Below are 115,343 nucleotides of genomic sequence, written 5' to 3'. Positions count from 1 at the left end.
TACCTTCATCATGGGGTTCAATAACCTGCGCCCCGTCATTCCAGTAGGCCTTGTATCCGTTATACTGCGGAGGATTATGCGAGGCCGTAATAACTACTCCGGTGTCGCAGCCGAGCGTCCGTATGGCAAATGAGAGTTCCGGAGTAGGGCGGAGGCCGGTAAACAGGTAGGTTTTAAAACCATTGGCGGCGAAAATAAGCGCGGTCGCTTCCCCGAATACATCGGAATAATGCCTCGAGTCATAGGCAATTACCGCGCTCAGGCTGTTATTCTTTGCCTTTTCGGGAAACGTTTTCAGAAAATAATTGACCAGCCCCTGGGTCGCGCGGGTAACGACCAGCGTATTCATTCGGTTGGTTCCGCCTCCGATAACGCCCCTGAGTCCGCCGGTGCCGAATTCCAGGTTCTGGTAAAAACGGTCCTCAAGTTCTTTTATATTGCTGCTGCTGATAAGTTCCTTTACTTCATCTGCGAATTTTTCATCTTTTTCTTCATCGATATATGCCTGCGCACGCGCAAGAATCGTCTGCGTGTCCATCCGGATTCAGCTCCTTGTTATGTAGGTTTTAAAGTATTTCAGCTTAAGTATAACCATTTTCCCCGGCTTGAACAAGGATAGAAAATCCTATAGTATGAAACGCAAATACAAGGACACCTCTCAAATCCGAGGTTTTCTGTGATTTCCCGCATATATTTATTCTTGGAGGCGTTATGACAATACCTGAAATGCTTAGTCAGAGCGGTATTCTGACAGTTTTGGGACTGGGTGTTGTTTTTGCGTTCCTTATCATTCTCATTCTTTTCATGAATCTTGTAGCATTTTTTGTAAAGAAAACAGGACTCGATAAGGACAAAGACAGCGATTCTTCCGTTTCTCCTGCAGCGGTTCCCGCCGGTCAGGATCAGTCCGTTGTGGCGGCAATTGCAGCAGCCATTAAAGAAAAGCAAAAACAATAAGGAGACCTTTTATGGCTAAAGTACAAATTTCTGATCTTGTTCTTCGCGACGCGCATCAGTCACTTGAGGCAACCCGTATGACTACCGCGGATATGCTTCCTATCTGCGATAAACTTGATGATATAGGCTATGTCAGTCTTGAAGCGTGGGGTGGGGCAACCTTTGACGCCTGTATCCGCTTCCTGAACGAAGATCCCTGGGAACGCCTCCGCAAGCTTCACGCTGCTCTCCCGAAAACACCTATAATGATGCTGCTCCGCGGGCAGAATCTTCTCGGATACCGCCACTATGCGGATGATGTTGTGGATAAATTTGTTGAAGCTGCCGCAAAAAACGGCGTCGGTGTATTCCGCATTTTTGACGCGCTTAATGATCCGAGAAACCTGAAACGCGCTGCTGACGCGGCAAAAAAAACCGGCAAGCATGTCCAGATGGCAATTTCCTACGCGACAACGCCCTATCATACAAAAGAAAAATACGCTGAACTTGCGCAGGCCTATGCGGACTTCGGCGCCGATTCAATCTGTATTAAGGATATGGCGGGACTCCTGAAGCCATTTGACGCCTATGATCTTGTCAAGGCAATAAAGGCAAAGGTTGATCTTCCCCTGCAGATTCATACCCACGCGACAACAGGTATGTCGGTCGCGACTCTGACAAAGGCCGCGGAAGCCGGAGCGGAACGGATTGATACGGTTATCTCTTCCATGTCAATGGGTACTTCCCACAGCCCGACTGAAACAATGGTTGAAATTTTCAAAGGCACGGATATGGATACCGGCCTTGATATAAAAAAACTGCTTGTAATTGCAGCCTATTTCCGCGAAGTCCGGAAAAAATACGCAAGATTCGAATCCAGCTTCCTCGGCGCCGATACCCGTATTCTGGTATCCCAGGTTCCGGGCGGAATGCTTTCAAACCTTGAAAGCCAGCTCAAGGAACAGGGCGCGTCAGACAAGATCGATGACGTTCTCAAGGAAATTCCTGTCGTACAGAAAGACTGCGGATATATCCCCCTTGTTACTCCGACCAGCCAGATCGTAGGAACCCAGGCAGTCTTCAATGTACTGTTCGGACGCTATGAAAGACTGACTGCCGAAACAAGGGATCTTCTTACCGGCAAATACGGAAAAACTCCTGCGGAATGCAATCCTGAACTGGTAAAGAAAGCCCTGAAGGAAAGCAATATGGACGCTGTTATTACCCAGCGCCCCGCGGACCTCATTCCGAATGAATTTGATAAAATTTCCGAAGAAGCAAAGAAAAACGGCGCAGGAGACAATGTTGAGGATATTCTGACTTACGCCATGTTCCCGCAGGTCGCTCCGAAATTCTTCAAGGAACGTCCGAAAGGCCCGGTTTCTTCCGATTCATTTGTTACTCCGAAAGCTGAAGCTGGATCCTCCAAGGGCGGTTCCTATGTGGTAAGCGTTAACGGCGCCGATTACAATGTTCAGGCCGGTCCGTCAGGAGACAGCATGAGCATTACGGTTAACGGAACGGCATATAATGTCGGTTTTAAAGCCGCTTCCGGCGCTGCACCGGCCGCCGCCGCTGCTCCTGCCGCTTCATCCGGGGCAACAATTGCCGCTCCGGTAGCAGGCACGCTGCTCAAACACATGGTTGCCGACGGCTCCCAGGTTAAAACCGGTGATACAATCATAATGATTGAATCAATGAAAATGGAGCTTGAAGTCAAGGCTACTGCCGACGGTCCTGTCCATTTTGCTGTCCAGCCGGGAGCGCAGATTTCAGCCGGCCAGACAATCGCGACCATTGGTTCGGGCGCCCCCGCGGCTCCGGTACAGGCCGCTCCTGCCCAGCCCGCTCCGGCGGCCCAGGCTGCAGCACCCGCTACGGCTCCTTCAGGCGGTACTGCCGTAAACGCTCCGGTAGCAGGCACCCTGCTTAAGCAGATGGTTCCAGCCGGTTCCGCTGTAACTGTCGGACAGACCATTATCATGATTGAATCAATGAAAATGGAACTTGAAATAAAAGCTACTGTAGCCGGAACGGTCAATTTCCTGGTCGCGCCCGGGTCGCAGATTTCAGCCGGCCAGATTCTGGCAGAGATAAAATAAGGGGCGTTCAATAATATGTTAGGTAAAGAAAAATCAAAACGCCGTATTATTAATATTACGGTTGCAATGCTCTGTATTGCGCTGGTTTACTCGCTTGTAGGGACGGTTTTCGCCGCCGGGGATTCAAATGAGGTCGCTTCGATTTTCAATATGAATGTCCCGATAAAGGGTTCGGAAAATGTCCCCAGAATATCCATTGGCGAATTTCTGAAAAACACTGTTAAGAATACCGGTATAAATTCCATTATTAACGGCAGCGAGGAAGTTGAAAATTTAATCAATCCCGCTGAAACAACCACCGTTCCCGGATGGCAGCGGCTGGTAATGATGGCCATAGGTTTTCTTATTATTTATCTGGGCGCGGCAAAAGGGTTTGAACCGCTTTTGCTTATTCCGATAGGGTTTGGGACTGTCTTTGTCAACATACCCGGAGGCGGAATGTATAACGAACATTCCGGTATGCTCAGGATAATTTATGATGCTGGTGTCGGAAATGAGTTTTTCCCGATGCTGATCTTTATGGGAATCGGCGCCATGACTGATTTCGGTCCGCTCATTGCGAACCCGAAAACGGCCCTACTCGGCGGAGCGGCCCAGCTCGGGGTCTTTGTGACCCTGTTTGGGGTTGCCCTGATGAACCTGATCCACGGTATCGATTACAATATGTTCGAAGCCGCAGCCATTGCGATTATCGGCGGCGCCGACGGCCCCACCTCAATCTATCTGGCGGGAAAACTGGCTCCGCATATGATGGCAGTTATCGCCGTTGCGGCTTATTCATATATGGCTCTTGTCCCGATGATCCAGCCGCCTATTATGAAAATGCTGACAACAAAAAAAGAACGCATGATAAAAATGAAACAGCTCCGGTATGTTTCAAAGACAGAAAAAGTCCTGTTTCCCATTGCGCTGCTGATTCTTTCAATTCTTCTGATCCCCTCTGCGGCGCCGCTGATTGGTATGCTGGCCTTTGGTAATTTTGTACGGGAAATCGGGGTTGTAGAACGCCTTTCAAAGACAATGCAGAATGAAATGCTGAATATTGTTTCCATCCTGCTTTCTCTCGGCGTCGGCTCGCAGATGACTCCTGAGAAAATCATGAACCCGAACGCTGTCGGTATTATCGTCCTGGGCTTGCTGGCCTTCTGTGTCGCGACAATGGGCGGTGTTCTTATGGCCAAGCTGATGAATCTTTTCCTCAAGGAAAAAATCAATCCGCTTATCGGCTCCGCCGGTGTCTCTGCGGTACCTATGGCCGCGCGTGTGTCAAACAAGGTTGGTCTTGAATACGATCCGTCAAACTTTCTGCTCATGCACGCAATGGGCCCGAATGTTGCGGGTGTAATCGGAACAGCTATCGCTGCCGGTGTATTTATTGCGACCTACGCCGGTTAAGTAATTCTTTTCTGTTATTATGTAAATCCGGCCGGACTTCCGGCTGGATTTTTTTTATTTTTTATGCTAACCTGATAAAGAGAAAAGTTATTCCGGTTTATGCGATCAATATATTTTTTGCACTTAATACTAAAAACAGTACTGCTGTCCTCCCTTTTTGTGTATCTGATATCATGTACAGTTCCTGATAATCCAGGCGGGCTGAATCAATATACCGCTTCAGTTATGGCAATTCCTCATGATGAATGGCAGCGGAAACAGATTGAAAGTCTCGTTTCCTCAATGTCGCTGCAGGAAAAATCTTCCCAGGTCCTGATAACCTGTATTGACGGCAATGACAGGTTCCATCCGTATCTGTACAGGCATTTCCGGGATGTTATTCCGGGAGCCGTTCTCCTTTTCGGTTACAATATTGCCGGCGGCCCCGAGGCTGTTTTTGACTATATTGCGTCCTGCAATGCGGCTTTTCAGTCTCTCGGCGCCCGCGTACCTGTGCTTTTCGGAATTGATAATGAGGGAGGTGACGTATTCCGCCTCGGAAGCATAGGAACCCGTCTGCCTTCGGCAAAAACGGTTGCGGAAAATTTTTCTCCGGCTGAAGCCTGTGAACTGTACCGTCAGTCCGCCGTACAGCTTGCGGAACTTGGCATAACCCTGAGTTTTTCTCCGGTTGCGGAAATACTCACAGATGAAAACAGGGCATTCCTCGGCACCCGTTCGTTTTCTTCCTCTCTTGATACGGTCGTCCGGTATTCCGAAGCCGCAATCAGCGCCGGCAGTTCCGCCGGAATTATAAACGCGGTCAAACACTTTCCGGGAAATTCGGCGGATGATCCCCATTTCGGAATTCCGGTCCTTGATATTTCCCCGGAAGAATTTGAAACAGTATATCTGGCTCCCTTCCGCGCTCTTATTCCGGAATATGCGGACGCAATACTGGTCGCTCACAGCATAATACCTATTATTGATCCTGATACGCCTTTTTGCCTTTCAAAAAAAGGCGTTACCGGTATTCTGCGAAAAAATCTCAATTACAACGGACTTGTTATTACCGATGATATTTCAATGCAGGCCCTGGCCAGAAACGGGTATTCTCCGGTAGACGCGGCAGTTGCCGCTCTCGAAGCGGGCTGCGACATGATAATGACTTCCGAAACCAATATACGGAAGCTTTCGGATGCGATAAAAAACAGGGCTGAAACCAACGGGGATTTTATGTTCCGGCTAGATGAAGCGGTAACAAGAATTCTCACCGCAAAACAATCCCTGGGACTCGTCAAAACTTCGCTGCAGCGGTATAGTGAATCACGCATATACAATAACACAGAGAAAATTTTTAATGCCGAACGGTATTATGAATCCGTCAGGAGAGGAAATGAAATCCTTGAACGAAAAAATGACAGCTGAAACTGAAGAGTCGCTAAGCCGGCGGATTCTATATATGGACAGAAGTTTCGCCGTAATAAATAAAATGCCGGGTGAAATTTGTGAATCGACAAAAGACGGTAATGAACAGTATCTGGTTACGGAAAAGTTCAAAAAAATCCTTGAAACCCGCAGCGCAGCGGAATTTTCTTTCTTTGAAACGGTTAACAGAGTTGACCGTCCTGTTTCAGGCTGTGTAGTCCTTGCCTGGGACAGAAAAATATATTCATTACTTGCGGAGGCATTTGCCAACCATTCAGTAAAAAAACGGTATTATGCGATTACGGAAAAAAATGCGCGGGATGCCGGCATGCATGGACATCTTGCCCACGAAATTTTTTTTGACACAAAAAACAAAAGGCCTTTGTTGTGAATAACACCGGTAAAAAAAGTATGCACCGGAAGGAAAAAAAGCTGTTCTTGACTGGATAAAAATAGGCGAGGGTACGCATTATTCCTTCCTTGAAGTTGTCCCTGAAACGGGACGGACGCATCAGATACGTGTCCAGCTTTCCGCCGCCGGTATGCCGATCAAGGGTGATTTAAAATACGGGGCAAAGAGAAGCGATCCTCTCGGCGGAATCCGCCTTCATGCCGCCGGTCTCGCGTTTGCCCATCCTGAAACCGGAGAACCTTTGCACATTTCAGCGCCCGTAATTACTTCTGACCCGCTCTGGCAGGCTTTTTTAATTGCGCTTGATTCAAGGGGTCCGGTTGCTGAAAATGGGTAAAAAAGCAGTTTCAGGGGCTGAAACCTTTCACTCCTATTACTCCGGTCTGTTCGGGCAAAGATGGAATTCTCTTTATCCTGCTCTTCTCGGTGAGCCTCACAGCGTCGGTTTTTCAGAAAAACTGCTGAAACCCTATTTCCTGGATGCGGGCAGTATTGAAGCGGCCCGCGCCCTTCCGGCAGTTACCGGAGGAGCTGTTCTGGATATGTGTGCGGCACCCGGCGGCAAGAGCCTTATTCTTGCGGTACAGCTGGATTCTGATTCAAAACTGACCGCAAACGAATTTTCCAGACAGCGGAAGCAGCGGCTTCTCAACGTTCTTGATGAATATCTTCCTTCTGATATACGTGAAAAGGTAACCGTGACGGGCCATGATGCCTCCCGCTGGTCCCGTTATGAAAAAGAAGCCTATGACAGGATTCTGCTGGATGTTCCCTGTTCTTCTGAACGGCATGTACTGGCTTCTGAACGGCATCTTGCAGAATGGAGTCCCGCCCGCATTAAAACGCTTTCACAGCGTCAATGGGCCCTTCTTTCCGGCGCATGGCTTGTACTCAAGCCGGGGGATATATTGTATATTCAACCTGCGCTCTTTCGCCGAAAGAAAATGATGATATTGTTGCAAAACTTCTTTCAAAATACGCCGACGCCGGAATCACCTCGCCGGAACATACATCCGCGCTGGCTGAAAAAACATTATACGGGTTTCATATCCTTCCTGATACAGGCCTCGGCGCCGGCCCCCTTTATTATTCTCTCATTCAAAAGAAATAGGTCTGACAGATAAGCAATTTTCCTATCTGCCGGAAGAACCGGACTTGTCCAGCAGCCCGGAATGATGCCGGGACCCGCCGTCAGTCTGCCGACAGGATCGACGGCTACGATATACTTCCCGCTTTCTCAAAAGTCATGACATCATTCTCGGCAAAAGGCCTCTTATACAGAGCCTCGTACAGATACATCATATTATCCGGGCGTAAATCAACAAATACCGATCCGTAGAAAAGAGTGTCATTTTTTTCAAACCGTCTGGTTATTCTGGCTGAGCAGTTTATTTTTTTCTGTTCTATATGGATATCAACAGAAAAAATGGAGCCTTCCTTAATCGGTACTCTGAGTTCGTTTTTCGGAAAAGAAATAAGCATCCCTCCCGGACTCATATCGATAATCTGGGCGTAATGGGCCGGGTTATCCTTATTCGGAGCCTCATCCTTAAAATAAGTACTCTGCTTCAGCTGAAAGGCAAGAATTCTGGAGAAATCCCACAGGTAGTCTACCGTGGAAAAATCAAATGATTCATTTGTATTTGCAAGATAAATATATCCCACAACATATTGATAATAAATAATGGGGCACCATATCTCCGACTGAATATTCCGGTCTTTTTTTGCTTTCAGGAGTTTTGCAAACTTTGAACCTTCGACAAAAAAATTCGGATCTTCAAAAGTCTCTTCGATACGTTCGGTAATGATTCTGCCTTCGGGATAAGGATCATTCTGGGGCAGCCCTGAATTTGTCGAAGGAATAAACAGTATTTTACCGGTTTCGCATATAAGGTTTTCTTCAAAATTTTCAGGTTTTTTTGTCCTGAACATGACAATAGTATTGGTATGACACTTGCCTTCCAGTCTCTTTCTGAAAGAAGCGATCATTTCAGGCAGGCCCTTCCCCCTGATCTGGGAATGCGTCTGGATGGAATCAACGCTGACATATTCCGAGCAGACCGGATAATCCATATTGATGTCTTCGTTTTCCAGGTGAAAATGGACCTGAATGTCCTTCGGTTTGTGGACTCTCACATATTTCCGCTGAAGGCTTTTCAGCAGATTTTCCGGATAGTTCAGAAGAATCTGCTGCTCACTGTTTTTCTGGATGACCGTTTCAAAAGCATAGGTTTTGCCGATACAGTCAAAATATCCGGTAACATGTTCACGCAGACTGAAATCATTCAGGGAACACGGCGGATGAAAAGTGACTCTGATCTCTGTTTTTGAGATATCCGTAATTAGTCCTGTTGCGATATTTGAAACACCATGAATCCTTACCGGCGAGTGTTCTTTCATAATAGTCCGCAAGAGGAATTCCTTTTCAACGGTTGAAACCTTCTGTATCATAATGGTATTGTATCATGGTTTTACTGCTGGACGCAAAAAAAAAGTATTGTAAACTTATTTTAATGGGTACGCAGGAGATTATTTATGCCTCATGAATCGCATTCTCGCGAAGAAATATTGTCGAATATTATTGAAACTGAAGCATACCTCGATACCATACGGGACGCAGATGTTTTGCTGGAACAGATTTTAACTGAAGCCAGGCGTGTTGCCAACGCTGATGCGGGGTCTATCTATGTCGCGGACGGTGATCGTCTTTCCATACGGTATGCACAGAATGACACGCTCCAGAAAAAAGCCGAACCGGGAAAAAAGATAGTATATTCTTATTTTACGTTTCCCATAGATGAAAAAACCATTGCCGGTTATTGCGCCCTGACAAACCAGGTAGTGAATGAGCCTGATGTATATGAAATTTCGCCCGACAAGCCGTATAAATTCGGCAGACAGAGTGATATTCTTTCGGGCTACCGGACTGTTTCCAATCTGACCGTGCCTCTTTGTACTTCAAGCGGAAGAATCCTGGGTGTTCTGCAGGTATTGAATGCGCTGGATGAAAACGACAAGGTTATTCCGTTCCGCAAGGAAGATGAACTGTATCTTAACCACTTTGCGTCCCGGGCGACTACCGCCCTTGAACGAGCCTATTTGACGCGGTCCATGGTTTTGCGCATGATAAAAATGGCAGAGCTGCGGGATCCCAAGGAAACAGGCGCCCATGTAAACAGGGTAGCCAATTACGCCGTCGAAATTTATGACCGCTGGGCTTATAACCATTCCATAGATAAGCGGGAAAGCGAACGCTTCCGGGACGTACTCAAAATAGCGGCCATGCTTCATGACGTCGGGAAAGTCGCGATTTCCGACCTGATCCTTAAAAAGCCGTCCCGGTTTACGGAAGAAGAATATAAAATCATGCAGGCCCACACCTGGCTTGGCGCCCAGCTCTTTAATGAAATTGAATCTGAAATTGACCAGGTCGCGATGGAGGTGGCTCTTACCCACCATGAAAACTGGGACGGGTCCGGCTACCCGGGGCGCAATTTTACTGCCAGTACAAATATCGGAGATGAGCCGGAACCAGCCGCAGAAAAAACGCTGGGACTTAACCGCGAAGAAATACCCATAGCGGGCAGAATCGTTGCCCTGGCTGATGTTTTTGACGCCCTCTCCTGCAAGCGTGTATACAAGGACCCCTGGTCGGAAGAGCAGGTTCTGGAAGAAATACAGAAACTCCGCGGAACAAAATTCGACCCTGATGTAGTAGACGCTTTTTTTGAAATTCTGCCTTCCATAAAAGCTATACGCGAGCGGTTTCCCGACACTGAAGATTAAGACTGTTTTCTTTTTTTGTTATTTCCCGGTCAAGGGCGTTTGCGAAATTCTGCAATTCTTTTTTTCCGAACTGGCCGGTTTTTTCGGGCGCAATACCATTATTGTATAAATCAAGCATCAAATTCCTGATTGAAAGCCGCTCATTAATATTATTTTCCGTGTAAACAATGCCCCTGTCATTCAGGACAACAAGTTTTTTATCTACAAGACGTTTTGCCAGGGGAATATCGCGTGTAATAACAAGATCATTGTCTCCGGCGTGCGAAACAATATAGTCGTCGGCGGCGTCAGGTTCGGAGCCTGCCTGTATCATGGAAAAACCGGGAGCCGCAGGCATTGGGATAGGCCGGTTCGCGACAAAGGAAACCGGGATATGCAAACGGAGTCCGGTTTTGCATATCAAATCGCGTACCTGTTTGGGACAGGAATCAGCGTCAACCCAGATAATCATATCGTTCATAAAATGAAGTACAATGGTAATTTATTCGATAACCTGATCAATAAGGGAAATCATCTGAAGAGTAATTTTTTCCACCTCTTCAATATCCTGTGTGCCGGACCGCAGTTCCCTGGATTTCATTTTTTCCTTGTACAGCTCATCAGCAAGGAATATTCCTGAAATTATCGCTATTTTAAGAGGATCGGTAAGGCCTGGCGTGGATTCGACCTTTTCAACGGTTTTTTTGTAATAGGAATACAGAACATTAAGGTATTCGGGCTTTTCATCCGCCTGAATTGCGAAGGATGTACCAAGCAAATCTATCTGCAGATTTCCTTTTGACATTGCAGGCCCTCCCTCTGATTAGAAAATATCCATCTGCCCGTCCGAACCGGCGTTCGGAGAAGAATTATTGTCCTGATTCTGCCAGTCGGCTTCGATTTCTATCTGGGTATCATCGTCTGTCCGGGCCGGTTCATCTGTTTGAGGGGCCGTTTCCGGATAATTATCCCGGACTTCCTCTTCGGAAGGGGTATCCTGACCGGCCTCCTGCGCGGGCGCTCCGGTTATGGAATCCTCAAAAGCGCTCAAACGGTCAAGCGCATGGAGGATTCCCTGCTCAATCTTGCCCTGGTCATCCTTGAATGAATGGATAACCGCTTCAAGTTCATCCACCCGTGCCTGCAATCCTGAAAGCTGTGATTTCAGGTGAGTGTTTTCAGCCGTTAATGACTGAATTTTCGCAACCGCCTTTTCTACCCGGTTTTCAAGAAGATGAACCTGATCAAGACTCAGCATACTGTTACGCTCCTAATGCTTTTTTTGACGTTTCTACAATGGTTTTAAAAGCTGAAGGGTCTTCAATAGCCATATTTGACAGGGCCTTTCTGTTAATAATAACTCCGGCCTTTGAAAGTCCTTCAATAAAACGAGAATATGAAATCCCCTCGGCGCGCACTGCTGCGTTAATACGGGTAATCCACAGGCTTCTCATATCGCCTTTTCTGTCTCTCCGGGAGACATATCCGTGGACAAGGGATTTTATAGCGGCCTCTTTCGCAGTCTTATAACTGGTACTCCTTCTGCCCCTGAAACCTTTTGTTATTTTCAGTATCTTTTTTCTTCGGTCTTTTCTTTTGCTTCCGTCTATTGCTCGTGGCATTTTACATCTCCTGAAATATTCAGCATCATGGAAATTCTGTCATATCCATGATTTTAACATTAAATTAGAAAAATCCCCAAAAAACAGGGGACTCCGCATTCTCAGCCGTAGGGTAAGAGCTGCTTCCGGACTTTTGCTGAATCTGCATCCGAAAGAATTCCCGTCTGGCGAAGATGTCTTTTGCGTTTTGCATTTTTCTTTGTCAGAATATGCCGCAAATTCATCTTTTTGTATTTCACCTTACCGTTAGCGGTAAAAGAAAAACGCTTTGCCGCGCATCTTTTGGTTTTCATCTTTGGCATTTTATCAGTACCTCATTTTTTTGTTTTGGGAGCGAGTGTCATTGACATAAAACGGCCTTCCATTGCCGGCTGTTTTTCAATAACATAATCGTCTTCACCAAGTTTGCTCAATACATCTTTAAGAACTACAAGCCCCAGTTCCGTGTGGGCCAGTTCGCGTCCCCGGAAGCGGATGGTTACCTTAACCTTGTCTCCGCCCGCAAGAAACTGTTTGACATGCTTTGACTTGAAATCGAGATCATGATCATCAATTTTAGGCTGCATGCGTATTTCTTTGAGCACCTGTATCTTTTGTTTCTTTTTGGAGTCACGGAGCTTTTTCTCCATTTCGAAACGATACTTCCCGTAATCAAGAATCTTGCAAACGGGCGGGACGGCCTGCGGTGCAATTTCAACCAGGTCCAGATCCAATTCACGAGCCATAGCCAGAGCGTCAACAGTAGGGACAACACCTTTCTGCTCTCCATTCTCGTCAATCAGTCTTACTTCACGTACACGGATTTGGTCATTTATCCGTAACCCTTTATTGTCCGCCAACGATCCCCCTTATTCGCAGAAAATCTGCGCTCCAGTTCTCAAAAAAATTACATCCGTAACTATACCAATTCTCCCCGTATTCTGTCAAGATTCAAATTTTTCCGGATTGACTGTCCAAATTTGCCTTTGGTATGAATATTTAGCTATTATTTGTTAGGGTATAATGTGAGAATTCATATTTGAAAATCTTGTTCCTTTTTTGCTGCAGGGCGGAGGGTTTTAATGAAGTATAATTTCAGCGATTTATTTGACGGTCTGTTTTTGCCTGTAATCGTATGCAAAAAGGATGAAAACTGGCCTATCGAGTATATGAATACCAGAGCAATCCTGCTGCTTTCACCGACATATTCCGTTGACATGCTTAAAGGAAATGTTCTTGCCGCGAACAGCCTGAAAAATGCCCTGCATTTCAAAACCCAGGAAGAATATATCGCCTTCCGGCATACAGTGGACAGGCTTGGTCATATTGATGACTATAAAACAGAGATAAATACCTTTGACAACCGACTTTTGTCTGTTTCAATTTCCGCTGTCAGTATCGCCGGTGATAGCCCGGAAGGATATTTGATTTTTTATATTCTTAACAGCGCTTCTTCAGGGCAAAACAATTATGATACGCGGCTTTCTTCCATAATAAACGCCGCCTTTCTTTCTGATGATGTGGATTCGGCAATTAATACAATCCTGGCCCAGGCCGGTGAAATATTCGGTGTCAGCAGAACGTATATATTTGAAGAAATATCGCCGACAACAACCAGAAACACTTATGAATGGTGCGCTCCCGGTGTAGATCCCGCCATACAGGATTTACAGAACCTTGAAAAGGCGGATTATAACTATGACGTTATTATCAACTCCGGAATGTATATAACGGACGATATTTCAAGCCTGCCTGACGGCGACCGTGAAATCCTTGAAATGCAGGGCATCCGGGCCCTGGCGATTATAACCTTTTACGATAACAAAAAACCGCTGGGCTATGTAGGTTTTGATGATTGCGAAAAGAGCAGAAAATGGGGGTACGACGAAATACAGAGCCTTAAAAGTATTTCGGCCCTCATCGCGGTCCTTATTATCCGCAGAAACGCCGAGGAACGGACCCGGAGTTCGCTGAATGTGCTCCAGCTTATTTCCGACAACTCGGAAGAAATCATTTATATAAACCGCATGGATGATTATTCGCTGCTTTTTGTTAATAAGGCCCTTGCAAATTCACTGAACAAACATCCGGAAGACCTGATAGGCCATCCCTGTTATAAGGTCCTGCAGAATCAAATCGCCGGTCCCTGCAGTTTCTGCCCGATGCCGAAAATAACCCTGAAACCCGGAGAGGAACGTTCCGGGGTATATTCCTGGGAACATTTTAATAACATAACCAAAAAAACCTATCTGGTAAAAGACAATATCCTGAAGTGGATTGACGGGAGCTATGTTCATGCTGAAACCGCGATAGATATTTCACAGAGGATAGAATATGAAACCCGCCTCCGTTACTATGCTTCGACAGATATTATGACCGGAGTGGCGAACCGCGAGTGGGGAAGCGCCATGCTTACCGAAAAACTCGAGGAAGAGCCTCACGGAAGTCTCTGTTTTATTGATATTGACGGCCTTAAAATTACAAATGATACCTATGGACATACGGCGGGAGACGAACTTCTTACAGAAACGATAAACATGCTCAGAAAGTATATGACAGAGGATTCCTACATCTGCAGGTGGGGCGGCGATGAATTTCTGCTCTGGCTCAGTTTGCCGGTAGAACAGGTTGATTCTCTCATGCGCACTATCCAGCAGGAAATGAATGTATATAACAGCCGGAATGATAAACCTTTCAAACTCGGCTTCAGCTACGGTATTGTCCCGTTCGAGATAGCAGGCAATGAAAATCTGGATACGCTGGTAACCGCCGCCGATCAGCTTATGTACAAGAATAAGATGGAAAAACGTGGAAAGCTCCAGAAAAGGCGCCGGACGGACAATCCCAACGAAGTTATCTGATAAAAAACAAAGAGGACGCCTGTAATCCTCTTGCATTATCTTTAACAGGTATGTTATTTTTTTTTCATGAACCTTCTTCTTATTTTTCTTGTACCGCTCTGTTTTATATACTTTCTCGCAGGGACTGACTTTTCCCGGTTTCCGAGAATACTTCTCGCCTGGTTTTCCGGCCTTGCCGCCGCGGCAGTGGTCATTCTATTGGATTTTCTTGTTTTTAAAAAACTTGTCCCCGGAAACAGTTCCCGTTTTCTTGTCATTTTTTCGGGATTTTTCTTTTCCGAATCGTTTATTCCCTATATTTTTCCCTGTATTCTGCTTTTCTGTTTCTCGTTCTTTTCAAAAGCCGACCCCGCGGAAAATATGGTTCCCTGGCTTTTCGGGGTCGCGACAATAAGTCTTCCATATATTCTGCTGACACACTATTCCATTCCCGATCTGGCTGTCCCCATATTTGCTTCCGCGATGCTGACTGCCGTACTGTTTTTAACCGATTTTCTGCTTTCTTTTCTTTGTTCCGGTAAAGCAAAGTCTCCTTCCCGTTTTCTGATGGCCCTTTTACCCGCGCTTGTTCTTTTCATAATTACTGACCTGTGCAAAACTTTCTGGTTTTTCTGTTTCCCGGCATGGATTTACTGGAGTATTGCCGTGCTGTGCGTAATTCTTTCTCTCGCGGCCAGGATACTGCTGCGGACAAACAGACTGCAGGCAGGATAAAAGTCCCGCCGCCTTTGTTGTAAAAGCCTGGGCGGTCAAAAAAAAACGGCATCCCTTGCGGAATGCCGTCTGTTTCAAACTCAAATTTCAGCCCTGAAATCAGGCATTGCCCGCGGAACCCAGAACTTCATTGTTTTTATGCATATACAGCTTTTTCAGCTCATCCCGGGCCGGTCCGAGGTATTTCCGGGGATCAAATTCGCTTGGGCTTTCGGCAAACACCTTGCGGATAGCGGCGGTCATTGCGAGCCGTCCGTCCGAATCAATATTGATTTTGCAAACCGCGGATTTTGCAGCCTTTCTCAGCTGGTCCTCGGGAATACCCACGGAATCGGGAAGGCTGCCGCCGTATTTTTCAATCTGACGGACATATTCTATCGGAACTGAGGAGGCCCCGTGCAGAACAATGGGGAATCCCGGCAGCTGTTTTTCGATTTCTTCGAGAATATCAAAACGGAGCGGGGGAGGAACAAGCACTCCGTCGGCGTTTCTTGTGCACTGGTCCGGGGTGAATTTGGTCCGGCCATGGCTGGTCCCGATGGAAATGGCGAGAGAATCGACGCCTGTTTTCGTTACAAAGTCCACCACTTCTTCCGGTTTTGTATAATGGCTCACCTCGGAAGAAACATCATCCTCAACGCCGGCAAGAACACCGAGTTCTCCCTCAACTGTTACGTAATCGGGCCGGCTGTGGGCATAGTCGCAAACTTTTTTGGTAAGGGCGACATTTTCATCATAAGAAAGGTGAGACCCGTCTATCATAACCGACGAAAAACCGCTTTCAATGCAGTCAACACAAAGGTCAAAACTGTCTCCGTGATCAAGATGAAGCACTACCGGAATATCATAGCCCAGTTCATGGGCATATTCGACCGCACCCCTGGCCATGTTTTTCAGCAGATTCTTATTTGCATATTTCCTGGCGCCGGATGAAACCTGCAGGATCACAGGTGATTTTGTCTCGACACAGGCCTGGATTATTGCCTGCAGCTGCTCCATATTATTGAAATTGTACGCCGGAATAGCATACCCGCCCTTAATGGCTTTTGCAAACATATCGCGGGTATTAACAAGCCCCAATTCCTTATAACTTATCATGAAAAAACTCCTTAATTTTAAAGATTAATATATTGATAGTGTAGATATATCGCCGATTTTGGTCAATAGAATATAATAAACGGTTTGACAAAGCCTATTGTTCAACATATAATAAAGTTTAGTTACATTTTTTCCGACATTTTGGTAAGAGAAGTAAAAGGAGTTGTGGATGAAACAAGGCGGTTTGATCATCGCAGGTCTTGTTCTCATGTTTTCACTGACCCTGGCGCCTGTTGCGGCCCAGAATAAATCCGTGAATTTTGAGACATATATTTTGGACGATTTTGATAATCGTGAATCGGCTGAATGGACCTGGACAGCAGTTGGAAGTAAATTTATCACTGACGGGTATCCCGTTCTTAAGTATTTTGACGGTATGCCGAACGCAATACGCGTTATGCAGAACCAGTCGGACGGCGAATATAAAATCCTTGGTGTGCAGTTCAAGTTTAACCGGAAAGGCGACAACTGGGTGGATATTATCCCGGTAAAGGCGAATGACGACGGCGAGGATGCTCCGTATGAAATACCCTTTAAAGGTGTTGTTTCCCGCCTTGATATGTGGGTATGGGGCGCAGGTTATAACTATGAGCTTCAGGCCCTGGTCCGCGACTGTTTCGGACGTGTTCACACCCTTTCCTTCGGCTGGCTTAATCACGAAGGCTGGAAAAATATGTCGGTTAATGTTCCTACAAGCCTGGCGCAGAAATCACGGTATTTCAGCGATACCCAGAATATGACCCTTGTCGCGCTCCGCATCCGCACAAAACCGACAGAACGGGTTGATGATTTCTATATTTTCTTTGATCAGTTTAAGGCTCTGACAGACACCTTTATGCCCTCCTATGACGGTTTTGAACTAGTAGGTACTGATTTTAACGACTCAAATGAACAGGGGGCACAATAAATGAAAAAAATAGTTTTTTCTGCTGCACTAATCCTTTTTGCATCCATGGTATTTGCCCAGCAGACTTCAGAAACAATGAATGTGGACGCGGCAAACCCTGCCTATATCGGTGTTGATTCAGCCCAGCAGGTGCTGAAGGAAGTATCAGTTGATAAATTCGAATATGAAGGCAGCTGGACCGCTTATATGTCTCCGGATGACGGTATTATCGCTGCCCGTCTTTTTGACGGGTCTCCGTCCGGAAAACAGCCGATACCCGATGAGGAAGGCATGAATATTCCTGATGATAAGGTTCTTGGCGTTAAGGTTGACTATCTCCGGAGGAGCTACAGTTCCTTTACGGTAACTTCGGTAAAACCGCTTCCCGTAGAAGGGATCACCAAAACAGTCAGCGTATGGGTTGTCGGACGTAATTTCAATCACACCCTGAAGCTTCTTCTCCAGGACTATTGGGGAACCAGATTTGAACTGTACATGGGCAAACTGAACCATTCCGGCTGGAAGCTGATGACTGTCGCCATTCCTCCCCAGAACCCTGACGGAAAAAACGGCATAGTCCAGAAGGACTATCACTACAGTACCAGACTCGGACTGAAGATTGTCGGGTTTAAAATTGAATGTGACCCTGAAGACGCTTACGGAAGTTATTATATGTACTTTGATGATCTCCGAGCGGTATCGGATCTCTATGAAATAGATACACGCGACCCGGATGATATGTATGACAACTGGTAACCCCAGGCTGTAACCCGGCGAAAGGCGCCCCTGAGTTGAACAGAGTTCAATACAGGGGTGTTTTTTTATTCTCGGCGGGATGTTTTATATTTTCCGGTACAGATAGGCCCGTCCCTGTTTTCCTGACTGTTCAATTACACCCCATTTTCTCAGAACCCAGGCCATTATGCCGGCATGGCGTCCCGCGCCGGCGGCGGCCAGATCACTGACAGTAAACAGTTCAGGAAGCCCCTGTGGGATCAGGGAGCAGTAATCCTCAATTCCCGTAAAACAGACGGAATCGTGAATATGGAGCAGTTTTTTGTTTTCACGTTTGAAACCTTTCCATGATTTGCGCCTGTCTTCTTCTTTCATCCTCATTTCGAGAATGTCCGCAAATACGATTTCTATGCTGAGATTGCGGTGGCCTACCAGATCATAAATTCCGGTCAGTTCCCTGAATATCTGAAGGGCGGACCCGTGCTTCGGACTTTTTCTGCGTGAAACCGGTTTGAGGTCTGACGAATAGGTTTCGAGAAAGAGGTTTACGGCTATCGGATATACTATGCGGATGGGATGGTTGTCCAGCAGTTTGAGCAGTTTCGGCTTCAGTTTTCCGATATTCGCTGTTTGGATTTCAATAAGCGTTCCGTCACTCGCGACGGCATCACAGATTGAGCCTTCAACAGCTACTTCCTGCTTTGTGTTATCCCTGCAGTAATGATTTTTCAGCTCTTCATGAAGGAAACTTTCATTCCAGGTATTTATCATACATATTCAAGGAGCTCTTCCGCGCTCAGCTGGGCAAGATAAAACCAGGTAACAATCATGCCCCTGCTTTCGGAAACTCGTTTTCGGTATACCTGATAGGCGAGCAGCTTGTTTGTGGGAAGAGGAAGCCGGTAGGGCTGCCCGTTTGCATCTACAACGTCATTAACGCGCAGTTCGTGATGTATTTCCTGGGTTTCGCCCTCCGGATACACAATATGATATTCCCTGATAAGCATACTGCTATTATACCGCTTCGCGTTTTTCTGTAAAGAGTGCGGCGTATGGCAGCCAACTGTTTAAGGCTTAAATGTGGGAATATCTCAATTCTTTCAATCGTTTTTAGTCAGTATGGATCCTGTCATTTTATTTTTTTTACATATTTTACAAAATAATAAGAAAAACTGTTGACAAGCGAAATTTTCGGCAGTAATATGGAAATAGGTGGGAGAAAGTGGTAGAAAGTAGTAGAAAGTAGGGAATGGTGGATATTGAGCTTTTAACCGGTGAATATCGAAATACTCTCGATGAAAAGGGCCGTATTATGTTTCCCGTGCGCCTGCGTGCGGGGTTATCCAGCTCCCTGCTTATATTAACCAGAGGTATTGATACATGTCTCTGGCTCTTCTCTCCGGAACAGTGGGAAATTCTTTCCGCCAAAGTGATGGAATCGGCCTCACTGTTTCAGGCACAATCTAGATCTGTACTCCGTCGTCTTATTGCACCGGCACAGGAGGTGGAAATGGATAAAACAGGGCGGATATCCATTCCGCAGAGTCTGCGGGAATATGCAGGACTGAGTAAAGATTGTGTTTTTCTTGGTATTAATAAGTATTTCGAATTGTGGGATGCAGAAAAATATGAAGAATATCTGGAGAGGAGTGAAGCAGATTTTTGTGAGGGTACCGAATTTCTTGGAAATATCTGTCTGTAATTGATTATGACTGAAATAGTCCATACATCCGTTTTACTTCAGGAGTGTCTGAATTTTCTTGCACCGGAAACTTCCGGGGCCCTGATGGTGGACGGAACCCTTGGTGAAGGCGGGCATTCTGAAGCTTTTTTGTCTGCTTTCCCTGATCTGGTCATAATAGGTATTGATGCAGACAGTAAAATCCAGGAACGGGCGCGGGAACGTCTGGACAGGTTCGGAAGCCGGATGCGGTTTTATAACGGCTGGTCCGATGATTTTTTTTCCGGTTACCCTGCGGGTGAAAAAAAGCCCGATATTATTCTGCTTGATCTTGGCATTTCCCTCTTCCATTATGAAAAATCGGGGCGCGGATTCAGTTTCCGTATAAACGATCCGCTTGATATGCGGCTTAACTCCTCTTCGGGGAAGAGCGCCGCCGACATTGTAAATACATACAATGAAACCGATTTGGCCAATCTGATTTATATAAACAGTGAAGAACGCTATTCGCGCGTTATAGCAAAGAAAATCTGTGAAAGCAGAAAGAACAGGCCTTTTGCTACAACGCAGGAACTCGCAGAAGTTATTTATGATGCGGTTCCGTCTGCATACCGGCACGGGAGAATACACCCGGCAACAAAAACGTTCCAGGCTCTCCGTATCGCAGTTAACAGTGAGCTGGAACGGCTTCCCGGTCTTCTTGAGCTTGCTTTTGGGGTTCTGGCGCCAGCGGGCAGATTAGGGGTAATAACGTTTCATTCCCTGGAGGATAGAATTGTTAAAAATTACTTCAGATTGCTGAGTAAAGCCTGTACCTGCGGTCCTGAAGTGCCGATATGTAAATGTGGAGGAAAGCCAAAAGCTGAACTGATTACAAAAAAATCGGTTTCGCCTTCCGCAGATGAAATTTTGAATAATCCGCCTTCGAGGAGTGCCAGGCTGCGCGTCCTCAGAAAAAAGCGGTAGAGGAAGCAGCGCAATGATAAAGAATATAGCAACACTATTGATTGTGATTTCAATACCCGCGGTTCTTTTTGCAGGTATCCTGCAGACTGGCAGGTACGGAGCGCTGGAGTCCGAAGTAAGGCAGCTTAATACGGAACAGCATGAAGTTATTGCTGAAAACAAAAAGCTGATTTCAGGGATTACGGTTTTGTCAACTCCCGAACGGATTGAAAAAATCGCGGTTGAAGATTTGGCAATGCGAAAAGCAAAACCAGAAGAAATAATGAGAATTGAACTGAAAAGGGGAGAATTGGGTGGATAATGGGCCGGGCTTGATGACAGTTTCCCGGCTGGTTGATGCGGTCCGGGGAAACTGTTTGTGCGATTTTACTGAAGATCATTCTTTTTCCTCAGTCGTGACTGACAGCAGAAATGTAAAACCGGGGTCCCTGTTTGTTCCCCTTATTGGAGAAAAACAGGATGGACACAATTATATTCCCCAGGCCCTTGAATCAGGCGCTTCCGTTATTCTGGTTGACAGTTTCCATGCCCGGAAAAACCTCAGGAAAATTACAAGTGAGGGGGAGCGTTTTCACGCCTGTTTTATTCAGGTTGACAATACTCTGCAGGGTTTGCAGGATGCCGCCCGGGCGTATGTTGCTTCCTTCCCCGGTCTTCTGCGGATCGGCATTACCGGTTCAAACGGAAAGACAACAACAAAAGAAGTTGCCGCGGCAATTTTTCACAGAAATTCAATGTAGTGACAAATGACGGCAATCTGAATTCTGAAACAGGATTGCCGCTTTCGGTTTTTAAAATACGCGCGGAGCATCAGATTGGTATTTTCGAGCTTGGGATGAACAGACGGAACGAGATTCTCGAAACGGCAAAGGTTCTTTCTCCTAATCTCGCCTTAATTACAAATATCGGGACTGCCCATATCGGAATTCTCGGCACGCAGACCGCTATTGCTGAGGAGAAAAAAAATATTTTTTCGTTTTTCAATGATTCTGATGCAGGCTTTATTCCGGATGATGATGCGTATTCGGATTTTCTTGCCGAGGTTCCGGCCGGAACCATTTTCCGGTTCGGTGTCAATTCCACTAAGGGTTTTGAACGGGCCGATTTTCTGGGACTTGAGGGAACCGATATTTTTATGACGGAGAAAAAATACATTTTAAGGTTCCCGGAGCATATAACTTAAAAAATGCGCTGGGGGCGATAAGCCTTGCGCAATTTGCAGGCATTGAAACCGGACAGATTAAAAACGGTATTGAGTCTGTAAATGCCCTTTTCGGCAGAACAGAAATACGCTACGGGCGCTGCACTGTCTTCTGCGATTGTTATAACGCAAACCCGGATTCAATGGAAAAGGCTCTTGGATTTGTCAGGGATATTGATTGGGCCGGCGAAAAGATACTTGTACTTGGTTCTATGCTTGAACTCGGAGAAAATTCAGTGCGGGCGCATGCGAATATTTGCAGGCACGCTGACTCTGTGAATGCGGCGCATATTTTTTTAATCGGTGAAGAAATGATACAGGCCGGCCGGAATATGGAATGGAAGAGTCCCTCCGTACGATTCTGCGCTAGTATTGATGAGCTGGCGGACAGTCTGGACAGGGTCGTAAACAGCGACGACCTGGTTTTCATTAAGGGGTCTCGCGGCATGGCCCTCGAACGGATTTTTCCGGTTTTAATTGCAGAGGATAAGATATAAAATGGCAAGGCCCTATATTTTTGCAGAAAAAAATGAAACGCCGGAAAAAATAGATATTCCTTTTGTGCTGCTTACCGTTTTTATGTGCGGACTTGGCCTTGCTACACTGTATTCCGCCTCATTGTCATACGCCGGACGGCTGTTTGATGATCCTCTTTATTTTGTTAAGCGTCAGGCGCTGAATCTGGCGGTCAGTATTGCCGGCATGATATTTTTCGCATCAATAAGCCTGAATATGCTCAGAAAATTACTGCCCCAGATAATAGTGATTACTCTGATTTTATGTATTCTGACTTTTGTTCCGGGAATAGGCATTACAAAAAATGGCGCAAGCAGGTGGATCGGATTCAGTTCCTTCAATTTCCAGCCTTCGGAACTTGCCAAGATGGTCCTGGTGCTGTTCCTTGCAAACCTTTTTGCAAAAAAACATGACCGCATTGATGAATTCAAGGCAACAATGTTTCCTGCTTCTGTTGTTACTTTTGTATTTGTTTTTATTGTGTATTTGCAGAATGATTTTTCAACGGCAATTTTTATTCTTCTTGCCGCCCTTGCGGTGTTTTTTGTAGCCGGTGTTAAGGTCTCCTGGTTTATCAAGTTATGTGTCCTGATCGTCCCTTTTGTTGCTTTAATGATTCTGACGGAAGAATACCGGGTTATCCGGGTATTATCCTTCCTTCATCCTGAACGGGACCCTCTTGGCGCGGGATATCAGGTTAATGCTGCCCTTGATGCGCTTGCGGAGGGCGGTTTTTGGGGAAGGGGTCTTGGAAACGGAATTAAAAAGATTTCCAGTATTCCGGAAGTCCAGTCCGATTTTATTTTTACGGTTTGGGCCGAAGAAATGGGCTTTTTAGGCGTTCTCATTTATTTCACTATGTTGATACTTTTTTCTTTGCGGAGTTTTGGAATCAGTATGAAGAGTAAAAGCCGGTTCGGGTTTTTGCTCGGCTTTGGCTGCAGTTTTATCATTCTGTTCCAGTCATTAATGAATATCGGGGTTGTCGTACGCGCTTTTCCTGCAACCGGTATTCCGCTCCCGTTTTTTTCTTCAGGCGGATCATCTCTGCTGATTACATTGTGTATATGCGGGTTACTGATAAATATTTCAAGGAATAAAACCGGGGAGGAAACGGAAGATGCCGCAATCTATTGCAATTGACCGCTCAAAACAAAGTACTGATACATGGAAATCGTTATTACTTAAAATTGTGATAGTGCTGCTTGCTATCTTTCTCGTTTTCGAGCTGGCCTTTTACCTCGTTATAATACCCACAACATCAGTTGTCCGTATAACGGTAAGCGGAGCTCCTTCCATCGGCTATGATGAAATCTGCTATATGGCCAATATAAGCGGAAAGGAAAAATGGCTGGATTTTAATGCTGCAATTGTATCATCCCGCCTGGCGGCAAATCCGCTGTTTGAAAGCGTGGCGGTTGAAAAAAAGTTCCCTGACCGGGTCGTTATCAACCTGCAGGAAAGGACTCCGGTGGCTATAGCGTTCGGTGAAAAAAAAGGCCGCACAGTTCCTGTTGAAATAGATAAAAACGGCATAGCGTTCCGTGTCGGCCATATCCCTGCAGATTCACATTTGCCTATTCTGACAGGACTTACCTTCGAGGAGGTCATTCCCGGAATGCGGCTTCACGCCCAGCTGAAACCGCTTTTAACGCAGTTGCATCATATTGAATCAAAAAATCCTGCACTTCTTTCATCAATTTCTGAAATTAAAATTGATCAAAAGACATATGGCGGATATGATCTTGTTATGTATCCGGTGAATAATCAGATTCGGGTGCGTACGGATAAGGCGTTGAATGAAGAGTCATTACAGTATATGATGCTTGTATTGGATGTTGTGCAGGACCTTGCGCTTGATATTGAAGAAATAGATATCCGGGCTGGTACGGCCGCGTACCGCCTTAAACATAATTAAATAAAGTATTTTCTTGATACAGTGGATGATCGGAGAAAGGGGGAGCCGCTGTGAGTGACTATGTTGTCGGGCTCGATATAGGGACCAGTAAGGTCCGGGCAATTATAGGTGAAATTTCCGATGATGGCGTCTTTCATGTTACCGGTGTGGGCAGCAGCCCGTCAACCGGGTTACGAAAGGGTGTCGTTGTCAATATTGAAAATACTGTAGCGTCAATTTCCCAGGCTATTGAAACGGCAGAGATGATGTCCGGAGTTGAGGTCACGCATTGCCTGATTGGCGTAGGCGGCACCCATATTGAAGGCATTAATTCACGCGGTGTGGTAGCGGTGAGCGGACGGGGGCGTGATAATCGGGAAATAGGAAAAGAGGATATAAACAGGGTAATCGATGCGGCAAAAGCCATTGTCATTCCCATGGACAGAAAGATGCTCCATGTTGTCCCCCAGTCTTATATAGTTGATGACCAGAAAGGCATAAAAGATCCGCGGAATATGATCGGGGTCCGCCTTGAAGCTGAAGTTCATATTATTACTGGTTCCGCAACTTCGATAAAAATTCTTGAAAACAGTGTTAACCGGGCCAATCTTTTAATCGATGCCCATATGTTTAACGGTCTCGCCGCGGTGAAGGCCGTTATGACAGAGGAAGAATCGGAACTTGGTTCAATCATGATCGATCTCGGCGGAGGCACTACAACTGTTCTGGTTATGGCAGGCGGGGCGCCCTTATATACTGCAGTTCTTCCGGTGGGAGGAATTCAGGTTACAAATGACATTTCCATTGTTAAGGGAATTTCCGCAGAAACAGCTGAAAAAATAAAAGTAGATGAAGGCTGCTGCTGGATGCCGCTTATTGAAGAAAATGAGGAAGTGCTTCTTCCCGGGGTGGGCGGCCGGCCTCCGCTTGTTATTCCCCGTTCGGAAATATGCGAAATTATTCAGCCCCGAATGGCTGAAATACTTACCATGGTTCATGAAAAAATCAAAGGAATTATTCATTCCCGTCCGTTTTCGGGAAATGTAGTTATAACAGGAGGGGGCGCAAATCTTCCCGGTGTAGTGGAACTTGCTTCCGAAATTTTTGATACCCAGGCTATCCGGATAGGATTTCCCGGAAATTACGGCGGGCTGACAGGTGATTACCGCAGTCCCGACTACGCAACAGTAATAGGTCTGTTCCTCACTGCTTATGAGCAATATAGTAAACAGCGTACCGAACAGATACACCGTGAGTATCCTGCAAAAACGGTTTCCGGCAGGATAAAAAGCTGGTTTAAGGAATTTTTTTAAAATAGAGATAAATAATTATCTGTTTTTCTGGGGGAGGAACAAATGAATTTTGAAATAATTGAACAGAAGGAAGCGAATCCAACAATTATTAAGGTTGTGGGCGCGGGCGGAGGCGGTTCCAATGCGGTTAACCGTATGATGGCAAGCGGCCTTCAAAATGTCGAATTTATTGTCGCTAATACCGATATGCAGGCATTAAATTATGCGAATGCGCCGATAAAACTGACTATCGGATCAAAACTGACCGGAGGTCTCGGGGCCGGCGGTAAGCCGGAAATCGGTGAAAAGGCCGCCGAAGAAGATATAGAAGCCATTACCAATGCTGTCCGCGGCGCTGATATGGTTTTTGTTACGGCAGGAATGGGCGGAGGAACCGGTACAGGGTCTATTCCCGTTATTGCCCGGATTTCCCGGGAACAGGGAGCCTTAACAGTCGGAGTAGTTACCCGCCCCTTTGATTTTGAAGGAAAAGTAAAACAGAGACTGGCTGATGAAGGAATTGAAAAACTCCGTGAGGCTGTAGATTCTCTTATTGTTATCCCCAATCAGCATTTACTGAAACTTGTTAACAAACGCACTCCCATCCGGGATGCATTCCTCATGGCTGATGATGTTCTCCGTCAGGCTGTTCAGGGAATTTCCGACCTGATAACCCGTCCCGGAATAATCAATATTGATTTTGCCGATGTAAAAACGGTCATGGAAGGAAAGGGCGATGCGATTATGGGTACCGGCCTCGGCGAAGGCGACAACCGGGCTGTTAACGCTGCGACAAATGCAATCAATAATCCTCTTCTTGAAGACTCGAATATTGAAGGCGCGAATCATATTCTTATTAATATCACCGGCAGCGATGAACTGACCCTGTATGAAGTTGAAGAGATTGTAAAGATTATTACGGCGAATGCTGACGGAAACGCTCTGATCACATACGGAACCGCCTTTGATAACTCTCTCGGCGACCAGATAAATGTAACTGTTGTCGCCACAGGCTTTATTCCTCTCAACGCCCATTATCCGGTCGGCGACAAGACTGCGAAGGTTCATGCGGAAAAGGCAAAGCCTGCAGATAACGGCGATTTTGTAAGCGGGGCCGAGTGGAAACAGTGGAATGACCGGAGCCAGAAAACAATATCAGGCCTGGGTACACGAAACAGCAGTATGCCTATTTCCTCAATGAAAATGCCGGCTGCTGCGGATGATCTGGAAATACCTGCTATTGTCCGGATGCAGCAGCAAAAGGCCGAAAACTGAAACCCCGGCTGGTACGTTCATTTTATGCTTTCTTAATCACCGGAGAGTCAGCATCCGAGCTGACTGCCGAGACTTATGCAGGGACGGTGCAGTTTTTTTTGGAATGGCTTGAAGATAAAGGGATACAGATTCAATCCGTTACTCCGGAAGCTTGCATAGGTTTTATAAACGAGCGTGCTTTTTCGGGAATAAAGGGGAAAACACTTGCAAAAGATATTGCGGCATTGCGTTCATTTTTCCGGTTTTTAATTCTGGAACGCATATGTACGGAAAATCCTGCGGAGCTTCTGGAAAGCCCTTCGCGCGGGAAACATCTTCCGCGTGTACTTTCTCCCGAGCAGGTAAATATATTTCTCGCGGCCATTCCGACAGAAAAACCGAATGGTATACGGGACAGGACCCTGTTTGAGCTGATATATTCATGCGGACTCAGGGTAAATGAGGCAGTTCTTCTTTCTCTGCCTGATATTCATTTTAAAGAAAGAATGATTGTTGTTACCGGAAAAGGAAGAAAAGAAAGGCTCGTTCCTTTTGGGAATGAGGCTGAAAAATGGCTGCGCATATATCTGGATGGCCCCCGGCAGCTGCTGCTCGGAAACCGGATTTCAAGCGCCGTTTTTCTTAATAGCCGGGGAGGCCGGATTACCCGCAAGGGAATCTGGAGCCGGTTTCAGGAGATAGAAGTGCGGTCGGGCATAACTGCGAAAATCCATACACTCCGCCATTCATTTGCAACCCATATGCTGGCGGGCGGGGCTGATCTCAGATCAGTGCAGGATCTGCTCGGACATGCGGATATTTCGACTACGCAGATTTATACCCATATTGAAGATGAATCTTTGGGATTATATCACGCCGAGTTTTTTGATAATTTGCAGGACAAAAAATAATTTTTGTCCTGATAAGAATACACGGAGGTTGCATTATGAAATATTTCTATAAAATACTATTTTCGGGCCTGATCTTGTCTCTGTTTGTTTCCTGCGGTCCAAACACAAATATGATACGGCGGATGCAGGCCCTGGAAGAAGGTGTTGATAATCCGACCACAATCGATGAACTCACCGATGCAATAAAGAAATATCAAAACAGGGTAGAAGATATTATTAATGCTGAAATAAGGGTTGGTACCTGGTATAAAATTCTCGGGACCCGTTATCTTGATAACAGAATGTATGGCAAGGCCCTCGAGAATTTCAGGATGGCAATAGAATATTATCCGACAAACCAGAATCTTTTTATTATGTCGGGGTTTGCGCCGGATATATGGCAAAGGCCGCCCTTGACTATAATGCAACGGGAAGCGATCTTGACCAGCAGCGGTATTATGCACTGGCTGAATCAGCATATTTGCGGGCAATCGAGATTGAACCCCGGTATGTCAGGGCTTTATACGGACTTTCAGTTTTATATGTCTTTGAATTTGACCAGCCGGAAAGGGCCATTCCCTATCTTGAGCTGATAAACGAGATTGAAAAAAGGAATTTTGATGCGATGTTTGTGCTGGGGCGTGCCTATTACTCAATCGGCGAGTATGATAAATCCATTGCAATGTATGACAGAATACTTGCTTCGACACGGGCGGAAGATATAAGGGCCAATGCGGAGACCAACAAATCTTTTGTTCTGGAAAGGGCCTATGGACAAAACTGAATTAACTTTGGGGCTTGTGTACTGCCAATTTCTCTCATGTGCAGAAAAAGAGTTTCTGTGGGAAAAACTTGACAATATTCAGGAGCTTGCGTTACTTTCTATAGAAGATATTGGTTATCTTATCGGCCGGAGGATGCGTTCAGATTGTGTATGGGCGCCGGCGACACTGAAGGACAGAATCCAGCATGATCTGGAAATAATGAATAAATTCGGTATTCATTTTGTTTCCATTATTTCATCTGAATATCCGCCCCAGCTTCGGGAAATATATGATCCGCCTTTTTGCCTTTTCTGGCGGGGGCAGCTTCCCGATCCCCGGAAACCTCTTGTGGGAATGGTCGGGACACGTTCTCCTACCGGGGATTCCGTTCTGGCGGCCCTGCGTTTGGGAAGAGAATTTGCTGAGGCGGGAATTTCCGTGGTTTCCGGACTTGCTTATGGCATTGACGCCTTTGCGCATAAAGGAAACACTGAAGGCGGCGGAGCTTCAGTCGGGGTGCTGGCCTGCGGTGTTGAACAGATTTATCCGCGGAGCAATTGCCGTCTGGCGGCTAAAATGCTTGACTGCGGCGGCTGTCTGCTCAGTGAATATTCTCCGGGTTCCAAACCCCTCCAGTTTCGCTTTCCCCAGCGTAACAGGATTATTTCAGGGCTGTCACGGTCCGTTATTGTTATTGAGGCTCCTGAAAAATCAGGCGCACTGATAACGGCTGATTTTGCTCTTGAACAGGGCCGTGATTTATATGTATATGGCGGAGCTTTGAGCTCGGTCAGAGGAAAAGGTATTCAATTACTGTATGAACAGGGCGCTCCGGCCATTTCCAAAGCCGCAGAAGTGCTGGAATTGTGGAATTCCCCGCTCATACAGGGTGAGAAAAAACAGCAGAAAAAGAATACAGGTTCTTTTTCTGCTTATGCTGCGGCCGGAACGGAAATGCAGCAAATGCTTGATTTTTAAAAATCGGCTTATTAACTCCGCAGGCTTCGAGAGCTGCGAATTTAAGGATATGCAGGAGTACTTACTATGCCTTCCAAAGGTACCGCAAAGAAAAAGGAAGATTCAAAATCTGCGCTGGTTATTGTTGAATCACCGGCTAAGGCAAAAACAATTGAAAAGTATCTTGGCGATGGATATGTTGTTAAAGCATCAATGGGGCATCTGATAGATCTCCCGAAATCCCGCCTTGCAATTGACGTTGACCATAATTTTCAGCCCGAGTATATAACAGTCCGGGGCCGGGCCAAAATACTGAAAGAACTGCAGTCTGATGCGAAAAAGTCCAGAGAAGTTCTTCTTGCGAGTGATAATGATCGTGAAGGTGAGGCTATTGCCTGGCATTTACGTAATTCTATCAAGTCAAAATATGATGTACCTATTCGCCGGATTGTTTTTAATGAGATTACTCCCCAGGCAATCCGGGAGTCTGTTCAGCATCCCCAGGAAATTGACGAATCAAAGGTTAACGCGCAAAAAGCCCGAAGAATTCTTGACCGGCTCGTCGGATATAATCTTTCCCCGCTTTTATGGAAAAAGGTAAAAAATGGGCTTTCCGCCGGCCGGGTTCAGTCTGTTGCGCTCCGCCTTATCTGCGAACGTGAAAAAGAAGTCGAAAATTTTATTCCGGAAGAATACTGGTCGCTTGACGCTGATTTTATCAAAGGACGTCATGAATTTACCGCCCAACTGGTTCAATATCGCAATGAAAAACCGGAGCTGAAGGATGAAGAATCAGTCCGAAAAATCATCGATGAGATTGGTAACAGTGAGTGTGAAATTACAGACATAAAAGTTACGGAAAAAACCATACATCCCAAGCCTCCTTTTACAACATCCAAACTGCAGCAAATGGCGGCGAACCGGCTTGGTTTTACTTCCAAAAAGACTATGCAAATTGCCCAGCAATTGTATGAGGGTATTGCGATCGGTTCGAACAGAGTCGGTTTAATTACATATATGAGGACCGACTCCGTCCGCATATCAGCTGTCGCACTTGAGGAAGTCCGCAAATGGATTTCCGAAAAGTATCCCGCGGAACTTCCGCCTGCGGCAATAGAGTATTCAATAGAAAAAAAAGCCCAGGATGCGCATGAGGCAATACGTCCGACTTATGTTACCTATACGCCTGATTATGTCAAGGAATTTCTTACCCGCGATCAGTACAGATTATACACCATAATCTGGGAGCGTTTTGTTTCGAGTCAAATGATAAACGCGCGCAGCCGGACATCCAGTATTGAAATCCGCGCGGGCGAGGCTCTGTTCCGCATTTCTTCCACAAAGATTTTTGAAAAAGGTTTTTATAAAGTTATAAAGACCCTGATTTCAAAAGAAGAAAAAGAAAATCTGCTGCCTGAAATGAAAATCGGTGAAAAACTTGAAGTGAAAAGTTTTCATCCTGAACAGCATTTTACGCAGGGACCTGCGCGTTACACGGACGCTTCTATTGTTAAAACGCTGGAGGAAAAGGGAATAGGCCGGCCATCAACTTATGCGCCTATTATTTCCGTACTTCTGGACCGGTATTATGTTACCCGTTCAAATAAACAGCTTGTTCCAACCCAGCTTGGAAGGATAATCAACGACATACTTGTTGAACAGTTTCCATCGGTAATCGATGTAAATTTTACGGCGAATATTGAAAATGAACTCGATCAGGTCGAAGAAGACAAAATTGAATGGCCTGAAATGCTTAAAACATTTTTTACGCCTTTTAAGCAGCAGGTAGATCAGGTAATGGAGAACCTTGACAGTATAAAAGGCACGCTTGACGAACCCACTGACTATACCTGTGAAAAATGCGGCAGGCCAATGATGAAAAAACTTGGGCGGTTCGGATTCTTTCTTGCCTGTTCCGGTTTTCCCGAATGCAAGAATACCCGTTCCATCCCGCTCGCAAAATGTCCCCGTCCCGGCTGTGACGGCGAAATTGTGGCGCGCAAGACAAAGGGCAGAGGCAAGGAATTTTACGGATGTACAAATTATCCGGAATGTGATTTTATCACGCACTTTAAACCCATAAACGCCAATTGTCCGAAATGCGGACAGTTCCTTGTGGAAAAGTATGATAAAAAGAACGGGGCCTTTAAATCCTGTATTAATCCGGAATGTGATTATTTGCATACCCAGCAGGAAGCTGCGGAAGAACCGGAGGCCCTGGAAAATAAGGATGTGGAAGAATAGAGATGGATCAGTATTTTGAAAACTATCTTGCGTATATTGCAGGCATCAGAAATCTTTCCCCCCGAACTGTAAGCAGTTATCAGAATGATTTAGCTCTATTCGATGCATATTTGTCCGGAGAATCCCCTCTTGAAGCAAATACAGCCGATATACGCCTCTTTCTTGCTGATCTTGGCAAAAAAAACTATGAACCGTCCAGTATAAACAGGACACTGGCTGCCGTACGCGGGTTTTACCGGTATCTCATCCGGTTCGGATTGAGAAAAGACAATCCAGCTTCGGGAATCCGTAATCTGAAAGTTCCGCAAAAATTGCCCCGGTTTCTTTTTGCAGAGGACGCGCAGAAATTCTGCGCATCGCCTTCAGGAGGAAATCTGTCCGGAGAAGACGCTGGTAATCCGGCTTCAGAGGAAAGTCATAAAAAAGCTAAAAAGCCTTCACTATGGCCTGCGCGGGATACCGCTCTGCTCATGCTGTTATATTCAACAGGCTGCCGTGTTTCCGAGCTTGCCGGATTGAAAATGGAAGACATGGGAGCGTCAGGGACTTCCGCCATTGTTACCGGAAAGGGCAATAAGGACAGGAAGGTTTTTTTCTCAAAACCGGCGCAGGCGGCCCTCGCCGGCTATTTGCCGGAACGGAAAGCATTGCTTGATACCATGCAGGAAAACACGGCCGGAAAAAAAGCCTTATTTATTTCCCGTCGGGGAAACCCTCTCTCTGTGAGAGGGATACAGTTTATTGTCGCTCATTATTCGGAAAACAGCAATGAACTCCGGCATTTATCTCCCCATGCCCTGCGTCATTCATTTGCAACAACAATGATAAACCGGGGTGCCGACATACGAATTGTTCAGGAACTTCTCGGACATGCGAGTATTTCCACTACCCAGAAATATACTCATGTGACCCAGGAGCAACTGAAGGAATTATATCATCAGACACATCCCCATGGATAAAGGATTTATGGTTATGGAAAAAGAAATTTTCAGAAGTACTACTATTGTAGCGGTCCGCCGGAACGGAAAAATTGCCATGGCAGGTGACGGACAGGTCACTATGGGAAATACTATTGTTAAACCGAATGCCCGCAAGGTTCGTAAAATTTTTGACGGAAAAATCATTACCGGATTTGCTGGAGCGACAGCTGATGCATTTACGCTCCTTGATAAATTTGAGATGAAGGTAAAAGAATATGATGGTGATATTACACGTTCCGCCGTTGAACTTGCAAAGGAATGGCGTACAGACAAAGCCCTGAGGAATCTCGAAGCTCTGCTTTTAGTAGCCAATAGCGAAAAAATACTTCTTATCTCCGGTACCGGGGATGTTATTGAGCCTGAAGATGATGCGCTGGCGATCGGTTCCGGCGGTAATTATGCATATGCCGCGGCCCTGGCTTTTTTGGAATCCACTGATCTTTCCGCGCTTGAAATTGCACAAAAAAGCCTGGCAATTGCGGGAAGGATATGCATTTATACAAATGAACACATACTTGTAGAGGAATTATAATATTATGGAAAAACTGGAAAATCTGACACCAAAAGAAATAGTTGCTGAGCTTGATAAATATATTATCGGTCAGAATAAGGCAAAAAGGGCTGTCGCAATCGCCCTCCGGAACCGGACCCGCCGTCTGAAGCTCCCTGAAGAGGTGCGGGATGAAATTGCCCCGAAGAACATTCTCATGATAGGCCCGACCGGGGTTGGAAAAACCGAAATTGCCCGGCGGCTTGCGAAACTGTGCGATGCACCCTTTCTCAAGGTAGAGGCGACAAAATATACCGAAGTCGGATATGTGGGGCGTGATGTGGAATCAATGATCCGCGATCTGATGGCTGTCGGATATAATATGGTTAAGACTGAAATGCAGACTGCGCTTAAAAGTGAAGCGGAAAAACAGACTGAAGAAATACTTCTTGATCTGTTATTGCCCGGAACGGGTAAAAAAGCCTCCCAGTCGGCAAAGGTTTTCTCTGACGCCGCCAAAAGGACTCCGTCAACTGAAACAGGATCAATTACTATTGATATGACACAGAATGAGGACGTTCTGACCCCTGTCCGCATGGATGACACTTCTTCAGAGACTAATTCTACCAGAGAGAAATTCCGGCAGATGCTTCATGAAGGCAAACTGGAAGACAGGGTAGTTGAAGTCCAGACCCAGAAGTCCGGAGTCCCCGCCTTTGAAATTTTCGCAGGTTCTTCAAACCTTGAAGACCTGGAAATGAGCATGGCAAATATAACCAATATGATAACCGGGGGCGGCCGCAATAAAAAGAAACAGGTAACTATTGCGGAAGCGCGGAAAATTATTGAAGCCGAACAGCTGGACAAAATGGTAGATCCTGACAGGATAGCCGAAGAGGCAAAAAACCGTGTGGAACAGATGGGCATTATTTTTATCGACGAAATTGACAAGGTCGCAAACAGAAGCGAGCGCTCAGGCGGTCAGGATGTTTCAAGGGAAGGCGTTCAGCGGGACATTCTGCCTATTGTTGAAGGGTCAAAGGTAAATACAAAATTCGGTGTGGTTGATACAACCCACATACTTTTTATCGCTGCCGGCGCCTTTAATATTTCAAAACCCAGCGATTTGATCCCCGAATTGCAGGGCCGCTTCCCGCTCCGGGTTGAACTGGAATCACTTAATGCGGAAGACTTCAGGCGCATCCTTCTTGAGCCGAAAAATGCACTGACCCGTCAGTATACGGAACTGCTTTCAACCGAAAATGTCACTATCACTTTTACCGATGAATCCATTAACCGTATGAGTTTCCTCGCCGCAGAGGTGAATTCACGGATGGAAAATATAGGCGCCCGCAGGCTCCACACCATAATGGAAATGCTTCTGGAAGATATTTCCTTTAACGCAAGCGACATGTCAGGGCAGTCAGTGGAAATTACCACGTCCTATGTTGATGAACGGCTCAGCGGAATCGTTCAGGATCAGGATTTGTCACGGTATATTTTATAAAATACTTAACCGTGAGACGTTTTACGCCGAAACAATAGTGAGGGAGGAAGGAATTATGAACAGTTTTACAAAAACAACTGATTTACTGCACCGCGCAATGGATGTAAGTACTCTCCGCTATTCTGTTTCGGCAAATAACCTTGCGAATTCCGGTTTGCCGAATTTCAAACGCACTCAGGTGAATTTTGAAAGCGAACTGAAGCGGGCTCTTGATTCCGAAAAAGCTGCCGACGGCGAATTCCGGCTGGCAACCACAGACGAGCGGCACATAAAATCAAATAGCACACTTGATTACCGGAAAGTCGAGCCGCGCAGAGTTCTGGACTATACTACGACGGAAAATGCCAACGGTAATAATGTGAATCCTGAAGAAGAAGCAATGGAACTGCTCCGCATCCAGCTGAACTATCAATTGCTTACACAGCTTCAATCCTTTGAATTTGCCCAGGCAAATTCAGTTCTGAGATAGGTGAGGTGAACTAATGGGACTTTTTACCAGCATTAATATTGCGGCAACAGGAATGACCGCCGAACGCCTGCGCACGGACGTTATTTCTGATAATATCGCCAACGCTTCCACCACAAGGACCCAGGACGGAGGGGCATTCCGCAGAAAACGGGTCGTTCTCGCCCAGCGTGAAAGCGGAATTGACTGGAGAACACCCTTTGTTCCTTCTGATCTGGACCGGGGTCCCGGCAAGGGGGTTTCCGTAAAGGGAATAGAGGAAGATAATTCGGCCCTGAGGCTGGTGTATGATCCGACACATCCGGATGCAATCCAGTCCGGCCCCAAGGCGGGCTATGTGGAATATCCTAATGTTAATATCGTATCTGAAATGGTAGACCTTATCTCGGCCTCACGGTCATATGAGGCGAATTCATCAGTCATTCAGGGTTCAAAAGAAATGTTCGCGCGCGCGCTTGAAATAGGAAGGTAGTAAATGACAGTAACACCGGTTGAAGTTGATAATTTCCGTTCCAGAATGGTTTCGGGATCAAATCTTATAGATAACGCCGTACGTCCGGAAACAGCAAGTTTCGAGCAGACCCTTCTTGCCGCGTTTGACCGGGTAAATGAAAAGCAGATTGCAACGGACAATATTGCGCAGCAGTTAATTGTCGACCCGGAATCGGTGGATGTGCATGATGTAACTATAGCGATGGCCCACGCAAATTTATCACTCAAAATTGCGCAGACCGTTATTGACAGGGTAATAAAAGGCTGGAATGAAATTACAACCAGCCGATAATTATACTATAAAAAAATAACAGGTTGTGATATAATTACAATTATATTGTAATTAGTTCGTTCTGTAACGGGAGGGGGAACATGAACGAATGGCTTAAAAAGCTCATTTCTCAGGTAAAAGCGCTGTGGTCGAAGTGGACCTTGGTTCAAAAGCTGATTCTTTTCGGCGTCATTGCGGTTGCAATTGTCGGAATTGTTGTTTTGGTTTCAGTTTCCGCATCACCATCCATGGTGCCGCTTATTGACACACCAATTACGGATGAAGCTGTCCGCGACAGAATCATTGTCCGGCTGAATCAGGAAAATGTCCACGCAAGTGTATCCGCAACGGGAGTTATATCCGTCGCCGATGACGCCACCGCAAGAAGAATGCGTTCCATTCTCATCAGTGAAGACCTTATCCCGCAGAATGTTGATCCCTGGTCTATTTTTGATATTGAGCGCTGGACAATTACCGATTTTGAACGGAATGTAAATAAAAGACGCGCGATTATTGAACAGGTCCGTTTGCATATCAAGGCCATTGATGATGTGGATGACGCCAGTGTTGTGGTTAATATTCCTGAACGGACCCTTTTTACTGCCGACCAGAATCCTGTAACGGCAAGCGTTGTTTTATTCCCGAAACCCGGCAGCGATATTACCTCAAACCGGAAAAAAGTTGAAGGTATTCAGAAAATCCTGAAATTTGCTGTCGAGGGACTGAAGGATGAGAATATCACAATAGCCGATAATTCCGGAAATATTCTGAATGATTTTGAGGGAATGAAGGAATGGGACCGTCTCACCCGGATTGAAAAAGAACAGAAAATCATTGCCCGGCTTGAATCCGAATACAGCGCGAAGGTTCTGACCTCTCTCCAGAAGATTTACGGCATGGACCGCGTCCGGGATTTGAACATCAAAATCGAAATGGATATGTCAGAGAAGACTATAAACACAAGGGATTATCTGCCTACAGTTATCAGATCGGATAATCCTGACACGCCTTATGATGATTCGGAAATAGTCGAAACCATAACCCTTTCTTCAGAACGCTCCCAGACCACCTGGGAAGGTGTCGGCGGCAATCCTGAAGGCCCTTCCGGTGTTGAAGGCCAGACCCCTCCCGCCTACAAAGATATGTCAAATTTATACGGGAAATCCACCCAGACAATCGAAAAGGTAAATAATCTGGTCGGACAGAGAGACACCCTTGAAACCGCCAGCCCCGCAATGGGACGGAGGACTGTTTCCGTTAATATAGACGGGGTGTGGGCAAAGAAACGGGATGAAAACGGTAATTATATTATCACGAACGGAGGTATCGAACGTGAATATACGCCGATTGCCGAAAGTGAAATTCTGGCTGCCACAAGGGCTGTGCAGGACGCCATAGGGTACAACCGCGGACGCGGCGATTCCGTAAGTGTTCTGAATATCCAGTTTGACAGGACTGACCAGTTTGAAAAGGAAGACGGGGCTTATCTGCGCCAGATTCAGACCCAGAGGACAATTTTATATTCCCTCATTGCTGTTGCCGCCATCCTGATTGCTTTTATTGTATACCGCATGGTAACCCGCGAACTCGAACGCAGAAGACGCATGAAAGAAGAAGAAATGCTGCGTCTGCACCAAATGGAACGCGAAAAAACCCTGTGGGAAGTGGAACAGGCCGGAATGGAAGTTTCCATGTCTGTTGAAGAACGTAAACGTCTGGAACTGCAGGAAAATGCAATTAATATGGCAAAGGAACATCCTGAAGATGTTGCCCTGCTTATCCGGACCTGGCTGATGGAGGAATAGTTCATGGCTGCTCAACCCACTACTGCTAAGACAGGGCATGACAAAAAAACAACATCCTCTTCCTCAAAAAAAAGCAAGGACCTGAAGGCCCTGAACGGCCGGCAGAAAGCTGCAATTTTTCTCGTTTCCCTGGGATCCGAAATATCGGCGGACATTTTCAAACATTTGCGTGAAGATGAAATAGAAACCCTGACCTTTGAAATTGCCCGCCTGGAAACCGTTGAACCTGAAATAAAGGATGCGATCCTCCAGGAATTCCAGGACCTGATGCTCGCTCAGAACTTTATCACAACGGGCGGTATTGATTATGCCCGGGAACTTCTGGAAAAATCGGTCGGAAGCCAGAAGGCTATTGATATTATAAATCGTCTGACGAGTTCGCTGCAGGTTCGTCCCTTTGATTTTATCAGAAGGACTGACCCCGCCCATCTGCTGAACTTTATCCAGCAGGAACACCCCCAGACAATAGCTCTTATTCTTGCATATCTGGAGCCGGAAAAAGCGTCCGTAATTCTGCAGAACCTTCCTGATGAAATCCAGAGCGAGGTCGCAAAGAGAATAGCGACTATGGACAGAACTTCTCCCGATGTACTTCGGGAAGTCGAGCGGGTTCTCGAGAAAAAACTTTCAACTCTGTCCAGCGAAGACTATGCAGCTGCCGGCGGTGTTGAAAGTATTGTTGAAATACTCAACCTTGTTGACCGCTCTTCGGAAAAATCCATTATCGAAGCGCTCGAAGATGAGGACCCCGATCTTGCGGAAGAAATCAAAAAACGCATGTTCGTTTTCGAAGATATTGTTATGCTCGACGACCGCGCTATTCAGAAAGTGCTGCGTGAAGTTGATACTCAGGAGCTTGCCAAGGCCCTTAAGGCGGTTGATACCGAAGTTCAGGATAAAATATTCAGAAACATGTCGAAACGCGCCGCAGGTATGCTCAAGGAAGACATGGAATATATGGGCCCTGTCCGCCTGAAGGATGTTGAGGAAGCCCAGCAGAAAATCGTGTCAATTATCAGACACCTTGAGGATTCAGGCGAAATTGTTATTGCACGTTCCGGTGAAGATGAACTTGTTGTGTAAATGGCGGTAGTATATGGCGAAAACTGTTTTTCATTCTAATGAAATCAAAACCTCCGACGAAAAAGTCGTCCTTCATCTCCCAAAACAGTTTGTTGAAGAAACTCATGTTGAGGATGTTGTTGCGGAACCCGTATATGAGGGTCCGACTGTTGATGACCTGAAACGCGAAGCTGACGAATGGCTTGAACAATGGGAACTTGAAAAGCAGGAAAAAATTTCCGCGGCCCAGGGAGAGGCTGATTCAATTATTAAGGAAGCTGAACAGGCCGCCTTTTATGAGGTCAAACGTAAAACTGACCAGGCCCAGGTTATTGAGCAGCAGGCGAAAGATGATTCCGAAAAAATAATCGCCGACGCCCATAAAGAAGCCGAACGCATTATTGCCGAGGCAAAAAGTTCGATGGATGAAGAGCAGAAAAACGGGTATAAGGACGGTTTTAAGAAAGGACAGGAAGACGGCTTTAAGGAAGGGAACCTCGAAGCCCAGCGTCTTGTTGACCGTCTCCATACAATAATTGAACGGATGATGGATAAGAGGCAGGAAATCATTGCCGAGTCTGAGCAGCAAATTGTAGATCTGGTGCTTTTAATGACCCGCAAGGTTGTTAAAGTTATTTCGGAAAACCAGCGCAATGTTGTTGTTTCCAATGTTGTTCAGGCCCTGCGGAAGGTGAAGGGCAGGGGGATGTTATTATCCGTGTAAACCTCGCCGATGTTGCCTTAACTACCCAGCATATTAAGGATTTCCTTTCGGTCGCGGAAAATGTCAAGAACATAACCGTTGTAGAAGATTCTACCGTGGACCGCGGCGGCTGTATTATTGAAACAGACTTCGGCGCAATTGACGCCAGAATTGCCAGTCAGCTTAATGAAATTGAACAGAAGATTCTGGAAGTTTCCCCGATACGCACCCGCTCGAAATCGGCAAATCCGGTATCCCAGGAGTAAGTACCGTTATGGTTGAGATTTTCAATAAGTACATATCTGCGGTTGAGGAAACGGACCCGATAAAATATACCGGCTCCGTAATCAGAGTGCAGGGTATGCTGGTTGAAAGTTCAGGCCCCCAGGTTGTCATAGGAGAAGTCTGTCAGATAGTCCTTCCGCGGGGAAACAAAACCGTGTACGCGGAAGTAATCGGTTTGAATGGAACTACCGTACAGCTTATGAGCTACAGTGATATTCAGGGAATTGAGGTCGGCTGCCGGGTTATTGCCAGCGGCTCCGTACTGACTGTTCCTGTCGGCGATATGCTGCTCGGGCGTGTTCTTGACGGAATGGGCAGGGCAGCGGACGATAAGGAAGAAGTAATTTCCGAAAAAAGGTATCCTGCTATCGCTGCGCCTCCTGATCCCATGAAACGGAAACCTATTACCCAGCGCATTGTAACAGGCGTTCGGGCCCTGGACGGTCTGCTTGCTGTCGGACGGGGGCAGCGTCTTGGCATTTTTGCCGGATCAGGCGTGGGAAAATCGACCCTGCTTGGAATGATAGCGCGCAATACGAATGCGGATGTTAATGTAATTGCCCTGATCGGCGAACGCGGCCGTGAAGTTGTGGATTTTATTAAAAATGATCTCGGTCCGGCCGGACTTCAGCGTTCGGTTGTTGTTGTCGCAACCTCGGATCAGTCTCCTCTTGCCAGAATCAGGGGCGCATATACGGCAACCGCAGTCGCTGAATATTTCAGGGACCAGGGTAAAGACGTCATGCTTATGTTCGATTCCGTTACCCGGTTCGCAAAAGCCCAGAGGGAAATCGGCCTCGCAATCGGCGAACCCGCGGCCCAGCGCGGATATACCCCAAGCGTATTTGAAACACTCCCGAAACTTCTCGAACGCAGCGGTACTGCGGAGCAGGGGTCAATTACCGGATTTTATACGGTCTTGGTTGACGGTGATGATATGGATGAACCAATTTCAGATACAGTCAGGGGTATTCTTGACGGCCATATTATCCTCAGCCGCAGACTCGCCCAGCGTTATCATTACCCTGCAATTGACGTCCTCGCGAGTATTTCCCGTCTGGCAAACCGTGTATCAGGCGCTGTAACCAAAAAAGCAGTGGCTTTTATCCGCCGCCTTATGTCTGATTATGCCGAATCTGAAGATATGATTAATATCGGGGCTTACCAAAAGGGGACAAATCCTGCAATTGACGAAGCGATCGATAAACACCCCCAAATTGAAGAATTCCTGAAACAGGAAGTAGATGATCCGGCCCCCATTACCGGAACGCTCAAAATGATGGGAGAAATTGCGGACATTCTGATTCCCGAAAATGAAACGGGTATAATCACTGACAATCCCTCTGCTCCTGCCCGGACTCAGATACCGGACGAATCCGTGGAACCGGACGAGCAGTATTCCGGATCCATGACAAATGAAGCATGAAAAAATATGTTTTTTCCCTCCAGAAACTGTTAAACTTCCGCGAATTTCAGGAAAAAAAAACGGAGACTGAACTTATCAAAGCTATCGGCGCGAGGGATGCTATACAATTGAAACTGCAGGAGACGGCAAAAAAACGGGTAGCGGCTTCATCTTCCCGTGCGGGGTCCGTTCCTGTTGAAGATCTTGCGGCCATTGAATTGTATATAACCCGTCTGGATAATGAAAAGGAAAAACTTCTTTCCGATCTTGCGGCGGCCGAGCTCACCGTTGAACAGTGCCGGAAAAAATATATTGAAGCCAGCCAGGCTCGTCAGGTTATTACAAAGCTGAAAGAAAAACATAAAAACGAATGGCATAAAATGCTTCTCGATGAAGAAGCCGATATTCTTGATGAAATTGCCAATGCGCGAACCCGGAACCAGTCCTGATTTCAGATATGGAGACTTCCTCCAATTCCTGTAAAAACTTACACATTGTCATGTGTAAAGAAATGAAGTCTACACATTACTATGTGTAAGTTTTCTAAAGCCGGCTTTTCCGCAAAACCTGTTTTGCAGGATAGCGGTTGCCGGAATCCCTGAAACTAGTATTTAAATTCGCTCTCTCCGATAAATTCCCTGATTATTGACTGGCCCGGAACGTATGATGACGGGATAGGCATAAAATGATTTAACAGGGTTAAAAGCCTGGTCGCTTCGCTGTATTCCTGCTGGGTCGGCTTTACGGCCCTGAGCAGGGGTTCCGCATAGACCTTAAGCACTGACAGCTCGTAATCAAGGGCGCTGTTAAACATAATATCCGCCTTATCCTGGAATGGAAAAATATGCAGCCGTTCTCCGCGCTGTACGCTCGGCCACATACTTATTGTCCCTGCCGCTCCTTTTCCGCGGAATTGTGCGTCTCTGACTATTCTGCGGATCAGCCGGTTATCGGAGGTCGGAATACGATTATGGTCATCCAGATTAAGGGTTGTTAAGGCCGACAGATAAATTTTATATTTTTTTTCTCTGGGGACAAGTGGCGTCAGTTTATCATTGATCGCGTGAATACCTTCCAGAATCAGAATTGTACGGTCATCCATTCTGAATTTTTTGTCGCTGAATTTCCGGGAACCTGTTTTAAAATCAAAAGAAGGCATAATGACTTCTTCGCCGTTAAAAAGGCTTATGAGGATTTCATTAAGCAGCGGAACATCAAGAGCTTCCAGACATTCATAATCCGGTTGCCCGTCTTCATCAAGCGGAGTTTTATCTTTCCCGAGATAAAAATCATCTATGCTGATTATTGCAGGTTCATATCCGAGGACTCTGAGCTGCATGGACAGTTTTTTTGATGTGGTTGTTTTTCCCGAACTTGAAGGTCCGGCAATCAGGGCAACTTTTACATCAGAATGCTCGGCAATTTTATCCGCAATTTCCGCTATTTTTTTGTTCTGATACGTTTCCGTGATTTCAATATAATCCTTTGCCTTTCGTGTTCCAACCCGTTCATTAAGCTGACCGACAGAAGACGTACCGATAAGATTTCCCCATTTTTTTGACTGAGCATATACTGAAAAAAGCTGGGGAATATCTTCAAAATCCGTTAAGCGGTCCGGGTGTGAAGTGGGGGGGAATCTGAGTAAAAAGCCTTCCCCGTATGCCCTCAGTTCAAATACTTCAAGTTTTCCTGTTTTGTCCAGCAGCGGCTCAAAATAGAGATCTGAATACCCGTCAAGCGTATTTATCAGAATTTTAGGCTTGCTTGTCTGACATAAAAGCCGGTATGTATCGGGCTGGTTTGAATTTTCAAACAGATCCATAGCCTCGCCATAGGAGACATAACGGGTCTCAATCATCATATCTGCCGCGATTATTGCACGCATTTTCCGTTCAAGATCAGCAAGGTCAATGCTGATATTATTACCGCTTGATTCCAGTGTATAATAATACCCATACCCTAGACTGTGTCCGATCAGCAGCCGGAGATCGGGATATAATTCCCGGGCCGCGGCTGCAAGAACAAAGCACAGCGTCCTGCGGTACACATAGGACCCCTCCGTAACCGCAGTTGTGACCGGAAGTACTTCCGCCTGCACATCAATACTTCTTGTCAGCGAAAAAAGCTGGTTGTTTACATATATCGCAACTATCGGCCCCGGCTCGGTATTAAAATAGGGAATCAAATCAGCTCCGGTGACAGGTTCTGTAAAGACTCTTGTTGTTTTATCCGGGAAAGTAACAGTAAATGAATGCACTAAATCCTCCAATAATTTGTTTCATCAACTTGACAGGGCCTGCCGTTTTATTTAGAATCTAAATCTTACGGGATGTAGCCTAGAGGCTAAGGCGTCTGCTTTGGGAGCAGAAGATCGGAGGTTCGACTCCTCTCATCCCGATCCGGGATCGTAGCTCATCCGGATAGAGCAACTGCCTTCTAAGCAGTAGGTAGGGGGTTCGAGTCCCTCCGGTCCCGTAGTTTAAGTCCTTATATAACAAATATTTAGAATAATTGAAAGTGCTAATGTACCCAATTCGCAGCCTTTTCAGTTTCAAACTACACGCTCTCATTGGACATGACATTCAGATATCATAATATTCAATAAAAAGTATACATCCTGCCGATATTTTTAGCAATGCGCTATAAGAAAATACTTACGCTGTTCCCGGGTAAAAAAGTGCGGTATTAATATTGCACCTATACTTAAGATGGTGAAAGAACTGAGGGAACTTCTGCCGGAATTTGCTGACAGTACTTTTCCCAGGTCCAATAATAAACCGCTCGATTCCCTCTGTGATATCTTCAGAACTTTCATTGCGGTTATTAATTTCAACAGAAAGTTTCATACCGGACTATTGGCCCGGCAGTTAACTGCGGAGGCGACGAAATATAGAGGGTCCATCCAATATATTTTTCTGCACTCTTGCTTTTTGAATTATAAACAAGACACCCAAATACCGGGTTATATAAATTGAGCGCATCATAACAAAAATGAAAAGAAGTTCACCACAGGCGAAAAAAACTGACTGGTTAGCGATAAAATGATATTTCTGAATCTTCTATTTTTTAGTATTGGCTTATAATAAAAAGCAATGACTAAAGGCAGAAAGAGAAACACAGAAAAATAGCAGATGAAAAGATCATAATTACGCCTGATTACTTTGGAATGCTATACATTAATGTATAGTCTATATATTGAGAATAACCAAATATCTTTGCCCTGATTTCTATAACCCGTAAAGATTTTTATCCAGTTTCGCAGCATCAGGAGAAATATACATTAACGCGATTGTCATTTCATCATCAGAAGCGAGTAATATAATATAACCGCCTGTATAAAGCCATGCTGTCATATATTCTTCAATAAAGTCCCTGTCTATCAAAGTTATCCCATATAAAATCGTAAGTTTTGAAGATAAATCCCTAAATGTACTATCAAGGTCAACCTCATCTTTACATTGGATTGTATATATACCTGCGCAAAGACCGGATGGAATAAAGCATACATACATCTCCGCACTATAACCTGAAAGTTCTGCATCTTCATAAGTCAGCATTTTCATTTGAGTCGTTTCATCAACCATTGTTCTATCATCCGGCCGGCCTTCTTTTGCAATGAACTCTTTTATACTTGTTCCCCAGTGAAAATTCCGGAACTTTACTTCGCCCTGTTTCTCAATCATACCTTCACTGAAGACTTTTGCGGATATAAGTAAAAGTAATATTACTGTGGCTTTTTTCATTAAATACCCCTTAAATAAAGAAGTATACCATGAAAACATTGTGAGAGGGAGATATTTTTAAGGTTATCCCGCAGCAGCCCTTAAGTCCAAAAACGTTATTAATTGAGCCATTTTATTCTGCTGCTGTATTTTGAAAATTTCAGAAATGAGGAATTGCCGCCGAAACCGGACGGAAAATTACAGGCAGTATTGCATATAATCCAGCTTATCATGCTCCGGAAAGAGATGCAGATCCGGAAGGAAAAAAGAATTCCTGGCGTTATACGCGGTGCGTATAAACGATTCGCTCGATAAGCCGATTTCAAAATAATACCTGATAAGGTCAAAGCCTTTTTCCTCGACCCGGATTTCGAATGAAAATACCTTCTTTGTATTTTCAAATTTTGTGCTGACAGGTTTCGGCCAGAAGGTAAAAGTCCCCGGTGTATATTTACTTATACGGTAGGGATTCTCCCATGTACAGTCGATTGCTTCAGTCAGCTTCGAATCCATAAGAAGAGAAACAAAAATATCCTTGACAGGTTCAAAAGTCTGACCGTCAAGAATACGTCCGACAATAGTGGGAAAGTTAAACACCGGCGCCTCCGGAAAAGTATCTACTTTTTCCGCATGCGGACGCCTGGTTGAAAGGACTTGTTTCATTCCTTCCAGAGCAAGATGGTTAATATCAGCCATAATTTGGGATTTATCGTAAATTTCCTCGATTTTTGAGTAGACGAGACCGCGCCCTGATTTGATATACCGCGGCTGTATCCTGTTTAAAACAAAACAAATGGTGTCAATTCTGCACTGTTCGCAATTACAGGTGAACCATTCCTGTTTACCTATTTCAGGATCGTCAAATAGCTCATTTACACCGGTGTACACATATTCTTCCATAAGATTATGAACATTCATTGACAATCTCCCCGTTTATACTACAATTTTACTGTATATCGAAGCATTTAGCAAGCTCAATAAGTAGTTCCGGTATATTTTTAACAATGGAAACAAAATCCGGGTGGACAGCAAGCCTGATTTTTCTCAGTGAAGCGGTAAAAGAGGCAACAGTGTCGCGGGAAAAAACGGTAGAACTGCTGCTGAATCCCGTATTTTCATCGGTAATAAAAAGATCGCTTTCAAATGAAATGCGCTCCGGAATGTCAATCAGCACGTGTTTTTTTTCAATTTTTGCAGAAGAAATGCGGGAAAGATATTCTGCAATAGCTTCTTCTTTTTCCGAGCGGGCCTTCATTGTTTCCAGCCCGAGCATGGAACTGTTGTTTTCGTCAAAGGGGAATTCCGCAATAATGCCGTATAATCTGTGTTTCATAACATCTCCGGCAATTTCTTTTTCGGAAAATGAGCCGCAGTTTATTACATCATAAATACTATAATCGTCCAGATTATACAGGGCTTCAGGCGAGCTCAGCGACTGATCCAGCATGGCAAATATGACCTTTTTCATCATGGCAGTGGCTATTCTGACATTTTTGTGCCAGTATACCGAACGGTACATAAGATATTTTGAAAAGAGGATGCTTTCAACAGACATTATGGCCTTTGAATCTATGGTAATTCCCCTTGAAATATCCGGGCGCAGTCTGGAAAGGATAAAATCCATGTCCTGAATGCCATACGGGACTCCGCAGTAATATGCGTCCCTGTTCAGATAATCGAGTTTATCAGGATCAAGCACTCCGGAAAGGATATTCCGGAAGAAAAGGGTTTCGGTATCCTGTCCTGTGGGAGCGGCGTCTGATTTATTGATAATAGCCGCGGTCATTTCCGGATCGGCGCCGGTTTTTGAGATACAGCTTTTCAGGGGTTCCGAGCATATAATAGCCGCGGTCAGCTCCTCATGCTCTTTCAGGGACAGTTCCTTAAGGGAATGGGCATATGGAAAATGGCCAAGGTCATGGAGAAGGGCTGCGGCCAGAAAAGAATAACATCCGGTGCGGCTTACCCATTTGTCCGCACCGAACCGGAGCAGAATTCTGAGCATTTTCAGCGCAACATAATATACGCCGATCGAATGGGCCGCCCGTGTATGAACGGCTCCCGGATATACATACTCGGTCGGTCCAAGCTGTTTTATCCGGTACAGCCGGAGAAAAGGCGGGGAAAGGGTTATGTCCCGCAGTTCAGGCGTCAGCCATATATGTTTCCATACCGGATCACGTATTGCAATACTGAACCGGGATTCATTATACACAAACTCGGAACCCATGGTTTCTTTTACTGTCCGCCCTTGCGGGTATAGGCGACCCGTCCGCCGGCAAGCAGAATATCCCTTGAACGTTTGTCAAGATCGTTTTTTGCGGTAAACTGCAATCCGTCTGAAACCCTCCTGAATTTAAAAGGCCCTCCCTGTTCAAGAGACTGGTGAATGCCGGTCAATTCCAGTATATCATCCCGGGAAATGGCGTCATAAAGCGCAGGGTCTTCAAAAACCAGAGGCAGAATGCCGTAGTTTACCAGATTGGCACGGTGGATTCTCGCAAAGGATTTGACGATAACGGCCCTGACTCCAAGATACATGGGTGCAAGAGCCGCGTGTTCCCGTGATGAACCCTGTCCGTAGTTTTCTCCTCCGACTACAAAACAGCCGTCCGTATTCTTCGCCCGGTCATAAAAATCCGGATCGAGTCTTTCAAAAGTGAACTTTGATATTTCAGGAATATTTGATCTGAGCGGCAGAACTTTTGCGCCGGCCGGCATAATATCATCCGTCGAAACATTGTCCCCTGTTTTCAAAAGCACCGGGAGGGACAGGCTGTCGGGAAGTTCCGGACTTGTCGGACACGGCTTGATATTCGGCCCCCGGACTATTTCCACTTTTTTTGCCTTCTCAGGCCCAAGCGGCGGGACCAGCATATCATCATCATGGATGCCGGAAATATCGGCTTCAAAAAGTTTACTGTTTTCCGTTATATCTTTGTTTTCCGACAGGGGATCGGTAATGACGCCGGTAATGGCGGCCGCCGCTGCGGTTTCCGGAGAAACGAGATAGACTTCTGCGTCCGCTGTACCCGATCTTCCCTTGAAGTTCCGGTTAAATGTACGCAGCGATACTCCGCCTGAATTCGGGGCAAATCCCATGCCAATACAGGGGCCGCAGGCACTTTCAAGAATACGGAATCCTGCCCGGATCAATTCACCCAGGACACCCGTTTTTTCAGCCTGCATGAGCGTCTGGCGGCTTCCCGGAGCGATTCCGGCCTCAACATCGGGCGCTATAGTCTTTCCTTTTACAATCGCGGCGACGGCGGTCAAATCCCTGAGAGAACTGTTTGTACATGAACCGATTACAACCTGAGAGACCTTTTTGCCCGCGATTTCCGCAACAGGAACTACCGCATCAGGTGAATGGGGCTGGGCCGCCAAAGGGTTCAGGGAGGAAAGATCAATTTCAATTACTCTGTCATATATGGCGCCCTCATCGGCTGCCAGTGCAGTAAAATCACCGGGCCTGCCCATCTGGACAAGAAAATCTCTGGTAACGGAATCGGAAGGAAAAATACTGCAGGTCGCGCCCAACTCGGCGCCCATATTTGTAATGGTCGCCCTCTGCGGAACGGAAAGGGCGACGACCCCGGGTCCGAAATATTCATATACGCTGCCCACACCGCCTTTTACCGTTTCCCTGCGCAGTACTTCAAGTATAACATCTTTTGCGGATACTCCGGTTCTGAGTTCCCCGGTAAGTTTAACCCCGATTATTTTCGGCATGTTCAGGTGAAAGGCCCCGCCGCCCATGGCAACCGCAACATCAAGGCCTCCTGCCCCGATAGCGATCATACCTATCCCGCCTCCCGTGGGCGTATGTGAATCGGAACCGAGCAGTGTTTTTCCTGGGACACCGAAGCGTTCCAGATGGACCTGATGGCAGATACCGTTCCCTGCCCGTGAAAACCACAGGCCATACCGTTCCGCAATGCTTTGCAGATACCGGTGATCATCCATGTTCCTGAAATCAACCTGGAGCGTATTATGATCAATATATGACACTGACAATTCCGTCTTTACCCTGTCGAGTCCAATGGTTTCAAACTGCAGATAAGCCATTGTTCCTGTCGCATCCTGGGTCAGCGTCTGATCCATTCTGATTGCTATATCTTCACCACGGCCGGGAAGTTCAGACGGTTCAACAAGGTGGGACTTCAGAATTTTTTCAGTAAGGGTTTGTGCCATTTTCAACTCCTGGAATAAGATACGATACGTATTTTTATGATTTTTGTTCTGAACCGGGCCTGAATCTGAAAAAAGCTCCGGACAGGACATCCTTACTGTAGCCTTTTCGCCGCCGATTGTCCATATATAAAAAGTATGATATGATTGGACAAATGCATAACCAGCTCATAATTCCGGCCATGGTCTTTTTTAGCCTTACCTGTTTTTTCCCCGGCGCTGAAACAGTCCGTGACAGGGCTTCCGCCCATTTTAATGCAATTGACTGGTCTTACAATCCTGATGCTGTTTTGCACGGTGAAACTCCCGGAGTAACAGTACCGGGCGGAAATGAAACCTTTCCTGTTCTGAGTGTCACGGATACTACCGACACCGATGTTATTTATCCTTCCGCGCCCGGAGTCGGCTTCATCGATTATTCCGGGATTGATGAAACCCTTATTTCCCTGCTGTATAAGCTTGCGGACGCTCTGAAAACAAAAAAAATCCCCTCTGATATTAATCTGCCCAGCCGGCCCTTTATTTCCGTTCTGACCGAATACCGTCTGAATAAACTGCCGGAAATCCGCACCGTTTTCTTTTCCAGACCTATGCTGCTTGAAAACAATATTTCGGAGGCCGTATACAGCCTGCGGATTATTACGGAAAATACCCCGAAATATCTATATCTGTCCGTAAATGCGGTATATTCCGAAAATACGTGGTTTATAAATGATATAGTTTTTGATGGTGAAACCTATGCCGAGCTTGCTGAACAGAATTGAACGCGAATATATCGTGGAAAATATGCGAGATACGCTTCCAGCCCTGTCAGTAAAGACAGGCGCCGATCTTTACTTTTTGCCTGAAAAAAAATATACCCTCCGCGATGAAAAAATATATTCCCCGGAAAAAGATTTTCCTGTATCTGAGGGCAGAACCAGGGTCTTTTTTATGCATAAATTCCGGGGAATGTTTTTTGACTCGGATATTCAGACAGATGCCAGTGGGACTCCCTTTTTGCCGCTGCCTGATGCAATTTATATGGAAGATATTGTTTCGGAAAATACGGTCGCGATAAAAGCTGAAATCAGCGGTTCGAAAAAAAAATATCTTGTCAAATCGCCCCTGCCTCCGCTTTTTGAACTGGCCGCGGAAAATCCTGAAACTGGCGGTATCACTGATACCCGCATACAAACTATTATTGCGGAAATGGATTTGCCTGAAGGTTTCTCGCATCTGGCAAAACAGATAGATACCTATCTGGCTCAGTTTAAAAATGAAACGCCTCCCGTCTTTTCCGATATAAACACCGGGCATTTTCTCTTTGCGGATAATCTCGGAATTCTCGTTTCCCTGCGCGGAAATACCGGCGGTTTCCCCGAGTGTGAAGAGGATGTTCCCGTTTCAATTCTTACGGAAAACAGGAGTATTAAGGCTGAAGGCCGGGTCCGGGGATTTATGCCTGTTGATGCAAATTTGTATGTATTCTGGATAGCATTTACGGAAATGCAGGAAGAAGACAAGCGATACCTTTTTGAGCGTCAATACGGCGAAATATTCCGCTGATTCATTAAAAAGAAAAAACCTTCCCGGCAAGGGAAGGTTTTCATATTATTCGCCGTCAATGGCAATTCCATGCCGTCTCTGGGGATATTTCTTTAACATTGCAACGCCGTTTTTCTTGTCATTATATACGAATCCGCCGTTCCAGTATTCCAGGGCGGCAAAAAGCGCGTTCCCTCCGTCCATATCGTCGCTGGACATTGTCCTGAAAGAAACATAATTTCCGAGGTTTTCAAAATCCTGTTCATACAGACACTGAAGACGTTTTTTATTAAAATCATTCCACTTTTCAATATCCTGGAATCCTGAACCCTCGTCTTCCACAATCAAATGGGCGTGGGTTGAAGAAAATGAATACCAAACATGGACCTTTTTATTCAAGTCGCAGTTATTGCCGTGCTTAACGGCATTTTTTATTATCTCGCTTATCTGCTGTTCCAGCAGGTTTATTTCCTTTATTTCAAGCGGCGCGGACTGGACAATGAGCAGGGTGAAATAGCGTATCTGGCGGAAGTCCGAAGGAAATTCCTTATAAAGCATATTTGTCTTATCGAATAGAGGATCGCTTCCGTCTGCGCGTAATTCTTTAACAGGGTTCATTATAAAGCTCCTTTAGTTTCAAGTTAACGGTATTTTTTTATTCCTCGAGCTGAAGAAGTGCTTCCTCAATACTGTTCGCAATAGGGAAATAGCCCATCAACTTTGTGAGTTCTATAACTTTCTTTACAGAACCGTGAATATTGGTTATGGCAAGTTTCAGGTTCATTTTTTTGATTGTCGAGCAGATATATATTAAAGCACCAATACCGGAAGAGTCGATATAGTCCACATCATCAAGATTGATTATAAAAGACTGCACATTCTTCTCCAGCATTTTCATTACGAGTTCTTTCAGTTTATAGGAATTATACAAGTCCATTTCACCGTTTACATCTATGATGTAGACATTGCCATTTTTCCTGATCTTAAGTTCCATACGAAGTGTTGCTCCTTTCTTTCGTGTTTACGCCTTTATTTTCACAACAACCAGCGTCTGGTCATCATGAATACTGGCCGACCCAACAAATTCCTGAATATTCTGTTTTACCATCGCTGCAAGGTCTTTTGCAGACAGTCCGTTATTTTCAGTCACAATCTTTGAAAGAGAATTTATACCATACTGGCGGCCGTTTTTATCAAGCGCTTCCACAAGGCCGTCCGTGAACAAAATAATAATATCTCCTTTGCCAACTGTCAACTTTAAATCCGAATAAACTGAGGTTCTTTCAACGCCGATAGGGTCAGTTTTTTGATGTACTTTCTCTATTGTACCACTTTCCGCCTTCCAAAGCAACATGGGCTGATGGCCGGCGCTGGCGTATTCCATTGAATGGTCCTCAGGACGGTAATTTATCAGGGTCAGAGAGGCATAGTGGTCCATGTCAATTTTTCCCGTTATACCCTTATTTATCCAGTCAAGAATGGTCGCGGCTGTTTTTGTCGTATTCGTTACCAGCTGGAGGATAGACCGGATCATAATCATTACAATGCTTGAATTAATCCCCTTTCCGGCAACATCTCCTATGACAATTGATATCCTGTCCCTTCGCGCGAGAATGATATCATAATAATCACCGCATACACCCTTTGCGGGAGTAAAAAAAGAACCGAAGCCGATTTCCGGCAGGTCAGGCAGGCGTTTCGGCTGCAGGGTTTTCTGTATATGGGACGCGGTTCCCGCTTCCCGTTCAAGCTCGGCATGTTCAAGGACTTCCTGAAAGGTATAGATATTGTTTATTGCCGCCCCTGAATATTCAGCCAGCACCCTGGCTGTCCGGAAGTCGTCCTGTGTAAACGGTTCCTTCCCGGGAAGCCGGGCAAGGCCCAGAACGCCTACGACTCTTGCCTTGACCATAACAGGCACAAAGATATAACTGCCTGTCTGCAGGAATTCCTCGGGACCGTTGGTATATATCCGTTCATCGGTCTGTCCGTCTTCCACCAGGACAGGCTCGCCGTTTGCAGCGACTTCCCCGAAAATTGTTTCCCCTACATTAAACTGGATATAGCGGAAATTGGTCTCTACCCTGACCGGCTTGTGGGGCAGATCTTCCGGAAGTTTATAGGGCGGAGGAAAACTGCCCTTAAAGGATTTTGAACTGATAATGTCATCAAAATCGTCAACCAGGAAAAATACGCCGCCGTCGGCAGCGGTATTCTTTATAAGCTCATCATTTATAAAGTCTACAAGGCGTACAATGTTGACTTCACCCGATATCGATTCCGAAACCTGAGCAAGAAACTCCTTTCCCAGACTGATAAGGCGGTCATCGTTTTCCGATTTTTCATCTTCCGGATAATCATCGGGAACAATCAGTTCGGTTTCGCTTACAAAAATACCCGCTTCCTGATCCTCCCCGGAGTCGCGTGAAAAAAATACAAAAAGAGAGATGGAAAACGCCAGCATAAGCGCGCTTGCCAGCAGAATTCCCGAAGAATACATTTGAAGGGTAGGCATGAAAATAGAGGCTATGCTGGTCCCCGCCAGTATTATCATGAATCCGAGCGCCAGCCATATAAAAGGAGCGCGTTTCATCCGTTCCGGCAGAAGGAAAACAGTCCTGAGTATAAAAAAGGCCGTTATTACCTGGATAATAAAACCAGCCCCAAGGAGAATCCATAGTAGTGATATTGAATCAAGAGGTAGCGTTTGCATTGTAGAATCAGTGTAACACTGAAATTTTCAATCGTCAAGAATTAAAGATTTTTTTCATAAAATCTTTAACTTTAGTAAAAAAGCCCCTCTTTGTTTCGGCATTTATTGTTTTGGTGGCCTCGTCAAGGCTGTATTCCAGGCCATATTTCCGCTTCAGATCGTCCCAGCGCTTTACAATCCAGACATATAAATCACTGGCTGTCCGGTTTCTGAACTTGCGGAGCAGTCTGTGCTTTTTTATAACCATCAGAATGGGATGATAGACATTATTATACCATGAGAGCAGGGCGTCATTAAAGGAAATTTCAGTTTCGACTTTTTCATTTATAAAATACTTGTGTTCGAGAATATGGGCGAGAATGACGTCATACTGGCCTGTACTCGTAAAGTCAAGGTTCCAGTCATCAGTCAGATCGCCGAAGGCCGTTTCGGCGTAAAAATTGCGTTTTTCATATTCAATAATCTCAGTGAGAAGGGTTTCCGGTGTTATTCCGGGCTTCAGTTTTATTTCGCTCTGGAGAGAAATGACCTCGGCATCTATATACCTGACATCCTGGGCCTTGGCCACCGATACCCGGTGATTACCGTCCCTGACAAAATACAGGCCCCCGATTTCATATAACTGTATGGGAGGCAGGATTATGTCCGATAAGTGGGCTTCATCAACCCGTTCCCACCTCTGACGCAAATTTACCCGCCTGGGGAGAAAATGATTGTCGAAGTCAAGGTAGCGCCCCTCGCTTCCGGCAATCTTTTCTATGGGGACTGTCTGCATGCCAAGATAGACTTCATTTTTCGGTTTGAGCAGATTTTTGACTTCATCAAACGACAGCAGTTTTCGTCTGTCGGGATTCAAAAAATGCTGAATTTCATTAAACAGCGCCTTGTTTCTGGCCCTGTTGAAATCTTCCATAGCCTGAACTCTGACAAAATTATTCATCGGTCCAACTCTCCGGTATCCAGTATATAATGGCTGTATACATTGATTACTGTGGTATCGTGATATTGTGATACCCGGATATCCTGTAAATCATATAGGTGTATATGCCCGTGCAGGAGAAAACGGGGTTTGAATCGCTTCATAAACCATAGAAAACATTTAAAACCCTGGTGGCAGGGATCGGGGCGGTCATGTATGCCGGCCGGCGAGGCATGCGTGACAAAAATATCAAGGTAACGGCCATAGCGCAATTTGTTGTAAATAAGGCGGGGAACAAGCCTGAGGAGCTTCCACTTCATCTGCGCATCGGTATACTGATTAAGACCCTGGTTATAGCACAGGGATCCTGAGACTCCTGCGAAGAGCACTCCGTTTTCCCTGACCGTCTTGAATCCTATATAGGTTGCCCCGTGAGCCGGAGTCGGCGATACTTCGACATCTGTTATCCTATAATCCTGGGGGCAAAGCCGGCCGGCCGGTGATAGTATTTGAATTCTCCGAGATTGTGGTTTCCGAATACAAACAGGAGCGGTTTGTTCAGGGATGAAACTATAAAATCAAGATATTCCATCGGCAGATCTCCCGCCGAGATAACCATATCAACATGTTTGTACCGTTCTTTGATATTGCTGCTGTAAACAAGAGGGTCAATCTGGTCCGATACACACAGTATTTTCATAGTGCTGCCGGTTATTTTTTTGCAAAAATATTTGTGGAGGCAAGCATCTGTTCAAGTTTTTCCTTTCCGATAAGCTCTATAGGCCTGTTTTCAGCATACTGGTGTGCGCCTCTGGAAAAGCCTGAACTGGTGATAATAATTCCCCTGATTATATTCCTTCGTTTCATATCCTCCTGAACCATTCTGATAAAACTGTCTTCAATGGGTTCGGGGTCGCGGAAAAAATGAATAAGCCGGGGCATTTTTTTGACATTCCGCCATTTTTCCGGATCATCTTCAACCGCAATCATAAAACAGCCGTATTTTGTTTCGTGAATTTCCTGCATACTGAGTTCCAGGGCCTGGTTAGCCAGGGCTTCGCAGATTGCAAAAAAGTCGTCTTTTCCCGCGGTCAGATATTCTTTCATATGATCGTTGGACCGGAGTTCCTGATACTGATTCAGTTTTTCCCCCACGTCCCTGAAATTCCTCCGCGCCTTGTTGATTTCCTCCCATTGGGTCAGAGCCTTGTCTATATCGCGGGTCTTTTCATAACAGGCGGCAAGGAAATAGCGGGCATGCAGGGTTTCATTTGATGAATTGCTCTGGGAACTGCTCAGGGCGCGTTCAAATTCCACGATCGCTTTTTCGAGATTATTGGCTTCCATATAACAGCACCCGCGTTCGATAAGGGCTTTTTGCTTGAGTTCAGGGTCGCGGAGCGCTTTTTCAAATGATGTCAGGGCGTTGGCGTAATCGTGGATTTTGCGCAGTATTTTTCCCTGATAAAAATAGGCCCTGGTATTTTTGGGGTCAAGCTTGAGGGCTGTGGTTATTTCCTGGCGGGCTTCATTGAACTGATTGTGTTTGAATAAAAGCAGCCCGAGCGCGGCATGGGCGTCGGCGTGTTTCGGGTTCGTTTCGACCGCTTTTTTGTAATAAGCCATAGCCTGATCGCCGTTATTGCGTTGTTCAAAAAGAACGCCTGCATTATAATAATGTTCTGCCTGGAAGGGTTCCAGCTTGACCAGCAGCAGATATTCCTTCAGGGCCTCGTCCGGCTGATTGAATTTGAGGAAAAGCTGGGCAATTGTCTTCCGGAATTCTTTTTCGGGGATGGTTTTTGAAAAAACTGCGGTTGCATTGACTGTCTTGAATTCCATCAATGCAAGTTCGTCTTTACCGTCGGCAAGATATGCTTTTCCCAGCATATACCGAGCTTCCGCATCACGCGGATTTTTCGCAAGGATGGTTTTTGCCAGCTTGATGGCCTGTGAATATTTTTCAGCCTTTATTAATCTCACAATGCCTTCAATTCTTTTCGGCGCAATAACGGATTTTAAGAGAAAAATGAAGAGAACTACTACAACTGTGCCGAAAATTAATATGAACGCAATAACAATTGGCGACATATATATAAGACTATAATTTTTATGGAGTAATGTCAAATATGATTATACACGATTCCGGTAATAAAAAGAATATTGTGCGGCTCTTTTTTCTTGCGGTTTGCCTGTTACAAATAGGGGCCTATGATTATTTTACAGAAGGAGAGCGGCTTTTCAGGGAAAACAAGCCTGACGAGGCTGTTCCCCTGCTTTTTCAGGCCCTGCAGCAGCCGGATGCAGACCCTAAAGCATATATATATCTGGGACTGTGTTATCAGCAGCTTGGAAAGTATCCTGACGCCATCTCCACTTTTACGAATGGGACGGCTGTTCAGGGCGCTGACAGAAAACTGCTCTATTTTAATGCGGGAAACGTATATTTCCTGCAGGAATTGTTTCCGGAAGCCGAATCAATGTATTCGCAGGCGCTTCAGGCTGATTCAAATTACGCCCCGGCTTACCTGAACCGGGCAAATGCGCGGATGAGCCAGGGAAAACATGATGATGCGGTCAGTGATTACCAAATGTATCTGGTTCTTGATCCTTCATCATGGCAAAAAGATGCCATCCAGCGGCTTATTTCCCTTGTCCAGGCTGATCAGCAGCGGCAACGGGATGCGGCTCTCAGAGCCGAGGCAGAACGGGCCGCCGCGGAAGCGGAGAAGAAAGCTGCCGAAGAACGCTACAGGCAGATGCTTGATTCCGTAAGTTCATCCCTCCAGTCGATAGACGGGGCAAGTGTTATGTCGGCGGGTTCCGAGGATGTTATGGGATACGATGAGGAAGGGAGTCTTGAATAATAAAACAAAACTGGTGATCGGCATTGCGGCCGGCATAATACTGTTGCTTATAGTCGGATCCGTTCTCTTATTCCGTTCGGGTTCAGGTTCACGGAAATTATCCGAGGAAGAAAGGCGGCGGTTGAATACGCTGACGCTTGTCCGCTCCTATATCGAAAGGGAAGAATTTGACCGGGCTCTGACCCTGCTGGAAGATTTACTGATAGCGGATATTACGGACAGGGATGCGCTTGCCTTGCAGGACGCTGTTCTGTCCGCCAGAAACGCGCGGCGGCTTGCTGAAACGGGCGAGCTGTCAAGCCAGGCGGCTGATGCCGCCGCCGAAGAGGCCCGGCGGGCTGTTGAGCGTATTCTGGGAAATGTTGAAAAAACGGTTAATACTCTCCTGCAGAGCGCGCCTGAAAGAAGTTCTTCCGGATCGGCTTCTTCCGGTACGGGCGGCCAGTCAGCCGGAACAGGACAGGCAGGAACGGGCCAGACTTCCGAAAGGGGAAATGCCGGAACTGTCGGGAGCCAGTCCTCCGCGGGTAGCCCGGGCAGCAGCCAGCAAACGGCAGGCGTTTCCCAGCAGCAGGCTGCCGAGACTGCGAGGGCTGCTGAGGAGAGAAGGGCTGCCAATGCCGCCGCTGTCAGGCAGCAGGCAGAGGAGGAAGCCAGGATAGCTGCGGAACAGGCCGAAGCGGATCGCGTAGAGGCTGAAAGGCGGCGTGCGGAACAGGCCGCTCTTGAAGAAAAAAGGCGGAAAGAGAGAGAAGAAGAGCTGATACGGAAGAACGCCCAAATCCAGAAACAGCTTTCAGAAGTCAATAATCATATGGAAGGAGCAAAAAGTTCTCTTGCTTCCGGTAATATCCAGTCTGCCCTTGCCCAGTATGAACAGGCCTCCGCCGCTCTGCCTGCGGAGGAAAAAGCTCTTGCCGCACAGAAAAAGACGGAGATCGCCGAAACACTTTTTTCCGCGGCGAATGCCGCCGCCGACCCTAAAACCAGGGATGCGGCGATGAATGCCGCGCTGGATTATGTTAATCAGGCTATTGAAAATGACCCGGCTCTTGCTTCAGCTCGTTTTCTGCGGTCACAGATTTATGATGAACAAAAAAGAAGCAGCGAAGCTCTTGCAGAACTGCAGGAGGCGGCCCGGCTCGATCCGAATAATTATCTGTATTCATTTGAACTTGGCAAGAAGTATTATACTTTACGGAGATATTCCGAAGCAAAGCAGAGCTTTACGCGGACCACTGCCCTGAAGCCTGATTATGAGGCGGCTTTTTTTAACCTTGGCATGACTAACCGTATGCTGGGATCTTCCCAGGAAGCCCTCGCGGCATTCAGAAAAGCTATTGGAATTAAACCGGATTATTCCAGGGCATATATGGAGATAGCCAGGGTTCTGGACAGGACAGGTGATTTGAATGGGTCTGTTTCAAACTATAATAAAGTGCTTCAGTATGAACCGGGAAATGTTTCCGCCCTGCGTGAAATCGCGTCGGTGTATGCCAAACAGGGAAATTATGCTGAGGCCGAACGGTTTTTCCGTGAAGCCCTTGTTTTCGGCGCGGATGATCCCCAGACAAATTACAACATGGCTACTGTTCTTCTTGAGCTGGAGAAACCTGATGCCGCTCTTTCCTACGCGCAGAAGGCGGTTAATGCGGATGCTTTGAACGCAATTTATCATTATACTTACGGACTCGCCGGTGAACGCAGCGGAAAACTGGAAATTGCGCTCCAGCATTATGTAAGGGCTGTTGAGCTTGATCCGAAATATGTAAAGCCGCGGGTTAATCTGGGAAATATGTATCTTGAAGCCGGCCGTATTGATGAGGCTCTGAGGCTCATGACTGTGGCCTATGAATATGATAAGGATAATTTTGAACTCAATAACAATCTCGGCAAAGCCTATGGTTTAAAAGAACAGTTTGATAAATCCGTCGAACATTATGCCCGGGCGGTCACTATAAATCCGAAAGATATACAGGTCCGGAAAAATCTTGCCGCAGCATATGTCAGCGCGGGGTTAACTGAAAAAGCCCGGGACAGTTATGCAGAGCTGATCAAACTGGATCCTTCATTCTGGGACGCTTATTACGAACTGGGCAAGCTGTATGTCAGTTTAAATAATAATACTGCGGCCAAGTCCACTTTTCAGGAGTTACTGAAAAAAAATCCGGATTATCCTCATGCGAACGAGATAAAATCCATTATAGCTACTCTTTAGCTTTTCCGGGGCAGGATAAGGATTGGTTTTCAGGTTCGTTTTACGCGGCGGAACAGTTCTTCCCGGTCGATTGTAATCCATACCGGACGTCCGTGCGGACAAACCGGCTCAGGAAGGGAAAAGGTTCTTGCCGCAAGATTTCTTGCCGTAAGCGGATCAAGTATGTCGCCGTCCTTGCAGGCCGCCCGGCAGGCCGCCGTTGCATATAAATGCGAAACCAGTGATCCGGCGCCGGCGGAAAAGTCGAGAAGGGCGTCCCTGAGATCTTTTTCAGTTCCTGTCCATCTCAGCGGTACTGCCGTAACCTGCCAGATGCCGTCTCCCTCATTATTCAGGATAAATCCTGCCTCCGCGAGCTGTTCGCAGTTAGCTGAAATATGGGCGTCTTCACTGTCCGAATGGGTTTCAATCCGGTAGGGAATGAGCAAGTCCTGCGTTTTCCCGGAATCAGCCATAAGTTCATTATATAAAATCCGCTCATGGGCCGCGTGCTGATCAATGAGATAAAGGATACCGTCTTTTTCAGCGGCTATGAATGTTCCCAGTACCTGTCCAAGAAAGCGGAAATCCTGCGGTATATCAGAGAATGCCCTGGAGTTTTGTTCATCTTCTTTACGGATGGGACCATCTCCGGCGTTTTCTTTTCTATAATAATCTGCCGGTTTATAGGCTGCAGTATCAGGAAAGCGCGGCTGTTCTGACCAGGAACGGCCGCTGAAAGAATTATAATGAGGGGCAGGGTCACGGGTTGAAATAAATGATCCTCCCGCAATATCCAGTTCCTGCTGTATATTTTCGGGACTTTCCTGAAAAGCTGTTTCTGAAGAATGCGGCGGATTCATCATTTTTATCGTATACCGGTGATAAAAATTTTTTATTGTTGAACTTATTTCGTGATGCAATATCCCCGGATCCCGGAAACGGACCTCTTTTTTTGCGGGATGTATGTTAAAATCAACCTGTGCCGGATTGATGGATATAAACAGGCAGCAGAACGGATGGCCGCCGTTCGGGAAATGACCTTCTCCGCCGTATTCAATTGCCTGAAGGAGGGAATATTCCATAACCCTCCGCCCGTTCACAAAAACCATAAGCTGTTTTCTGTCCTTGCGGACAACTTCAGGGCTGCCGACTACCGCTGAAAACGAAAACCCGGTATTGGAACCCGAGATTTCATAAAAAAAAGATTCGGGTTCGGCCGGCTGCAGAGCAGCGAGGCAGCGTTCTTTCAGGGTTGTTACCGAAGGAAGGATCATTTTCTGGTTCCCATCCACGGAAAACCGGAATTCGATTTCAGGCCAGGCCAGGGCCTTTTCGATAAAGATTTGCCTGCATAATGCCGTTTCCGCCGCCGCTCTTTTCAGAAAATGCTTGCGTGCCGGAAAATTATCAAACAGGCCATCTATTTGCACAACTGTACCAACGGCAAGCCGAGCCGGGCTTATCCGGCCATCTTCCAGCTTCCAGGCTTCCCTGCCGTCTCTGGTTGTTATAATTTCAAGCTGGCTTACCGCCCTGATTGATGACAGCGCTTCTCCCCGGAACCCCAGTGTCTCCAGATTAAGCAAATCATCTTCGGTATGTATTTTGCTGGTAGTATGGGTATTTGTACATATGGCTATATCTTCCGCTGTCATGCCGCAGCCATTGTCCGTTACCCGGATACGGGCTATACCACCGCCGGTTATTTCTACGGTAATCCTGTCTGCTCCGGCATCTATTGCATTGTCAATAAGTTCACGGACAACTGCGCCCGGCCGGTCGATAACTTCTCCTGCGGCGATTTTTCTTGAAACTTCGGGGCTTAATTCCTTTACGGGTTTAATTGTCATTCAGGTCCTGCTCGGAAAAGAGATCCAGCTCGGGTTTGCCGTCAGGAATTTCCGGCTGGTTCATGAGTATCTGAATCCTCCCTTCAATTTTGTCTATGTCTTTTTCCAGTGATTTTGCGAGCTTTATACCCTCTTCAAAAAAAGCAAGCGCATTCTCAAGCGGAATATCCGGTTCCTTGATTGCATTGCTCAATTCTTCAAGACGTTCAAGACGTTCTTCAAATTTCTTCATGAATAGCTCCCTTCCTATAGAATTATATCCGAAAATCCCGAAACGGGACAGGCCCGATATATTTTTACTCTACGCGTGCGTGAATTTTTCCTCTTTCGGGAATAATAACCAGTTTCTGTCCGGGGGTTGTTTGATCACTGTTTCTTATAACTTTTCCCGTCTCTTCATCCCTGACCATAGAATATCCGCGTTTCAGAATACTTTGAGGATTTCCGCCTTCGAGTTTTTCCGCCAGCAGATTTATATGCTGTTTTGTATCCCTGATCCGGTCCATAAAGGACCTGAGAAGATCTTCTTTCGCATCGTCAAACCTCAGTAAAACAGGCTGTTCAATACGCCGGAACCGCATTTCCATTGACTCGGCTGAAAACTGCGACATCATTAGGCGTATGCGTTCAATTCTGCGGTTCATTTCAAAGACCATTTCATCCGCTGTATATTGGACCGCCGCAATAATATCTTCCAGAATGGGACTGACAAGTTCAGCGGCGGCGGACGGTGTCGGAGCCCGGACATCGGCAGCAAAGTCGCTGAGAGCCCAGTCTGTCTCATGTCCCACTGCACTTACGACCGGTATATCAGAATGCGCAACCGCCCTGACCACCTCTTCATCTGAAAAAGGCAGCAGATCTTCCATAGAACCTCCGCCCCGTCCGATGATGAGAATATCAGCCATTTTAAAATAATTTGCTGTTTCTATCTGACGGACAATTGCCTCCGGGGCCTCAGCTCCCTGCACCTGGGCCGGCAGGATTATTATACTGATTGAAGGATTTCTTCTGCTGATAATCTGGATTATATCGCGGACAGCAGCCCCGGTCGGACTGGTTATAACAGCAATAGTACGCGGGTATGCCGGCAGGGGCCTTTTCCTCTCCTGATCAAAAAGACCTTCTTCCGCAAGCTTTTGCTTGCGCTCCTCAATAAGGCGGAAAATATCACCTGAACCGGCAGCTTCCATTGAATCTATAATAATCTGATAGGTACCCCGGGCATCATAGACCGATATATTTCCGACTGCGTGGACAAGCAGACCTTCTTTGGGAACAAAAGGAAGATATCTGCTTTTCCCCTTAAACATAACAGCTGAAATGGCGCTGCTTTCATCTTTCAATGTGAAATATAAGTGTCCGGTGCTTGAAGGTCTGAAATTGGAAATTTCTCCTTCAAGAAGTACGGTGCCGAATGAATTTTCAAGCAGGTTTTTTATTGAGGCTGTTATTTCCGAAATTTTGAGCGGTTTTATGCTTAGCATGTAATAAACTTATCACGGAAAACTTACTTTCCTCAAGCTGATTTCCATCGTGCCGATATTCATAACAGTATGAAATCTATAGCAGTTCTTTTAGCCGGAAATATAACGGACAGAGCCTTTGAACCCTTCTCTGACGGGAAATCAGCTTTTTACCGGGCTGTCTCCGCCGCCGCACAGTTTCCGCATGTATCAAAAATTGTCGTTTTCGTGCCGGAAAAATATCCCGGGGATAGTTTACTGCCGGCTGTCTCCGCTCTGCATGATATGTCAGACTCCGCGGCCGGGAATTCGGTTTCTTTTGATATTATTGAAACAGAATGGTCTGTTGGTCCGTTATTCCTCAGTCTGAAAAGCGAAACGGAAGATTTTGACCATGTGTATATTTCATGGGCTGATGCTCCTTTTACGGACCCGGAATTTACGGCAAAACTGTTTAAAAAACACATGCAGCAGGCTGCCGAATATACTTTCGCCGACGGTTATCCTTACGGACTGTCTCCGGAAATTCTTGCCCGGGGCATTGTTCCCATCCTTTCCGACATGGAAAAAGAAAGCCGGGACCCTATTACCCGCAATGCAGTTTTTGATATTATAAAAAAAGATATCAATTCTTTTGATATAGAAACCGACATAGCCCCAGCTGATCTCAGACATCTCCGTCTCCAGCTCACCTGCGATACAAAGCGGAATACGCAGGTTTGTATGGCTCTTTCGGGAATAAACGCTGCCAATTACGCTGATGTTATTCAAAAAAACACGGCTTCCCTGTATACAGTTCCGGCCTTTTATGCAATTCAGGTTGCAGGCAAGTGTCCCTATGAATGTGACTATTGCCCATACCCGCAGTTTTGTAAAAGCGGAAAGGGGAGTTCTCCCGGTGTGCCGGCAACTGAACGGACTGATTATATGACTGCCGATGATTTTTCCGCAATTGCAGGAAAAATCGCCGGGTATTCGGAGGATGCTGTTGTTTCCCTTTCCTTATGGGGCGAGCCTTCATATCATCCTGAAATTGCTGAAATGGTGAGGACTGTGCTTGCATATCCGGGCCTGTCGGTATTGATAGAGACAACAGGATTGGGCTGGACAGAAGAAAAGGTCGAGGCTATTAAAAATGCGGTTTCCGGGGTCTCCGCAGGATTCAGAAAGCAGAACCCGGTAAACTGGATTGTTTCTCTGGATGCGGTGAGTCCGGAATGTTACGGTATTGTCCATGGAATTAAGGAAAAAAGTCTTTCGGAAAAATATCTTGCCGAGGCTTTAAATTTTACCGATCTCCTGATAAAATCCTTTCCCGGTGCTGTCTGGCCCCAAATGGTCCGCATGAAGGAAAACGAGAAGGAGTTGGAACATTTTTACCGGTTCTGGAAGGAAAAAAACGGTCAGGTTATAATCCAGAAACATGACAGTTTTTCCCGCAGTATTGAAGACCGGCGGGTTGCTGATCTTTCTCCTCTGGTCCGGAATCCCTGCTGGCATCTTAAGCGGGATATGTCAATTCTGATCGATGGAGCGGTTCCGCTCTGCCGTGAAGATATATATGCCGCCAGGTTTTCCGGCAATGTGATTACGGACGGCCTTGAGCAGATCCGGGAAAAAGTCCGTCCGGTATATGATGAACACACACAGTGCGTGTATAAAGGATTGTGCGAAGACTGTGATGAATACTATACCTACAATTTTTAATGAAAGAAAAGTTCCGCATACAATAATCGGTGGGATAATGTCAAAAGCGCAGGATGCCTCTGTTCCGTGTACCGTTGTGGTTTTAAATCGGGGAGGGAGGTATTACCGCTCCGCGGTTTTCCAGAATCTTGAAAATGCCGGCTTCAGCTCGGTTATTTCCGTGGAAATGAATTCCGAATCCTATGATATAGAAAACCTCATTACCAGGTTTCCTTCGATACGGTTTCTGATCCCGCAGGGAAGTACTACAATAGGCGAAATGATAAATACTGCGGTAGCCGAGACAAATTCGCCCTGGGTATTTGTTGTATGGAATGATATAGAAATTGCGCCGCACAGTTTATCTGAAAGGCTGTTTGACAGACTGAATAACGATCCTGTGTTTTGTACGGCTCCCGTGCTTTCAACTGAAAAAATGGAAGCCCTGCCGGTTCAGATGGTTCCCGCCCTTAACAGAAATTCTTTTCAAATTGAACCCATGTATTTTTTCCGTGACGGATCGCCAACAGTGTATCCGTTTGATTTTACCGGCATTTATAACCGGGAAAGATTTATCAGACTTGGCGGATATGATTATACTATAACCAATCCGTACTGGCAGAACCTTGATTTTGGTTTCCGGGCATATTTGTGGGGAGAAAAAATCCAGCTGTCCAGCATTTTTAAACTGGCATACGGAGGCGAAATACCCACTGAAGACGCGACAACGGATACCTCCTATATACAGTTCTATCTGAAAAATCTTGCTCCGGTATACCGGAAAAACAGAATTACATTACCGCTTTCCTGTTTTTTTTCATATGCAGTCAGGTCGGGACTCAATATTATTGATGCTGTGCTGTATTTCAGGGAAGCGAGAAAATGGATCGCATTGAATAACAGCCGTTTTGTGCGGGATGCCGTTACTCTGTGCGGCTCATGGGAGCCCAGTCTTCAATGACAGCTGTTATTCTGCAGGCCCGCCTCGATTCAACGCGCCTTCCGCAAAAAGCCCTGCATGATCTCAGCGGCAAACCGGTTATTGTCCGGGTTATGGAAGCGCTTAAACAGATTTCTGCCGATACATATATTCTCGCCTGCGATACCGCTTCGGCCCCGCCTTTTCAGCTCTCGCAGACGAATGCGGTTTTATATGCATTCCTGGGCCAAAGGAAGATGTCCTCGAACGGTTTTGCATGGTTATCCGGCAAACAGGGGCTGACATTGTCGTCAGGGCTACAGGTGATAATCCCTATGTATTTGCGGACGCCGCTCAGGCAGCCCTGCTCAGGTTTACCGAACTCAGGGATACAAGGCCTGCGCCTGATTATTTTGCATATTCCGGTCTGCCTCATGGCAGCGGCGTCGAAATTATTTCAGCTGCGCGGCTTCTCGAAGCGTCAGCCCTGACCGACTCTTTGTATGATCACGAACATGTTGCGCCTGCATTATACCTGTATCCCGAACGTTATAATTGCGTGAGGGAAGAAGCACCGTTACAATGGTTTTATCCTGATATACGGACAACCATTGATACCCGCACCGATTATGAACAGGCAAAAGAAGTCGCCTTATATCTTTCATCGCATGGGCAGACGCTGCCCGCGTTATCTTCGTCAATAATCGAAGCCTGTCAGTACATTACCCAAACACTTCTTTTTGTACCGTCGGCCGTTACGGGGCAGGGAAGCGGGCACCTCATACGGACGCTGGACATCGTATCAAAATTATCGGGAAAGTACCGCTGCATCATATACCTTCCGGAAAACCATATCCTGCCTGTTCCGGAAAATTTCAGAAATATCATCGTTTCAGAACTTCCCGTATCGGCAGCCCTGGTTATTCTTGACCGTTTCAGATCATCTATTGATGAAATAAAGACCTTCCGCGGAATCGGACCCGTTGTGGCTTTTGATGAAGGCGGCCCAGGCCGGCCTTATGCGGATTATCTGTTTGATATTATTCCCGCCATTCCATATAAGAGCTTTATCAGGAAGCTCCCTGCGAACCGCACTGATCCCTCATTTCTGGCTTTGCCGGAAAAAAAACAGCACCGCGCAAATCATGAAATAAAAACAGCCCTTGTTTCCGGCGGAGGAGAAGATGCCGCGGGTCTGGCTCGTTCTGCGGCACACATAATGCGTAAACTCGGCTTTGAAGTAACGGTTATTGATCCCTCAATAAAGCAAAAAGAAGAAGATAATCAGGTAACAGCTCTGCCCTTTATCAGGAATTTAAAAGAAACACTATATACTTTTGACCTTGTTGTTACCCACTTTGGGTTAACAGCCTTTGAAGCCCTTGCGGCCGGCTGCCGTGTTATTCTTTTTTCTCCGACACGGTATCATTACCGGCTTGCAAAATACCACGGTTTTTCAGTAATTCCTCCAGGCCGGATGACAGCAGGGACAATAAAAAAGATTCTGAAAAAAGACATAAAAATTCCCTCTGTCATTACACCGGAAACAGTATCCAGGGATATAGCTGACAGCATCCCGGGCTATCTGGATTCTTCTGTCTCGGATTGTCCGCTCTGCGGGAATGCCGGAGGCCGGGTTATTGCCCGGCTTGAAGACCGGAGCATTGCCCTGTGTCCTGAATGCGGCATGGAATATCTGTATTTTATTATCGCTGCACCTGCTTCATATTCACATGCCTATTTTTTTGAAGAATATTCCAGGCAGTACGGGAAAACATATCTCGAAGATTTTGAATTTATAAAAGAAATGGGCGTTTCCCGGATAAAAAAAATAGAAAAGATTTTTGCCCGGCGGTCAACCGGCCGAAGATCGAACCTTAAAACACTGCTTGATATAGGCTGCGCCTACGGGCCCTTTCTTTCTGCCGCTTATGACTCCGGCTGGGATGTCACCGGCATTGATATTTCTGAAGACGCTGTCAGGCATGTAAAGGAAAATCTCGGATTTGCTGCAAGTATTTCCGCATTTCCTGATACAGGTATACAGACTTTTTCGGAGAAGAGCTGTTTTTCCGTAATTACTTTGTGGTATGTGATAGAACATTTTAAAAATCTTGAGCCTGTTTTTACCAGAATAAGAGAACTCCTCTGTTCCGGCGGAATCCTGGCATTTTCAACCCCGTCCGCTTCAGGAATTTCGGCGTTGAAAAACAGATCTGGATTTTTCAAAAACAGCCCGTCCGACCATTTTACGCTCTGGCGGCCCGGCCATGTCCGTAAGCAGCTTTCACGTTATGGTTTCGATGTGGAAAAAATAATTTCAACGGGGCACCATCCTGAACGGTTCCCGGGATTACGCGGTGTAAAAAAGAATTCCCTGATATGGAAAGCCTGCATGGCCGTAAGCCGGGTGTTTTTTCTGGGAGATACTTTTGAAGTATATGCAGTAAAAAAGGAAGGGCAGGGAAAAAACACATGAAAAAAAGAATACTCCTGCTGGGTGCGGGTTTTATGCAGGGTGCGGGCATACGCAGCGCAAAGCAAAAAGGCTGGGAAGTCATTGCGGCGGACGGTAACCCCGAAGCGGCCTGCGCGCATCTTGCCGATCATTTTGAACATATTGATTTAAAAGATACGGAAAGACTGTGCGGGTTTGCCGGGCAGCTGAAAGACAACGGCGGGCTTGACGGTGTTTTTACCTGCGCAACGGATTTTTCTTCAACAGTTGCCTTTATTGCTGAAAAGTACGGACTTCCGGGGCATTCGCATGAAGCTGCCCTGAATGCGACCGACAAGATACGCATGCGAGAATGTTTTCAGCAGGCAGCTGTCCCTTCCCCGAAATTTACCGGCGTACACAAAACACAGGCGCCCGACATCCGCAATCTTCTCAGGGCAAGGGACCTCCGTTACCCGCTTGTTGTAAAACCTGCCGACAATATGGGTTCAAGAGGCTGCCGGAGGGCCGATACCTTCGAACAGCTTGAGCAGGCTCTTTCCGAAGCTTTCCGATATTCAAAAACCGGGACTGCCATAGTCGAAGAATATATGGACGGCCCTGAATTTTCCATAGAAGCTCTGATATTTGACGGGGAATTCCATTTGACAGGATTGGCCGACCGGCATATTTATTTCCCACCATTTTTTGTTGAAATGGGTCATACAATGCCGTCATCCTTTCCAGAAGACAAACAGCAGGAACTTGTTGAAGTATTCATAAAAGGCATAAAGGCGCTTGGCCTTACTCACGGCGCTGCGAAAGGAGACCTGAAATATACGGAAAAAGGCCCCATGATAGGTGAAATCGCCGGCCGCCTTTCCGGCGGATATATGTCAGGGTGGACCTTTCCGTATTCGACCGGGATCGATTTAACAGGAGCCGCTCTTGACCTTGCGGCAGGCAAACGCCCGGAAACATTACGGAAGATAAAAGAGTGGACCAGCGCCGAACGGGCCTGGATTTCCATTCCCGGAAAAATAGCCTCGGTTTCCGGATACGGCGAGGCAGAAAAGCTGGCTTTTGTTCTGGATATTTTCCCGAGGGTAAACCCGGGCGATACCGTATGTTTTCCGCAGAACAATGTGGAAAAATGCGGAAATATAATAGCCGCCGGTCCCTCCCGCGAACAGGTAATTGACGCGGCCGAAGAAGCCTGCCGCCTGATTCTGCCGAGGCTGGAAGCCCCAAACCCTGAAACCGATTCCTTTCTTCTTGCCGGCTCTGCGGAATTTCCGCCCCCGGCTTTCCCTCTCCCGGCCTTTCCGCAGGATCCGGAGTACACCGTGTCTGTTTTTTCCGGAAAACAGATAGCTGTTCCCGGCTTTCTTGTGCCGTTCCTTGACACCGCAGAAGACTGGCAGGGCAGAACCCTGAGACGGGCGATAACCCAGAGTATTGAAGCTGAACCCGGACTTTTGCGGAAGCTGGAATTTTCAGAAAAAAATGATCAAAATAACTTAAACAGGTACTGGAAGGCCTTGCTCAGAGGCGGAATTCAGGGAATAGTATATATATATGACAGGGATTCACTATATGAAAGCCCGTAAATACGTTTTTCTCATTCTGTTTTTTTCCGCGTTTATGCCGAAAACGGTATTTCCGGCTGAAATTCAGCCTCATATATCCTTGCATGACGCGGCGGCAAAGCTCAACGCAAAACTGTTCTGGGATCCCCTGTCAGGGGTCGTTATCCTGTCAAAAAACGGACATAACGCGAATTTAAGGGTCGGCGATGAAATCGTACTGTTCGACTACCGGGAATTTGCCCTTCTTGATCCTCCTGTCCGACGGGACGGGAATGTTTTTCTGACGCCGGCCTTTGTTGATTATCTTGAAAACTTTTTTGAAACACTTCCACCGTCTATTGCGTACCGAGTCGGGGCGATTTTGATTGATCCCGGTCATGGCGGCAAAGACCCGGGGGCTGTAGGAAAAATTACAAAAAACGGGAAGGCCTCGGATATCCGGGAAAAGGATATTGTGCTGAAAGTAGCGCAGGATGTATATTCCCGCCTGAAAGCTCAGTATCCGGATAAAAAAATCCTTCTCACCCGCAGTGACGACACTTATTTGAGCCTCGAAGAGCGGGTCGAAAAAGCGAATTCGGTCAAACTGGAACCCCATGAGGCCATACTCTATATTTCAATCCATGCCAATTCCGCCTTTAATCCGGCTTCGGCAGGTTTTGAAGTCTGGTATCTTACCCCTGATTACCGGAGGACAGTAATCGATAAATCTTCCGGCAATATAAATGACGATATTCTCCCCATTCTCAATTTTATGATGGAGGAAGAATTTACCACCGAAAGTATGCTGATAGCGAAATATATATCGGACGGGCTGGAACTTCAGATCGGGGATGTCAGCGCAAACCGGGGGCTTAAGGAAGAAGCCTGGTTTGTTGTCCGCAATGCGCGGATGCCAAGCGTACTGATTGAACTGGGTTTTGTATCAAATTCGGCGGAAGCCGCCCGGCTGGCGGACGACCGGTACTTGCAAAAATGCGCCGCCGGTATATATAATGGGCTGTCGGTATTTATTTCCCATTTTGAGAATTCAAGAGGTTTTACAGCTCAATGATAAAAAAGATTCACCAGGCGCAGCATACAATTAATTCCCTGTCCGGAAAAAATCATTCACCGGCGCAGTTTGTGATAGTTTTTATCTGTCTTGTCATATTCGGGGTGCTTTTCGGGGGCCTTCTTGCGCAGAAAAATGCGCGGGCTGTATTTTTCTTTCCCGTTTCGGATGTGAAAAAAGACAATGCCATACATACGGTTTCGGAAATACGGTACCTGCCGAAAAAGGAAAACGCCACGGAAAGACTCGAACAGTATATAAGCGAACTCCTGTTCGGACCTATAAATCCGGAATATTTACCTCTCTTTGACGGAAATGTCCGGACCCTGCGCTGTTTTGTCGCCGGAAAAAACGCCTATATCGATTTCTCAGAGGAGGCGCTTGCTCCCGTATACGGGAAGGTTCCGGTTGATAAAACATTTGAAATTTTTAAAAAAAATGTTTTTACAAATTTCAGAAACATTGATACTATATATATGTATATCGATGGAAAAGAAGTATATACGAAAAACCCTTTTGGCGGTGCAATGTGAACGAAAAAAGCATTGACAAAAGAAATTTCTTTCGTATACTTATAACTTGACAGGTTACAATTCGTGCATAAAAGGAGCTTTTGAATGAAAAAGGGATTCATACTTGTTGCAATCGCATTCTTCTTGGTTGGTGCTGTTGCAGTGGCAGATGAAGCTGTATTAATCGATTTTGCTTTGCTGACGGCAGACAGCGTTAATGATGATGATGGCAATGCGACCCAGAACGGCAGAACAGTAATGGATTATTCAACTGTAGCCGGCGATACATTTACGGACGATCAGCGTTCTCTTATGAAAACTTCACTGGCCGTAGGCAATTGGGATGTAGAGCTCAATTCTTCCGCAAGGAATGTTACCAGTCTTTCTGTTTCTCATGTAAGGCCCGCTCCGGTAAGCCAGAATGCAAAAAGTTTTGCAGGACAGACTGTAATGGGCGTTCGCATCAACTTCCCCGTATGGAACAGCAATGCAAACGCGATCATTAAACCTCCGTTTGAAATTCCCGCTTATGAACCGATGGCTCAGACAAATGAGGACGGAGAGGTTCAGGAACCGACTGATGAAGACAAGGCAACAGGACAGACCCGTTTTGAAGGCGGTTATGGTGTTGTAAAGAATGTTGGTGTGATTAAATCAATTGCCGTAAATACGTATGGTATGCAGTTTCCCCATGGTTTGTATGTTGTGCTTCATGACATGAACCGGGTTGAAAAACGCTATTTCATGGGATATCTGAAATTTGACGGCTGGAGAGAACTTGTCTGGCAGAACCCTGCGTATATTTCCGATGCACGCAGCCGGGAAATCAGACTGTATCCTGTATATCCGAATCATGTTCCCATACAGACATTCAAGAGTTTCATTGTTACACGCGATGCAGCAGATGAAGGCGGTGATTTCATAGGTTATATCAAAGATGTTAAGATAATTTATGACAAGGCCGTTCTTGATTCCGTACGCGATTTTGCTGATGAAGATATCTGGGGAATCCAGACAAAACGCGAAGCAGAACGCAAACAGCTTGAAGTATCACGCTTCGGCGGCGTACAGGTTCTGCGTTTCCTTGAACAGGAAAAGATCGCAACTGAAACCGGTTTTACTCCTTCTGAAGGCGCTTCAGCCAATGAACCGGAACAGAACGCAAACTAACAAGCAGATTGTATAATATGCATGAAAAAGGGATCCTTCAGGATCCCTTTTTTATTCGAGGTGAGGGTTTAACCCGAGACTAATTCCACGGGAGAGAAAAATACTCCAGACCGAAGGTCTGCCCTGCTCCGCGGCAGAGTATTTTATTTCCTTGCGCAGCGGTAAATTCGTTTGTATACTATACGTATGGATTTTCCAAAAACAAACGCATCATGGCTGCCCGACAGGGAACATCTTCTTGAACTGTATCAGTCTTATCAGCCCGCTCTCCAGCTTATTTTAAAAAGAATTGAATCAAAACTGAAATCATGCATAACCGTTTCTTCCACGCCGACTTACAAGGGCAGGGTAAAAACATTTAACAGCTACTACCGGAAATTTCTGCGTACCCTGCCTCCCGATTTTCAGCCGACTGAGGACCTTCCCACTGTTACGGACATTCTGGGGATCAGGATTATCTGTTCCTTTTTGCAGGATCTGACCGAGGTAGAATACTGTCTGAAATCGGCCTTCCGGATACTTGAGGTGGAACGAAAGGGGGCTGACCGGACATTCCGTGAATTCGGCTATGAGTCAACGCATATTCTTCTGGCGATTCCCGATGAGCTGAAGGAAAACCTGGTACTGCCTCCTGATCTTATTATTGAAGTCCAGGTACGGACCATCCTGCAGGATGCATGGGCCGAGGTTGAGCATGAGCTGGTATATAAATCTGAATTTTCCCCCTTTGATCTTCCTCTCAAGCGGAAGCTCGCTTCCATAAATGCCAGCCTGAGTCTGGCTGATATTATTTTCCAGGAAATCAGGGATTATCAGACAAAGCTGAATGACGAACTCGACAAAAGGCGGGGGAGCTTTTACCATCAGGCCGATAACTTTTTTGATCTGGATAATGATCTTCCGGACGTTTCCTCTTCAGGGGATGCGGAGAAAATTTCCGAAACCGCATCTCCCTATGTAAAGGGTACCATAGATGATATGATTCTTGAGGCCATTGAAGCCCATAATAACGGAAATCTTGAACGGGCAATAATGATATATACGCTTATCATCGATAAAAAACCGAACGCAACAGTTCTTTCAGTTATATACAAACACCGGGGTATGGCCTATTTTGCGCTTTCCCGCTATGAAGATGCGCTCCAGGATTTTAATGCGAGCGCCGAAAATAACCCGGCCAATTTCAGGGCCTATTATTATATAGGCATAGTTCTGGCCGTTATGGGAAAAAATGCCGAGGCGGTTGAGAACTTTACCCATTCGCTGGACATCAACCTGTATCAGCCTTATGTGTATTTCAGGCGGGCCCAGGCTTTTTATACTGAAGGGCGGTATACTGAAGCTCTGAATGATCTGGATAAAAGCGTATCCCTCGGCCTGAAGGACGAAAATGAAAAAAAACTCCGTCTCCTGATCGCGAAACGGCTGGACGTATCATAAAAGAATATTTTTCCGCTTAATCGTACCGTAATATGTTCCCGCGGGTATTTTTTTTTGATTTTTTGTTATATAATCGGTACATAAATAGCTTTGTAAAAATACAGGAGGCCATGCATGGATCATGCCTATAAAATGTTTTATAAACGGTTAAGCGAACTTCAGTCAATTATCCTTGAAAATCTGGCAAATTGTGAAACCAGTCTCGTAACCGATAATGTGTCCGAAAAGAAACGGGTTATTACAAAACTGTTCTCAAATGTAAGCGAATTGTATAAACTTTGTAATACCGATTCTCCGGAATGGCTGGTTTCACTGGTATCCATCTGCAACAAGCTTTTGAGCAGTCTGTCAAATACCCAGAACAGAAAGGAATTGCTGGAATTCATTGTTCTGAACAGGGATAACATAAAACAGCATGACTGGTTTGACACCGGCACAAATGAAGATCTGAATTTCGAAACAATGTATAAAAAATACAAAAATGAATCAAAGGTTCCTGAATTATTTGATAAAATGGTGCAGACTATTGATAACGCTTTCCGGAATGAGAGTCTGAATTTGAACAATACGGAAAAACCCCTGAAAAAATTACTGTCCGTAATCAGGACAAATATGAATAAATCGTTCTGCTCTGATGAAATAATCGTTTCCGCTTCCGTTTTTCTCCTGAAAGAACTGTCCGCCTGCTCAGGTGACAGCGCGCCGGAAGTAAAATCCATGCTTAATGTATTATTCACGTCGGCAATTGAAATATATGACACGGTTTCCGAAATCAGGAAAAAAATAGAGCAGGAAATAGGCGGAAAATTAAAAAGCGGTTCACCGCAGTTCGCCGTTTTGTCCGGCAGGGACACCCTGATAAAAACCGGAGAGGAATCCGGGCTTGTTTTTGAAAACAGACGTTGACTTTTTTAATTGAAATAGTATAGTTTTATACGAACTTATATTATCCTTATTATAGCAGGAGTCGTTCAAACGGCTCCTTTTTCATATATTGAATATACATTTTGTGAATGATGAAAAAACGGGAGCTTCTTTATAGTGGAATATACCGCACCTGAAAATATGCCGTATTTTACGGATTGCGAACCACTGGTTCGTGGTCTCGGATACCAGTTGCTTGAGTTTACTGTTTTTAAGCGGCATACAACGTGGCAGATACGGGCTGTAATTTATACGTCCGAGGGTGTCGGTATCAATGATTGCTCCAAAGTTCACAGAATTCTGCTACCCCGGCTCGAGGCCCTTCTTTCAACTCAGGATCTGACAATGGAAATAACCTCGCCCGGAATTGACCGCATACTGAAAGATGCATATGAATTTTCTGTTTTAACAGGAAAAAATATAAAAATATGGAATACCGATGTTTCAGACTGGATATACGGCGAAATTGTATCTTCTGATCAGAAAGAGGTTTGCCTTTTATCCGAATCGGGGAAAATACAGATTCCATATTCAAAAATAGCTAAAGCAAGACTGTCTGACCGTCCGCCGGTCTCAGACAGATAGAAGGAGTTTGTTATGCCTGCGGAAATGGCCGAAGCAATACGCCAGCTTGTTCAGGAAAAAGGAATTGATGAAGACCTTGTATTCAGAATGATTGAGGATACCCTAAAGGCTGCGTATAAAAGAAAATTCGGAACAAATGATAATGCTGTAGTTACTTTTAATGATGACCATACCGATGTTTCGATATATTCGCGCAAAACAATAGTTGATGGTGTATATAATCCGGTTACCGAGATCGAACTGGAGGACGCGATTGATCTTGATCCTGAATGTGAAATCGGCGACGAGTTGCTGATTGAAGTTGATCCCCGGGAATTTGACCGGATTTCAGTCCAGTCCGCAAAACAGACTGCCCAGCAGTCTATCCGGGATATTCAAAAAGACACCCTGTATTCCGAATACAAGGACAAGGTCGGTGAAATAATTATCGGTTATTATCAGCGTGAGCGGAATGGAAATATCTATGTTGATCTTGGTAAGGTGGAGGGCATCCTGCCGCGGAAATTCCAGTCCCGAGGGAGTCATATCATCAGAACGACCGGATCAAGGCTTATATTACCGAGGTCAAGAAAACCACGGCAGGGCTTCAGATTGTGTTGTCAAGAACGGACCCTGACTTTGTCCGGCGTATTCTTGAACTTGAAGTTCCCGAGATATATGACAAAACGGTAGAAATCTATAAGATCGTCCGTGAGCCCGGTTACCGGACAAAGGTAGCGGTTTTTTCCCACCGGGACGACGTTGATCCTGTCGGCGCCTGTGTAGGATTAAAGGGTGTCCGCATTCAGGCTGTTATCCGTGAACTGGAAGGAGAAAAAATAGATATCCTGAAATATGATGAAAATCCGCGGACATTTATTATGAACGCCCTTTCTCCTGCCGAAGTAAATGATGTAGTCATACTGGATGAAGCAAAGCGTTCTGCCCTCGCGGTAGTTTCCGATTCCCAGTTTTCACTGGCAATCGGAAAACAGGGACTGAATGTCAGGCTTGCGAACCGTCTTGTTGACTGGAATATCGATGTTAAAACTGAGGAACAGTTTGAAGAAATGGATATTTCCGCGGAATCCCGCAAGGTCGCTCACGAACTCTTTGCAAACAGCGATGCAGATGAGATTACATCCATTAACGAATTGCCCGGAATTACAACAGAATTAATTGAAATACTTGAAAATAATGATATAACATCTGTTGATGACCTGCTCGCTCTTGGAGACACTGAACTTGAAGCGCTTGAAGGTATGACTCCGGAGCAATACGCGGTTCTTGAAAAAGTGATAAAAGATTCTTTTGAATTCGTCAAAGATGATGAAGATGCTGAAGCTGATGATGCAGAAGATTCGGATAATGAGGAGCCTGTTGAGGCCGGGGCTGACGAAGAAGCTGATGATGAATATGAATGCCCGGAATGCGGTGCTCCTATAACGATCGATATGACAACATGTCCCAATTGTGGTATTGGTCTCAGTTTTGAATATGAGGACGAAGAATAGGAAACTATATGGCCGAAGATTCCGATAATACACAAAAACCAAAGGTAATTCTCAATAAACAGCGAAAAACAGACGCCGCCGCTCCGGAACAGGTAAAACCTGCTGCAGCTTCTGAAACTACGGAAAAGAAAAAAGTAATTATTGTTAAGAAAAAAACGGCAAATAATACTGCTTCTGCTCCGGATCAGAATACCGACGACACGGCAAAAAATGATTCCAAACCTGCCAAAAGGCCGGTTCATGTCGTACCTGTCCGGCATCAGGAAGCTGATTCTGAACAGGGGAAGAAAAGCAGTGACGGTAATGCCGAAGAAACCGATAAAAAGACAACGGCGGGTCCGGTTGAACTCAGTCCGCCCCGCCCGAACGTAAAGGTCGGAAATCTTGCCGACCGCTCCCATAACCGTTCCTATAATCAGGGCAGCCGCGGTTCTTATACGCCGGGCGGTCAGAGAGAAGGTTTTTCAGGAACCCAGGCAAGGGAAGGGGCCCGTGATTTAAATCAATCCGGTTACCCGCGCGGAGACCAGGGGCAGCGGAGAAATTATTATAATTCACAGGGTCAGGGCCGCCCCGGCGGTTACAATGGTCAGCCGCGAACCCCGGGAGCTCCGAATACACAGGGCCGCAATCCCAATTACAATCAGGGCCGTCCCGGTGGACCACCCCGTCCGGGCGGACCGCCTCGTCCCGGTGGACCGCCCCGTCCGGGCGGATTTACCCAAAACAGGGGATTCGGACCAAGACCGGGTGCGCCTGGAAGGAATGGCCCCTCGGAGCAGATGCCTCTTGATAGCAGGACTCCTCCCGGGAAAAAATCTTTCAAAGGTAAAAAAACTGTTTATACCCGGAAAAACAAGGAAGATGACTTTGAAGAGAAACTCCTTCAGCAGAAAAAGAAGGCCCAGGACAAGATAAACGCAATCCCGAAAGAAATTGAAATAATGGAATCAATTTCTGTTTCCGAGCTTGCGCGGAAAATGAATTTAAAGGCCTCCGAACTTATAGGCAAACTGATGACAATGGGAATGATGGTTACCATGAATCAGTCAATTGATGCTGATACCGTAACTATTCTTGCAAGTGAATATAATTGCACAGTCAATATTGTCAGCCTTTACGATGAAACTGTTATTGAAAGTGATAGTGACAGTAATGCCGAGCTTCTCCCGCGTCCTCCTGTTGTTACAATAATGGGACACGTCGATCACGGAAAGACAAAAACCCTGGACGCTATCCGGAGTACCCATGTCGCCGAAGGGGAATTCGGAGGCATTACCCAGCATATTGGCGCCTACATGGTTGAAACACCGAAGGGAAAAATAACCTTCCTTGATACTCCCGGCCACGAAGCGTTTACCATGATGCGTGCCCGCGGCGCTGAAATAACCGATATTGTTGTACTTGTTGTTGCGGCTGATGACGGCGTAATGCCTCAGACTGTTGAAGCAATAAACCATGCGAAGGACGCAAAGGTTCCCATAATAGTTGCCGTCAATAAGGTTGATAAACCTGAGGCAAACCCCGACAAGGTTAAAACACAGCTTTCCGAACTCGGACTTACTCCTGAAGAGTGGGGCGGGGAAACCATGTTTGTGCATATCAGCGCCCTGAAAAAAGAAGGACTCGATGATTTGCTGGATTCAATTCTGCTCCAGGCGGAAATTCTTGAGTTGAAGTCAAATTTCGAGTGCCGGGCTGAAGGAAAAGTCATTGAGTCCCGTATAGACCACGGACGGGGTATTGTTGCAACTATTCTTGTGCAGCGCGGAACTCTCCGGACAGGAGATTCCTATGTTGCCGGAGTATACTCAGGCCGGGTCCGGGCAATTTTTGATGACCGCGGTGAAAAACTTGATGAAGCGACCCCGAGTATGCCGGTTGAAATTCTGGGGCTGGAAGGTATGCCGAACGCCGGAGATCCCTTCCAGGTTACTGAAACCGAGAGAATTGCGCGCCAGATTTCATCCAAACGCCAGGAACTGAAAAAATTTGAGGATTCACGGAATGTCAAAAAGGTTACGCTTGATAATCTGTTTGATACCATTCATGACGGCGGAATCCTTGAACTGAAAGTAATCATTAAGGCGGACGTACAGGGTTCTGCTGAGGCACTGAAGCAGTCTCTTGAAAAACTGTCTACAAAGGATATCCGCCTGAATGTTATTCATGCTTCGGCCGGAGCCATTAATGATTCCGATGTTATGCTCGCAGTTGCAGATTCCAATGCTATTATTATCGGATTTAATGTCCGTCCTACTCCCCAGGCAAAACTGCTTGCCGAGTCGGAAAAAATCGACATCCGCAAATACAATGTTATTTATAAGGCTGTTGAAGAGATTGAGCTCGCAATGGAAGGCATGCTTAAGCCTGATATTAAGGAAGAAGTTATCGGTATGGTTGAAGTCCGGGATGTAATAAAAGTGCCGAAGATCGGCGCGATTGCCGGATCCTATGTCCTGCAGGGCGTCGTAAGACGAAATTCGATCATCAATGTTATCCGGGACGGCATCGTTGTGCATACCGGAAAAATAGCTTCACTGCGCCGGTTTAAGGATGATGCCAAAGAAGTTGCCGCGGGTTTTGAATGTGGTATCGGCATTGAAAACTATACCGATGTACGCGTCGATGACCAGCTCGAAGTTATAGAACTGGTGGAAATTGCGCGCAAGCTGAAAGACAGCGAAAAAAATGATTCATCGAAGGATAAGACAGAATAAAATCTGTCCGGTAGAATAATATGGGAGAATTCAGACTGGACCGTCTCGGCGAACAAATCAGGGAAGAAATTTCCGGGATGATATTCGGCGGACAGATAAAGGACCCCCGTGTATCAAATTTTCTTTCAATTAACCGCGTTGATGTTTCCGGTGATCTTGGATATGCAAAAGTGTATGTTTCAAGTTTTATGGATGTGCATCAGACAAAGAAAGGTGTCAGCGGACTTCAGAATGCGGCAGGGTATATCCAGTCTGTTCTCGGCAAGAAGCTCAGAATCCGGCAATTCCCTCATTTGCAGTTCATCTTTGATGAAAGCATAAAAGAGGGATTTGAAATGGTTCAAAAGATCAATAGTCTTGATATTGACCGCAGTTCCGGTGAAACTGAAAAAACGGAATAAATATTGGCAATGGATCTTTCTCCTGAGGGAATAATTCTCTTTGCGAAAAGTGCGGGCAAAACCAGTTTTTCTTCACTCTGGCAAATAAAAAATGCCCTTGAGACAAAGAAAGTAGGCCATACGGGGACCCTTGATTCATTCGCAGACGGACTGCTTGTGCTTCTTTCAGGAAAAATGACCCGGCTCGCGCCGTATATAACGGCCTGCGATAAGGAATATAAAGCCCTCATCGAATTCGGCGCCGAAACAGACACCCTTGATCCCGACGGCAAGGTAATTATGGAGGCCCCGCTTCCGCTTTTCCGCACGGTAAGAAATATACTGCCTTCTTTTACGGGAAATATCATGCAAAAGCCCCCGCTGTTTTCCGCAATCCATGTTGACGGGGAAAGGGCGTCGGACAGAATACGAAAGGGAGAACAGATAGAACTGCCGCCCCGTCCGGTCACTGTGTACTCAATTGAAATTCTGGAGGCCCGCGATCCCGGCGGAAATATGGCCGGCGATGATTCTCAGCTTGCGAATCTTACAGTCCGGGTCCGCTGTTCCAAAGGAACCTATATCAGGTCGCTTGCGCGGACATTGCGCAGGCAGCGGGTTCCTGCGCCTATTTGAAGGGCCTCAGGCGGACCCGGCAGGGTATTTTTAATCTGAAAGACGCCCTGAATTATCACCGGCTTTTGCCTTTCCCTTCTTTACCGGTGCAGCCTGAAAAACGGGAACAGCTTGCAAAAGAAGAGGTTTTAAAAAACATAGTGACTTTTACGCCGGAAATAGCCGCTTCACTTTCGATGAATCCGATAGATATCGCCGCTTCCTGTTCCGCTGATTTCAGTAACGGAAAGAAAATTTCGCAATCGTGGTTTTCTTTCGGACAGCCGCCTGTTTTCGGCAGCCGCTGTGCGGTCTTCTGTCAGGGCCGGTTTATGGGCGTCGTATTATGGAACGGCGGACAGACCAGATATGAGTTTGTTTCGGTGCCGCGTATATGAATATGACTGTAATCAAATGGGAAGACATTTTTACTCCCTCAGGCGCGGAGGCTGTTTCAAAATTATGCGGAAACAACGGTGGGACTGCCCTGACAATAGGCGGTTTCGACGGCCCTCACACGGGCCATCAGGCGCTATTCAATGCGGTGATGGAAAATGCGGAAAAATTGAATCTAGTTCCCGGCGTGGTGACTTTCACGAGGTCCCCCGGTGTGGTAAAAAACGACAAAAACTACCCCGGAGATGTGTCAACGCTCCGGCTCAGACTGAATCATTTTGCCGAAACAGGGTTTAAGCTGGTTGTCCTGATTGACTTTTCTGCGGAATTCGGTAGAATGACAGGGAGTGTATTCTTTGATAATCTGGTAAAAAAGATCCGTATGCGGTATGTGGCCGTTGGTCCCGATTTCCGCTGCGGATTTCGCCTGGATACCGGTGAAACAGAAATAGCTGGTTTTGCCACAAAAGAAGGGTTCCGTGTTGATTCCATACCGCTGGCCGATTATAACGGTTTGCGGATAAGCTCCAGCGCTGTGCGCGACGCGATCAGGTCCGCTGATTTTGCCCTTGCGGAAAAACTTCTTGGTTATCCATTTTTGCTTGATTTTTCCGGAATACGCTGGGAAGTTTCGGACAAAAATCTGAATACTCCTTTGTGTTCTTTTACACAAATACTCCCCGGGCGGGGAGTTTATAATGCTGTCTTATATACGGTTTCGGGAACTTCCGTTCATGTTACAATACACGTAACGGAATCCTTATTGGAGCTTGCCGCCTGTAAAGGCGAAACACTGCCGCCCGTACCCGAAATAAGTGCGGCTGAATTCTGTTTATCAAGATGATTAATATAAAAGGAGTAAGTATGGCACTTACAAAAGAGGAGACCACCGCGGTGGTCGGAAAATTCGGTGCGAATGAAAAAGACACCGGAAATACAAAGGTACAGATAGCTCTTTTGACGGAAAGAATCCGTCAGCTGACCGAACACTGTAAAAAGTTTAAAAAAGACAAAAGCAGCCAGCGTGGTTTGCTTATTCTGGTCGGACAGCGCCGCCGTCTTCTAAAATACATACAGCGTAAAAATATTGCCGAATATCGTGCATTAATTCAGGAGCTTGGCTTACGAAAGTGATGCAAAAGTTACCTGCCTCTTTTTCAGGGTGGGTAACTTTTTCTTTTTTACCGGCAAACTTCTGAAATCTCCCCGGTTTTTGCCTTTCACTGTTTGAAAGGTTATCTTTAATATTAATGCTGTATGACAGCAAAAAATAAGGTACGTAAAAATGATACATAGAGTAACATACAGAATCGGAAATGATGATCTGATTCTTGAAACCGGCCGTCTTGCAAAGCAGGCTAACGGCTCGGTATTTGCCCAGTATGCGGGAACTGCGGTTCTTGCAACTGCCTGCGCCTCTTCGGATAGTGTGGAAGGCTTGGATTATGTTCCGCTTACCGTGGATTATAATGAGAAATATTATGCTGCGGGGAAAATACCCGGCGGTTTTATTAAACGCGAAGGCCGTCCGAAGGACAAGGAAATTCTTGTTTCCCGTCTGATTGACCGTCCGATGCGGCCTCTTTTTGAAAAATCTTTCGGAAGGGATATTCAGCTCATTCCGACCTGCGTTTCTTCGGATATGCAGAATCCTCCTGATATTATTGCCGTAATAGCAAGTTCAGCAGCTGTCGCCATATCGGATATTCCTTTCAACGGGCCGGTAGCGGCGGCGAGAATCGGGTATATTAATGGTGAATATATTATAAATCCCACCTTTGAACAGATTGAAACTGCTGATATGGAAATAGTGGTCGCGGGTACTTCAGAAGGAATAACCATGGTTGAGGGCGGCGCACATGAGGTATCCGAAGAGGTTATGCTCGGCGCGCTCGAAAAAGCCAAGGAGTTTATAAAAGCTATCTGTGATCTGCAGAGGGAACTTGCGCAGAAATGCGGAAAAGAAAAACTCCCGCTCAGTCCCCTGACTGTTGAACTTCAAAACCGTGACGTTATCTATGCCGAAGCCTATCCGAAAATGGAAGAGGCCCTCTATGTCAAAGGAAAACATGAGAGGCGGGCTGCCTGCCATGCGGTAAAAAAACAGCTTGAAGAAACCTATGCGGAACAGCTTGAAGACGAACTGCAGCGAAAGCTCTTTCATGCGCTTTTTGAAGATATAGAATATACTATTCTCCGCAAGAATATTCTGGAAAAGGGCGTCCGCGTTGACGGCCGGGACCCGGAAAAAATTCGCGATATAAGCTGTGAAATCGGGGTTTTACAGAGGCCCCATGGTTCCGCCCTGTTTACCCGCGGGGAAACACAGGCTCTGGCTGTAGCCACGCTCGGGACCATCTTTGACGAGCAGATTTATGATGATATTGAAGGCGACCGCAGAGAGCATTTTATCCTGCATTATAATTTCCCTCCATTTTCAGTCGGCGAGGTGGGGCGTATGGGTACCGGCCGCCGCGAAATCGGTCACGGGTATCTTGCAAGGCGTTCACTGGAACCTGTAGTTCCTTCACGGGAGGCCTTTCCCTATACAGTCCGGGTTGTTTCTGAAATCCTTGAATCAAACGGTTCTTCCTCAATGGCTTCAGTCTGCGGCGGAACTCTTTCTCTTCTTCATGCCGGGGTCCCTCTGAAAAGTCCTGTAGCAGGTATCGCAATGGGACTGATTACAGATGGTGATAAGTATGCAGTGCTTTCGGATATCCTCGGTGAGGAAGATCATCTGGGCGACATGGATTTTAAGGTCGCAGGCACCGAAAACGGAATTACCGGCTTCCAGATGGATATTAAGATTGCGGGTGTTTCAACTGAAATCATGAAAAATGCCCTTGATCAGGCAAAGCGGGGACGTTTGCATATTCTTGGCATAATGAACCAGACAATTTCCAAACCGTCCGAACAGATTTCCCAGTATGCGCCCCGCATAGAGGTAATGAAAATTGATACCGATAAAATCGGCGCCCTGATAGGCCCCGGCGGCAAGACCGTTAAGGCTCTTTCAGAACAGTATCAGGTCACCATTAATACTGAAAATGACGGGACTGTTACCATTTACGGTAAGAATTCAAAGGCCGCTCTTGCTGCCCGTGACGCTATAAAGGGTATTGTGGAAGACCCCGAAGTCGGAAGAATATATGACGGCGTTGTCCGCAGAATAATGGACTTCGGCGCTTTTGTGGAAATTCTCCCCGGCAAGGAAGGATTGGTCCATATTTCAAAGCTTTCCCGGACCCGGGTCGCCCATGTTTCCGATGTGGTAAAAGAGGGACAGAAGATACCTGTCAAACTTCTGGAAATAGATAAAATGGGCAGACTGAATCTGTCCTATATCGATGCGATTGGAGATGATGCCCCTAACCCGGAAAATAATTAAAAACGGCGTTCATTTTATAAGCGAACCGATTGCCGCCGCCCATTCTGCGGCAATCGGTATATGGTTCCCGACCGGCTCCCGTGATGAAAGAGCGGGTTCGTCAGGCGTTATGCATTTTATAGAGCATATGCTTTTTAAGGGGACCGATACTCTGTCTTCAATTGATATTGCGCGTTATTTTGACAGGATCGGCGGATATGTAAACGCATTTACCGAAAGGGAAATGATATGTATCTACTGCCTGGTCCCGCCGCAGAATGCGGAAGACGCTTTAAGAATTCTCTGCTCCATGGTCCGGCGTTCTGTTTTTGCCGATGCGGAAATAGAACGCGAGCGGTCTGTTATAGTCAGTGAGATTCTCGCCCAGTGTGATGATCCCGACGAATCCGGAATGGAAAAAGCTTTTTCTCTGATGTACCCTGATCACCGGATATCACATCCGATAACCGGTACAGTCAGGGACATTGAATCTCTCGCTTCAGACACAATCAGGGAAAATTACCGCCTCTTTATTCAAAATACTTCTCCGCTGATAACGGCGGCCGGCAATCTGTGTACGGACAGGCTGGTTTCAATTATCGAGAGTGAGTTTGAAAATACCGATCCTTTGCTTAACCCTGATATACATCCGGTTTGGAAGTCCGGCGTTTTTTTTGAGGAATCCCGTTTTTCACAGTCACAGATATATCTTTCCTATCCCATAAATGAATCAAAAACGGATACAGGCTGGTATTCATGGGCTGTGATCAATGCTATAATCGGAGATATGGTAAGTTCCCGGCTCTTTCAGAATCTGAGAGAAAAAAGAGGGCTGTGTTATTCTGTATTCAGTTTTTATCTCTTTAACAGGGATTCTGCCTTTTGGACGGCAGGGGTTTCGGTTCCTCCCGAAAAGACCACAGAAACGCTGAGCGTTCTGTTATCCGAAATCACTGAAATCGGGGAGAAGGGTTTCAGCAGTGATGAAATTCAGGAGGCAAAATCCCATGTATCGGGAGAACTTCTTTTAAATGCCGATGATACCGAAAACAGAATGAAGCGGCTTGCCCGGCAGTTCTTTTACAACGGGACTATTCTTTCTGTTGAAGATTCCGCGGAAATGATAAACAATATAAACGGGTCTGATATTGAAACGGCGCTTGATTCATTTGATGATAAAAAGAAGAATCTTGTTGTATATGCGAAACAAAAATGCCTCAGGGAGTGTAAAAAATATGGACGCAGTTATCCGTTTTACAGCTAAAAAAGGCGCGGTAACACCTGAATATAAAACCGCCGGCGCCGCCGGCGCTGATATTTGCGCTTTTCTTGAAAAACCTGTAACGCTGGACCCTTTTGACCGCTGTCTGATTCCGACCGGGATCAGTACGGAAATTCCCCCGGGATATGAAATACAGGTAAGACCCCGTTCCGGGCTTGCAATGAAACACGGAATAACAATACTAAATACTCCGGGAACAATCGATTCAGATTACCGGGGGAAATCGGCATTGTACTGATTAATCTCGGAAAGGAACCGTTCACAGTGGAACATGGCGACCGGATTGCCCAGCTGATTGTTTCAAAGGTCGATCATGCTTCTTTTATACAGGTGGAAGCTCTTTCTGAAACGGAACGTTCCGCCGGAGGATACGGTTCAACCGGAAGAAAATAAATGCGAAAGACGCTTTTTTGTACATTGCCAAGGAAATGCTTCTCTATTTTTTGTCTGCTTTCTTTTCTTTTTTCTTATTTTTTTGTTAATCAGATATTGCTTATGGCTGAAGATATTCTTTCAAAAAAGGCCCCATTTAAAGATGTTGCGCTGCTGATTATTTACGCGCTTCCCTCAATAATTGCGACTTCCGCTCCGTTTGCCGCTCTTGTAGGTACCCTGATGGGTGTTGGACGCCTTGTAAGTGACCGGGAGATTCTTGCAATGAATGCTCTCGGGGTATCTCTCCGGTTTATTTTTCTGCCCATACTCGCTGTAGGTATTCTTGTTTCTATGGTTTCCTTTATGACAAATGATATTCTTTTGCCTCTGGGTACCATAAAATTCAATTCTCTGTACCGGAAAATCCTGACCTCGACCCCGGCTCTGGAGCTGGAGTCAAATTCCATAAAAAGAAGCCAGAATGCAATTGTAATTTCCGGAACCATAAAAAACGAAACCATGGATAGCATTCTTCTGATAGATTCCGACAATATGGGGAATAAAAGGGTTGTCGCCGCTCCCGATGCAAAGATACTGAAATCAAATGATTACGCAATACTCATGACTCTGGAAATGCAGAATGCCCTTGTCGCCAGTTTTGACAAAAGAGACAGAAAAAAATTTGATATAATTGAGGCGCAGACCATCTCATATAATATGCTCGCAAAAAATCTATTGTCGAATTATTCGAGTTCTGTTACTCCGCGGGAAATGACTTCACGTGACTTGTACCGGGAAATTCAGCGCCAGGAAATTCAGGAAAACCCCAGGGTTCTGAATATGTGGAAAATGGAATTTCATAAAAAGTTTACCATACCTTTTGGAGCCTTCTTTTTTGTTATTCTTTCTTTTCCGCTCGGACTTACTGCCAAAACAAACGGACAAAGTGTGGGGTTTATTTTCGGATTAATTATTGCTGTGTTATACTGGGCGATGCTCATTGGAGGGCAGACGCTGAGCGTCCGTCTCGATTTTAACGGGACGCTGGCAATGTGGCTGCCTAATCTGGTTGTTCTGCTGGTTGGACTTATCGCGCTTGGAAGAAGGTTTTTCAAATGAAGCTATTACAGCGGTACCTGCTGCAGCAGTTTATACCAATTTGCTTTTTTGCCCTTCTTTTTTTTATCCTGCTGCTTGAGCTGGGTGATTTATTTGCCAATTTATGGCGATACCTTGCAAATGAGGCTCCGATACGTTCCGTTATAACGGTAATGATCCTGTATATCCCGAAATGTATTTCCTATTCAATGCCGATGGCTGTTCTTTTTGCTTCGGCATATACAATGGGTTCAATGTATGCAAGAAATGAGCTGACTTCGGTATTTGCCGCAGGCTATCCCCTGTATAAACTGATTATACCGCTCCTTGTTCTCGGTCTTTTACTTTCCTTTGGCATGTTCTTTTTTGAGGACAGAGTTGTTATTCATTCCCTTGCGCAAAAGAACGCATTAAACAGGGTTCTTCTTAACCAGCAGGAATCATTGAACAACGGTAATGTTGTTGTTATTTCCGAATCACGAAAAGTGGTATATACCGCTGATTTTTATCAGGCGGGAGATAAAAAGCTGTACTCTCTTATTGTAGTAATCAGGACCGAGGACGGCGACCTCGAAGCCGTTATTCAGGCCCCCTCGGGAAAATGGTCGGGAAGCGAATGGGTTCTCGAAACCCCGATAACGTATATTATAAAAGATGATGTTCTCGTAGAGGAAGATATAGTTCCCTATGAACTGACAGAATCTCCGGAAATTTTCCAGAGAAACGTAACGTCTGTGGATGAGTTATCTGCCGAAGAAGCAAAAGTATATATTGAGAATGCCCGGCGGGCAGGGCTTCCTTACGCGGAGATGCTGTCAAATTATTACAGACGGTTTTCCTTTCCGTTTACAATTTTTATTGTTTTGTTTTTTTCGATTTCCCTGGGCGGACGTTTTAAGAAAAATATTCTCCTTATGAGTTTGTTACTAAGCCTTTCAATTGCGGTTTTATACTATGTAATGCAGATGATTACTATGATTCTTGCAAAATGGGAATATATTTCACCGCTTGCCGGAGCCTGGGTTCCGGTAATATTTTTTTCGGAGCCAGTGTTGCGATTCTTAGGGTAGCAAGGACATAAAAAGTGCAGAAAACTGATAAAATTTTTACTTTAAAACACCGGGATAATTCCTGCGGTGCGCGTACCGGGAGTATTTCATTGCCTCACGGAACCGTTAATACACCGGCGTTTATGCCTGTGGGGACAAATGCGACAGTCAAGGCAATGACAAAGGACTGGCTTGATGAGATAGGTTTTGAAATCATTCTTGCCAATACCTATCATTTGTATTTACGCCCGGGGGCGGAAATTATACGTGCCGCCGGCGGTCTCCATGGTTTTTCCGGCTGGAAAAAAAATTTTTTAACCGATTCGGGCGGATATCAGATATTTTCTCTTTCCGCATTCAGAAAGATTACCTCTGACGGAGTTAAATTCCGCAGTCATATTGACGGTTCTTCCCATTTTTTAACGCCGGAAGACATAGTTTCGGTACAGGCCTGTTTGAACAGCGATATCCAAATGCAGCTTGATGTCTGTACAGGTTACGGGACCGAATGGAAAAAAGCAAAGCAGGCGCTTGAAATAACAAGCAGCTGGGCGCAGCGGGCAAAGAAAGCCTGGCTCGAAACACCCGAAGAATATCAGGGGAAATTATTTGCAATAGTGCAGGGGAATTTTTACCGGGATCTCAGGGCAGAAAGTGTGGAGCGGGTTGTCGAACTGGATACGCCGGGGATAGCAATCGGCGGTCTTTCAGTAGGAGAGCCCGCTGATGTGTATAATGAATTTCTCGCATTATCGGCGGAACATCTTCCCGATGATAAACCTCGCTATGTTATGGGAATAGGAACGCCGGATTATATCCTTGATGCTGTCATGAATGGTATTGATATTTTTGACTGCGTGCTGCCTTCCAGAAATGCCCGTAACGGTTCCCTTTTTACAAGAGACGGTACCATTGCGATAAAGAAAGAAAAATATGCGGCGGACTTTTCGCCGATAGACCCTGAATGTTCCTGCAGAGTCTGTCGGGAGTATTCAAGAGCCTATATGAGACATTTATACAAAAATGATGAAATACTGAGTTCAATGCTCGCGACCTATCATAATCTGGCTTTTATGAACCGGCTGGTGGAAGAAATACGGGAGGCCATAAACTCCGACACCTTCCTTGTTTACAGAAAATCATTTCTTGAACGTTTTACCGGAGGCAAAAAATGAAGCGGTTTTTATTTTGTATTTTTTTTCTGTGTTCCTTTTCCATATATGCACAAAAGTCGGAACATGAAGAGCGCCGGGAGATTATTAAGTACGGACTTGAAGGCGAAATAACCGAACTGATAACAAAACTCCAGAATGAAGATTCAAAAGAATATAATACGGAATTAACGGAACTTTTCTATAAGACAAAGAGTACTTCAATCAAGGAGCATATTCTCCGGCTGTACAGCGCCCAGAAAAATCCGGAACTGGAAGACTATTGTCTCGAAATACTTGAGGATCCTTATGATGAAAAGAAGACACTTGTATTATCTGTGCTGGCCTATGTCACGGATTTGAAACTTTCTTCCGCTGCGCCGCAGATACGGAAGATTCTCGAAAATGAAAACAGTGATTACCGTGATTCGGCTATCCGTGCTCTCGGAAAAATCGGCACAAGTGAAGATGCTCAATTTCTGATCGCATATATGGATGCGGAACTTCCGGGGGATGAAAGACAGCGGCTGATAATCCGCCAGAATGTTATGACTGCCCTGGGAGAATTACAGGCTGAAGAAATATGGGAACGTTTTGCCGAAATTGCGCAGAACGCTGACGAGAATGCTGTTATAAGAGCGGCCGCAGCGACTGCGCTGGGTAACCTGAAAAAAACTGAAGCGCTCCCTGTTCTGGTGAATCTATTCAATGAAACTGATCCTATTATCAGGACTGCTGCCGTGACAGCGCTGTCTTCGTTTGATGATCCCGAAGCAACGGAAATTATTCTTGACGCTTTCAGGGATTCCTATTATAAAATCCGTATCGAGGCGATAGCGGCGGCCGAAAAAAGACATCTCAACGAGGCTGTCCCGTTTATTCTGCACCGGGCAAAAACTGATCCCGTTGAGGCGGTGAAAATGCGGGCATTTGAAGCGCTTGGTGTTTTTAACGATCCTGATGCGAATGCCTGGCTCCTCGAGCAAATGAATAATACCAGAATTGCGGACAAGACCCGGCTGAAAGCAATGACCGTTTTGCTTGACGCTGACTTTTCCCTGTATTATCCCGATGTTGAAAAAGCCGCGCGGGAAACGCTGCAGGATAACAAGAAAACCTGGCTCCGCTATGAAATCGGAAAAATGCTGTCAAAAAGGGATAACCGTGAAATTGAGCCGCTTGCATCAGCTTATTTGTCCCATTCCGATACCCTGACGCGAAGTATAGGGATTGATATGTATGAAAGGAACCGCTATGCGGGCCTTACTCCGCAAATAGAAAGAATAGCTGATGATGAAAAACAGGGAGCTTTGCAGAGGCGCGCTAAAAGGGTTTTGGAAAGCACCTCTGATAATCCGTCTGAATCAGAAACGACAGAAAACTGATTTTTCCGGCAACTTGTATCAGGCCCGTTCGTATCCGGCAATTCTGTTTTCCGCAGTAAACAATAGTGTTTTTCCGCGTGCAAACTCAAAATTTACTTTGCATGAAATACTTTCCCTGATTATTCTGCTCATATTTCCGGAATCAGGGGCTTTCAGCGGATGTGATACAGTATCGCTGAATTCAGCTTTCAGTGTATAAGTTCCTTTTTTTATCATAAGCCCTTTTTCATTATTGTATATTACTTTTCCGCCATTATAAGTTGCGATCCGGTATTCTTTGTTTTTATACCGTATAACTGAAATCAGTCCCTGGAAAAAAAGCCCAAAGAATGGTATCGTCGCGATTGATACCATAATAGAGCAGTCATCATTGCATTGCAGCCAGGTATAGGTTTCCGGAAATGAATAACCCCAGTCTTTTTCAATGTACCCGTTTGCATTTTCAAAAGAAAAGACAGTTCCATTAAGAGTAAGAGTTCCATTTACTGAATGGTGCATGCTTATAACCCCATGGTTGCATTCCATATTACGGAATACAGAAAACGGCCCCATGATATTGTAATTAATCGGTGTTATCGGGCCGTAGTTCAATTCGCCCGTACAGATAACTTCAGGTGTATTAATATCAATCTTTATACCGCTGTCACTGAAAATACTGTTTCCAATTTTTACAAATAAATCTTTTTTATCAACTGAGAAATCATTAGCATCATAATCGACATTAAATGATTCTGTGTTTGTTATTATCTGGATAAAAACTTTTTTTTCGCCTTCCTTTGTTATATTGATTCCGGGAATAAACGCTATGCCCTGTTCATTATTCTGGTGTTTAAAAAACCACCCTTCAAAAAAGTCTTTGTTTTTTTTTGGAATGTTGTGAGTTTTCATGAGGCCCTTCCGATTATTAATTCCGGCATAAGATACAAGCGCCGGTTTTTTATTTTATGTTTTTCAAAACTTCATTTTTTGAAAAAGCTTGTATATACATTTTCGTCCATTCATCCGGTATTGTAAAGGCTATATACGCCGAAAGACAAAAACATATCAGTTATTCCGGAAGAATTACAGATATTTTTGAAATTAAACAGAAAATAACACTGAAGCTATTGTTCTTTTCACCTGGGCTATATCCAGAGGTTTGCCGATATGCGCATTCATCCCCGCGTCTTTTGCCTTTTGAATATCCTCTTTGAAAACATTTGCGGTCATTGCAATAATAGGTATTGTAGTGGCATTCGGGAGTTCTGACGCGCGTATTTTTCGGGTAGTTTCATGGCCATCCATAATCGGCATCTGAATATCCATAAAAATCATATCGAATTTTTCAGGATGTTCAAAATACATATTAAGACCATTTAAACCATTACCCGCAAAATCAACCGTGGCCCCCATGCCTGTCAAAACATTCTCTGCAATTATCTGATTCAGTTCAGAATCCTCAATGAGCAGAATGTGTTTTCCGTTTAAATCAAGATCAGTATTTGTTGTGGGAAATACATCATTTTGAGATTCATCGGCAGTGGCTGTTCTCAGTTTCATCGTTACAATAAATTCGCTGCCTGATCCCGGAGCGCTGAAGACCTCGAGCCTGCCGCCCATCATTTCCGCAAGCTGCTTCGAAATGGCAAGGCCAAGTCCTGTTCCTCCGTATTTTCTGGTCGTACTCCCGTCACCCTGTTCAAAGGGCTGGAACAGTTTTTCCAGAAACTCCGGTTCAATCCCTATACCGTTGTCTTTTACCCGCCATTCCATAGTGCAGAAACCATTTTTTATTTCAGCCGCTTTTATATGCAGTGAAATGTTTCCGCCTTCCGGAGTAAATTTTACGGCGTTTGAAAGGAGGTTTATTATTATCTGTTTAATATGCGTACTGTCACAGTATACATACTGCGGAAGATTTTCTGAAACAGAAAGGGTGAAATTCTGCTTTTTCGCCTCTACCTGGGGAATAATCATGCTGCTTATGGTGTCTATTTCGTTTTGTGTATTAGTATATGATTCATCCAAAAACATTTTTCCTGATTCTATTTTGGAAATATCCAGAATATCATTTATCAGATTTAAAAGATGTCCCGAAGCGGTGTTGATATTGTCCAGATATTCTTTTGTTTTTTCTGTATCACCGGTTTCTCCGGCCATCCGGCTGAAACCAATGATTGCATTCAGGGGTGTCCGTATTTCATGACTCATGCGGGAAAGAAAACCGCTCTTTGCCCTGCTTGCACTTTCTGCGAGAACCGCTTTTTTATGAAACAGCTTGAGTCCCCAAAATCCGCTTATTATTACTATTGCCAGAGAGATGATCTGGACGATCGTTAAAAGCTCCATATTGTTTTTGACAAAAACAATTTGTTCATCAGACATATCGACCCCGGCTATACAGTAAATATTTCCGTCTGTATCATAAACGGGAGCGTAGGCCGCGAGAATTCCGTCCCAGTTTTGGGAATAATTACCCAGTCCGCTGCTTGTAGCGATGCCGTTAAAAGCCTGCGTCGGCGCAGGTTCAAAATCAACCAGTTCGCTGTCCAGACCGACCTGAGAGTCCTGATCAAAATCATTATCAACTACAAATTGGAGCATACCGTTTTTCGGCCGCAAATAATAGGCAAACAGGATATCGGAATCTTCAACAAAATCCGCAAGCCGCCGGCGGATTTCAGAATAAAGCGGTTTCTGCATATCCTCCGGTTCTTTAAACTGTTCAAGTTCCTCTACACTAACGAGATTTGCCGCAGCTTTGCTGAGTACAAGCAGCCGCTGTTCCGTGTTATACTCGAGCATTGAAGTCGCGGAATTCATGAGAGATCTTGAATATAAGGAAATAATCAAAACAACAGCGGCTGATACAAAAAAAAGCAGTAATATTGAGTTATTCTGGAAAAACTTTTTCATTGCAGCCTCTTTATTATTTAAAGCCGGATTTCTTTAAATATAACAAGTGATAGGAATAAAATGCAAGTTCATTGAGTCAATTTCAAAATCTGACATTTTGAAATCACCTCCATATAACCGAAATATTTCAGTTATACTCCTTTAATGTAAGTTTCTGATGAAAAGAATTAGTTAACTGTTTTCATCAGAAATACTTAGAACAGGAAACAGGCAAATAATGCAGGATTAATTGCCTGTAATTTTCTCCGCCGCTTCCTCAGGTGTAATGCCTATAAGAGTTTCCCGTGTAAGAAGATTCTTTAGTGTAATTGTATTTTCCATTATGTCTTCTTTCAGAATTCCCCACGGAATTGTCTTTTTTTCCGCCCAGGCATACTGCTGGGACATTTTTTTTGCGTCAGGGTATACTTCGCAGGCTATTTCTCTGTCGCGGAAAAAGCCGGCGATTTTCTGGTACTGGGGCATATGTTCGGAGTTCAGGCAAAAAACAACGGCCCTGGTAAAGCTTGCCTGTTTGTGGGTTATTCCCAGTTGATCAAGTCCGGCAAGCAAGCGGTCCAGACCTATTGAAGACCCGACTCCGGGAATTCTTTCTTTCATATACAGCCCGGCAAGGTTATCATATCGCCCGCCGGAACAGATGGACCCGATTTCGGGAAGCCCGTTCAGAAATGTTTCATATACTATGCCGGTATAATAATCAAGACCGCGGGTAATTGAGGGATCAAGAACAAATGACGGCGAAATTTCCATTGCTGTAATATATGTATGGATTTCCCTGAGCCGCTGTGTATCTTCCGCCGGACCGCCCGCCATGGTTTCCATCAGTGTGAGTGTTTTTTTAAAATCCTCCGGTTTATTTCCGGAGCCTTTTATGAAGGAAAGGATATCTTCCGCATTTTTTCTCCCGCGATTTCAGATAATTGGGCGACCATTTCCTGCGGCGTAATTTTTGCAAGCTTATCAACAGTACGCAGAATATCTTCGCTTTTTCCTGAAAGTCCCCGGTTTGTGAGAAAACGGTTTAAAATACCCCGGTGTGAAATTTTTATTGTTATGTCGGTAATCCCGATCGCATTAAGCGATACCTTCATAAGATTAAGTATTTCAAAATCTGATGCGGCTGAATCGGATCCTATTATATCAAAGTCGCACTGGACAAATTCCCGGTACCTGCCTGACTGAGGCTTTTCACCCCGCCAGACTTTGGCGATATGATAGCGTTTGAAAGGAAAATACAGCGAATCCTTGTGTTCGGCAATGAAACGCGCAAAGGGAACGGTCAGATCAAAACGGAGCGCTATATCCCTGCCGCCGTTATCTTCAAACCTGTATATTTGTTTTTCCGTCTCGCCCTCGCTTTTCCGCAAGAGTACTTCCGCATATTCAAGGGCCGGCGTATCAATCGGAACAAAACCGAATGAACGGAATACAGCCGTCAGTTTTTCAATGAGTAAAGCCCGCGCGATTTCTTCCGGAGGCAATACATCCCGGAATCCTTTCAGATGTTTGGGTTCAATAATCTGTGCCATAATAAAAAGTATAGTATCCGAGTATGAAAAATTATGCAATGTATAGTCAAATAATCCGGATTATCTGACAATTCCGATTATAAGTGTTTCCGGTATAAATGAATTAGTTAATTCCTTTATACCGGAAACTTACATTAAAGGGGTATACCGCTGCGTTGAGAATTCGAAAGGCCCTTCCGGAGCAGTCGCAATCCTGTCGCGATACGATAGCAGATACGATGGGGTATCGTATGCATTGACCGGAATTTTGATTCCTGCTTTTTCAGTATCAGGATTGAATCTTTTCAGCTCTGCAGGGGAGGCTCGTGTGTACAGATAATATCTGCCCATTCTATACCTGCGCCGTCTGGAACAGTTCTGGAAAGATGAGCCCCAATGACTGTATTCAGAAATTCCGGCGACAATCCGGGATTAAGTTTTTTTTCGGTCCGAAGCAGAGCTACGTCTTCTTTCTGAATGACCGAATTTTCATTCAGATTTCTGACAGCGTGAATAGAACGGTTGGTTCTGCCGTAATTTTGTCTTTCGGAAGCCGCAAGTTTTTTTTGACCGGAGCCAAGAATAGAAATTATTTTTTCCCTGCCATACCTGCCCGCGAGCACTTCCAGAACGGATTCTCTGTCTTTACCCTGAGTATCTCTAACCGCCAGCGTCATTTTTTCAAAGAGCTCGGACGGAAGCGCTACCGGATCATCAAGCCCGGGATCGCTTCTTGAAAGGCAGATGTGTTTCTCGATAATACATGCCCCGCAGGCAGCAGACAGTACGGGAATCAGCACAGGGTCCAGAGAATGATCACTGACTCCCACGGGAATTCCGAATATTGCCGACAGGTTTTGAATAATATTCAGGTTATAATCTTCCTCGGGAGCCGGATAGCTGGTCACACAATGAAGGAGAACTTTTTCATTCGCCGCTTCCGTTTCTTCCAGTGCGCGTTCAATGTCGGAAAGCCGGGACACTCCTGTCGAAAGGATAAGGGGCAGCCCGTAACCCGCTGTTTCCCTCAGCAGCGGAAAATGGTTCAGTTCAGGCGAGGCTATTTTAATACAGGAAGGCGACAGCGACCGGAGTTCCCTTGCGCTGCGGAGCCCGAAAGGAGAGCATAAAAAAATGAGCTTTTTGCCTTCGCAGTAACTCTTCAGTTCCTGATAAAAGGAAAGTGGCACTTCCATTTCCCTGAAACGGTCATACAGCGGTACCTCGCCGCCGGGAAGACTGACTGTTCCTGTTTCAGGATGGAGAATTTCATCGGCGTATACGATCTGAAACTTTGCGCAGTCGGCTCCGGAATCGCAGGCCGCGTCTATCAGTTCTTTTGCGCGTTCCAGGCTCCCCCTGTGTGAAGTTCCGATTTCCGCTACTATCAGGACATTATTTTCAGCTGAAAATTTTTTTCCCTCAATTGTAACTGTTCCGTAATTCATATTTCCATTTTACAGCCCGTTTTATATTTGTCAACATAAACACTTGTTCGCCGGTTTCAAAGGCCCGCAGGCCCGGCCTGTTATTCCTCCTTATATTTTCGAAACCTGTTTTTTAAAATCAGAATTCGCATAAACAGAGTAAAAAACGCAGTTCTTTGTTGAAGAATATACAAGAGTAGGGTAAAATAATTACAGGGGATTCCAGGGCGGAAGTATATGTTTTTTTCTTTTTCTACAGAAAATCGGTTGTCTATTTCTATAAATCACAAACAATAAAGGATGTGTAGTTATGCAGGTAATTTACAAAGACAGATTTTTGGGATTTTCATGTGCGGTATTGATTACGGCCTTGCTGGCGGGACTTTTTTTATCCTGCGGCAATAATAGCACAGCCATGAGGCCTGACCCGAAAGTCGTTGCGGCATATACGGGCGGTATTGTTTCTCAATATGAGCCTATCAGGGTCGTTTTTACAAAGCCGCATGATAAGACAACACCTGTATCACAGTCCGCGTTCCGGCTGAACCCGCAGGTCCCGGGAACCCTTTCCTGGGAAAATGACTATACGCTTGTTTTTACACCGGCCAAGGCATTCAAGCCAAAAACCCGTTATGAAGCTGTAATTACACCCGCTTCTTTTTCAAATTCTGATGCGGTGCCTTTTTCATTCGGATTTGCAACTGCATCTGCCCCTTTTGAGGTGCGGTTTGACCCGGTAAAAATAGATAATCCTGATGGAGTCCGGATTGCCGGGACTGTTTTTACTGATTCCGGGGTAAATCCCTCAAAAGTTGAGAAAGTCATTAACTCGAGGGAGCTGGGATCGCCTGAATGGATCCATGAAGGAACAACACACCGTTTTACTTTTAGTCCTGTTATGCGTAAAAACTCAATACAGACTGTCGCGGTAAAATGGGATGCTCGCGCAATTGACTCACAGGAGAAGGGCGAAGTTTCCATTCAGATTCCTGAATTAAAACGCTTTGAGGTGCTTGAAATTTATCCGGAAGATAATAATACGCTTCTCGTAACTTTTTCATCACCGCTTCGCAAAGATCAGGATTTAAGAGGGTTTGTTTCATTATCCGGAAATACGAATATCAGATATTCGATAGAGGACAATATCGCGCGTATTTACGGGACCGATTCCATTCCGCCGGGTTCGGTATTATCCATTCAGGATTTATCGGATAAATACGGTGAAACACTGTACCAGCCCGTGCAGTATTCTGTTCCGCAAAAATGGGAACTGCCGGAAGTCCGCTTTACCGGGTCAGGGAATATTCTTCCGGGAACCCAGGGTGCTACAATGGTTCTGGAGACGAGAAATCTTTCCGGAGTAATTGTCGAAGCCTTTGAAATATATGATAAAAATATCATTCAGTTTCTGCAGGTTAATGATATAGCAGGAACCAAGGAGTTATACCGTGTCGGCGAGCCGGTGTGGGTAAAAAGCTTTGATCTGCCGTGGTCAGCCTCGAAAAAAAACCAGTGGATACGCCAGGGGCTTGATTTATCGGAGCTTTCGCAAAAACACCCGGACAGTATGTTCAGAATACGCGTTACCTTCAGAAAGAAACATGTGCAGTATGAATGTACTGTCGGGCATTCCGGCTTTTCCGATCTCGAATTCCCCGGAGATACGCTTCCGCCGTATCCGGCGAATAACTCAAACAGTGAATCAAGTTACTGGGATTATTACAGTAATTCGCGGTACGATTATAACTGGTACCGGTACCGGTTTGATCCCTGTCATCCGGCTTTTTACATGTCCTATTCCGATCATGATATAACGATAGGAAAAAATGTTCTTGTTTCGGATCTTGGAATGCTTGCAAAACGTTCCGTTTCGGGAGATTTGCTTGTTGCCGTAACAAATCTTCGCACCGCAATGCCGGCAGCGAATGCTGATGTTGAACTCTTTGCTTTTCAGGGCAGGCTGATAGAGAGTTTAAAAACCGATAAAGACGGAATCGCGTCAATAAAATCTTCCGCAAATCCGGCGTTTATTTTTGCCGGCGACGGAAAAAACCACGCGTTCCTGCGTATGAACGATTCGCTCACGCTGGCAACCAGCCATTTCGATATATCCGGCGACAAGGCAAGCGACGGAGTGAAGGGCGTAATATACGGCGACCGGGGGGTGTGGCGTCCCGGTGATACCATATACCTGACCTTCCTTCTGGCCGACACCCGGAATACGCTTCCTCCTGATCATCCTGTTTTGTTTGAACTCGAAGATCCTCAGGGAAGGATAATCGAGAACAGAACTTTTACTTCTTCGGTTAACGGATTCTATCCGATTCCCGTAACAACAAAAGATTCCGCTCCAACCGGCGACTGGATTGCCCGTGTCCGTGTGGGCGGCAATGTTTTTACAAAAAACCTGAAAATAGAAACCGTAATGCCGAACCGTCTGAAAATGGTCCTGGATTCCGGCGGGAAAAAATATCTTGATTCCTCCCGTACCGATATGACGCTTGATGTAACCTGGCTGCATGGTGCGCCGGCCCCCTCTCTCAAAGCCGACATCTCTATTATATTTGCGGACAGGGAAACATCCTTCCCGTCCTATACCGACTATACGTTCAGGGATCCTTCGCGGTCGGTATCATCGGAACGGCATGTGATTTTTAACGGAAATCTTGATGAAAAGGGAAAGGCAAAATTCCCGGTGCAGCTTTCTCCGGGTACTTCCGTTCCCGGTAAATTATACGCGCGTTTTCTCACCCGGGTTTTTGAACCCTCAGGCGTTTTCTCCTCCGAACAGGTTTCAATGGATTTTTCGCCTTACACACGTTATGTCGGTATTAAACTGCCGAAGGGTGACGCCGCGAGAAATATGCTCTTGACCGACACCGATCATAAGGCAGAAATCGTCATACTTGATCCTGACGGAGTTCCCGTTAAAGGAAATGTCCAAGTGGAATGCGCTGTCTATCAGATGAACTGGCGCTGGTGGTGGGAAAAGGGTGGAAATGAATCCGCCGATTTTACAAACGCCCTTTCCCGGACTCCTGTAATGAAGGAAACAGTTACCGTATCCAATGGCGGAGGATCATGGAATTTCCGTGTAAACTATCCTTCATGGGGACGGTATCTGATTATTGTGCGTGACACAAGGGGCGGGCATGCCGCCGCGAATATTGCCTACATTGACTGGCCTGGCTGGGCGGGCAGGGCACAGGAAGGCCAGCAGGGCGCCGCCTTTATGCTGAATATGACTACCGAAAAACAATCATATACAACGGGGGAAAAAGTTTCCGTAAGTTTCCCGTCGAACAAGGACGCGCGCGCGCTTGCGGTAATTGAAAAGGGCGGAGAAATCATCAGACAGGAATGGGTAACCTGTACTGACGGGACCACGAAATATGAATTCCCCGCCGATTTTTCAATGGCCCCGAATGTTTATGTCCATATAACCCTTCTGCAGCAGCATCTGCAGACAATGAATGATCTTCCGATCCGGCTGTATGGCATTATTCCTGTTTCGGTTGTCGCTCCCGAAACAAAACTTAATCCGCAGATTATAGCTCCGAAAAACTGGGAGCCGATGACAAAGTCTTCTTTCACTGTAAAAGAAGCAAATGGCAAACCCATGACATACACAGCTGTTGTTGTCGACGAGGGCCTTCTCGGACTGACAAGATATTCGATGCCGAACCCCTGGAATACTTTTTACAGAAGAGAGGCTTCTTTCCTCAAATCATGGGATATGTATTCCTCCGTTATGGGAGCGTATTCAGGAAAACTGGAAACCCTTCTGGCAATCGGCGGCGGTGATGATGATATGGATTCGACCGTAAAGAAGACCGACAGATTTAAACCGGTTGTTGAATATTTTGGCCCCTATGAACTGCGGGCAGGCGAATCACGGACTGAAGAATTTGATATGCCTCAATACGTCGGCGCTGTCCGGATTATGGTTGTGGCAGCTGATTCTTCCGTGCAAAAGCAGAATAGTACAGCCGCTCCGAAAAAAGCGGCTTACGGGGTCGCGGAACAGTCGGTAACAGTAAAAAGCGATCTGATGATACTGGGAACTGTACCCCGGACGCTTTCCCCGAACGATGAAGTGGTTATTCCGGTTTCGGTTTTTTCATATGCGGAAGGCGCTCGTGTTGTCAGGGTTTCAATTGCACTGGACGGAAGTATTGCCCAGGTCCCAGGAAGCGCGAATTTTGCTGCTGTCCGATTTGACAAGCCGGGAGACAAAATCGTGGAATTCCGCGTAAAAGCGGCTGATATTCCGGGCCGGGCGCGGATCAGAATAACTGCAACTTCGAAGGACTTAAAGGATGCGGTAAGTGATATTGAACTTGATGTCCGTTCCACTGTGACCCCCATAACCACCGTTGTTACCAAGCTGTTATCTTCGGGCAGTACATGGAATGAAAGCATTGCCTTGCCGGGATTACCAGGTACAAACACGGCCGTCCTTGAACTGTCCCGAATTCCTCCGCTCGGCCTTGAAAAACGCCTTGGCTTCCTTATCAGTTATCCTCACGGCTGTATTGAGCAGACCACCAGTTCCGTTTTCCCGCAGCTCTTCCTTGATAAGGTTCTGACGCTTACTGATGATGAGATAAGCAAAACCAGAACAAATATTGCGGCCGGTATTCAGCGGATAGCGACATTCCAGACATACAGCGGAGGACTTTCATACTGGCCCGGAAATGCTGATCCGAATGAATGGGGTACAAGTTATGCCGGTCATTTCCTGATTTGCGCACAGCAGGCCGGATACACTGTTCCGGAAACTCTGCTTAATAAATGGACCGAATTCCAGAAAAACAGGGCCGCTTCCTGGTCAGGCAGCGATTCACAGTCAATACTGAATCAGGCGTACCGTTTGTATACCCTTGCGCTTGGCGGAAGCGCCGACATTGGTTCAATGAACCGGCTGCGTGAACGGGGCGACCTTCCCAATGCTGCCGCCTGGCGCCTTGCGGCGGCCTACTGGTACGCAGGACAGCGTGACGCCGCCCGTTCAATGATCCGGAATTTAACGCTGACGGTTTCCGATTACAAGGAACTCTCGGGAACCTTCGGATCTACTTTCCGTGACAAGGCAATGATTCTGGAAACGCTGGGAATCATGGGTGAAGAAGGCAAATCAAAGAATCTGCTTGAAGATGTAATTGCGACACTTTCTTCCGAGAAATGGCTTTCCACACAGGAAACCGCATACGGACTGATATCCGTTATTCCTTTTGTTCAGGGCTCCGGCGATTCCAGGCAGATTACAGTGGACTGCAGCATTCAGGGAAATGCCCGGACTGTTTCGTTCAACTCGCCTGTCATACGTGTAGAACTCGGAAATATCAGCGGCAATACCGCCCAGCTCAATATTTCAAATAAGTCGGCCGTGCCCGCATACGCCAGGATAATTGCAGCGGGACTTCCCGCCGAAGGCTCGGAACCTGCATTGCGCGAAGGTCTTACACTCAGCGTCCAGTACCGCGATATGGATGGAGATTTAATAAATCCTTCGGATCTGCCGCTCGGTGAAGATATGGAAGTCAGTGTGACTGTCGGTAATATTACGACATCACCTGTGCAGGAAGTAGCGGTTGTTCATGTGTTCCCTGCGTCCTGGGAATTGATCAACACCAGGCTTACTGAGGATTCCGGAAAATCAAACGCAAATTCCGGTTTTAAATATCAGGACCTGCGTGACGACAGAATCATGACTTATTTTGATCTGAACAGGGGTGAAAGCAAAACAATTACATTCCGGGTAAATCAGGCATACGGAGGAACGTATTTCTTTCCCGCAATTCATGCCTATGCAATGTATGATGAATCGATCCGGGCTCTTGTTCCCGGAAGGCAGGCAAATCCAAAATAGTGAAACGTTTTTCTTTTCCGGTCAGAATGCGCTATGTCCTCTGCATTGCAGGGGGCATAGCGCTTCTTCTGCTTTTTATTTTTCTCTTCCGAAGCCTCTTTTTGATGTTCCCTATTCTCCGGTTATGTATGACAAAAATGGAGAATTTCTCGGCGCCCGGGTTGCATCTGACGGACAGTGGCGTTTTCCTCCGGAGCCGGAAGTTAATGAAAAATTTGCAATAGCGCTGATTGAATATGAGGATAAACGGTTTAAATATCATCCGGGGGTTGACCCGGCTGCAATAGCCCGGGCGGGTATACAGAATTTCAGGGCGGGTAAAATTGTATCAGGCGGTTCAACCCTTACTATGCAGACAGTCCGTTTGATGCGGGGAAATAAAAAACGGACCTTTCCGGAAAAAATAATTGAAGCAATACTTGCCCTAAGACTTGAAATCGGACGTTCAAAAAAGGATATTCTGGCCCTGTATGCCGCCAATGCGCCTTTCGGGGGAAATGTAGTTGGCTTGGAAGCCGCATCCTGGCGCTGGTTTGGACGCACATCAGATGAGCTCTCCTGGAGCGAGGCCGCAACCCTCGCGGTACTGCCAAACAGTCCGGCTCTTGTTCATCCGGGAAAAAACAGAAATATCCTGAAAGAAAAACGGGACGGGCTTCTTAAACGGCTTGCGGAAAAAGGCTGTTTTGATGACGAAACCCTTCATCTCGCAATGGCGGAACCTCTGCCTCTTGAACCGAAGCCTCTTCCTCAAATGGCTCCCCATCTATTTGCGCGAATAATCAGTGAAAAGGAAAAAAGTGTTCCGTCCGGCAAACGAAAAGAAAAAGCACTGAATAGTCTTTTTTCGCAGCCGGTTAATACTACACTCGATATATCAATACAGGACCGCGCTTCTGCTATTGTTGAACGCTGGTCTTCCCGCTTTTCAGGAAACGACATACTGAATGCGGCCTGTCTTATACTGGATACGGAAACAGGAGAGGTAATTGCCTACATAGGAAACGTCGACAGTCCGGTAGCCAGAAACGTGGATATTATTACCTCGCCCCGCAGTTCGGGAAGTATTCTGAAACCGTTTCTGTATGCAGCGATGCTTGACGCCGGCGAACTCATGCCCGCAGAACTCGTCAGTGACATTCCTACCAGGGTAGGAAGTTACCGTCCGGAAAATAATACAAGGACCTATGTCGGCGTTATACCGGCTGATCAGGCCCTGGCAAGATCATTGAATATTCCAGCGGTCAGGGCATTGAGGCGTTATGGCATTGACCGCTTTGCCCGGCTGCTCCGGCAGCTTGGTTTGACTACTCTGTTCAGGCCGGCCGAAGAATACGGACTCCCCCTTATACTCGGCGGAGCGGAAGTAACTTTGTGGGACATATGCGGTATTTATGCGGGCCTGTCCAGGACTGTCATGAACCCTGAAGAAACTCATTCTCAGTTTTTTCCTCCTTCCTTCTTTTCCAGGGCTATCCCGGACAGTACCGCCGCTTCCCCCATATCTCCCGGAGCTGCCTGGCTGACTCTTGAGACCCTTACATCGGTTGTCCGTCCGGCCGAAGAAGCTTCCTGGCAGAATTTCGCGAGCTCACATAATATAGCCTGGAAGACAGGCACCAGTTTCGGGTTTCGTGACGGCTGGGCAGTGGGAACAACATCCCGTTGGACAGTGGCCGTGTGGGTAGGAAACGCCACGGGAGAAGGCAGGGCGGAACTGCGCGCCGCTACAACTGCGGCACCTGTACTGTTTGAAATATTTTCATTCCTGGAACCATCGGAATGGTTCTGGAAACCATACCGCGATCTTAAGATGGTTGAAATATGTGCGCTGTCCGGTTTCCCGGCCGGTCATAACTGCGAATCAATCGGAATAGCGGACATTCCGAAAAATGCTCCATACCGCACCCCCTGTCCCTACTGCAAAATTATTGTTCTCAATGAAAATGAAGACAGACAGATACAGATCAGCGGAGAAACAGCTGAAAAGACCGTACAGCGTACCTGGTTTATACTTCCTCCTGCGGAGGAATGGTATCACAGACGATGGAACCTTGATTATAAAGTTCCTCCTCCGGCTGCCAACTCTTCCGGCACAGTCTTTCCGATGGCCCTGTTCAATCCGGAAGAAAAATCCGGTATATTTATCCCGATAGAAATTGACGGAAGCCCGGGGCAAATGGTCTTTTTTGCTGCACACCGTGATAATTCAGCGATAATTCACTGGCATCTGGACGGAAAATATCTTGGCGATACTTCACTGTTCCATGAAATGGAAGCCCGTCCGCCGCCGGGTTCACACACCCTTACATTAATCGACAATTACGGAAATATGATCCGGCGGAGTTTTACCGTACTGGATGCGGCCGACTGATATTCATCCGGATTATTGGCCTGAATATTTTAGAAATTTGTTGTTATTTTGAATAAAAAATTACTTTATTTGTAAAACACATAGTATAATATTCAGTAATAAAAAAACAGGATTAATGATGAAATACATTGCACATGTACGGAAAAATGAAAGCGGAAAGAAATTTAACCTCTTGGAATATTGTATATCTGTAAACGACAGGGTATATTTTATCTGTCGTCCGTTCGGGCGTGGATTGAAACATGTATTATTAGTGATAAATAAGAAAAACACCTGTTTACAGGTGTTTTTTGTTGACAGATAATAAATCGTCATGTAATATTAATTGTAAATTAAGGAGGTTGCATGATAAAAAATGCCTATCCTGTCCAGATGGAAATCGCCGGGAATACGGCCATGTGGACCCGCCCGGATACTGGCGACTCCCCGGTCAGTTTTTCCGTACCGACATATTCCGCGGTGAAGGGGATTTTTGAGTCGGTTTTATGGGGACCTGCGGTAACCATAGTGCCGGTAAAGGTTGAAATCTGTGCTCCCCTGCAATTTCATTCATACTACACAAATTACGGAGGCCCATTAAGAAAAGCGGAATCCGTTAAGAAAGGAAATGCTTATCAGTTATTGGCAACGGTTATGATTGATGTGTGCTACCGGCTGTATGCGCTGGCCATGCCGAACAGAGAAAAGGCAGGTGTTTCCGAAGCCACTTTAAGCTGGGACCAAAAGACAACATCCCCGGGCCATGCTTATCAGGCCATATTCGAACGCCGGCTCAAACGGGGGCAGTGTCATGCAGTTCCCTGCCTCGGCTGGAAGGAGTTTACCCCCTCATACTTCGGACCTTTTCGGGAAAACACGAAGGTTCAGGGTGAATTGAATTTTACCATCCCTTCGCTCCTGAGGGAAGTTTTTTCGCGAGGATATAGTTCGCCGGTTTCCTTTGTATATGACCAGAACGTGCGGATTGAAAACGGGATTCTGGTTTTCCCGGAAAGGAGGGTGGAAGATGATTAATGAATTGTACGCTGTTTCCGAAGCTCTCACAAAAAGTAAGATTAACCCCAAGAAATGGCAGCGGGAATTCAAGCCTCTTCCAAGGGTGAGCATTAAATCTCCCTGCCTGCGGATATGTATAGGCAGTGATCTCCGGATTACCGAAATAACTATAATCACCGATGAAGATCATTCATTTTTTCTGCGTAAATGGGAAACCAGTAACGGGATGTCTTTTCCCGCCTTTAACTGTCCACCGCTATACCGGGCTGATTCGGACGAGCAAAAAGGAAAACTGGATAGCTGGTTACGGGGGAAAGAGGCGGTTGATGTCAGCCTTGTGCGACAATGGTGTACTGCGGAGACGGACAACTGGACGGGGACGGTCCTGAAAAAATTGGACAACTGTCTGCATAAACTTCCCGTCGCGTTTCTTGAAAAAACCGGGAATGCCGCAGATGTGCAGAATGAAAACGCGGTAACGGAATTAATCGATCTCCTCTCCCGGTTCGAAATAAGCGGACGGAATAGCGGGGATAAAACAAAGACTGTCCTGAAAGATGTCCTTGAAACGTATCTTTTTACTCAGCTCGAAAAAGGCGGTGATGCCGGAATGGCGTTACGTCTCCTTTTCGGGGGAAGCGCCGGGAAGGATGTTTCCGTCATTTTTGATCTTGCCGACTGGCAGTGTTTTCGGTATCCTGTTGCCCACGAAAAAAGCATGAACTGGATGAATGATATCCTGCTGAGTGGACAGACTTGGGAAGCTCCGGCTGAAATGGTTGATGCCTTTGGAATTGCCTATACTCCCATCGACGAGCCCTTGCCCAGTGTAAACCTCCGGGGAATTCCGAAGGTGATTCTCCGTTCCATGTTTAAAGATCACCTCTGCCAGTACCGCTATAATCTCATTGAAGGGGCTTCCTATCCTGTAGCCAGGGAAACCCGGGCCAGGATGAAGGGCGCTCTTGAGTGGCTCAGCGATTCTTCCCGGCAGGGCAAGACCTGGGGCAACGCGGACGGCGATGAGGTGGTTTTCGCTTATCCTTCAAAACGTCCCGACGCGCCGGTTATGCTGACCGCCCTGCTCGGTGCCGGCGCTGGACAGGATCTTAAGACGGCAAACACCGGTACCTTTGAAAGCTGTGCTGACGATGTGATCAGCGCTTTGACAAGATTACAGGGAACCCGGCGGGAGGAAATTGATATTCAGGTTTTTGCCATCAGGAAGATGGACACTGCCCGGAGGAAGATTGTATTCAACAGGAATTACAGCGCCGAGAGGCTGATAGCCGCGGCAGAAGAATGGCAGAAGGGCTGTGCCAATATCCCACGGGTACGATTCAGAGTATGGAATAAGGAGGAGGGGAAGCCCGGCTTTACTGAATCAAAAACGCCCATGCCCCTGAGGATCGCTTCAATCTGTAACAGAATATGGAAGCAGGATGGATCTTCTTCCGGAGAGGTGAAACGAATAAAGTACTACCAGGGTGTGGAGCTGTTTTTTGAAGATAGTCTTTTGGGAATGGAAGCCCATATCCTGAACACCCTGCTCTGTAATACTTCGGGACTGCTTATCTATCTTGGTTCTGTTCAACATAATCAGGAACTGCTAAAAAACAATTTCAATATGGAAATTGTCAATTCACTCATGCCCCTCTTCGGCCTGCTGCTGTATAAACAGGGGTACCATAAGGAGGTCTATATGGAAAATATCCCCTACCTGTTCGGACAGATACTGAAAGTATCTGATGAACTTCACGCCTTTTACTGTAAGGTTGTCCGTGACGGAAATGTACCGCCCCAGCTGGCGGGAGCTTCTCTTTTATCCGCCGCGTTTGATATGCCGGATAAGGTGATGGCCCAGCTGGGGAAGCGGATGGTTCCGTATATTTCGTGGGCAAAGCAATACACACGAAATGAAAAGCAATTTACCCCGCAGAATGAGAAGAACCGGAAACTTGTGGGATGGCTGTTGAATGTATACAGCCAAACGGCGGCAAAGCTCCCTGATTTTACATCAAAACGTTTTGACGATCTTGAAAAGGCGCAACTCTTTATCGGGTATCTTGCGGATCTTCCAAGAAGTGAGAAACCGAAGGCAGAAGGGTCGGTAAATAATACAGAAGAAGAAAAAATTACGGAGGAATATCATGGCTGATGAAATCAAACGCGCTACAGGACTACTGGTCATTGAGGCGGTCAATTCAAATCCCAATGGAGACCCCGACCGGGAAAGCGATCCCCGGCAGCGGCCCAACGGACTGGGAGAAATTTCTCCTGTTTCATTCAAAAGGAAACTGCGGGATATTGTTGAAGACAGGGATAACGCGCTTTTCCAAGAACTCTGCGCGAAATTGAAACTTGACCCAGAAAATTACCGTATCCTGGAATCCCGAGGAAGGGTTCGTGGGGATATTCAAAAAGAAATGTCCGACGATGTTTCGAAGTTTGATCAGGGGAAATTTCTCAACAGTACCTTTGTAAAAAAATATTGGGATGCCCGCCTGTTCGGTAATACCTTTCTGGAGTCAGGGGCGGACAAGGGTTTTATCAAGACCGGAGTTGCCCAGTTTGGGATGGGGGTTTCTATTTCTCCGGTAAGTATTGTGCGTCAAACGAACACGAACAAAGCCGGCGTCGAGGCGGACAAAAAACAGGGAATGGCGCCTCTGGCGTACCGGATTGTTGAACACGCTGTGTACTGTATGCCCTTCTTCATCAACCCGAATTACGCAGGCAAAACCGGCTGTACGTCGGCGGATATCGAGCTGCTGAAAGGGCTCATCCCTTATGCTTATGATCAGACAAAATCTGCCATCCGGCCCGATGTACGGATACGTCACGCCTGGTACATTGAGCACAAGAATGTCCTTGGTAGCTGCCCCGATTATCTCCTTTTTGAAGCCCTTACTCCAAAACGCATCGGTGACACCGCCGAGCCTTCCGTATCCTGGAAGGATTATGAGGATGTGACGGTCTTACCGGGGGACCTTATGGCGAAGGTTGGATCCTGTGTGGATTTAATGGCCCTATGACATATTATGCCCACAGTCCCGATGAGAAAAAGGGTGTTGGGGGCCAAACCTACGCTGATCATGTTTCAGGGGTGGTGCGGCGGTCGGAAGCAGCGGCCGCCGCGATTTTACCTTATGCCCGCCGGGACGGGAAGTTGCTTTGCGATACGGTGGCGGCAGCGGCGGAGTTGCACGACCTTGGGAAACTGGATGGAGAGAATCAGCGGGTTCTTTCCGGCAAAGTCAGGGCAAAAAAACTGCCGGTACACCATGCCGACGCAGGGGCAGCGTATCTTCTGGGAAACCCGTCGGGGATTTCGTTTGCGGCCCTCGCGGTACAGTCCCACCATTCCGGATATCCCGATTTTTGTGATGAAGGGAAAAAAGGCGCTAAAGCTTTTCGGGACGAGACGGTTTTTGAACAGGTAAACGCGGTGTTGCCCTGTCTGGTAGAAATTCATCAGGGACAATTCCGGAACTGTCCCGTAGAGAAGGGAGTACTTCCCTCCGGAGATGCATCCCTGTTTCTTCGCCTTGTCCTTTCATGCCTTGCCGACGCGGACCACACCGATACGACGATACATTATGGTGAATATGCCGAACCGGATACCCTTGTTCCGTTGCGGCCTGCGGAACGGCTTGCCCGGCTTGATAAGTATATTGCAGGTTTTGGAAACAACACAGACGAACGATCCCTGCTCCGTACTGAAATGTATTATGCCTGCCGTAACAGTGATACCGGCGAGGTAATCAATTCCTGTGACAGTCCGGTGGGGTCAGGAAAGACTACGGCTGTCATGGCTCACTTGCTTGCCCAGGCTGAAAAAAGAGGCCTCCGCCGGATTTTTATTATTCTTCCTTTTACGAATATCATCCGGCAGTCGGTTAAGAAATACCGAGAAACTCTGGTTTTCCCCGGTGAGAATCCTGAACAGGTGGTGGCTGAGCTGCACCATCGGGCTGATTTTCAGAGTATGAATGCCCGGCAGTTGACGGCCTTATGGAAAGCTCCAATTATTGTAACTACTGCGGTCGCTTTCTTTGAGACCCTTGCCGCCAATTCCCCGGCATCCCTTCGACGGCTTCATCAGCTTCCCGGAAGCGCGGTTTTTGTTGATGAATCCCACGCGGCGCTGCCGGTAAAATTGCTGCCTCTTGCCTGGAGGTGGATACAGCGTTATGCCGATGAGTGGGGCTGTTATTGGGTACTCGCCTCGGGGTCGCTCACCCGCTTCTGGGAAATAAATGAAATAAGTGAAACGAAACGAAGGGTCCCGGAAATTACCGACAATATCCTCCGGAATCAGCTTGCCGCTTATGAAGTGCAGCGGGTACGCTACCGTTATCATCCGGAACCGAAAAGGGTAAAAGAACTTGCGGAGTGGGTAACTTCCTTCCCCGGACCCCGGTTGCTTATTCTCAATACTGTACAGAGTGCGGCGGTTGCGGCGGACTTTTTCGCGAAGACCTTTGGTCGTAAAAAAGTTGAACACCTGTCAACGGCCCTGACTCCGAAGGATCGGGAAAAAATCCTGAAGCGCATAGAAGACCGGCTTTTGGATTCCGATGATACGGACTGGACTCTGGTGGCGACTTCCTGTGTGGAAGCGGGAGTTGATTTGTCTTTCAGAACAGGTTTCCGGGAATTGGCTTCCCTCATGTCCCTTCTTCAACTTGCTGGGCGGATAAACCGGCACGGAGGGGTACAGGATGCCGAAGTATGGTCTTTCTGTATCGCTGCCGTTGATAATCTCAAACTGCATCCGGCATTTAAACATGCCTCGGGAATACTACGCCGTTATTTTGATTCCGGAAAAGAAATAAGACCGGAGTTGTGTACCGATACAATCATGGAAGAGATAATTCTGTTGGGGAGTTCGTCGATTTTTAAGCAGCTTATCGAACAGGAAAATGTTCACAGCTTTAAATTTATTGAAGCTAATTTCAGGGTTATCGATACGGATACCCGCATAGCAGTTGCTGATAAGGAACTTATTTCCAGGTTAAAGAAACATGAAAAAGTTTCATGGCGGGACATCCAGCTCAATTCGGTTCAGGTATGGAAACCGAAAACGGATTATCTCGGGCTGCCGGAGCTGCGGAACGGTTTATATGAATGGCATCTTCCGTATGATGATTTTATCGGTTATATGGCAGGGATATTACCGATAGAAAACTTCAACTCCTTTGAGCCCGGCGCATGTGTGGTATAATAATGGAGAGCCATGCAGATGTATTCTGAAGATGATCTGATACCTATTTCCGCTGTTTCCCATGTTACTTATTGTGAACGGCGGTATGCCCTCGTTCATCTCGAACAGCTCTGGGAGGAGAACCTTTTTACCGCCGAGGGACAGGTGCTGCATGAACGGGTCGATGTTGAACACCACGAATCGCGGAGGTTGTTCCGTCAAGAATACGGAATGGCTGTGCGTTCTCTGGAGTATGGGTTGACAGGAAAGTGTGATCTGGTGGAAATATGGTTTGACGAGGTCGGTGCGGTACGGAAGGTGTCTCCGGTGGAGTTCAAGCGAGGGCGGAAAAAGGAGAGCGATGTTGACCGCGCCCAGCTCTGCGCCCAGGCGTTGTGCCTTGAGGAAATGTTTGGGGTTCCGGTTGAGTCAGGACAGCTCTATTATCTGCAGGAACACCGACGCCGGGATGTGACGCTCGATTGTACTTTGCGGGAGAAAACCGACGCCCTCATCGGACGAATCAGGGAGCTGAGGGAATCCGGACGTACTCCTTCAGCGCGATATGAAAAGAAAAAATGTGACAGCTGTTCCCTGTATGATCTTTGTATGCCTCAGAACGCGGGTTCAGGCGGAAAAAAAGTTTCCCGGTATATCAGCGCACAGCTTCGGTATGTAGACAGATTATGTGAAGAGCCCGAAGAGCCCGCTAATGAAATTGATGATGAATACGGGAGTGAAGAATGAGGAAGCTGCTTAATACCTTGTACGTGAGTTCCCAGGGTTCGTACCTGCATCGGGATGGTGAGACGGTGATTGTCGAACGGGAACGGGAGAAAGTCCTGCAATTGCCTATTCACACCATTGGCGGAATTGTCTGTTTTGGGAATGTGCTTTGTTCGCCATATCTTCTCGGGTTCTGTGCGGAACGGGATGTGTCAATTTCATTCCTGACCGAATACGGAAAGTTCCTGGCCTCAGTCAGAGGGCCGGTGAGCGGCAATGTGCTTTTGCGCCGGCAGCAATACCGGATGGCGGATGATGCTGAAGCGACAAAGGCGATTGCTTCAAATATGGTGAGCGGAAAACTTGCCAATAGTCGTATAGTGCTGAACAGAACTGCCCGCGATCACGGAGAAAAGACCGATGCGGAGGCGTTGAAGTCGGCGTCCAAACATATCGGACGCATACTGAACCAGGTCGCCTCCGCGAAACATGCAGATGAGGTACGGGGTTTTGAGGGCCATGCCGGTGCGGAATATTTCAGGGTGTTTAATCATCTGATTATTGACCAGAAGAATGATTTTGCTTTTACCGGAAGAAGCCGGAGGCCTCCCTTGGATGAGGTAAATGCCCTGCTTTCATTTGTGTATACTCTTCTTACCCATGATGTGCGTTCGGCGCTGGAAACGGTAGGGCTTGACCCGTCCGTTGGTTTTCTTCACCGTGACCGTCCGGGACGGCCGGGGCTGGCACTTGACATGATGGAAGAGTTTCGCCCGGTAATTGCAGACCGGCTGGTATTATCACTGATTAACCGTCGTCAGCTTGGGAAAAAGGATTTCAGCCGGGCGGCGAATGGCGCGGTGACTATGAGTGACAGCGCACGCAGAACCGTCCTCACCGAATATCAGAACCGTAAACAGGATGAAGTTCTGCATCCGTATATCGAGGAAACTGTCAAAATCGGACTCCTGTTTTTTGTTCAGGCAAATTTGCTTGCCCGGCATATCCGTGGTGATATCGACGGATATCCGCCGTTTTTCTGGAGGTAGCGGACGATGATGGTTCTTGTGAGCTATGATGTGATGGTTACGAGTCCGGGCGGAGCGAAACGGCTGCGACATGTGGCGAAGGCCTGCACCAATTACGGCCAGCGGGTACAGTATTCGGTGTTTGAATGTGTTGTTGATCCGGCTCAGTGGGTACAGTTGAAAAACAGGCTCGAAGCAATTATTGACGGCAAAACAGACAGTCTGCGTTATTATTATCTCGGCGCGAATTATAAACGCCGGGTTGAGCATATTGGTGCAAAGCCTGGATATGATGTCGACAGTCCTCTGATTATCTAGCTTGCATTACAATGTTTTTTCTCAGAAAGTTTCCGTAAACAGGATTTCGGAATCGCGAACGTCAGAGATACAGAAAATACCGGGATGTTCGCGTTTTTTGCATTTCCTTACAGGATAAGATCTTTGATAATTGAGGGGAGGAAAAATAATTACATTTCCGGAAATTTTATTCCGTTTCGCAATTTCGGGGCTTTAACTTCTTATGTAATAAGGATATAATACGAGGTGAGTCGCGCTCCGTGCGAGCGCGTGGATTGAAACTATTAAGCCCGGAACCGATTCATACGGCATGGGCGTCGCGCTCCGTGCGAGCGCGTGGATTGAAACATGATTACACAATTTATCGACGCGAGGCTCATGAAGGTCGCGCTCCGTGCGAGCGCGTGGATTGAAACAAAATAAACAGACATTGACTATGCGCTTGCCTGTGTCGCGCTCCGTGCGAGCGCGTGGATTGAAACCAAAAAAGGAGTAGACCATGAAACGGGTGGTAAAGTCGCGCTCCGTGCGAGCGCGTGGATTGAAACATCGCCAGTATAAAACCGGATTGCCTGTATGTAGTCGCGCTCCGTGCGAGCGCGTGGATTGAAACAAAAAACTTGTTGTCGATAAGAAAACGGGAAAACGTCGCGCTCCGTGCGAGCGCGTGGATTGAAACCTGGAATAGCACCATTCTTCCGGCAGGGTAATATGTCGCGCTCCGTGCGAGCGCGTGGATTGAAACGCAATTGACCGTTCAAGATTTGTGCTTCCTGTGTCGCGCTCCGTGCGAGCGCGTGGATTGAAACAAACCCAGGAAGCGCCCCGGCGGCTCCTATTACGTCGCGCTCCGTGCGAGCGCGTGGATTGAAACAGTAAAAAAACAGCAGGACCTTGCCAGGGAAGCCAGTCGCGCTCCGTGCGAGCGCGTGGATTGAAACCTCATCCATTGCCACGACCGTGAAAAATGGATCTGGTCGCGCTCCGTGCGAGCGCGTGGATTGAAACAGCATATCGGCTGTAAAAAAATCATTTACATAGAGTCGCGCTCCGTGCGAGCGCGTGGATTGAAACTCCACTGTTCCGGTCTCCACTGTTCCGGTCTCCGCGTCGCGCTCCGTGCGAGCGCGTGGATTGAAACTCATCATCTGACGCCTCTCCACGCAAAAAACTATGTCGCGCTCCGTGCGAGCGCGTGGGTTGGATTTTTTTTTCGGCGCTATACCGGTTAAAACCGGTACCGGAATGTTTCCGTAACCGCAGCCTGCAGAAACTGGTACACTGCCTTTATTGTCCCTCAATATGTAAAAGTGAAAAGTTGTCATATTTTATTTGGAATTATGGAAACCGGCAAAATAACATTACAAAATACCGGCAGAGCTAGTTGCATAATAAAATATTATAATTTAAAGGAAGGAGGAAAATAATATGATAAAAAAAATTACGCTGTTATGTGTTTTGTTTTCTGTTTTAGCGGCATTAAATGCTGAAATACGTCTGACCGGCAATGTTACGGGAATAGCAACCATGGGAATAGCCGGCAAAGAGCAGAGTATCCCCGGGGCTCCTGACGGTGTCTATGATGACAGAAAAAACGGATATTATCTGGAATCCAATTTTGGCATACTGTTTACACCTTTTTCGCCTTTTGAAGTTTTTTTTAATGCGACGATGAAAAGCAGACCCGGCGCGCCCTATCTTCCGTTACAGCTTATCTATGTAGACAAACAGGACTTTCAGATATCTGTTGATACCATCTATGGAAAGATAAATATTTTTCGGGCCCTGAATTTTGATTTGCCTGTTGATTTTTTTATCAGGGCCGGAAGATACAATATAGCGGCGATGGGATATCAGAATGTATCGGGTTACAAAATGGAATCGGTTACGGGAAAAATGGAAACCAGTACTAATTTTACTATAGATTTACAGGCTGTTTATCCGATGTCAGAAACACAGACTCTTTCAATAATGCTCGCTACAAATTACCGGCTGAATGAAGCGGTTCAGAAACTGTATGATGATGATATAGAACCGGGCAAAATGCATGGGGATGATATAGACGGCGAATATGCTCCCATGATTGTCGCGTCCGTGAATCTTGCGGAGCTTGAGCTTCCTTTCGGAAAGCTTTCCGCGGAAGGTATCTATATACTGAACGCAGGAGGTTTCAATACGGGACACAACGCGGCTTTATCTGCCGGTCTCGGTATAGATATCTCTCCGGATTTACGTATACCTCTCGGAATAGGTTTTGCGTATTATGAAAAAAATACCGATGTTTCAGCCAATTCAGTAGGAAATTATCCGGGCAATGTTACCACCGACATGAGGGAAACCTTCCGGACCGGGCTGGGAACAGGCGTAAGGTATTCAGGGGACACCATATCCGCAGATTTGAATCTGGGATTTTCCTATACACATATCAATCATATTTACCGCGATCCGATTTCCCTGTTCGGGGCATCTATAGACGGCAAACTTACTTTCAGTAACATATATTTTATCGGAGCGGGATTTGTCGCCGGAACCCTTGCTGATGCCCGGTGGGAAACAAATCCTGATTTCATTGCGGAGGACGGAAACGGATATGACCATACTTTTTCCTTCCGTGACAATTTCGGATATGAAATCTATGCGGGAATAAAATTTTTTCCGACCTGCAGATTGGTTCTCGGATATGCACACAATCAGGGAATTGCCATGAACTACCTGCTTGAAAATCTCAAAGGCGCGGTCATAAAATATAAACAGAAAGGTACGGATCCTGCCGACCTGCTATATGAAATTCATGGCGTGTATATCAAGCTTGAAATGTATTGGTAAAGTATTTCAGGTGCAGGCGCATTTTGAAACTATTTTCCGGTCACTGCAGGAATATCCTGC

General features: G+C 46.2%; 101 protein-coding genes, 2 tRNA genes, 5 pseudogenes and 1 CRISPR repeat array (1 of these 109 only partly in view). Of the genes and pseudogenes, 78 read left to right on the top strand and 30 right to left on the bottom strand.

Translation table 11 applies throughout. The features are described from left to right. Window positions 1-538 carry the beginning of a phospho-sugar mutase gene (locus tag K7I13_RS02460; protein WP_255947676.1) on the bottom strand. It extends 1,232 nt beyond the left edge of the window, so the window shows 538 of its 1,770 coding nt (coding positions 1-538); its start codon is at window positions 536-538; its stop codon lies beyond the left edge, outside the window. Between the two features lie 173 nt (window positions 539-711). On the opposite strand from K7I13_RS02460, the gene K7I13_RS02455 reads away from it, so the two are divergent. The 7 genes from K7I13_RS02455 (at window position 712) to K7I13_RS02420 (ending at window position 7,376) form a co-directional block, all read left to right on the top strand. Beyond that, complete coding sequence (locus K7I13_RS02455) at window positions 712-957, top strand: OadG family protein (protein ID WP_255947675.1); 246 nt, start codon at window positions 712-714, stop codon at window positions 955-957. 11 nt (window positions 958-968) lie between these two features. Next, window positions 969-3,038 carry a sodium-extruding oxaloacetate decarboxylase subunit alpha gene (oadA, locus tag K7I13_RS02450; protein WP_255947674.1) on the top strand — a complete coding sequence of 690 codons (2,070 nt, stop codon included), beginning with the start codon at window positions 969-971 and terminating at the stop codon, window positions 3,036-3,038. Between the two features lie 15 nt (window positions 3,039-3,053). Next, window positions 3,054-4,433: a sodium ion-translocating decarboxylase subunit beta gene (locus tag K7I13_RS02445; RefSeq protein ID WP_255947672.1), complete on the top strand. Its 1,380-nt coding sequence runs from the start codon at window positions 3,054-3,056 to the stop codon at window positions 4,431-4,433. Window positions 4,434-4,658: 225 nt separating this feature from the next. After that, window positions 4,659-5,840, top strand: a complete 1,182-nt coding sequence (locus K7I13_RS02440; protein ID WP_255947671.1) for a glycoside hydrolase family 3 N-terminal domain-containing protein — start codon at window positions 4,659-4,661, stop codon at window positions 5,838-5,840. A 34-nt stretch (window positions 5,841-5,874) separates the two neighbouring features. Further along, complete coding sequence (locus tag K7I13_RS02435; protein WP_255947670.1) at window positions 5,875-6,231, top strand: pseudouridine synthase; 357 nt, start codon at window positions 5,875-5,877, stop codon at window positions 6,229-6,231. Window positions 6,232-6,382: 151 nt separating this feature from the next. Next, entirely contained in the window at window positions 6,383-6,589 is a 207-nt protein-coding gene (locus tag K7I13_RS02425) for an RluA family pseudouridine synthase (protein WP_255947669.1), read from the top strand. Further along, window positions 6,582-7,376 carry an SAM-dependent methyltransferase gene (locus K7I13_RS02420; protein WP_500789617.1) on the top strand — a complete coding sequence of 265 codons (795 nt, stop codon included), beginning with the start codon at window positions 6,582-6,584 and terminating at the stop codon, window positions 7,374-7,376. The genes K7I13_RS02425 and K7I13_RS02420 overlap by 8 nt, the downstream gene beginning before the upstream one ends. 91 nt (window positions 7,377-7,467) lie before the next feature. Here K7I13_RS02420 and K7I13_RS02415 read toward each other — a convergent pair whose 3' ends face one another. Then, a complete protein-coding gene (locus tag K7I13_RS02415) occupies window positions 7,468-8,703 on the bottom strand; it encodes a PilZ domain-containing protein (protein WP_255947668.1) in 1,236 nt (411 codons plus the stop codon). A gap of 84 nt (window positions 8,704-8,787) precedes the next feature. Between K7I13_RS02415 and K7I13_RS02410 the strand changes: the two genes are divergently transcribed. Next, window positions 8,788-10,038 (top strand): GAF and HD-GYP domain-containing protein, encoded by a 1,251-nt coding sequence (locus K7I13_RS02410; RefSeq protein WP_255947667.1) that lies wholly within the window; start codon window positions 8,788-8,790, stop codon window positions 10,036-10,038. On the opposite strand, the gene K7I13_RS02405 is transcribed toward K7I13_RS02410, so the two are convergent. From K7I13_RS02405 to infC, 6 genes are all read right to left on the bottom strand, one after another. Then, window positions 10,004-10,489, bottom strand: a complete 486-nt coding sequence (locus K7I13_RS02405; protein ID WP_255949195.1) for a YaiI/YqxD family protein — start codon at window positions 10,487-10,489, stop codon at window positions 10,004-10,006. The two genes, K7I13_RS02410 and K7I13_RS02405, sit on opposite strands and share 35 nt — an antisense overlap. A gap of 30 nt (window positions 10,490-10,519) precedes the next feature. Beyond that, a complete protein-coding gene (gene zapA, locus K7I13_RS02400) occupies window positions 10,520-10,822 on the bottom strand; it encodes a cell division protein ZapA (RefSeq protein ID WP_255947666.1) in 303 nt (100 codons plus the stop codon). 18 nt (window positions 10,823-10,840) lie between these two features. Next, a complete protein-coding gene (locus tag K7I13_RS02395) occupies window positions 10,841-11,275 on the bottom strand; it encodes a cell division protein ZapB (RefSeq protein WP_255947665.1) in 435 nt (144 codons plus the stop codon). A 4-nt stretch (window positions 11,276-11,279) separates the two neighbouring features. After that, window positions 11,280-11,639 carry a 50S ribosomal protein L20 gene (gene rplT / locus K7I13_RS02390; RefSeq protein WP_255947664.1) on the bottom strand — a complete coding sequence of 120 codons (360 nt, stop codon included), beginning with the start codon at window positions 11,637-11,639 and terminating at the stop codon, window positions 11,280-11,282. 101 nt (window positions 11,640-11,740) lie between these two features. Continuing rightward, window positions 11,741-11,941, bottom strand: a complete 201-nt coding sequence (gene rpmI / locus K7I13_RS02385) for a 50S ribosomal protein L35 (protein ID WP_255947663.1) — start codon at window positions 11,939-11,941, stop codon at window positions 11,741-11,743. Between the two features lie 12 nt (window positions 11,942-11,953). After that, a complete protein-coding gene (gene infC / locus K7I13_RS02380; RefSeq protein ID WP_255947662.1) occupies window positions 11,954-12,478 on the bottom strand; it encodes a translation initiation factor IF-3 in 525 nt (174 codons plus the stop codon). Between the two features lie 222 nt (window positions 12,479-12,700). On the opposite strand from infC, the gene K7I13_RS02375 reads away from it, so the two are divergent. Beyond that, entirely contained in the window at window positions 12,701-14,479 is a 1,779-nt protein-coding gene (locus tag K7I13_RS02375; RefSeq protein WP_255947661.1) for a diguanylate cyclase domain-containing protein, read from the top strand. A 66-nt stretch (window positions 14,480-14,545) separates the two neighbouring features. Then, window positions 14,546-15,193 carry a hypothetical protein gene (locus tag K7I13_RS02370; protein ID WP_255947658.1) on the top strand — a complete coding sequence of 216 codons (648 nt, stop codon included), beginning with the start codon at window positions 14,546-14,548 and terminating at the stop codon, window positions 15,191-15,193. Window positions 15,194-15,292: 99 nt separating this feature from the next. On the opposite strand, the gene K7I13_RS02365 is transcribed toward K7I13_RS02370, so the two are convergent. Further along, a complete protein-coding gene (locus K7I13_RS02365; RefSeq protein ID WP_255947657.1) occupies window positions 15,293-16,291 on the bottom strand; it encodes a class II fructose-bisphosphate aldolase in 999 nt (332 codons plus the stop codon). A 169-nt stretch (window positions 16,292-16,460) separates the two neighbouring features. Between K7I13_RS02365 and K7I13_RS02360 the strand changes: the two genes are divergently transcribed. Further along, window positions 16,461-17,198 (top strand): flagellar filament outer layer protein FlaA, encoded by a 738-nt coding sequence (locus K7I13_RS02360; protein WP_255947656.1) that lies wholly within the window; start codon window positions 16,461-16,463, stop codon window positions 17,196-17,198. Further along, on the top strand, window positions 17,199-17,933 hold the full coding sequence (locus K7I13_RS02355; protein ID WP_255947655.1) for a flagellar filament outer layer protein FlaA: 735 nt from the start codon (window positions 17,199-17,201) through the stop codon (window positions 17,931-17,933). 84 nt (window positions 17,934-18,017) lie between these two features. Here the strand turns inward: K7I13_RS02355 and K7I13_RS02350 are convergent, their stop codons facing one another. After that, window positions 18,018-18,683 carry a DUF8091 domain-containing protein gene (locus K7I13_RS02350; RefSeq protein WP_255947654.1) on the bottom strand — a complete coding sequence of 222 codons (666 nt, stop codon included), beginning with the start codon at window positions 18,681-18,683 and terminating at the stop codon, window positions 18,018-18,020. Continuing rightward, complete coding sequence (locus tag K7I13_RS02345) at window positions 18,680-18,919, bottom strand: hypothetical protein (RefSeq protein ID WP_255947653.1); 240 nt, start codon at window positions 18,917-18,919, stop codon at window positions 18,680-18,682. The genes K7I13_RS02350 and K7I13_RS02345 overlap by 4 nt, the downstream gene beginning before the upstream one ends. Window positions 18,920-19,161: 242 nt before the next feature. Between K7I13_RS02345 and mraZ the strand changes: the two genes are divergently transcribed. The 25 genes and pseudogenes from mraZ (at window position 19,162) to fliJ (ending at window position 41,489) form a co-directional block, all read left to right on the top strand. Further along, the gene (mraZ, locus tag K7I13_RS02340; RefSeq protein ID WP_255947652.1) at window positions 19,162-19,614 is read left to right on the top strand and encodes a division/cell wall cluster transcriptional repressor MraZ; all 453 of its coding nucleotides are present in this window, start codon (window positions 19,162-19,164) and stop codon (window positions 19,612-19,614) included. A 6-nt stretch (window positions 19,615-19,620) separates the two neighbouring features. After that, complete coding sequence (gene rsmH, locus K7I13_RS02335; RefSeq protein WP_255947651.1) at window positions 19,621-20,559, top strand: 16S rRNA (cytosine(1402)-N(4))-methyltransferase RsmH; 939 nt, start codon at window positions 19,621-19,623, stop codon at window positions 20,557-20,559. Between the two features lie 13 nt (window positions 20,560-20,572). Beyond that, window positions 20,573-20,860: a cell division protein FtsL gene (locus K7I13_RS02330; RefSeq protein ID WP_255947649.1), complete on the top strand. Its 288-nt coding sequence runs from the start codon at window positions 20,573-20,575 to the stop codon at window positions 20,858-20,860. Beyond that, window positions 20,853-21,299 (top strand): Mur ligase domain-containing protein, encoded by a 447-nt coding sequence (locus K7I13_RS02325; protein ID WP_255947648.1) that lies wholly within the window; start codon window positions 20,853-20,855, stop codon window positions 21,297-21,299. Before K7I13_RS02330 ends, K7I13_RS02325 begins: the two co-directional genes overlap by 8 nt. Then, window positions 21,299-21,742, top strand: a complete 444-nt coding sequence (locus K7I13_RS02320; RefSeq protein ID WP_255947647.1) for a Mur ligase family protein — start codon at window positions 21,299-21,301, stop codon at window positions 21,740-21,742. Before K7I13_RS02325 ends, K7I13_RS02320 begins: the two co-directional genes overlap by 1 nt. Next, window positions 21,709-22,257, top strand: coding sequence for a glutamate ligase domain-containing protein (locus K7I13_RS15840; RefSeq protein WP_439647470.1), 549 nt, complete (start codon window positions 21,709-21,711; stop codon window positions 22,255-22,257). Before K7I13_RS02320 ends, K7I13_RS15840 begins: the two co-directional genes overlap by 34 nt. 1 nt (window position 22,258) lies before the next feature. Continuing rightward, window positions 22,259-23,419 (top strand): putative lipid II flippase FtsW, encoded by a 1,161-nt coding sequence (gene ftsW / locus K7I13_RS02310; protein WP_255947645.1) that lies wholly within the window; start codon window positions 22,259-22,261, stop codon window positions 23,417-23,419. Next, window positions 23,397-24,194, top strand: coding sequence for a cell division protein FtsQ/DivIB (locus tag K7I13_RS02305; protein WP_255947644.1), 798 nt, complete (start codon window positions 23,397-23,399; stop codon window positions 24,192-24,194). Before ftsW ends, K7I13_RS02305 begins: the two co-directional genes overlap by 23 nt. A gap of 50 nt (window positions 24,195-24,244) precedes the next feature. Continuing rightward, window positions 24,245-25,486 (top strand): cell division protein FtsA, encoded by a 1,242-nt coding sequence (gene ftsA / locus K7I13_RS02300; RefSeq protein ID WP_255947643.1) that lies wholly within the window; start codon window positions 24,245-24,247, stop codon window positions 25,484-25,486. A gap of 42 nt (window positions 25,487-25,528) precedes the next feature. Then, the gene (ftsZ, locus tag K7I13_RS02295) at window positions 25,529-26,740 is read left to right on the top strand and encodes a cell division protein FtsZ (protein WP_255947642.1); all 1,212 of its coding nucleotides are present in this window, start codon (window positions 25,529-25,531) and stop codon (window positions 26,738-26,740) included. Beyond that, window positions 26,737-27,630, top strand: coding sequence for a tyrosine recombinase (locus K7I13_RS02290; protein ID WP_255949194.1), 894 nt, complete (start codon window positions 26,737-26,739; stop codon window positions 27,628-27,630). The genes ftsZ and K7I13_RS02290 overlap by 4 nt, the downstream gene beginning before the upstream one ends. A 376-nt stretch (window positions 27,631-28,006) precedes the next feature. Beyond that, the gene (locus tag K7I13_RS02285) at window positions 28,007-28,393 is read left to right on the top strand and encodes a tetratricopeptide repeat protein (protein WP_255947641.1); all 387 of its coding nucleotides are present in this window, start codon (window positions 28,007-28,009) and stop codon (window positions 28,391-28,393) included. After that, window positions 28,380-29,351 (top strand): DNA-processing protein DprA, encoded by a 972-nt coding sequence (gene dprA, locus K7I13_RS02280; protein ID WP_255947639.1) that lies wholly within the window; start codon window positions 28,380-28,382, stop codon window positions 29,349-29,351. Before K7I13_RS02285 ends, dprA begins: the two co-directional genes overlap by 14 nt. A 66-nt stretch (window positions 29,352-29,417) precedes the next feature. Beyond that, entirely contained in the window at window positions 29,418-31,574 is a 2,157-nt protein-coding gene (topA, locus tag K7I13_RS02275) for a type I DNA topoisomerase (protein WP_255947637.1), read from the top strand. Between the two features lie 2 nt (window positions 31,575-31,576). Continuing rightward, the gene (locus K7I13_RS02270; RefSeq protein WP_255947635.1) at window positions 31,577-32,533 is read left to right on the top strand and encodes a tyrosine-type recombinase/integrase; all 957 of its coding nucleotides are present in this window, start codon (window positions 31,577-31,579) and stop codon (window positions 32,531-32,533) included. 13 nt (window positions 32,534-32,546) lie between these two features. Beyond that, window positions 32,547-33,086, top strand: a complete 540-nt coding sequence (hslV, locus tag K7I13_RS02265; RefSeq protein WP_255947633.1) for an ATP-dependent protease subunit HslV — start codon at window positions 32,547-32,549, stop codon at window positions 33,084-33,086. A 4-nt stretch (window positions 33,087-33,090) separates the two neighbouring features. Further along, a complete protein-coding gene (hslU, locus tag K7I13_RS02260; protein WP_255947631.1) occupies window positions 33,091-34,551 on the top strand; it encodes an ATP-dependent protease ATPase subunit HslU in 1,461 nt (486 codons plus the stop codon). A 55-nt stretch (window positions 34,552-34,606) separates the two neighbouring features. After that, the gene (gene flgB, locus K7I13_RS02255; protein WP_255947629.1) at window positions 34,607-35,020 is read left to right on the top strand and encodes a flagellar basal body rod protein FlgB; all 414 of its coding nucleotides are present in this window, start codon (window positions 34,607-34,609) and stop codon (window positions 35,018-35,020) included. Between the two features lie 13 nt (window positions 35,021-35,033). Further along, window positions 35,034-35,489, top strand: coding sequence for a flagellar basal body rod protein FlgC (flgC, locus tag K7I13_RS02250; RefSeq protein WP_255947628.1), 456 nt, complete (start codon window positions 35,034-35,036; stop codon window positions 35,487-35,489). 3 nt (window positions 35,490-35,492) lie between these two features. Continuing rightward, on the top strand, window positions 35,493-35,801 hold the full coding sequence (gene fliE / locus K7I13_RS02245; protein ID WP_255947627.1) for a flagellar hook-basal body complex protein FliE: 309 nt from the start codon (window positions 35,493-35,495) through the stop codon (window positions 35,799-35,801). Window positions 35,802-35,881: 80 nt separating this feature from the next. Then, entirely contained in the window at window positions 35,882-37,585 is a 1,704-nt protein-coding gene (gene fliF / locus K7I13_RS02240; RefSeq protein ID WP_255947626.1) for a flagellar basal-body MS-ring/collar protein FliF, read from the top strand. A gap of 3 nt (window positions 37,586-37,588) precedes the next feature. Then, window positions 37,589-38,668 (top strand): flagellar motor switch protein FliG, encoded by a 1,080-nt coding sequence (fliG, locus tag K7I13_RS02235; RefSeq protein ID WP_255947625.1) that lies wholly within the window; start codon window positions 37,589-37,591, stop codon window positions 38,666-38,668. Window positions 38,669-38,681: 13 nt separating this feature from the next. Further along, window positions 38,682-39,616: pseudogene (gene fliH / locus K7I13_RS02230) on the top strand (flagellar assembly protein FliH). A gap of 8 nt (window positions 39,617-39,624) precedes the next feature. Then, on the top strand, window positions 39,625-41,061 hold the full coding sequence (locus K7I13_RS02225; protein WP_255947624.1) for a FliI/YscN family ATPase: 1,437 nt from the start codon (window positions 39,625-39,627) through the stop codon (window positions 41,059-41,061). Then, window positions 41,058-41,489 (top strand): flagellar export protein FliJ, encoded by a 432-nt coding sequence (gene fliJ / locus K7I13_RS02220; RefSeq protein ID WP_255947623.1) that lies wholly within the window; start codon window positions 41,058-41,060, stop codon window positions 41,487-41,489. Before K7I13_RS02225 ends, fliJ begins: the two co-directional genes overlap by 4 nt. A gap of 155 nt (window positions 41,490-41,644) precedes the next feature. Here fliJ and K7I13_RS02215 read toward each other — a convergent pair whose 3' ends face one another. After that, window positions 41,645-43,297, bottom strand: a complete 1,653-nt coding sequence (locus K7I13_RS02215) for a nucleoside kinase (RefSeq protein WP_255947622.1) — start codon at window positions 43,295-43,297, stop codon at window positions 41,645-41,647. Window positions 43,298-43,365: 68 nt separating this feature from the next. Between K7I13_RS02215 and K7I13_RS02210 the strand changes: the two genes are divergently transcribed. Together K7I13_RS02210 and K7I13_RS02205 are read left to right on the top strand one after the other, a co-directional pair. Next, window positions 43,366-43,438: transfer RNA gene (locus K7I13_RS02210), tRNA-Pro, on the top strand. Between the two features lie 3 nt (window positions 43,439-43,441). Continuing rightward, window positions 43,442-43,515: transfer RNA gene (locus K7I13_RS02205), tRNA-Arg, on the top strand. 752 nt (window positions 43,516-44,267) lie between these two features. On the opposite strand, the gene K7I13_RS02200 is transcribed toward K7I13_RS02205, so the two are convergent. The 4 genes from K7I13_RS02200 to K7I13_RS02185 form a co-directional block, all read right to left on the bottom strand. Continuing rightward, window positions 44,268-44,783, bottom strand: coding sequence for a hypothetical protein (locus K7I13_RS02200; protein WP_255947621.1), 516 nt, complete (start codon window positions 44,781-44,783; stop codon window positions 44,268-44,270). Window positions 44,784-44,960: 177 nt separating this feature from the next. Then, window positions 44,961-45,680, bottom strand: a complete 720-nt coding sequence (locus tag K7I13_RS02195; protein ID WP_255947619.1) for a late competence development ComFB family protein — start codon at window positions 45,678-45,680, stop codon at window positions 44,961-44,963. Window positions 45,681-45,708: 28 nt separating this feature from the next. After that, entirely contained in the window at window positions 45,709-46,992 is a 1,284-nt protein-coding gene (locus K7I13_RS02190; RefSeq protein ID WP_439647459.1) for an HD domain-containing protein, read from the bottom strand. Window positions 46,993-47,000: 8 nt separating this feature from the next. Then, complete coding sequence (locus tag K7I13_RS02185) at window positions 47,001-48,956, bottom strand: aconitate hydratase (RefSeq protein WP_255947617.1); 1,956 nt, start codon at window positions 48,954-48,956, stop codon at window positions 47,001-47,003. A gap of 140 nt (window positions 48,957-49,096) precedes the next feature. On the opposite strand from K7I13_RS02185, the gene K7I13_RS02180 reads away from it, so the two are divergent. Both K7I13_RS02180 and K7I13_RS02175 read left to right on the top strand, forming a co-directional pair. After that, window positions 49,097-49,717, top strand: coding sequence for a hypothetical protein (locus K7I13_RS02180; RefSeq protein WP_255947615.1), 621 nt, complete (start codon window positions 49,097-49,099; stop codon window positions 49,715-49,717). Then, window positions 49,692-50,501 carry a hypothetical protein gene (locus K7I13_RS02175; protein WP_255947613.1) on the top strand — a complete coding sequence of 270 codons (810 nt, stop codon included), beginning with the start codon at window positions 49,692-49,694 and terminating at the stop codon, window positions 50,499-50,501. Before K7I13_RS02180 ends, K7I13_RS02175 begins: the two co-directional genes overlap by 26 nt. 45 nt (window positions 50,502-50,546) lie before the next feature. Here the strand turns inward: K7I13_RS02175 and K7I13_RS02170 are convergent, their stop codons facing one another. From K7I13_RS02170 to K7I13_RS02140, 7 genes are all read right to left on the bottom strand, one after another. Beyond that, window positions 50,547-51,098, bottom strand: coding sequence for an ATP-binding protein (locus K7I13_RS02170; RefSeq protein ID WP_255947611.1), 552 nt, complete (start codon window positions 51,096-51,098; stop codon window positions 50,547-50,549). A gap of 37 nt (window positions 51,099-51,135) precedes the next feature. After that, window positions 51,136-51,474, bottom strand: coding sequence for an anti-sigma factor antagonist (locus K7I13_RS02165; protein WP_255947609.1), 339 nt, complete (start codon window positions 51,472-51,474; stop codon window positions 51,136-51,138). Window positions 51,475-51,501: 27 nt separating this feature from the next. Then, on the bottom strand, window positions 51,502-53,193 hold the full coding sequence (locus K7I13_RS02160) for a GAF domain-containing SpoIIE family protein phosphatase (protein WP_255947607.1): 1,692 nt from the start codon (window positions 53,191-53,193) through the stop codon (window positions 51,502-51,504). A 34-nt stretch (window positions 53,194-53,227) separates the two neighbouring features. Next, window positions 53,228-54,133 carry a transcriptional regulator gene (locus K7I13_RS02155; RefSeq protein WP_255947605.1) on the bottom strand — a complete coding sequence of 302 codons (906 nt, stop codon included), beginning with the start codon at window positions 54,131-54,133 and terminating at the stop codon, window positions 53,228-53,230. Beyond that, on the bottom strand, window positions 54,130-54,501 hold the full coding sequence (locus tag K7I13_RS15980) for a metallophosphoesterase family protein (RefSeq protein WP_255947603.1): 372 nt from the start codon (window positions 54,499-54,501) through the stop codon (window positions 54,130-54,132). Before K7I13_RS15980 ends, K7I13_RS02155 begins: the two co-directional genes overlap by 4 nt. Before the next feature lie 74 nt (window positions 54,502-54,575). Then, entirely contained in the window at window positions 54,576-54,812 is a 237-nt protein-coding gene (locus tag K7I13_RS15975) for a metallophosphoesterase family protein (RefSeq protein WP_255947601.1), read from the bottom strand. Between the two features lie 11 nt (window positions 54,813-54,823). Next, the gene (locus tag K7I13_RS02140; RefSeq protein WP_255947599.1) at window positions 54,824-56,203 is read right to left on the bottom strand and encodes a tetratricopeptide repeat protein; all 1,380 of its coding nucleotides are present in this window, start codon (window positions 56,201-56,203) and stop codon (window positions 54,824-54,826) included. A 38-nt stretch (window positions 56,204-56,241) separates the two neighbouring features. On the opposite strand from K7I13_RS02140, the gene K7I13_RS02135 reads away from it, so the two are divergent. Both K7I13_RS02135 and K7I13_RS02130 read left to right on the top strand, forming a co-directional pair. Continuing rightward, entirely contained in the window at window positions 56,242-56,979 is a 738-nt protein-coding gene (locus K7I13_RS02135; protein WP_255947597.1) for a tetratricopeptide repeat protein, read from the top strand. Continuing rightward, on the top strand, window positions 56,972-59,197 hold the full coding sequence (locus tag K7I13_RS02130) for a tetratricopeptide repeat protein (protein WP_255947595.1): 2,226 nt from the start codon (window positions 56,972-56,974) through the stop codon (window positions 59,195-59,197). The genes K7I13_RS02135 and K7I13_RS02130 overlap by 8 nt, the downstream gene beginning before the upstream one ends. A gap of 29 nt (window positions 59,198-59,226) precedes the next feature. Here K7I13_RS02130 and mutL read toward each other — a convergent pair whose 3' ends face one another. From mutL to xseA, 3 genes are all read right to left on the bottom strand, one after another. Further along, a complete protein-coding gene (mutL, locus tag K7I13_RS02125) occupies window positions 59,227-61,029 on the bottom strand; it encodes a DNA mismatch repair endonuclease MutL (RefSeq protein WP_255947593.1) in 1,803 nt (600 codons plus the stop codon). Next, complete coding sequence (gene xseB, locus K7I13_RS02120) at window positions 61,019-61,261, bottom strand: exodeoxyribonuclease VII small subunit (RefSeq protein WP_255947591.1); 243 nt, start codon at window positions 61,259-61,261, stop codon at window positions 61,019-61,021. Before xseB ends, mutL begins: the two co-directional genes overlap by 11 nt. A gap of 64 nt (window positions 61,262-61,325) precedes the next feature. Next, window positions 61,326-62,516, bottom strand: a complete 1,191-nt coding sequence (xseA, locus tag K7I13_RS02115; protein ID WP_255947589.1) for an exodeoxyribonuclease VII large subunit — start codon at window positions 62,514-62,516, stop codon at window positions 61,326-61,328. 69 nt (window positions 62,517-62,585) lie between these two features. Between xseA and K7I13_RS02110 the strand changes: the two genes are divergently transcribed. From K7I13_RS02110 to K7I13_RS01995, 25 genes and pseudogenes are all read left to right on the top strand, one after another. Next, window positions 62,586-64,202, top strand: coding sequence for a spiro-SPASM protein (locus tag K7I13_RS02110; protein WP_255947588.1), 1,617 nt, complete (start codon window positions 62,586-62,588; stop codon window positions 64,200-64,202). 37 nt (window positions 64,203-64,239) lie between these two features. Then, window positions 64,240-65,142 carry a hypothetical protein gene (locus K7I13_RS02105; protein WP_255947586.1) on the top strand — a complete coding sequence of 301 codons (903 nt, stop codon included), beginning with the start codon at window positions 64,240-64,242 and terminating at the stop codon, window positions 65,140-65,142. Continuing rightward, window positions 65,121-65,231: pseudogene (locus K7I13_RS15540) on the top strand (cytidylyltransferase domain-containing protein); the annotation flags it as partial. The gene K7I13_RS02105 and the pseudogene K7I13_RS15540, both read left to right, overlap by 22 nt. A gap of 146 nt (window positions 65,232-65,377) precedes the next feature. Continuing rightward, window positions 65,378-67,579, top strand: a complete 2,202-nt coding sequence (locus tag K7I13_RS02100; protein WP_439647458.1) for a bifunctional glycosyltransferase/class I SAM-dependent methyltransferase — start codon at window positions 65,378-65,380, stop codon at window positions 67,577-67,579. Then, window positions 67,576-69,147: an ATP-grasp domain-containing protein gene (locus tag K7I13_RS02095; RefSeq protein WP_255947585.1), complete on the top strand. Its 1,572-nt coding sequence runs from the start codon at window positions 67,576-67,578 to the stop codon at window positions 69,145-69,147. The genes K7I13_RS02100 and K7I13_RS02095 overlap by 4 nt, the downstream gene beginning before the upstream one ends. Next, window positions 69,134-70,180 carry an N-acetylmuramoyl-L-alanine amidase gene (locus K7I13_RS02090; RefSeq protein WP_255947584.1) on the top strand — a complete coding sequence of 349 codons (1,047 nt, stop codon included), beginning with the start codon at window positions 69,134-69,136 and terminating at the stop codon, window positions 70,178-70,180. Before K7I13_RS02095 ends, K7I13_RS02090 begins: the two co-directional genes overlap by 14 nt. After that, window positions 70,177-70,713: a GerMN domain-containing protein gene (locus tag K7I13_RS02085; protein ID WP_255947583.1), complete on the top strand. Its 537-nt coding sequence runs from the start codon at window positions 70,177-70,179 to the stop codon at window positions 70,711-70,713. Before K7I13_RS02090 ends, K7I13_RS02085 begins: the two co-directional genes overlap by 4 nt. A gap of 84 nt (window positions 70,714-70,797) precedes the next feature. After that, window positions 70,798-71,862 (top strand): flagellar filament outer layer protein FlaA, encoded by a 1,065-nt coding sequence (locus K7I13_RS02080; protein ID WP_255947582.1) that lies wholly within the window; start codon window positions 70,798-70,800, stop codon window positions 71,860-71,862. Window positions 71,863-72,048: 186 nt separating this feature from the next. Further along, window positions 72,049-73,302: a RelA/SpoT-related domain-containing protein gene (locus tag K7I13_RS02075; protein ID WP_255947581.1), complete on the top strand. Its 1,254-nt coding sequence runs from the start codon at window positions 72,049-72,051 to the stop codon at window positions 73,300-73,302. A gap of 114 nt (window positions 73,303-73,416) precedes the next feature. Beyond that, a complete protein-coding gene (locus K7I13_RS02070) occupies window positions 73,417-74,208 on the top strand; it encodes a hypothetical protein (protein WP_255947580.1) in 792 nt (263 codons plus the stop codon). A gap of 135 nt (window positions 74,209-74,343) precedes the next feature. Next, the gene (rimP, locus tag K7I13_RS02065) at window positions 74,344-74,811 is read left to right on the top strand and encodes a ribosome maturation factor RimP (RefSeq protein ID WP_255947579.1); all 468 of its coding nucleotides are present in this window, start codon (window positions 74,344-74,346) and stop codon (window positions 74,809-74,811) included. A 12-nt stretch (window positions 74,812-74,823) separates the two neighbouring features. Then, window positions 74,824-76,304 (top strand): annotated as a pseudogene (gene nusA, locus K7I13_RS02060) (transcription termination factor NusA). Between the two features lie 8 nt (window positions 76,305-76,312). Continuing rightward, a complete protein-coding gene (infB, locus tag K7I13_RS02055; protein ID WP_255947578.1) occupies window positions 76,313-79,024 on the top strand; it encodes a translation initiation factor IF-2 in 2,712 nt (903 codons plus the stop codon). Between the two features lie 20 nt (window positions 79,025-79,044). Then, a complete protein-coding gene (gene rbfA / locus K7I13_RS02050; RefSeq protein ID WP_255947576.1) occupies window positions 79,045-79,425 on the top strand; it encodes a 30S ribosome-binding factor RbfA in 381 nt (126 codons plus the stop codon). Window positions 79,426-79,434: 9 nt separating this feature from the next. Continuing rightward, window positions 79,435-80,040, top strand: coding sequence for a tRNA pseudouridine(55) synthase TruB (gene truB / locus K7I13_RS02045; protein WP_255949189.1), 606 nt, complete (start codon window positions 79,435-79,437; stop codon window positions 80,038-80,040). Then, window positions 80,037-80,417 (top strand): hypothetical protein, encoded by a 381-nt coding sequence (locus tag K7I13_RS02040; protein ID WP_255947574.1) that lies wholly within the window; start codon window positions 80,037-80,039, stop codon window positions 80,415-80,417. Before truB ends, K7I13_RS02040 begins: the two co-directional genes overlap by 4 nt. Further along, window positions 80,414-81,259: an FAD synthetase family protein gene (locus tag K7I13_RS02035; RefSeq protein WP_255947572.1), complete on the top strand. Its 846-nt coding sequence runs from the start codon at window positions 80,414-80,416 to the stop codon at window positions 81,257-81,259. Before K7I13_RS02040 ends, K7I13_RS02035 begins: the two co-directional genes overlap by 4 nt. 20 nt (window positions 81,260-81,279) lie before the next feature. Continuing rightward, the gene (rpsO, locus tag K7I13_RS02030) at window positions 81,280-81,549 is read left to right on the top strand and encodes a 30S ribosomal protein S15 (protein ID WP_255947570.1); all 270 of its coding nucleotides are present in this window, start codon (window positions 81,280-81,282) and stop codon (window positions 81,547-81,549) included. Between the two features lie 151 nt (window positions 81,550-81,700). Further along, on the top strand, window positions 81,701-83,806 hold the full coding sequence (gene pnp, locus K7I13_RS02025; protein WP_255947569.1) for a polyribonucleotide nucleotidyltransferase: 2,106 nt from the start codon (window positions 81,701-81,703) through the stop codon (window positions 83,804-83,806). Further along, on the top strand, window positions 83,778-85,049 hold the full coding sequence (locus K7I13_RS02020; RefSeq protein WP_255947568.1) for a M16 family metallopeptidase: 1,272 nt from the start codon (window positions 83,778-83,780) through the stop codon (window positions 85,047-85,049). Before pnp ends, K7I13_RS02020 begins: the two co-directional genes overlap by 29 nt. Next, window positions 85,021-85,460 (top strand): annotated as a pseudogene (gene dut, locus K7I13_RS02015) (dUTP diphosphatase). Before K7I13_RS02020 ends, dut begins: the two are co-directional and overlap by 29 nt. Window positions 85,461-85,562: 102 nt before the next feature. After that, window positions 85,563-86,561, top strand: coding sequence for an LptF/LptG family permease (locus tag K7I13_RS02010; RefSeq protein WP_255947567.1), 999 nt, complete (start codon window positions 85,563-85,565; stop codon window positions 86,559-86,561). Next, window positions 86,558-87,610 carry an LptF/LptG family permease gene (locus K7I13_RS02005; protein WP_255947566.1) on the top strand — a complete coding sequence of 351 codons (1,053 nt, stop codon included), beginning with the start codon at window positions 86,558-86,560 and terminating at the stop codon, window positions 87,608-87,610. The genes K7I13_RS02010 and K7I13_RS02005 overlap by 4 nt, the downstream gene beginning before the upstream one ends. A gap of 14 nt (window positions 87,611-87,624) precedes the next feature. Beyond that, on the top strand, window positions 87,625-88,764 hold the full coding sequence (gene tgt / locus K7I13_RS02000) for a tRNA guanosine(34) transglycosylase Tgt (protein ID WP_255947565.1): 1,140 nt from the start codon (window positions 87,625-87,627) through the stop codon (window positions 88,762-88,764). Then, window positions 88,761-90,125 (top strand): HEAT repeat domain-containing protein, encoded by a 1,365-nt coding sequence (locus K7I13_RS01995; protein ID WP_255947564.1) that lies wholly within the window; start codon window positions 88,761-88,763, stop codon window positions 90,123-90,125. The genes tgt and K7I13_RS01995 overlap by 4 nt, the downstream gene beginning before the upstream one ends. 18 nt (window positions 90,126-90,143) lie before the next feature. Here the strand turns inward: K7I13_RS01995 and K7I13_RS01990 are convergent, their stop codons facing one another. The 4 genes and pseudogenes from K7I13_RS01990 to K7I13_RS01975 all read right to left on the bottom strand — a co-directional run bounded on the left by K7I13_RS01990 (window position 90,144) and on the right by K7I13_RS01975 (window position 95,979). After that, window positions 90,144-91,013, bottom strand: coding sequence for a tocopherol cyclase family protein (locus tag K7I13_RS01990; RefSeq protein WP_255947563.1), 870 nt, complete (start codon window positions 91,011-91,013; stop codon window positions 90,144-90,146). Between the two features lie 192 nt (window positions 91,014-91,205). Beyond that, window positions 91,206-93,020: an ATP-binding protein gene (locus K7I13_RS01985; protein WP_255947562.1), complete on the bottom strand. Its 1,815-nt coding sequence runs from the start codon at window positions 93,018-93,020 to the stop codon at window positions 91,206-91,208. 225 nt (window positions 93,021-93,245) lie between these two features. Further along, window positions 93,246-94,552: pseudogene (gene hisS / locus K7I13_RS01980) on the bottom strand (histidine--tRNA ligase). Window positions 94,553-94,836: 284 nt separating this feature from the next. Next, entirely contained in the window at window positions 94,837-95,979 is a 1,143-nt protein-coding gene (locus tag K7I13_RS01975; protein ID WP_255947561.1) for an N-acetylneuraminate synthase family protein, read from the bottom strand. A gap of 289 nt (window positions 95,980-96,268) precedes the next feature. On the opposite strand from K7I13_RS01975, the gene K7I13_RS01970 reads away from it, so the two are divergent. From K7I13_RS01970 to K7I13_RS01925, 10 genes are all read left to right on the top strand, one after another. Continuing rightward, complete coding sequence (locus K7I13_RS01970; RefSeq protein ID WP_255947560.1) at window positions 96,269-101,830, top strand: Ig-like domain-containing alpha-2-macroglobulin family protein; 5,562 nt, start codon at window positions 96,269-96,271, stop codon at window positions 101,828-101,830. Window positions 101,831-101,954: 124 nt separating this feature from the next. Next, window positions 101,955-104,204, top strand: coding sequence for a penicillin-binding protein 1C (gene pbpC, locus K7I13_RS01965; RefSeq protein WP_255947558.1), 2,250 nt, complete (start codon window positions 101,955-101,957; stop codon window positions 104,202-104,204). A gap of 345 nt (window positions 104,205-104,549) precedes the next feature. Next, a complete protein-coding gene (cas5, locus tag K7I13_RS01960) occupies window positions 104,550-105,218 on the top strand; it encodes a CRISPR-associated protein Cas5 (protein WP_255947556.1) in 669 nt (222 codons plus the stop codon). Then, window positions 105,211-107,358: a hypothetical protein gene (locus K7I13_RS01955; RefSeq protein ID WP_255947554.1), complete on the top strand. Its 2,148-nt coding sequence runs from the start codon at window positions 105,211-105,213 to the stop codon at window positions 107,356-107,358. Before cas5 ends, K7I13_RS01955 begins: the two co-directional genes overlap by 8 nt. Continuing rightward, the gene (locus K7I13_RS01950) at window positions 107,351-108,235 is read left to right on the top strand and encodes a type I CRISPR-associated protein Cas7 (RefSeq protein ID WP_255947553.1); all 885 of its coding nucleotides are present in this window, start codon (window positions 107,351-107,353) and stop codon (window positions 108,233-108,235) included. Before K7I13_RS01955 ends, K7I13_RS01950 begins: the two co-directional genes overlap by 8 nt. Continuing rightward, window positions 108,232-110,427: a DEAD/DEAH box helicase gene (locus tag K7I13_RS01945; protein ID WP_255947552.1), complete on the top strand. Its 2,196-nt coding sequence runs from the start codon at window positions 108,232-108,234 to the stop codon at window positions 110,425-110,427. The genes K7I13_RS01950 and K7I13_RS01945 overlap by 4 nt, the downstream gene beginning before the upstream one ends. Before the next feature lie 18 nt (window positions 110,428-110,445). Beyond that, window positions 110,446-111,153 carry a CRISPR-associated protein Cas4 gene (gene cas4 / locus K7I13_RS01940; protein WP_255947546.1) on the top strand — a complete coding sequence of 236 codons (708 nt, stop codon included), beginning with the start codon at window positions 110,446-110,448 and terminating at the stop codon, window positions 111,151-111,153. After that, window positions 111,150-112,181: a type I-C CRISPR-associated endonuclease Cas1c gene (cas1c, locus tag K7I13_RS01935; protein ID WP_255947544.1), complete on the top strand. Its 1,032-nt coding sequence runs from the start codon at window positions 111,150-111,152 to the stop codon at window positions 112,179-112,181. Before cas4 ends, cas1c begins: the two co-directional genes overlap by 4 nt. A gap of 6 nt (window positions 112,182-112,187) precedes the next feature. Next, window positions 112,188-112,478: a CRISPR-associated endonuclease Cas2 gene (gene cas2, locus K7I13_RS01930; RefSeq protein WP_255947542.1), complete on the top strand. Its 291-nt coding sequence runs from the start codon at window positions 112,188-112,190 to the stop codon at window positions 112,476-112,478. 229 nt (window positions 112,479-112,707) lie between these two features. Beyond that, a CRISPR array of direct repeats spans window positions 112,708-113,664; the repeat unit is 32 nt; unit sequence GTCGCGCTCCGTGCGAGCGCGTGGATTGAAAC. Window positions 113,665-113,885: 221 nt separating this feature from the next. After that, window positions 113,886-115,283: a hypothetical protein gene (locus tag K7I13_RS01925; RefSeq protein ID WP_255947540.1), complete on the top strand. Its 1,398-nt coding sequence runs from the start codon at window positions 113,886-113,888 to the stop codon at window positions 115,281-115,283. The last annotated feature ends 60 nt before the right edge of the window (window positions 115,284-115,343 follow it).

It is taken from the genome of Brucepastera parasyntrophica (genome assembly GCF_022376835.1).
GTDB classification, from domain to species: Bacteria; Spirochaetota; Spirochaetia; order Treponematales; family Treponemataceae; genus Brucepastera; species Brucepastera parasyntrophica.
The sequence above is the reverse complement of the archived record's forward strand: the minus strand, read 5'-3'. Positions and strand labels throughout refer to the sequence as shown.

Excerpts from the sequence above, each read along its gene's own strand:
- K7I13_RS02345 (WP_255947653.1), bottom strand. The coding sequence starts at position 18,919 with ATGCTTATCAGGGAATATCATATTGTGTATCCGGAGGGCGAAACCCAG.
- truB (WP_255949189.1), top strand. The coding sequence starts at position 79,435 with ATGGATCTTTCTCCTGAGGGAATAATTCTCTTTGCGAAAAGTGCGGGC.
- K7I13_RS02180 (WP_255947615.1), top strand. The coding sequence starts at position 49,097 with ATGATTGGACAAATGCATAACCAGCTCATAATTCCGGCCATGGTCTTT.
- K7I13_RS02360 (WP_255947656.1), top strand. The coding sequence starts at position 16,461 with ATGAAACAAGGCGGTTTGATCATCGCAGGTCTTGTTCTCATGTTTTCA.
- K7I13_RS02305 (WP_255947644.1), top strand. The coding sequence starts at position 23,397 with ATGCCGCAATCTATTGCAATTGACCGCTCAAAACAAAGTACTGATACA.
- K7I13_RS01955 (WP_255947554.1), top strand. The coding sequence starts at position 105,211 with ATGATTAATGAATTGTACGCTGTTTCCGAAGCTCTCACAAAAAGTAAG.
- flgB (WP_255947629.1), top strand. The coding sequence starts at position 34,607 with ATGAACAGTTTTACAAAAACAACTGATTTACTGCACCGCGCAATGGAT.
- K7I13_RS02195 (WP_255947619.1), bottom strand. The coding sequence starts at position 45,680 with ATGAATGTTCATAATCTTATGGAAGAATATGTGTACACCGGTGTAAAT.
- K7I13_RS01990 (WP_255947563.1), bottom strand. The coding sequence starts at position 91,013 with ATGAAAACTCACAACATTCCAAAAAAAAACAAAGACTTTTTTGAAGGG.
- fliE (WP_255947627.1), top strand. The coding sequence starts at position 35,493 with ATGACAGTAACACCGGTTGAAGTTGATAATTTCCGTTCCAGAATGGTT.
- K7I13_RS02100 (WP_439647458.1), top strand. The coding sequence starts at position 65,378 with ATGGTTATCCGGCAAACAGGGGCTGACATTGTCGTCAGGGCTACAGGT.
- K7I13_RS02440 (WP_255947671.1), top strand. The coding sequence starts at position 4,659 with ATGGCAATTCCTCATGATGAATGGCAGCGGAAACAGATTGAAAGTCTC.
- K7I13_RS02330 (WP_255947649.1), top strand. The coding sequence starts at position 20,573 with ATGATAAAGAATATAGCAACACTATTGATTGTGATTTCAATACCCGCG.
- pbpC (WP_255947558.1), top strand. The coding sequence starts at position 101,955 with ATGTATGACAAAAATGGAGAATTTCTCGGCGCCCGGGTTGCATCTGAC.
- K7I13_RS02370 (WP_255947658.1), top strand. The coding sequence starts at position 14,546 with ATGAACCTTCTTCTTATTTTTCTTGTACCGCTCTGTTTTATATACTTT.
- K7I13_RS02095 (WP_255947585.1), top strand. The coding sequence starts at position 67,576 with ATGAAAAAAAGAATACTCCTGCTGGGTGCGGGTTTTATGCAGGGTGCG.
- K7I13_RS01975 (WP_255947561.1), bottom strand. The coding sequence starts at position 95,979 with ATGAATTACGGAACAGTTACAATTGAGGGAAAAAAATTTTCAGCTGAA.
- K7I13_RS02160 (WP_255947607.1), bottom strand. The coding sequence starts at position 53,193 with ATGCAAACGCTACCTCTTGATTCAATATCACTACTATGGATTCTCCTT.
- K7I13_RS02135 (WP_255947597.1), top strand. The coding sequence starts at position 56,242 with ATGATTATACACGATTCCGGTAATAAAAAGAATATTGTGCGGCTCTTT.
- topA (WP_255947637.1), top strand. The coding sequence starts at position 29,418 with ATGCCTTCCAAAGGTACCGCAAAGAAAAAGGAAGATTCAAAATCTGCG.
- oadA (WP_255947674.1), top strand. The coding sequence starts at position 969 with ATGGCTAAAGTACAAATTTCTGATCTTGTTCTTCGCGACGCGCATCAG.
- K7I13_RS02435 (WP_255947670.1), top strand. The coding sequence starts at position 5,875 with ATGGACAGAAGTTTCGCCGTAATAAATAAAATGCCGGGTGAAATTTGT.
- K7I13_RS02185 (WP_255947617.1), bottom strand. The coding sequence starts at position 48,956 with ATGGCACAAACCCTTACTGAAAAAATTCTGAAGTCCCACCTTGTTGAA.
- xseB (WP_255947591.1), bottom strand. The coding sequence starts at position 61,261 with ATGAAGAAATTTGAAGAACGTCTTGAACGTCTTGAAGAATTGAGCAAT.
- K7I13_RS02075 (WP_255947581.1), top strand. The coding sequence starts at position 72,049 with ATGGATTTTCCAAAAACAAACGCATCATGGCTGCCCGACAGGGAACAT.
- cas5 (WP_255947556.1), top strand. The coding sequence starts at position 104,550 with ATGATAAAAAATGCCTATCCTGTCCAGATGGAAATCGCCGGGAATACG.
- K7I13_RS02200 (WP_255947621.1), bottom strand. The coding sequence starts at position 44,783 with ATGAAAAAAGCCACAGTAATATTACTTTTACTTATATCCGCAAAAGTC.
- K7I13_RS02005 (WP_255947566.1), top strand. The coding sequence starts at position 86,558 with ATGAAGCTATTACAGCGGTACCTGCTGCAGCAGTTTATACCAATTTGC.
- K7I13_RS02455 (WP_255947675.1), top strand. The coding sequence starts at position 712 with ATGACAATACCTGAAATGCTTAGTCAGAGCGGTATTCTGACAGTTTTG.
- K7I13_RS02010 (WP_255947567.1), top strand. The coding sequence starts at position 85,563 with ATGGCTGAAGATATTCTTTCAAAAAAGGCCCCATTTAAAGATGTTGCG.
- K7I13_RS02085 (WP_255947583.1), top strand. The coding sequence starts at position 70,177 with ATGATAAAAAAGATTCACCAGGCGCAGCATACAATTAATTCCCTGTCC.
- flgC (WP_255947628.1), top strand. The coding sequence starts at position 35,034 with ATGGGACTTTTTACCAGCATTAATATTGCGGCAACAGGAATGACCGCC.
- K7I13_RS02420 (WP_500789617.1), top strand. The coding sequence starts at position 6,582 with ATGGGTAAAAAAGCAGTTTCAGGGGCTGAAACCTTTCACTCCTATTAC.
- K7I13_RS01970 (WP_255947560.1), top strand. The coding sequence starts at position 96,269 with ATGCAGGTAATTTACAAAGACAGATTTTTGGGATTTTCATGTGCGGTA.
- cas2 (WP_255947542.1), top strand. The coding sequence starts at position 112,188 with ATGATGGTTCTTGTGAGCTATGATGTGATGGTTACGAGTCCGGGCGGA.
- rpmI (WP_255947663.1), bottom strand. The coding sequence starts at position 11,941 with ATGCCAAAGATGAAAACCAAAAGATGCGCGGCAAAGCGTTTTTCTTTT.
- K7I13_RS02175 (WP_255947613.1), top strand. The coding sequence starts at position 49,692 with ATGCCGAGCTTGCTGAACAGAATTGAACGCGAATATATCGTGGAAAAT.
- hslU (WP_255947631.1), top strand. The coding sequence starts at position 33,091 with ATGGAAAAACTGGAAAATCTGACACCAAAAGAAATAGTTGCTGAGCTT.
- K7I13_RS15975 (WP_255947601.1), bottom strand. The coding sequence starts at position 54,812 with ATGAAAATACTGTGTGTATCGGACCAGATTGACCCTCTTGTTTACAGC.
- K7I13_RS01995 (WP_255947564.1), top strand. The coding sequence starts at position 88,761 with ATGAAGCGGTTTTTATTTTGTATTTTTTTTCTGTGTTCCTTTTCCATA.
- fliF (WP_255947626.1), top strand. The coding sequence starts at position 35,882 with ATGAACGAATGGCTTAAAAAGCTCATTTCTCAGGTAAAAGCGCTGTGG.
- mraZ (WP_255947652.1), top strand. The coding sequence starts at position 19,162 with ATGGTGGATATTGAGCTTTTAACCGGTGAATATCGAAATACTCTCGAT.
- zapA (WP_255947666.1), bottom strand. The coding sequence starts at position 10,822 with ATGTCAAAAGGAAATCTGCAGATAGATTTGCTTGGTACATCCTTCGCA.
- K7I13_RS02155 (WP_255947605.1), bottom strand. The coding sequence starts at position 54,133 with ATGAATAATTTTGTCAGAGTTCAGGCTATGGAAGATTTCAACAGGGCC.
- K7I13_RS02070 (WP_255947580.1), top strand. The coding sequence starts at position 73,417 with ATGGATCATGCCTATAAAATGTTTTATAAACGGTTAAGCGAACTTCAG.
- K7I13_RS02410 (WP_255947667.1), top strand. The coding sequence starts at position 8,788 with ATGCCTCATGAATCGCATTCTCGCGAAGAAATATTGTCGAATATTATT.
- K7I13_RS02405 (WP_255949195.1), bottom strand. The coding sequence starts at position 10,489 with ATGATTATCTGGGTTGACGCTGATTCCTGTCCCAAACAGGTACGCGAT.
- fliG (WP_255947625.1), top strand. The coding sequence starts at position 37,589 with ATGGCTGCTCAACCCACTACTGCTAAGACAGGGCATGACAAAAAAACA.
- rsmH (WP_255947651.1), top strand. The coding sequence starts at position 19,621 with ATGACTGAAATAGTCCATACATCCGTTTTACTTCAGGAGTGTCTGAAT.
- K7I13_RS01945 (WP_255947552.1), top strand. The coding sequence starts at position 108,232 with ATGACATATTATGCCCACAGTCCCGATGAGAAAAAGGGTGTTGGGGGC.
- K7I13_RS02270 (WP_255947635.1), top strand. The coding sequence starts at position 31,577 with ATGGATCAGTATTTTGAAAACTATCTTGCGTATATTGCAGGCATCAGA.
- infB (WP_255947578.1), top strand. The coding sequence starts at position 76,313 with ATGGCCGAAGATTCCGATAATACACAAAAACCAAAGGTAATTCTCAAT.
- K7I13_RS02020 (WP_255947568.1), top strand. The coding sequence starts at position 83,778 with ATGATGCCCCTAACCCGGAAAATAATTAAAAACGGCGTTCATTTTATA.
- K7I13_RS02165 (WP_255947609.1), bottom strand. The coding sequence starts at position 51,474 with ATGGAACTTAAGATCAGGAAAAATGGCAATGTCTACATCATAGATGTA.
- hslV (WP_255947633.1), top strand. The coding sequence starts at position 32,547 with ATGGAAAAAGAAATTTTCAGAAGTACTACTATTGTAGCGGTCCGCCGG.
- ftsZ (WP_255947642.1), top strand. The coding sequence starts at position 25,529 with ATGAATTTTGAAATAATTGAACAGAAGGAAGCGAATCCAACAATTATT.
- K7I13_RS02365 (WP_255947657.1), bottom strand. The coding sequence starts at position 16,291 with ATGATAAGTTATAAGGAATTGGGGCTTGTTAATACCCGCGATATGTTT.
- dprA (WP_255947639.1), top strand. The coding sequence starts at position 28,380 with ATGGACAAAACTGAATTAACTTTGGGGCTTGTGTACTGCCAATTTCTC.
- cas4 (WP_255947546.1), top strand. The coding sequence starts at position 110,446 with ATGTATTCTGAAGATGATCTGATACCTATTTCCGCTGTTTCCCATGTT.
- K7I13_RS02140 (WP_255947599.1), bottom strand. The coding sequence starts at position 56,203 with ATGTCGCCAATTGTTATTGCGTTCATATTAATTTTCGGCACAGTTGTA.
- ftsW (WP_255947645.1), top strand. The coding sequence starts at position 22,259 with ATGGCAAGGCCCTATATTTTTGCAGAAAAAAATGAAACGCCGGAAAAA.
- K7I13_RS02355 (WP_255947655.1), top strand. The coding sequence starts at position 17,199 with ATGAAAAAAATAGTTTTTTCTGCTGCACTAATCCTTTTTGCATCCATG.
- cas1c (WP_255947544.1), top strand. The coding sequence starts at position 111,150 with ATGAGGAAGCTGCTTAATACCTTGTACGTGAGTTCCCAGGGTTCGTAC.
- K7I13_RS02415 (WP_255947668.1), bottom strand. The coding sequence starts at position 8,703 with ATGATACAGAAGGTTTCAACCGTTGAAAAGGAATTCCTCTTGCGGACT.
- K7I13_RS02105 (WP_255947586.1), top strand. The coding sequence starts at position 64,240 with ATGTCAAAAGCGCAGGATGCCTCTGTTCCGTGTACCGTTGTGGTTTTA.
- fliJ (WP_255947623.1), top strand. The coding sequence starts at position 41,058 with ATGAAAAAATATGTTTTTTCCCTCCAGAAACTGTTAAACTTCCGCGAA.
- K7I13_RS02080 (WP_255947582.1), top strand. The coding sequence starts at position 70,798 with ATGAAAAAGGGATTCATACTTGTTGCAATCGCATTCTTCTTGGTTGGT.
- rpsO (WP_255947570.1), top strand. The coding sequence starts at position 81,280 with ATGGCACTTACAAAAGAGGAGACCACCGCGGTGGTCGGAAAATTCGGT.
- K7I13_RS02395 (WP_255947665.1), bottom strand. The coding sequence starts at position 11,275 with ATGCTGAGTCTTGATCAGGTTCATCTTCTTGAAAACCGGGTAGAAAAG.
- K7I13_RS02225 (WP_255947624.1), top strand. The coding sequence starts at position 39,625 with ATGGTTGAGATTTTCAATAAGTACATATCTGCGGTTGAGGAAACGGAC.
- K7I13_RS02445 (WP_255947672.1), top strand. The coding sequence starts at position 3,054 with ATGTTAGGTAAAGAAAAATCAAAACGCCGTATTATTAATATTACGGTT.
- K7I13_RS02190 (WP_439647459.1), bottom strand. The coding sequence starts at position 46,992 with ATGGGTTCCGAGTTTGTGTATAATGAATCCCGGTTCAGTATTGCAATA.
- rbfA (WP_255947576.1), top strand. The coding sequence starts at position 79,045 with ATGGGAGAATTCAGACTGGACCGTCTCGGCGAACAAATCAGGGAAGAA.
- K7I13_RS01985 (WP_255947562.1), bottom strand. The coding sequence starts at position 93,020 with ATGAAAAAGTTTTTCCAGAATAACTCAATATTACTGCTTTTTTTTGTA.
- K7I13_RS02090 (WP_255947584.1), top strand. The coding sequence starts at position 69,134 with ATGAAAGCCCGTAAATACGTTTTTCTCATTCTGTTTTTTTCCGCGTTT.
- mutL (WP_255947593.1), bottom strand. The coding sequence starts at position 61,029 with ATGACAATTAAACCCGTAAAGGAATTAAGCCCCGAAGTTTCAAGAAAA.
- K7I13_RS02170 (WP_255947611.1), bottom strand. The coding sequence starts at position 51,098 with ATGAACCCTGTTAAAGAATTACGCGCAGACGGAAGCGATCCTCTATTC.
- pnp (WP_255947569.1), top strand. The coding sequence starts at position 81,701 with ATGATACATAGAGTAACATACAGAATCGGAAATGATGATCTGATTCTT.
- rplT (WP_255947664.1), bottom strand. The coding sequence starts at position 11,639 with ATGCCACGAGCAATAGACGGAAGCAAAAGAAAAGACCGAAGAAAAAAG.
- K7I13_RS02350 (WP_255947654.1), bottom strand. The coding sequence starts at position 18,683 with ATGATAAATACCTGGAATGAAAGTTTCCTTCATGAAGAGCTGAAAAAT.
- K7I13_RS01950 (WP_255947553.1), top strand. The coding sequence starts at position 107,351 with ATGGCTGATGAAATCAAACGCGCTACAGGACTACTGGTCATTGAGGCG.
- K7I13_RS02285 (WP_255947641.1), top strand. The coding sequence starts at position 28,007 with ATGGCAAAGGCCGCCCTTGACTATAATGCAACGGGAAGCGATCTTGAC.
- xseA (WP_255947589.1), bottom strand. The coding sequence starts at position 62,516 with ATGCTAAGCATAAAACCGCTCAAAATTTCGGAAATAACAGCCTCAATA.
- K7I13_RS02035 (WP_255947572.1), top strand. The coding sequence starts at position 80,414 with ATGAATATGACTGTAATCAAATGGGAAGACATTTTTACTCCCTCAGGC.
- K7I13_RS02425 (WP_255947669.1), top strand. The coding sequence starts at position 6,383 with ATGCCGATCAAGGGTGATTTAAAATACGGGGCAAAGAGAAGCGATCCT.
- K7I13_RS02375 (WP_255947661.1), top strand. The coding sequence starts at position 12,701 with ATGAAGTATAATTTCAGCGATTTATTTGACGGTCTGTTTTTGCCTGTA.
- K7I13_RS01925 (WP_255947540.1), top strand. The coding sequence starts at position 113,886 with ATGATAAAAAAAATTACGCTGTTATGTGTTTTGTTTTCTGTTTTAGCG.
- K7I13_RS02110 (WP_255947588.1), top strand. The coding sequence starts at position 62,586 with ATGAAATCTATAGCAGTTCTTTTAGCCGGAAATATAACGGACAGAGCC.